Annotated in this window: 97 protein-coding genes and 1 pseudogene; 73 read left to right on the top strand and 25 right to left on the bottom strand. The window is 42.7% G+C overall.

Annotated elements, in window-relative coordinates:
* The first annotated feature begins 115 nt into the window (after nt 1-115).
* The 7 genes from MHH26_RS07215 to MHH26_RS07185 all read left to right on the top strand — a co-directional run bounded on the left by MHH26_RS07215 (nt 116) and on the right by MHH26_RS07185 (nt 6,131).
* Nucleotides 116-1,048, top strand: coding sequence for a helix-turn-helix transcriptional regulator (locus MHH26_RS07215; RefSeq protein ID WP_340972867.1), 933 nt, complete (start codon nt 116-118; stop codon nt 1,046-1,048).
* Nucleotides 1,049-1,102: 54 nt separating this feature from the next.
* Nucleotides 1,103-1,576: a GyrI-like domain-containing protein gene (locus MHH26_RS07210; protein WP_034660907.1), complete on the top strand. Its 474-nt coding sequence runs from the start codon at nt 1,103-1,105 to the stop codon at nt 1,574-1,576.
* 37 nt (nt 1,577-1,613) lie between these two features.
* Nucleotides 1,614-2,333 carry an MBL fold metallo-hydrolase gene (locus MHH26_RS07205; protein ID WP_340972866.1) on the top strand — a complete coding sequence of 240 codons (720 nt, stop codon included), beginning with the start codon at nt 1,614-1,616 and terminating at the stop codon, nt 2,331-2,333.
* A gap of 3 nt (nt 2,334-2,336) precedes the next feature.
* Nucleotides 2,337-2,909: a TetR/AcrR family transcriptional regulator gene (locus MHH26_RS07200; RefSeq protein WP_340972865.1), complete on the top strand. Its 573-nt coding sequence runs from the start codon at nt 2,337-2,339 to the stop codon at nt 2,907-2,909.
* A 148-nt stretch (nt 2,910-3,057) separates the two neighbouring features.
* A complete protein-coding gene (locus MHH26_RS07195) occupies nt 3,058-3,939 on the top strand; it encodes a hypothetical protein (RefSeq protein WP_340972864.1) in 882 nt (293 codons plus the stop codon).
* A complete protein-coding gene (locus MHH26_RS07190; RefSeq protein ID WP_334749387.1) occupies nt 3,902-4,507 on the top strand; it encodes a DUF4166 domain-containing protein in 606 nt (201 codons plus the stop codon). Before MHH26_RS07195 ends, MHH26_RS07190 begins: the two co-directional genes overlap by 38 nt.
* A complete protein-coding gene (locus MHH26_RS07185; RefSeq protein ID WP_340972863.1) occupies nt 4,500-6,131 on the top strand; it encodes a YndJ family protein in 1,632 nt (543 codons plus the stop codon). The genes MHH26_RS07190 and MHH26_RS07185 overlap by 8 nt, the downstream gene beginning before the upstream one ends.
* Here MHH26_RS07185 and MHH26_RS07180 read toward each other — a convergent pair.
* On the bottom strand, nt 6,121-6,600 hold the full coding sequence (locus MHH26_RS07180) for a site-2 protease family protein (RefSeq protein ID WP_034660901.1): 480 nt from the start codon (nt 6,598-6,600) through the stop codon (nt 6,121-6,123). The genes MHH26_RS07185 and MHH26_RS07180 overlap by 11 nt on opposite strands.
* 230 nt (nt 6,601-6,830) lie before the next feature.
* On the opposite strand from MHH26_RS07180, the gene csaA reads away from it, so the two are divergent.
* The 3 genes from csaA (at nt 6,831) to MHH26_RS07165 (ending at nt 10,698) form a co-directional block, all read left to right on the top strand.
* Nucleotides 6,831-7,163, top strand: coding sequence for a chaperone CsaA (gene csaA / locus MHH26_RS07175; RefSeq protein WP_060596531.1), 333 nt, complete (start codon nt 6,831-6,833; stop codon nt 7,161-7,163).
* Between the two features lie 513 nt (nt 7,164-7,676).
* Complete coding sequence (locus MHH26_RS07170) at nt 7,677-9,068, top strand: MFS transporter (protein ID WP_307499758.1); 1,392 nt, start codon at nt 7,677-7,679, stop codon at nt 9,066-9,068.
* Nucleotides 9,069-9,090: 22 nt separating this feature from the next.
* On the top strand, nt 9,091-10,698 hold the full coding sequence (locus tag MHH26_RS07165; protein WP_307499756.1) for a glycoside hydrolase family 43 protein: 1,608 nt from the start codon (nt 9,091-9,093) through the stop codon (nt 10,696-10,698).
* Nucleotides 10,699-10,742: 44 nt separating this feature from the next.
* Here the strand turns inward: MHH26_RS07165 and xylR are convergent, their stop codons facing one another.
* Nucleotides 10,743-11,903, bottom strand: coding sequence for a transcriptional repressor XylR (gene xylR, locus MHH26_RS07160; RefSeq protein WP_034660898.1), 1,161 nt, complete (start codon nt 11,901-11,903; stop codon nt 10,743-10,745).
* Between the two features lie 213 nt (nt 11,904-12,116).
* Between xylR and xylA the strand changes: the two genes are divergently transcribed.
* The 3 genes from xylA to MHH26_RS07145 all read left to right on the top strand — a co-directional run bounded on the left by xylA (nt 12,117) and on the right by MHH26_RS07145 (nt 15,761).
* On the top strand, nt 12,117-13,454 hold the full coding sequence (xylA, locus tag MHH26_RS07155) for a xylose isomerase (protein WP_060596530.1): 1,338 nt from the start codon (nt 12,117-12,119) through the stop codon (nt 13,452-13,454).
* 35 nt (nt 13,455-13,489) lie between these two features.
* Nucleotides 13,490-14,989, top strand: a complete 1,500-nt coding sequence (xylB, locus tag MHH26_RS07150) for a xylulokinase (RefSeq protein WP_334749385.1) — start codon at nt 13,490-13,492, stop codon at nt 14,987-14,989.
* An 88-nt stretch (nt 14,990-15,077) separates the two neighbouring features.
* Nucleotides 15,078-15,761: a glycoside hydrolase family 11 protein gene (locus MHH26_RS07145; protein WP_334749383.1), complete on the top strand. Its 684-nt coding sequence runs from the start codon at nt 15,078-15,080 to the stop codon at nt 15,759-15,761.
* A gap of 47 nt (nt 15,762-15,808) precedes the next feature.
* Here the strand turns inward: MHH26_RS07145 and MHH26_RS07140 are convergent, their stop codons facing one another.
* Entirely contained in the window at nt 15,809-17,851 is a 2,043-nt protein-coding gene (locus tag MHH26_RS07140) for a molybdopterin oxidoreductase family protein (RefSeq protein ID WP_307499754.1), read from the bottom strand.
* 128 nt (nt 17,852-17,979) lie between these two features.
* Entirely contained in the window at nt 17,980-19,176 is a 1,197-nt protein-coding gene (locus MHH26_RS07135) for a cytochrome P450 (protein ID WP_307499753.1), read from the bottom strand.
* Between the two features lie 468 nt (nt 19,177-19,644).
* Here MHH26_RS07135 and proC point away from each other — a divergent pair, with 468 nt between their 5' ends.
* The 3 genes from proC to MHH26_RS07120 are packed head-to-tail and all read left to right on the top strand — an operon-like array spanning nt 19,645 to nt 22,875.
* A complete protein-coding gene (gene proC, locus MHH26_RS07130; protein ID WP_427847064.1) occupies nt 19,645-20,442 on the top strand; it encodes a pyrroline-5-carboxylate reductase in 798 nt (265 codons plus the stop codon).
* A 27-nt stretch (nt 20,443-20,469) separates the two neighbouring features.
* On the top strand, nt 20,470-21,588 hold the full coding sequence (gene proB / locus MHH26_RS07125) for a glutamate 5-kinase (protein ID WP_307499752.1): 1,119 nt from the start codon (nt 20,470-20,472) through the stop codon (nt 21,586-21,588).
* Nucleotides 21,589-21,606: 18 nt separating this feature from the next.
* Nucleotides 21,607-22,875, top strand: coding sequence for a glutamate-5-semialdehyde dehydrogenase (locus tag MHH26_RS07120; protein ID WP_340972862.1), 1,269 nt, complete (start codon nt 21,607-21,609; stop codon nt 22,873-22,875).
* Nucleotides 22,876-22,938: 63 nt separating this feature from the next.
* Here the strand turns inward: MHH26_RS07120 and MHH26_RS07115 are convergent, their stop codons facing one another.
* The gene (locus MHH26_RS07115; protein WP_340972860.1) at nt 22,939-23,508 is read right to left on the bottom strand and encodes a GNAT family N-acetyltransferase; all 570 of its coding nucleotides are present in this window, start codon (nt 23,506-23,508) and stop codon (nt 22,939-22,941) included.
* A 90-nt stretch (nt 23,509-23,598) separates the two neighbouring features.
* On the opposite strand from MHH26_RS07115, the gene MHH26_RS07110 reads away from it, so the two are divergent.
* A complete protein-coding gene (locus MHH26_RS07110) occupies nt 23,599-24,420 on the top strand; it encodes a MerR family transcriptional regulator (protein WP_095285268.1) in 822 nt (273 codons plus the stop codon).
* 49 nt (nt 24,421-24,469) lie between these two features.
* On the opposite strand, the gene MHH26_RS07105 is transcribed toward MHH26_RS07110, so the two are convergent.
* From MHH26_RS07105 to MHH26_RS07095, 3 genes are all read right to left on the bottom strand, one after another.
* Complete coding sequence (locus tag MHH26_RS07105) at nt 24,470-26,299, bottom strand: ABC transporter ATP-binding protein (RefSeq protein WP_340972858.1); 1,830 nt, start codon at nt 26,297-26,299, stop codon at nt 24,470-24,472.
* Complete coding sequence (locus tag MHH26_RS07100; protein WP_034660887.1) at nt 26,296-28,029, bottom strand: ABC transporter ATP-binding protein; 1,734 nt, start codon at nt 28,027-28,029, stop codon at nt 26,296-26,298. Before MHH26_RS07100 ends, MHH26_RS07105 begins: the two co-directional genes overlap by 4 nt.
* A gap of 94 nt (nt 28,030-28,123) precedes the next feature.
* Nucleotides 28,124-29,026: a LysR family transcriptional regulator gene (locus tag MHH26_RS07095; RefSeq protein ID WP_044141269.1), complete on the bottom strand. Its 903-nt coding sequence runs from the start codon at nt 29,024-29,026 to the stop codon at nt 28,124-28,126.
* Between the two features lie 153 nt (nt 29,027-29,179).
* Here MHH26_RS07095 and gltB point away from each other — a divergent pair, with 153 nt between their 5' ends.
* Nucleotides 29,180-33,751 (top strand): glutamate synthase large subunit, encoded by a 4,572-nt coding sequence (gltB, locus tag MHH26_RS07090; RefSeq protein WP_340972855.1) that lies wholly within the window; start codon nt 29,180-29,182, stop codon nt 33,749-33,751.
* Nucleotides 33,752-33,767: 16 nt separating this feature from the next.
* Nucleotides 33,768-35,252, top strand: coding sequence for a glutamate synthase small subunit (gene gltD, locus MHH26_RS07085; protein WP_144459932.1), 1,485 nt, complete (start codon nt 33,768-33,770; stop codon nt 35,250-35,252).
* 62 nt (nt 35,253-35,314) lie between these two features.
* On the opposite strand, the gene MHH26_RS07080 is transcribed toward gltD, so the two are convergent.
* A complete protein-coding gene (locus MHH26_RS07080) occupies nt 35,315-36,517 on the bottom strand; it encodes a nitrate/nitrite transporter (protein WP_307499745.1) in 1,203 nt (400 codons plus the stop codon).
* 169 nt (nt 36,518-36,686) lie between these two features.
* Here MHH26_RS07080 and nirB (MHH26_RS07075) point away from each other — a divergent pair, with 169 nt between their 5' ends.
* From nirB (MHH26_RS07075) to MHH26_RS07030, 10 genes are all read left to right on the top strand, one after another.
* Entirely contained in the window at nt 36,687-38,945 is a 2,259-nt protein-coding gene (gene nirB, locus MHH26_RS07075; RefSeq protein WP_334749368.1) for a nitrite reductase large subunit NirB, read from the top strand.
* Entirely contained in the window at nt 38,942-41,080 is a 2,139-nt protein-coding gene (nasC, locus tag MHH26_RS07070; RefSeq protein ID WP_307499743.1) for an assimilatory nitrate reductase catalytic subunit NasC, read from the top strand. Before nirB (MHH26_RS07075) ends, nasC begins: the two co-directional genes overlap by 4 nt.
* An 87-nt stretch (nt 41,081-41,167) precedes the next feature.
* Entirely contained in the window at nt 41,168-43,582 is a 2,415-nt protein-coding gene (gene nirB / locus MHH26_RS07065) for a nitrite reductase large subunit NirB (protein ID WP_223260716.1), read from the top strand.
* A gap of 23 nt (nt 43,583-43,605) precedes the next feature.
* On the top strand, nt 43,606-43,929 hold the full coding sequence (gene nirD, locus MHH26_RS07060) for a nitrite reductase small subunit NirD (protein ID WP_034660879.1): 324 nt from the start codon (nt 43,606-43,608) through the stop codon (nt 43,927-43,929).
* A gap of 27 nt (nt 43,930-43,956) precedes the next feature.
* Nucleotides 43,957-44,700: a DUF421 domain-containing protein gene (locus MHH26_RS07055; RefSeq protein ID WP_307500669.1), complete on the top strand. Its 744-nt coding sequence runs from the start codon at nt 43,957-43,959 to the stop codon at nt 44,698-44,700.
* A gap of 83 nt (nt 44,701-44,783) precedes the next feature.
* The gene (locus tag MHH26_RS07050) at nt 44,784-45,764 is read left to right on the top strand and encodes a pectinesterase family protein (RefSeq protein ID WP_334749364.1); all 981 of its coding nucleotides are present in this window, start codon (nt 44,784-44,786) and stop codon (nt 45,762-45,764) included.
* A gap of 127 nt (nt 45,765-45,891) precedes the next feature.
* The gene (gene dacB, locus MHH26_RS07045) at nt 45,892-47,376 is read left to right on the top strand and encodes a D-alanyl-D-alanine carboxypeptidase/D-alanyl-D-alanine endopeptidase (protein WP_340972848.1); all 1,485 of its coding nucleotides are present in this window, start codon (nt 45,892-45,894) and stop codon (nt 47,374-47,376) included.
* A gap of 19 nt (nt 47,377-47,395) precedes the next feature.
* The gene (locus MHH26_RS07040) at nt 47,396-48,763 is read left to right on the top strand and encodes an MATE family efflux transporter (protein WP_340972846.1); all 1,368 of its coding nucleotides are present in this window, start codon (nt 47,396-47,398) and stop codon (nt 48,761-48,763) included.
* A 64-nt stretch (nt 48,764-48,827) separates the two neighbouring features.
* Nucleotides 48,828-49,388, top strand: coding sequence for a CatB-related O-acetyltransferase (locus tag MHH26_RS07035; RefSeq protein WP_307499740.1), 561 nt, complete (start codon nt 48,828-48,830; stop codon nt 49,386-49,388).
* Nucleotides 49,389-49,781: 393 nt separating this feature from the next.
* Complete coding sequence (locus tag MHH26_RS07030; RefSeq protein ID WP_334749360.1) at nt 49,782-50,801, top strand: LLM class flavin-dependent oxidoreductase; 1,020 nt, start codon at nt 49,782-49,784, stop codon at nt 50,799-50,801.
* Nucleotides 50,802-50,839: 38 nt separating this feature from the next.
* Here the strand turns inward: MHH26_RS07030 and MHH26_RS07025 are convergent, their stop codons facing one another.
* Complete coding sequence (locus MHH26_RS07025; RefSeq protein WP_060596503.1) at nt 50,840-51,460, bottom strand: acetate uptake transporter; 621 nt, start codon at nt 51,458-51,460, stop codon at nt 50,840-50,842.
* A 142-nt stretch (nt 51,461-51,602) separates the two neighbouring features.
* Here MHH26_RS07025 and MHH26_RS07020 point away from each other — a divergent pair, with 142 nt between their 5' ends.
* Nucleotides 51,603-52,424 (top strand): uroporphyrinogen-III synthase, encoded by an 822-nt coding sequence (locus MHH26_RS07020; protein WP_307499737.1) that lies wholly within the window; start codon nt 51,603-51,605, stop codon nt 52,422-52,424.
* Nucleotides 52,425-52,464: 40 nt separating this feature from the next.
* On the opposite strand, the gene MHH26_RS07015 is transcribed toward MHH26_RS07020, so the two are convergent.
* Nucleotides 52,465-53,067 carry a DedA family protein gene (locus tag MHH26_RS07015; protein ID WP_095285257.1) on the bottom strand — a complete coding sequence of 201 codons (603 nt, stop codon included), beginning with the start codon at nt 53,065-53,067 and terminating at the stop codon, nt 52,465-52,467.
* A gap of 357 nt (nt 53,068-53,424) precedes the next feature.
* Between MHH26_RS07015 and MHH26_RS07010 the strand changes: the two genes are divergently transcribed.
* Together MHH26_RS07010 and MHH26_RS07005 are read left to right on the top strand one after the other, a co-directional pair.
* Nucleotides 53,425-53,655 carry an excisionase family DNA-binding protein gene (locus tag MHH26_RS07010; protein ID WP_106049519.1) on the top strand — a complete coding sequence of 77 codons (231 nt, stop codon included), beginning with the start codon at nt 53,425-53,427 and terminating at the stop codon, nt 53,653-53,655.
* A gap of 4 nt (nt 53,656-53,659) precedes the next feature.
* A complete protein-coding gene (locus MHH26_RS07005) occupies nt 53,660-54,496 on the top strand; it encodes a hypothetical protein (protein WP_340972842.1) in 837 nt (278 codons plus the stop codon).
* Between the two features lie 12 nt (nt 54,497-54,508).
* On the opposite strand, the gene MHH26_RS07000 is transcribed toward MHH26_RS07005, so the two are convergent.
* From MHH26_RS07000 to MHH26_RS06975, 6 genes are all read right to left on the bottom strand, one after another.
* Nucleotides 54,509-55,609, bottom strand: a complete 1,101-nt coding sequence (locus MHH26_RS07000; protein ID WP_340972840.1) for a Ger(x)C family spore germination protein — start codon at nt 55,607-55,609, stop codon at nt 54,509-54,511.
* Nucleotides 55,606-56,706 carry a GerAB/ArcD/ProY family transporter gene (locus tag MHH26_RS06995; RefSeq protein ID WP_340972839.1) on the bottom strand — a complete coding sequence of 367 codons (1,101 nt, stop codon included), beginning with the start codon at nt 56,704-56,706 and terminating at the stop codon, nt 55,606-55,608. Before MHH26_RS06995 ends, MHH26_RS07000 begins: the two co-directional genes overlap by 4 nt.
* Before the next feature lie 12 nt (nt 56,707-56,718).
* Nucleotides 56,719-58,206: a spore germination protein gene (locus MHH26_RS06990; RefSeq protein WP_307499733.1), complete on the bottom strand. Its 1,488-nt coding sequence runs from the start codon at nt 58,204-58,206 to the stop codon at nt 56,719-56,721.
* 73 nt (nt 58,207-58,279) lie between these two features.
* Nucleotides 58,280-59,623, bottom strand: coding sequence for a (Fe-S)-binding protein (locus tag MHH26_RS06985; RefSeq protein ID WP_340972838.1), 1,344 nt, complete (start codon nt 59,621-59,623; stop codon nt 58,280-58,282).
* The gene (glcD, locus tag MHH26_RS06980) at nt 59,620-61,029 is read right to left on the bottom strand and encodes a glycolate oxidase subunit GlcD (protein WP_340972837.1); all 1,410 of its coding nucleotides are present in this window, start codon (nt 61,027-61,029) and stop codon (nt 59,620-59,622) included. The genes MHH26_RS06985 and glcD overlap by 4 nt, the downstream gene beginning before the upstream one ends.
* A gap of 77 nt (nt 61,030-61,106) precedes the next feature.
* The gene (locus MHH26_RS06975; protein WP_307499729.1) at nt 61,107-62,240 is read right to left on the bottom strand and encodes a CdaR family transcriptional regulator; all 1,134 of its coding nucleotides are present in this window, start codon (nt 62,238-62,240) and stop codon (nt 61,107-61,109) included.
* Nucleotides 62,241-62,365: 125 nt separating this feature from the next.
* Between MHH26_RS06975 and MHH26_RS06970 the strand changes: the two genes are divergently transcribed.
* Nucleotides 62,366-62,944, top strand: a complete 579-nt coding sequence (locus MHH26_RS06970) for a branched-chain amino acid aminotransferase (RefSeq protein WP_106042110.1) — start codon at nt 62,366-62,368, stop codon at nt 62,942-62,944.
* Nucleotides 62,945-62,968: 24 nt separating this feature from the next.
* Here MHH26_RS06970 and MHH26_RS06965 read toward each other — a convergent pair whose 3' ends face one another.
* Complete coding sequence (locus MHH26_RS06965; RefSeq protein ID WP_340972836.1) at nt 62,969-63,739, bottom strand: DeoR/GlpR family DNA-binding transcription regulator; 771 nt, start codon at nt 63,737-63,739, stop codon at nt 62,969-62,971.
* A 122-nt stretch (nt 63,740-63,861) separates the two neighbouring features.
* Here MHH26_RS06965 and MHH26_RS06960 point away from each other — a divergent pair, with 122 nt between their 5' ends.
* From MHH26_RS06960 to MHH26_RS06915, 10 genes are all read left to right on the top strand, one after another.
* Nucleotides 63,862-64,668 carry a tyrosine-protein phosphatase gene (locus MHH26_RS06960; RefSeq protein WP_307499726.1) on the top strand — a complete coding sequence of 269 codons (807 nt, stop codon included), beginning with the start codon at nt 63,862-63,864 and terminating at the stop codon, nt 64,666-64,668.
* 24 nt (nt 64,669-64,692) lie between these two features.
* Entirely contained in the window at nt 64,693-66,231 is a 1,539-nt protein-coding gene (locus MHH26_RS06955) for a glycoside hydrolase family 10 protein (protein WP_307499725.1), read from the top strand.
* 142 nt (nt 66,232-66,373) lie between these two features.
* Entirely contained in the window at nt 66,374-67,516 is a 1,143-nt protein-coding gene (locus MHH26_RS06950; RefSeq protein ID WP_340972833.1) for an acyl-CoA dehydrogenase family protein, read from the top strand.
* A gap of 42 nt (nt 67,517-67,558) precedes the next feature.
* Nucleotides 67,559-69,196 carry an AMP-binding protein gene (locus tag MHH26_RS06945; RefSeq protein ID WP_340972831.1) on the top strand — a complete coding sequence of 546 codons (1,638 nt, stop codon included), beginning with the start codon at nt 67,559-67,561 and terminating at the stop codon, nt 69,194-69,196.
* 8 nt (nt 69,197-69,204) lie between these two features.
* Nucleotides 69,205-70,554, top strand: coding sequence for an acetyl-CoA carboxylase biotin carboxylase subunit (locus MHH26_RS06940; RefSeq protein ID WP_340972830.1), 1,350 nt, complete (start codon nt 69,205-69,207; stop codon nt 70,552-70,554).
* Nucleotides 70,551-70,766 carry an acetyl-CoA carboxylase biotin carboxyl carrier protein subunit gene (locus MHH26_RS06935; protein WP_106031131.1) on the top strand — a complete coding sequence of 72 codons (216 nt, stop codon included), beginning with the start codon at nt 70,551-70,553 and terminating at the stop codon, nt 70,764-70,766. The genes MHH26_RS06940 and MHH26_RS06935 overlap by 4 nt, the downstream gene beginning before the upstream one ends.
* A gap of 11 nt (nt 70,767-70,777) precedes the next feature.
* Entirely contained in the window at nt 70,778-71,686 is a 909-nt protein-coding gene (locus MHH26_RS06930; RefSeq protein ID WP_307499722.1) for a hydroxymethylglutaryl-CoA lyase, read from the top strand.
* A gap of 14 nt (nt 71,687-71,700) precedes the next feature.
* Nucleotides 71,701-72,483, top strand: a complete 783-nt coding sequence (locus tag MHH26_RS06925; protein WP_334749340.1) for an enoyl-CoA hydratase — start codon at nt 71,701-71,703, stop codon at nt 72,481-72,483.
* Nucleotides 72,484-72,501: 18 nt separating this feature from the next.
* Nucleotides 72,502-74,025, top strand: a complete 1,524-nt coding sequence (locus tag MHH26_RS06920; RefSeq protein WP_340972828.1) for an acyl-CoA carboxylase subunit beta — start codon at nt 72,502-72,504, stop codon at nt 74,023-74,025.
* A 13-nt stretch (nt 74,026-74,038) separates the two neighbouring features.
* Nucleotides 74,039-75,973, top strand: a complete 1,935-nt coding sequence (locus MHH26_RS06915; protein WP_340972826.1) for an AMP-binding protein — start codon at nt 74,039-74,041, stop codon at nt 75,971-75,973.
* A 29-nt stretch (nt 75,974-76,002) separates the two neighbouring features.
* Here MHH26_RS06915 and cysI read toward each other — a convergent pair whose 3' ends face one another.
* Together cysI and MHH26_RS06905 are read right to left on the bottom strand one after the other, a co-directional pair.
* The gene (gene cysI, locus MHH26_RS06910; protein ID WP_307499719.1) at nt 76,003-77,721 is read right to left on the bottom strand and encodes an assimilatory sulfite reductase (NADPH) hemoprotein subunit; all 1,719 of its coding nucleotides are present in this window, start codon (nt 77,719-77,721) and stop codon (nt 76,003-76,005) included.
* Nucleotides 77,722-77,758: 37 nt separating this feature from the next.
* Nucleotides 77,759-79,579 carry an assimilatory sulfite reductase (NADPH) flavoprotein subunit gene (locus MHH26_RS06905; RefSeq protein WP_334749337.1) on the bottom strand — a complete coding sequence of 607 codons (1,821 nt, stop codon included), beginning with the start codon at nt 79,577-79,579 and terminating at the stop codon, nt 77,759-77,761.
* A gap of 274 nt (nt 79,580-79,853) precedes the next feature.
* Between MHH26_RS06905 and MHH26_RS06900 the strand changes: the two genes are divergently transcribed.
* Nucleotides 79,854-80,252 (top strand): DUF3221 domain-containing protein, encoded by a 399-nt coding sequence (locus tag MHH26_RS06900; RefSeq protein ID WP_223249559.1) that lies wholly within the window; start codon nt 79,854-79,856, stop codon nt 80,250-80,252.
* A gap of 62 nt (nt 80,253-80,314) precedes the next feature.
* On the opposite strand, the gene MHH26_RS06895 is transcribed toward MHH26_RS06900, so the two are convergent.
* Entirely contained in the window at nt 80,315-81,742 is a 1,428-nt protein-coding gene (locus MHH26_RS06895) for an aldehyde dehydrogenase family protein (RefSeq protein WP_334749336.1), read from the bottom strand.
* Nucleotides 81,743-81,953: 211 nt separating this feature from the next.
* Here MHH26_RS06895 and MHH26_RS06890 point away from each other — a divergent pair, with 211 nt between their 5' ends.
* From MHH26_RS06890 to MHH26_RS06880, 3 genes are read left to right on the top strand one after another with little or no spacing between them, the layout of a single operon-like run.
* The gene (locus MHH26_RS06890) at nt 81,954-82,379 is read left to right on the top strand and encodes a DMT family transporter (RefSeq protein WP_034661956.1); all 426 of its coding nucleotides are present in this window, start codon (nt 81,954-81,956) and stop codon (nt 82,377-82,379) included.
* Nucleotides 82,380-82,392: 13 nt separating this feature from the next.
* Nucleotides 82,393-83,073 (top strand): Crp/Fnr family transcriptional regulator, encoded by a 681-nt coding sequence (locus MHH26_RS06885; protein ID WP_034660842.1) that lies wholly within the window; start codon nt 82,393-82,395, stop codon nt 83,071-83,073.
* A gap of 21 nt (nt 83,074-83,094) precedes the next feature.
* Entirely contained in the window at nt 83,095-83,580 is a 486-nt protein-coding gene (locus tag MHH26_RS06880; RefSeq protein ID WP_034660841.1) for a DMT family transporter, read from the top strand.
* Between the two features lie 10 nt (nt 83,581-83,590).
* On the opposite strand, the gene MHH26_RS06875 is transcribed toward MHH26_RS06880, so the two are convergent.
* Nucleotides 83,591-84,997 (bottom strand): phospholipase D-like domain-containing protein, encoded by a 1,407-nt coding sequence (locus MHH26_RS06875; protein ID WP_340972823.1) that lies wholly within the window; start codon nt 84,995-84,997, stop codon nt 83,591-83,593.
* 160 nt (nt 84,998-85,157) lie between these two features.
* On the opposite strand from MHH26_RS06875, the gene MHH26_RS06870 reads away from it, so the two are divergent.
* The 5 genes from MHH26_RS06870 (at nt 85,158) to MHH26_RS06850 (ending at nt 89,754) form a co-directional block, all read left to right on the top strand.
* Entirely contained in the window at nt 85,158-85,934 is a 777-nt protein-coding gene (locus MHH26_RS06870) for a MurR/RpiR family transcriptional regulator (protein ID WP_340972821.1), read from the top strand.
* Between the two features lie 130 nt (nt 85,935-86,064).
* Nucleotides 86,065-86,979, top strand: a complete 915-nt coding sequence (pfkB, locus tag MHH26_RS06865) for a 1-phosphofructokinase (RefSeq protein ID WP_340972820.1) — start codon at nt 86,065-86,067, stop codon at nt 86,977-86,979.
* Nucleotides 86,980-86,992: 13 nt separating this feature from the next.
* Nucleotides 86,993-88,408, top strand: a complete 1,416-nt coding sequence (locus tag MHH26_RS06860) for a PTS fructose transporter subunit IIC (protein WP_106031140.1) — start codon at nt 86,993-86,995, stop codon at nt 88,406-88,408.
* Between the two features lie 15 nt (nt 88,409-88,423).
* Nucleotides 88,424-88,882 (top strand): PTS sugar transporter subunit IIA, encoded by a 459-nt coding sequence (locus tag MHH26_RS06855; protein ID WP_060596473.1) that lies wholly within the window; start codon nt 88,424-88,426, stop codon nt 88,880-88,882.
* 2 nt (nt 88,883-88,884) lie between these two features.
* Nucleotides 88,885-89,754, top strand: coding sequence for a class II fructose-bisphosphate aldolase (locus MHH26_RS06850; RefSeq protein ID WP_334749327.1), 870 nt, complete (start codon nt 88,885-88,887; stop codon nt 89,752-89,754).
* Between the two features lie 43 nt (nt 89,755-89,797).
* Here MHH26_RS06850 and MHH26_RS06845 read toward each other — a convergent pair.
* Nucleotides 89,798-91,316: pseudogene (locus tag MHH26_RS06845) on the bottom strand (MDR family MFS transporter); the annotation flags it as partial.
* A 170-nt stretch (nt 91,317-91,486) separates the two neighbouring features.
* Between MHH26_RS06845 and MHH26_RS06840 the strand changes: the two are divergent.
* From MHH26_RS06840 to MHH26_RS06755, 18 genes are all read left to right on the top strand, one after another.
* The gene (locus tag MHH26_RS06840; protein WP_334750273.1) at nt 91,487-91,906 is read left to right on the top strand and encodes a MarR family winged helix-turn-helix transcriptional regulator; all 420 of its coding nucleotides are present in this window, start codon (nt 91,487-91,489) and stop codon (nt 91,904-91,906) included.
* A gap of 205 nt (nt 91,907-92,111) precedes the next feature.
* On the top strand, nt 92,112-93,668 hold the full coding sequence (locus tag MHH26_RS06835) for a T7SS effector LXG polymorphic toxin (protein ID WP_417168593.1): 1,557 nt from the start codon (nt 92,112-92,114) through the stop codon (nt 93,666-93,668).
* A 15-nt stretch (nt 93,669-93,683) separates the two neighbouring features.
* Nucleotides 93,684-94,139: a hypothetical protein gene (locus tag MHH26_RS06830; RefSeq protein WP_106030970.1), complete on the top strand. Its 456-nt coding sequence runs from the start codon at nt 93,684-93,686 to the stop codon at nt 94,137-94,139.
* A 164-nt stretch (nt 94,140-94,303) separates the two neighbouring features.
* On the top strand, nt 94,304-94,603 hold the full coding sequence (locus MHH26_RS06825) for a contact-dependent growth inhibition system immunity protein (protein WP_334749324.1): 300 nt from the start codon (nt 94,304-94,306) through the stop codon (nt 94,601-94,603).
* A 393-nt stretch (nt 94,604-94,996) separates the two neighbouring features.
* A complete protein-coding gene (locus MHH26_RS06820) occupies nt 94,997-97,069 on the top strand; it encodes a BglG family transcription antiterminator (RefSeq protein WP_307500666.1) in 2,073 nt (690 codons plus the stop codon).
* Between the two features lie 15 nt (nt 97,070-97,084).
* Nucleotides 97,085-97,351: a PTS sugar transporter subunit IIB gene (locus MHH26_RS06815; protein ID WP_034660831.1), complete on the top strand. Its 267-nt coding sequence runs from the start codon at nt 97,085-97,087 to the stop codon at nt 97,349-97,351.
* 25 nt (nt 97,352-97,376) lie between these two features.
* Nucleotides 97,377-98,639, top strand: coding sequence for a PTS ascorbate transporter subunit IIC (locus MHH26_RS06810; RefSeq protein WP_340972817.1), 1,263 nt, complete (start codon nt 97,377-97,379; stop codon nt 98,637-98,639).
* 17 nt (nt 98,640-98,656) lie between these two features.
* Nucleotides 98,657-99,349: a D-allulose 6-phosphate 3-epimerase gene (alsE, locus tag MHH26_RS06805; protein WP_060596467.1), complete on the top strand. Its 693-nt coding sequence runs from the start codon at nt 98,657-98,659 to the stop codon at nt 99,347-99,349.
* A gap of 182 nt (nt 99,350-99,531) precedes the next feature.
* Nucleotides 99,532-100,572, top strand: coding sequence for a LacI family DNA-binding transcriptional regulator (locus MHH26_RS06800; protein ID WP_307499704.1), 1,041 nt, complete (start codon nt 99,532-99,534; stop codon nt 100,570-100,572).
* A gap of 217 nt (nt 100,573-100,789) precedes the next feature.
* A complete protein-coding gene (locus MHH26_RS06795) occupies nt 100,790-102,046 on the top strand; it encodes an ABC transporter substrate-binding protein (protein WP_340972815.1) in 1,257 nt (418 codons plus the stop codon).
* A gap of 30 nt (nt 102,047-102,076) precedes the next feature.
* Entirely contained in the window at nt 102,077-103,009 is a 933-nt protein-coding gene (locus MHH26_RS06790; RefSeq protein ID WP_307499702.1) for a carbohydrate ABC transporter permease, read from the top strand.
* Nucleotides 103,009-103,839: a carbohydrate ABC transporter permease gene (locus tag MHH26_RS06785; protein WP_340972813.1), complete on the top strand. Its 831-nt coding sequence runs from the start codon at nt 103,009-103,011 to the stop codon at nt 103,837-103,839. Before MHH26_RS06790 ends, MHH26_RS06785 begins: the two co-directional genes overlap by 1 nt.
* Nucleotides 103,840-103,870: 31 nt before the next feature.
* Nucleotides 103,871-105,202 carry an alpha-glucosidase/alpha-galactosidase gene (locus tag MHH26_RS06780; RefSeq protein WP_334749313.1) on the top strand — a complete coding sequence of 444 codons (1,332 nt, stop codon included), beginning with the start codon at nt 103,871-103,873 and terminating at the stop codon, nt 105,200-105,202.
* A 347-nt stretch (nt 105,203-105,549) separates the two neighbouring features.
* A complete protein-coding gene (locus tag MHH26_RS06775) occupies nt 105,550-107,010 on the top strand; it encodes a CoA-acylating methylmalonate-semialdehyde dehydrogenase (RefSeq protein ID WP_340972812.1) in 1,461 nt (486 codons plus the stop codon).
* 224 nt (nt 107,011-107,234) lie between these two features.
* Nucleotides 107,235-108,770, top strand: a complete 1,536-nt coding sequence (locus MHH26_RS06770; protein WP_427847061.1) for a glycoside hydrolase family 43 protein — start codon at nt 107,235-107,237, stop codon at nt 108,768-108,770.
* Nucleotides 108,771-108,823: 53 nt separating this feature from the next.
* On the top strand, nt 108,824-110,092 hold the full coding sequence (locus MHH26_RS06765) for a glucuronoxylanase (protein WP_340972811.1): 1,269 nt from the start codon (nt 108,824-108,826) through the stop codon (nt 110,090-110,092).
* A 131-nt stretch (nt 110,093-110,223) separates the two neighbouring features.
* The gene (locus MHH26_RS06760) at nt 110,224-110,931 is read left to right on the top strand and encodes a response regulator transcription factor (RefSeq protein ID WP_340972809.1); all 708 of its coding nucleotides are present in this window, start codon (nt 110,224-110,226) and stop codon (nt 110,929-110,931) included.
* Nucleotides 110,932-110,933: 2 nt separating this feature from the next.
* Nucleotides 110,934-112,337 (top strand): sensor histidine kinase, encoded by a 1,404-nt coding sequence (locus MHH26_RS06755; RefSeq protein WP_340972807.1) that lies wholly within the window; start codon nt 110,934-110,936, stop codon nt 112,335-112,337.
* Between the two features lie 54 nt (nt 112,338-112,391).
* Here the strand turns inward: MHH26_RS06755 and MHH26_RS06750 are convergent, their stop codons facing one another.
* On the bottom strand, nt 112,392-112,700 hold the full coding sequence (locus MHH26_RS06750; protein WP_307499696.1) for a DUF4870 domain-containing protein: 309 nt from the start codon (nt 112,698-112,700) through the stop codon (nt 112,392-112,394).
* 176 nt (nt 112,701-112,876) lie between these two features.
* On the opposite strand from MHH26_RS06750, the gene MHH26_RS06745 reads away from it, so the two are divergent.
* Entirely contained in the window at nt 112,877-113,071 is a 195-nt protein-coding gene (locus MHH26_RS06745; protein WP_334749308.1) for a hypothetical protein, read from the top strand.
* Between the two features lie 28 nt (nt 113,072-113,099).
* A complete protein-coding gene (locus MHH26_RS06740) occupies nt 113,100-114,026 on the top strand; it encodes an alpha/beta hydrolase (RefSeq protein ID WP_334749306.1) in 927 nt (308 codons plus the stop codon).
* A gap of 255 nt (nt 114,027-114,281) precedes the next feature.
* On the opposite strand, the gene MHH26_RS19230 is transcribed toward MHH26_RS06740, so the two are convergent.
* Nucleotides 114,282-114,437 (bottom strand): pentapeptide repeat-containing protein, encoded by a 156-nt coding sequence (locus MHH26_RS19230; RefSeq protein WP_409482278.1) that lies wholly within the window; start codon nt 114,435-114,437, stop codon nt 114,282-114,284.
* A 164-nt stretch (nt 114,438-114,601) separates the two neighbouring features.
* Between MHH26_RS19230 and MHH26_RS06730 the strand changes: the two genes are divergently transcribed.
* Nucleotides 114,602-115,261 carry a TetR/AcrR family transcriptional regulator gene (locus MHH26_RS06730; protein ID WP_340972798.1) on the top strand — a complete coding sequence of 220 codons (660 nt, stop codon included), beginning with the start codon at nt 114,602-114,604 and terminating at the stop codon, nt 115,259-115,261.
* The last annotated feature ends 82 nt before the right edge of the window (nt 115,262-115,343 follow it).

The following is a 115,343-nucleotide window of genomic DNA, read 5'->3' as shown; positions in this document are numbered from 1 at the left end:
GCAACCTCCTCCTGCACGTGCAGGGATGTAAACGAATGCTGGCTGTTACTTATCTTTACCATTCTTTCTTTTTTTATCAAAACAAAACCTACATTTATGAAAAAGAGGAAAAGTCATGAAAATCGACCGCATTTTATCTATTGTGATGCTGCTCATTAGCAAGAAGCAGGTACAGGCGAAAGATCTTGCTGAACTCCACGAAGTGAGCGTGAGGACCATTTATCGTGATATTGATACCATCAACCAAGCGGGAATCCCTATTGTGACAACCCAAGGAGCAGGTGGAGGCATTTCACTTGTTGAGGACTATCGTTTAGAGAAAAAATTATTTACTGATGATGACATCGAGGTCATTTTAACAGCCCTCGAAAGCATGACGAGTGCGTACTCCTTTAAAGAAAGTGAGCATGTACTGAAAAAAATCAAATCGCTCATTCCCACGCATACGGGTGAAAGTGAAAAACAGCATCATGTCTTCATTGATTTAAGCTCCTGGGGAAAAGACAGCCAGGCTGAGCAGAAGCTCCAGCTCATCCATACAGCTGCCTCAGCGCACCAATATATTCAGTTCACCTATCGCAATGCGAAAGGCGAAACACTTCCACGCAAAGTGGAGCCTTATACGCTTGTTTTAAAAGGAAGGCATTGGTATTTGTATGCGTTTTGTTGTGTGAAAAAAGCTTTTCGTCTGTTCAAGCTGACCAGAATGACGGGTCTTGTCACCATTTCAGGATATTTCCAACCGAAAAGAATCAAAAACGAAGAGAAGCCTTGGAATGACTCTTGGCAAGAACAACCATCGGTCAGCTCTGTCACGCTCAGGTTAACGGAAGCATCAGTGGGCAAAGTGAAGGAATGGGTGGATGAGAACGAATTGAACGTATGTTTAGACGGAAGCTATCTTGCCACCATCACTGTACCTCAAGATGATTGGTTAAATAGTTTCCTATTCCATTTAGGTCCAGATGTCGACATTCTTTCCCCGAAGCATGTCAAAGAAGCGTTTGATCTCCAGTTGAAACAATTTCTCAAACGAATGGAAACTTGACACAATGTTGTCAGGTTTCTTTTTATATGATAGAAAAAAAGGAGATGAGAATGTATGTACGATATCGTGACATTAGAGAAACAATGGATGAAAGGGTTGTCTGTTCGAACAACAAACGAAATGGAGCTGACAAAAGAGCGGAAGATTGCACCTCTTTGGCAGCAATTTTTTGCGCAGCAGCTGCACGGGGGACAAGCGCCCGTCATAGGGCTGTATTCAGATTATGAAAAAGATGAGCATGGCTCTTATTTATTCACAGCGGGACACTTTGTGGATCAGCACTTAGAACATGTAAAAGAGATTCCCTCGTCCACGTACGCAAGATTTCGAACGAGAAAGGGGCCGATTGAAGAAGTTGTGCTTGAAACATGGCAGCAGATTTGGAATTGGGATCAGCGTTATTTTCGCACATATACAGGGGATTTTGAATGGTACGATGAAAGGTCTATTGATCCAAAAGAAGCGCAAATCGATATTTATATTGCGGTCGATGAAAAAATAGTTGCTAAAACTAATAGTATTAGTTAATATAAAACTAACAACATTAGTTTTAGGGGGACACTTGATGAGATTGACAACTTTTGACCGTCTGCACCAGCTCACATTGATGCCGCGATTATTTCCGGTAAATTGTTATGTATTTGAGGAAGAGAATGGGCTCATCTTAATTGATGCTGCTTTAAAAATGGCATCAAAGCCGATCATCGAATTTGCCCGTCAAAAGAACAAACCCATACACAAAATTATTCTCACCCATAGTCATATGGATCATATAGGCGCATTAGATGAAGTGAAAAAAGTTTTTCCAGAGGCAGTCGTCTATTTATCAAAACGCGATGCCCGCCTATTTGAGGGTGACTTATCCTTGCTTCCTGGCGAACCCCAGCAAAAAATCAAAGGCAGTTTTTCGAGAAATATTCACACAAAACCGGATGTGCTTGTCGAAGAAGGAGATGAGATTGGGCCGCTGAAAGTCATTGCGACACCAGGGCACACACCTGGCAGCATTTCCTTATACGATGGAAGGTCAGGAGTTGTGATTGCGGGGGATGCCCTTGTAACAAAAGGCGGCTTATCAGTAACGGGTGAATTTCGCTGGACCTTCCCGTTCCCGGCCTTTGCTACATGGGATGCAGAAACCGCACTCAATAGCGCCGAAAAATTACTGGCACTTCGCTTATCCTGTCTTGCTACAGGACATGGCGATCTCATCATAAAACCTCATGAAAAGCTGCAAGCTGCCGTTCGTAAAAGGCAGCAACAGCTGAAGAAAGGGGAGCAGTAAATCGTGTCTCCAAGAATGGGTATCACGCAAGAAAAAATTATGGATACAGCAGCTGCATTTGTTGATGAAGAGGGGTTTTCTGCATTGACCATTGCTACATTGTCTAAAAGGCTGAACATCAGACCGCCTTCCCTTTATAATCACGTATCCGGTCTTCATGAGATTCAGGCGGCACTCGCAGTAAAAGGGCTGTCCATGCTTTGTGAAGAAGGCATACACGTAACAGAGGGGTTGGATAAAGAAGAAGCTGTTTTAGCCTTCGCCAGGCAGTATGTTGAATTTGTCCGGGAACATCCAGGTCTCTATGAAGCTGCCTTTTTACATATGGATGAGAAAAAAGTAAGAAGCGAGGCAGAGCGCCTTGCTGAATTTGTCCAATCCATCATGTCCCGCTTTGGTGTAAAAGAAGAAGAGATGACACATGTGGTAAGAGGACTAAGAAGCTTATTGCACGGCTTCGGTGATATTTCAAATAAAAAGGGATTTCAACGAAAAGAACAGCTTGAAGACAGTATGAGCTATGCGGTCAGGCTTTATATCTCAGGTGTGTTGCAAAAAGAAGATCTGTCTCATTGACAGGTCTTTTTTTTGCAGTGAATAGATATCTTAAAGAGGCGTCCGTCTTGAACCATTTTTTTGACAGAAAACGAATAAAGATTTGACAGTTTTGTGAAACATGGTATGCTTGTTATGTGAAATAATTCACATAGAGGAGTAGAGGCAGATGAAAAGAAAGCCTGTTTATGTGGAAACAACCATTCATGCACCTATAGAGAAAGTATGGGAATATACGCAAAATCCAAAGCTTCATGAACAGTGGGATTTGCGTTTTTCAACCATTTCATTAAATGAATCCCAAAATGAACAGCCCCAATCCTTTTTGTATGAAAAGCATCTTGGGTTTGGTTTAAGTGTCACAGGGGCAGGAGCGTATCGAACAAGAATAATGGATGAACAGAATGAGCGGGCATCTTCGCTCAAATTTAAATCGTCGCACCCATTGTCTTTTATCAAAGAAGGCAGCGGCTACTGGAAGTATATGAAAACAAGCGATCACATTGTGTTTCAAACTCAATTTGATTACGAAACGAAAGAAGGAAAAGGGTGGACATGGGCAGACCGGATTCTTTTTCGCCCGATGATAGGGGTTATGACGGCCTTTAGTTTTGGCGCATTAAAGACGTGGCTTGAAAAGGGTACGCATCCTCGGTTATTACTAGAGAGAACACTTGCTCATTACGGGATTTGTTTGCTGTTTGCCATCGTCTGGCTATGCCAAGCGGTCATCCCTTTTTCACATTCTGCTTTTGATCATAGCATGGGATTTCGATTGTTTTATGCGCTTTTAGGCGTATCATGGCTGATTCCTAAGCTGTCAAAGAAATATCTCTTCATTCTACAAAGCATTTTTCTGCTGATCATGCTTTGTATAGGGGTCCTATCCCCGCAAACGACCCTTCATGAGCCGCTTGTGATGAGTGCATTTTTCATCTTGTCGATTGCAGGTATGATAAATTTAAAAGATTGTGTAGATGTATTTTCCATCAAACGAAAAAGGGGAGGTAGACATGGTCGTTCATCGTCATCAAGTAAAGGATTACGATAAACTGCATCCAAAACTAAAAGAGAGATACAACCGCGGGTTTTCTGCTGAAGGCACCATGGAGGAAATAGGCGGCGGGTCAAGACTCATTCGATTGATCTTCAGAATTGGTCCATTGTTTCGTTGTTTTTTCCCTGAGAGAGGAAAAGATATTCCTTTCCTAATTGTCAATGAGCCCTTTGTGACAAATAAGGGGGAGGAAGGGATGCACTGGTATCGAACGTTTTATTTCCCAAAGAAGGAGCGGCACTTTGATGCAGATATGATCATTGATCAGAAGAGTCATACAGTCCTAGACTACTTTGGAAAGCCTAGACTTCTTGTGTCAGAGCTTCATTTTACAGTAACAAAGCATGGTTTCTTGCGTATTCAATCCGGCCGGCAGAAGTTTTTGATGTTCGGCAGGGAAAGGCCTCTGCCTTCATGGCTTTATGGTGTGTCAGATGTAACGGAAGGATACGATGAGCATGCAGGTGAATATACCATTGATGTCCACGTGAAAAATCGCCTGTTTGGTACTCTTTTTACATATAAAGGCCGTTTTACAGAAAGGGTGTCTCATAATGAATAAGTGGCATTTGACATCCAGTCTGATCTTTATGTCTTTTTTTATCGCCACCCATTTGATGACAGGTCCGATAGCAGAATTTTTTGTTCTCATGGCGATTCTATTTTTTCTTCCCGCTGCCTTACACTTTTTTGATAAAGAAGGGAAGAAACAAAAGCCAGGGATGCTGATCGGCTTTTTAATGAAAGCCTTTCCACTAGCCGCTCTTTGTGCAACCGCTGCTTTTATCTATCATTCCACCTGGTTTGCATCGGGATGGCTTTTATATACAATCTTATTGGCGTTATTTGGCTTTTCTCGTTTGCTGAAAAGAGGAATCTTTCCGCTTCATGAGCTGATGATCGACGGCGCATGGATGTATATCGCTTTAGGCGGGCTTTGGTTTTGGCTGTACACAACAGATATACAGGTGATGACATTTTCGCCGATCATTGTTCTTTTGACCGCTATTCATTTTCATTACTCGGCTTTTTTTATCCCGCTTTTTTATGGATTATTAGGGAGACAGCGAACAAAGGAGACAGCTTTATACAAAGCGGCGGGCTGGGTGATTTTGCTGTCGCCTGTGATGATTGCTGTTGGGATTAGCTTCTCCCGTCTATTTGATACGTTTAGCGTCATTCTTTATGTGGTTGCCCTCTACATATATGGAATCCTTTGTGTGAAAACAACATTTCGGTCAACTTTCGCAAAAGGTCTTGTTGTGTTTTCTAGCTTTGTTTTAATGGGGACGATCGTGTTATCTCTTCTTTATTCAGCGGGTATGCTTATGCGCGTGACCTACATCAGCATTGATCAGATGATTTGGTTTCATGGCAGTATCAATGCTTTTTTTGTGATTTTGCCAGGTTTAATTGGCTGGGTGATCGAAGGACCGAAGGATCAATTGAAGCAGAAGGATTTTCCGATTTCGAAAGTGCATGGTCGCTTTCATTTGATCTCTTTTCAAGAGGAAAGAGTGCACGATCGAGAGAAGCTCGGTTTAGTCGATTCACTTGATGAATTAAATGGAACGACATTTTCAGCTGATCGGGTTTCACCTGTGATTCGCAGATTTTATGAGAACCCTATGGCTTTTACGTTAAAAGCAGCCGTCAGCTTTCATTGGTGGGTGAGGCCTTTTGTTTTTTTACTTCAGCCAGTGTTTAAGAAAATAGGTCAGCTTTATTTGGGGTCATCTCGTATTCCTTATGAAATGCCGGGAAGTCTTTGTAGATTTCAACACCCTAAGGAAGAAAGAGAGAATGTGCGTGCGTGGATTCGTCACAACGAGAAAGGGGAGCAAGTCTTTTTTGCACTTTATGCTCTTCATCACGATGCAGCTGCGGGTTATATGAATATTGCGCTGCCGCTTCCGTATTCTCAGCTGACCGCCATTTTAAAGCCTTTTAATGAGAAAGAAGACTTTCTATTAAAAAGCACATGTCCAAAAGGCAGTACCGGTGACGAAGGATTGTATTTACATACGCCTTTTATCACCATGAAACTGCCAATGGAAGAAAGCTTTCATATGAAGCCGGAGACAGATCAAAGTCTCACAGCGTTACACCAAATGAAGCTGTTCGGTATTCCTTTTTTAACGATTCATTATCATATTGACAGCGAAAGTCATCATGTTAGTCAATGATGTCACATGGTTCACCGTGCCGAATGATGTTCACAATCGCTTGCCCATCACTCGGATGATGATCTGCATACTGGACTGGCAGCAGTGCAAAAAATACATAGTAGACTGAGAAGTAAGCAAATTGATAGAAAAATTGGTGCTCTGGCAGGAAATCATTGGCGATCATTGTATTCAGTATGAGAACACTGAGCAGGTTGCATAATGAACCGCCTAAGTAGACAAGAATGTGCGAAAATCGGTTATTTTTCCTCATTTCTTCATAGTGGCAAAATGCATCTAGAAAATAGATTCGTCTAATTTCAACGACGCCTACTTTCAACACTTTTTTGCCTCTGCCAAGAGCAAAGGAAACCTTTGCCCCAAACATCCACGCGACCACAATATGGCCAAGCTGATGAAGGATGGCAACGATAGGAAGAATGACGAAAAACGACCAGCAAAACGTCCACATATCCGATAATGTAAACAAGTGTTAACCCTCCCCAATATATTCGGGAGGAAGCAGTAGGATTATTTGCCATTTTACTGAATTCATTTTCAGGATGCAAACATTTAATACACGACTATAAATTTATTATGTAAACTAAAAGGGTGATTTAGCGCTGAATAGGCTTTTTGAACCTCCTTTTTGACGAAATGAATGTGCTACAATGGATAATCAATAGGTTACGTTACCTTTCGTGAAGGGGAGAGAGTCATATGGCAGATATTGAACAGTTCTTGGCGTTAGATATTCGTGTTGGGACGATCATAGAAGCAGAATTATTTGCAGAGGCAAGAGTGCCAGCGTTGAAACTCAAGATTGATTTTGGTGAAGAAATTGGTGTAAAGCAATCTAGTGCTCAGCTGACCAAGCGTTATACAGCGGAGAATCTTACCGGCAAACAAATTGTAGCAGTCGTTAATTTCCCGCCAAGAAGAATTGCAGGGTTCAAATCAGAAGTGCTTGTCTTAGGAGGCATGCCATCAAAAGAAGACGTGGTTTTGCTAGCCACAGATGAACCGGTTGAGAATGGAACAAAAATAGGGTAAGAAAAAAGACATCTTCCTCAGAAGATGTCTTTTGCGTATTGAGGCGGAATAACCACACGCCACATTCGTGTGTGTCTCAAAGAGACATGTTACCCGACTTACACAATTCAGCTCATCGCTTGATTAATATAGCATGGGATGAGCTTGAATGCAACCATTAAATGAATTCTTTCAGATTTTCATGTCATTTTACAAGATGAATGACAAGAAATCGATTATTTGGATTATTTTTTCAAAAAATATTGAAAAGTCAGATCAGATTTTATAAAATGAATTCATCTTAGTTTGTTTGGTCAATAAACTAAGATGGATTTCAAGCATTGATTCCTACATTGAAGGAGATGATTCCGTCATTCAACTGATTTGCTGCTTAAATGGGCTAAGCTGAAAGGATGAGATGTTCAGCTACATTTTTACAACGAATTGAAAGCGCTTTATATTTCCCGCATTGATTGCTGCTGCCCTCGGTCATCTGTTCGTTAGAAGAGGCTAAGTGAAGAAGGGAGAAAGCTCATGGTTAGTGAGAATTTAAAGAAGATTCGTATGTCTGAAAAAGTGGGATATGCTTCAGGGGATTTCGCATGTAATTTGATTTATGCAACTGTCTCTACGTATCTATTATTTTTTTATACAGATGTGTACGGTTTATCAGCGGCAGCAGCAGGGACGATGTTTTTGGTTGTTCGCGCCATCGATGCGCTTGCAGATCCATTTATTGGTGCATTGGTGGACCGGACGAACAGCCGTTTTGGCAGGTTCAGACCTTACTTGTTATTCGGTGCGTTTCCATTCGTCGTACTTGCCATCCTTTGCTTTACAACACCTGATTTTTCCGAAATGGGTAAACTCATTTATGCCTACATCACGTATGTTGGTTTATCGCTTACATACACATTCATCAACGTTCCTTATGGTGCTTTAACTTCCGCAATGACAAGAAATAACCAAGAGGTTGTCAGTATTACGTCCGTTCGTATGGTTTTTGCCAATCTAGGCGGTCTAGTTGTGGCTTTTTTTGTTCCTTTTCTTGCGACCTTTTTAAGTGATACGACAGGAAATACAGCACTCGGCTGGCAGATGACGATGGCTTTTCTCGGCGTTCTTGGCGGTGCATTACTGATTTTCTGTTTTAAAAGCACGAATGAACGTGTCACGCTTCAAAAGCCAGAGGAAAAGATTAAATTCAGTGATATCTTTGTCCAGTTGCGAGTGAATCGTCCGCTTGTTGTATTAAGCATTTTCTTTATTATTATTTTTGGTGTGAACTCGATCAGCAACTCTGTTGGGATCTATTATGTGACGTATAACCTTGGCAGAGAAGATTTAGTGAAATGGTACGGACTCATTGGCAGTCTGCCAGCTTTAATGGTGCTGCCGTTTATTCCTAAGCTGCACAAGCTGTTAGGAAAGAAAAAGCTGCTGAATTATTCTTTATTGCTGAATATCGTAGGTCTTCTTGCATTACTTGTAATACCGCCGAGTCAAATCACTTTAATACTTGTTTTTAGGCTCGTCGCTGCTGCGGGGAGTATTACAGCCGGTGCTTACATGTGGGCACTTATTCCAGAGACTGTTGAATATGGCGAATATAAAACAGGGAAAAGGATGGGCGGGCTCATCTACGCGGTCATTGGGTTCTTCTTTAAATTTGGGATGGCATTAGGCGGGATTGTTCCAGGGCTTGTACTCGATCGATTTGGCTATGTCGCGAACCAAATACAGACACCAGAAGCATTACTAGGCATTTTAATTACGGTAACGGTGATTCCTGTATGCTTACTGATTTTAGCGATGATTGATATTAATTTTTACAACCTAGATGAAGAAAAACACCAAAAAGTTGTAAGGGAGCTTGAGAATAGGGATCAAGTATACATCGATCATATGGATGATTTTAAAATGTAGGTCGTGAAGAGGAGGAAGTTGAATGAAAATTACCAATCCAGTGCTCAAAGGGTTTAACCCGGACCCAAGTATTTGCCGTGTAGGAGAAGATTATTACATGGCGGTCTCTACATTTGAATGGTTTCCAGGGGTGCAAATTTATCATTCGAGGGATTTAGTCCATTGGCGGCTTGCTGCGCGTCCTTTGCAAAAAACGTCGCAGCTGGACATGAAGGGGAATCCTGATTCTGGCGGAGTATGGGCACCGTGCCTAAGCTATGCAGATGGTCAGTTTTGGCTCATTTATTCAGATATCAAAGTAGTGGATGGTCCCTTTAAAGATGGTCATAATTATTTGGTCACGGCAAGTGAAGTGGATGGTGATTGGAGTGAGCCGGTCCGTCTCAATAGCTCTGGCTTTGATCCTTCTTTATTTCATGACCAAAGCGGCAAGAAATACGTCTTAAATATGCTGTGGGATCATAGGGAAAAACACCATTCCTTTGCGGGTATTGCCCTGCAAGAATATAGCGTGACGGAAAAGAAACTCATTGGTCAGCGGAAGGTCATTTTTAAAGGCACGCCGATTAAATTGACAGAAGCGCCGCATCTTTATCACATTGATGATTACTATTATTTATTAACAGCAGAAGGAGGTACCCGGTTCGAGCATGCGGCAACAATTGCCCGTTCCTCGCAGATTGAAGGGCCTTATGAGGTTCATCCTGATAACCCCATTTTAAGTGCTTTTCACGCACCTGAACATCCGCTTCAAAAATGCGGGCATGCTTCCATCGTTCAAACGCATACAAATGAATGGTATTTGGCGCATCTCACTGGCCGCCCTATTCAATCAAGCAAGGAATCGGTTTTTCAACAGAGAGGGTGGTGTCCTTTAGGAAGAGAAACAGCGATTCAAAAGCTCGAATGGAAGGATGGCTGGCCGTATGTTGTGGGCGGAAAAGAGGGGGCGCTGGAGGTTGAAGCGCCAGCGATAAACGAAAAGGTTTTTGCTCCTACACACCATACAGTCGATGAATTTAAAGAATCAACGTTAAATAGACACTTCCAAACATTAAGAATCCCTTTTACTGATCAAATCGGTTCATTAACGGAAAAACCTCAGCATTTAAGGTTATACGGACAGGAATCACTAACATCTAAGTTTACTCAAGCTTTCGTTGCAAGGCGCTGGCAAAGCTTTTATTTTGAAGCAGAGACAGCTGTTTCGTTCTTTCCAGAGAATTTTCAGCAAGCCGCTGGTCTTGTGAATTATTATAATACGGAAAATTGGACAGCGCTTCAGGTGACATATGACGAGGAACTTGGCCGCATTCTTGAACTATCTGTCTGTCAAAACCTTTCCTTTTCTCAGCCGTTGACACAAAAAATCGTCATTCCAGAGGGGGTCACGTATGTGTATTTAAAAGTGACCGTTCAGAAAGAGACATATACCTATTCTTATTCTTTTGATCAAAGAGAATGGAAGGAAATTGATGTGTCATTTGAATCAAGCCATTTATCCGATGACTTCATTCGAGGAGGGGGGTTTTTTACAGGGGCATTTGTCGGCATGCAGTGCCAGGATACAAGCGGCGAGCGTCTTCCTGCTGATTTCAACTATTTCCGTTATGAGGAAACAGATAAATAAAAAAGACAACACGCTAAGAGCTGTCTTTTTTATCTATGAACCTGTCATGGTGAGAGGGTGGCATCTTGCAGGAAAGCTTCAATGACTAAAGATGTCATCCCTAATACCGGTGCGTTGTGTCCTAATGACGAAGGAAGCAGCTCTACATGTGAACTGAATTGCGTATCCATCCTTGAGGATACCTCCTCTTGAATCACACGTAAAACCGTTGGCTGTGCTTCAATCACCTTGTTTCGTAAAATAATCGCTTGCGGGTTAAAGGTATGCAGGACGTTTGTGAGACCGACGCCAAGGTAAAAACCAAAGTTGCGCAGGGCATTGAGCGTTTTCATATCATTTAACGTCGCCAGCTGTTCCAAGTCTTGATGGGAGATGGGTTGATCATTTGTTTGAAGAGACTGAAACAAGGCTTTCTCAGATGCATACAGCTCCCAGCATCCACGGTTTCCGCAGCTGCATGTTGGTCCATTAAAGTCGATGGTCATATGTCCCATTTCACCAGAAAAGCCGTATGCGCCTCTGTATAAATGATGATTGATAATGATCCCGATCCCAATGCCAGTGCCGATGCTGGCATAGATCAAATGATCATAGTGTTTAGCAGCGCCAAAGATTTTTTCACCATATGCACCCGCGTTTGCTTCATTTTCAATGAAGACGGGTACTTGGAAAGCGTCTTGGAGCGTTGTTTTCAGGTCAACATTTTTCCATTTGGAATGAGGCGTAAACACGATTTGTTCATCGGTATCCACTAACCCAGGTATACATAGGCCAATACCTATGAGCCCGTATGGGGAAGAGGGGATTTGTGCCATCAACTGCTGTATTAATTCAATTAAAATGCGTATGGTCACATCAGGAGAGCTTGATGGGAGCTTGATCTGCTCTTCATGAAGAATGGACCCTTCGAGGTCGGTTAAAATGCCGTTGACATAATCAACGCCGACATCAATCCCGATGGAGCAGCCAGCACGTTTATTAAACATCAGTAAAACCGGTCTTCTCCCGCCGCTAGACTCACCTTGACCGATCTCATAGACGAGATGCTCTTTCATTAATGTACTTACTTGAGAGGAAACAGTCGATTTATTTAATCCAGTGCGTTCAGATAATTTTGCTCTGGAAATTGGCGCATGCTGGAGAATTTCTTTTAATAATAGCTTTTGATTTATTTTTTTCACAAAGTTCTGATCAGCAATATCCACGTTATCCACTCCATTTGTTTCGTCTTTAGATTAAGTTGAAAAAAAGCTGTTTTTGTTTGCCTGTATTCTGTAAGAAGGATGATTTTAACTTTATTATAACGAAAATATTTCTAAAAAACTAAAAAATATGGAAAATTCAAAGTGAATTGATCATCAATTGAACATTAGTTTGTTGAATCAACTTACTAAATATATTCATAGGAGGAATAAAAGATGGCCAACTCAAATATGAAAACGTTACACAACTTAGAAGGAATCGGAAAAATACAATATGAAGGAAAACAATCAAAAAATCCACTCGCTTTTAAACACTATGATCCAAACGAAATGATTGGCGGAAAAACAATGAAAGATCATCTGCGCTTCTCAGTCGCTTATTGGCATACATTGACTGCAGATGGAACAGACATGTTTGGAACTGGCACGATGCAGAGAGCCTGGGACTCCTATAGCGGAATGGATTTAGCGAAAGCTAGATTGGAAGTGGCCTTTCAACTTTTTGATCTATTGGATGTTCCGTATTTTTCCTTCCATGACCGTGACATTGCACCGGAGGGGGATACGCTTCAAGAGACCAATCAACAATTAGACATCATTTTAGATAGAATGAAAGAATACATGCGGGATAGCGGAGTAAAGCTGCTCTGGAACACGGCCAATATGTTCAAACATCCTAGATTTGTACACGGCGCAGCGACATCTTGTCATGCAGATGTCTTTGCCTATGCGGCCGCACAGGTGAAAAAAGGCATCGAAACAGCTAAAGAACTCGGCGCTGAAAACTACGTTTTCTGGGGAGGACGAGAAGGATACGATACTCTGCTGAATACAGATATGAAAAGAGAGCTTGACCACATGGCGTCGTTCTTGCATATGGCTGTTGATTATGCAAAGGAAATTGGGTACACTGGCCAATTTTTAATTGAGCCTAAGCCAAAGGAGCCAACCACTCATCAATACGATGCAGATGCAGCGACATCTATCGCCTTTTTAAAGCAATACGGATTAGATTCACATTTTAAATTGAATATCGAGGCCAATCACGCGACGCTTGCCGGTCATACGTTTGAGCATGAATTACGAGTAGCAAGGATACATGGATTGCTCGGTTCTGTGGATGCGAACCAAGGGAATACGCTGCTCGGCTGGGACACTGATGAATTTCCAACAGATTTATATGCCACAACTCTTGCCATGTATGAAATTCTGCAAAATGGCGGACTAGGAACTGGTGGTCTCAATTTTGATGCAAAAGTTAGAAGAGCTTCTTTTGAGCTTGAAGATATTTTGTATGCCCATATTGCGGGTATGGATGCATTCGCAAAAGGACTGCGGGTCGCTCATAGACTCATAGAAGATCGTGTGTTTGAAGATGTGATAAAGCACAGGTATCGCAGTTTTTCTGAAGGGATTGGCCGTGACATTTCAGAAGGAAAGGCAAACTTTCATACATTAGAAGAGTACGCGCTCAAACACCCTTTGATCAGAAACGAATCGGGAAGAGAGGAACAGTTGAAAGCCCGGTTAAATCAATATTTGTTAGAAGATTGATTGAAGGAGCGGACCTGTTTTGAAGGAGTGAAGACATGAAGTATGTGATGGGAATTGATCTTGGAACGAGCGGAGTCAAAGCAATATTAGTAGATGAGAATGGAAAGGTGTGCTGCGAGGCCTCTAAGCCTTACCGCCTCATTCAAGATAAACCTGGATATTGTGAGCAGAACCCAGAGGATTGGGTTGAGCAAACAGTGGCTGCGATGAAAGAACTGATGGCAAGACAGCCTGTTCATTCAAAGAAAGTAGAAGGCATCAGCTTTTCTGGACAGATGCATGGTCTGGTTCTTTTAAATGAATCCCGCAAGGTACTCCGCCCTGCGATTTTATGGAATGATACACGAACGACAGCGCAATGTACACGCATCACAAAAAAGCTGGGGGAACGGCTGCAAAAGATCACGAAAAATCAGGCGCTAGAAGGATTTACACTGCCAAAATTATTATGGGTAAAGGAACATGAACCAGAAATTGATCAACAAATCGACATGTTTTTACTCCCGAAAGATTATGTCAGATTTCGTTTAACAGGGTCTGTTCATATCGATTATTCTGATGCGGCTGGCACATTGCTGTTAGATATTGGAGAGCAAAAGTGGAGTGAAGAAATTTGTCAGGCATTTGATATTCCTCCTCATATTTGTCCGCCGCTTGTCTCATCAGAGGAAGAGGTCGGTACACTATTGCCGCACATTGCACGTGAGGCGGGGATCGAAGAGGGTGCAAAAGTCTTTGCTGGCGGGGCAGACAATGCTTGCGGAGCAATTGGAGCTGGCATTTTATCCTCTGGCCGCACGTTATGCAGCATTGGCACATCTGGCGTCATTCTCTCTTACGAAGAGGATCATGAAAGAGCGCTTCAAGGAAACTTGCATTTGTTTCATCATGCAAAAAAAGACGCTTTTTACACAATGGGTGTCACCCTTTCAGCAGGATATAGCCTTAACTGGGTAAAACACTTACTGGCTCCAGAGGAATCGTTCCAATCGCTTTTAGAGGGTGCGGTTGATGTCGCGCCAGGAGCGAATGGATTGCTCTTTACGCCATATTTAGTCGGGGAGAGAACACCTCATGCGGATTCTACCATTCGTGGAAGCTTGATTGGATTAGACAGCAGACATGAAAGGGCACATGTCGTCAGGGCTGTGCTAGAAGGGATTACCTTCTCGTTAAATGAATCCATCGCTTTATTCAGGCAAGCAGGGAAACACATAGATTCTATTGTCTCCATTGGGGGCGGCGCGAGAAGCCGGACATGGCTTCAAATGCAAGCAGACATTTTTCAGGCTGAGGTCATCCAGTTAGACAATGAACAAGGGCCTGCTTTAGGTGCAGCTATGCTGGCCGCCGTTGGCTGCGGATGGTATCCGTCGCTTGAGGCATGTGCAGATCAGTTTATTCATCAAGCTGCTGTCTATGAGCCAGAGCAGCAGCATGCAAGTATATATGCTGATCTATTTCATCTGTATCAAAAGATCTATACACAAACAAGAGACATCCATGCCGGGTTAGAACAATACCGTTCTGTCTAGCAAGAAAGGTTACATGAAAGGAGGTGATGGGCTCGTTTCATCTTAGAGAAGGCAGAATAATATGATGAAAAAAGGAGAGGGATGAAAAATGAATTTGAAAAGATTGAGGCTGTTGTTTGTGATGTGTATTGGATTTGTGCTGATACTGACTGCTGTACCAGCTCATGCGGAAACGATTTATGATAATAGAATAGGCACACACAGCGGATACGATTTTGAATTATGGAAGGATTACGGAAATACCTCAATGACACTCAATAATGGCGGAGCATTTAGCGCACAATGGAACAATATTGGAAATGCTTTGTTTCGAAAAGGGAAGAAGTTTGATTCCACTAAAACTCATCATCAACTTGGCAACATCTCCATCAATTACAACGCAGCCTTTAACCCAGGCGGGAATTCCTACTTATGTGTCTATGGCTGGACACAATCTCCATTAGCTGAATACTACATTGTTGAGTCATGGGGCACATATCGCCCAACAGGAACGTATAAAGGATCATTTTATGCCGATGGAGGCACATATGACATTTATGAAACGCTACGTGTCAACCAGCCTTCTATTATTGGGGACGCTACCTTTAAGCAATATTGGAGTGTACGTCAAACAAAACGTACGAGCGGAACTGTATCCGTCAGTGAGCATTTCAGAAAATGGGAAAGCCTAGGTATGCCAATGGGGAAAATGTATGAAACAGCATTAACTGTAGAAGGCTACCGAAGCAACGGAAGTGCAAATGTGATGACCAACCAGCTGATTATTCGATAAAATCAAATGAAAAAAAGCCAGCAGTTTTTTGCTGGCTTTTCTTCTGTCTATGATAATTTTTCAACTTCCACTCTGCCAGAAAAGAACGTCGCGCCGCCGCCCATATCTGCCAAGCGATCTGGTGTTAATCCATTGACTAGATGTTTTTTGCCTTTTTGATCTGCCCATAATCCTTGACTGACCACAACACCAGATAATACATTTTGACCGACTGATACGACCAGCTCACATTCTCCTCGATCATTCAGCACACGCACCATGTCACCATCTTCAATCTGTCTTGCCTTTGCATCTTGTTCATTCATATGAAGCTTAGGAAACTTCTCAAGCTTTTGATGCTTTTCATGAAGTGAGAAGGTCGAGTTAAGAAAATTATGATTCGGACCTGGTATAAAGGTAAGCGGATATTCACTTTCCTGATAAAGGGGCATATAGGTTGGTAGTGCTGGATAGCCGTCTTTTTTCATTTGTTCAGAATAAAGCTCAATTTTCCCGCTTGGAGTAGAGAGCTTTAAGTCTTGGAAAGGTCCTCGTTTTGCTTTGATCCATTTCTTTTCTTTTAATGCTTCGTACGAAATGTCCTCATAATGCGGATTTTCCGGATGATGAAGGGCTTGTTCCATGAGCTCCGCATCTGTCTCGCGGAAGGCTTCATCTTCAAAGCCCATCGCATGGGCTAACAGGCGGAACACTTCCGTATTGGATTTACTTTCTCCATAGCGTTCAATCACCGGCTCTTGAATTTGAATATAATGATGCCAGTATGATGTATAGAAATCCTCATTTTCAAAAGCGGATGTTGCCGGCAGGACAATGTCTGCATACGCAGCTGTCTCTGTCAGAAATAGGTCATGAACCACTGTAAATAAGTCCTCTCTCAGCAAACCTTCTCTTACTTTATTTGCTTCAGGTGTTACAACGGCTGGGTTGCACGAGTAGACAAAGAGTGAATCAATGGAAGGAGATGCATTCGTCAGCACACTGCCTAGCTGATTCATATTAAATGATCTTGGCGTGCGTTCCTTTAATAGATCCGGCCGCTGAAGAGCGGTTTCATTATAGCTGAGAAAAGAAGAGTTTGATTTCATCGCACCGCCGCCCTTGTAGAGCCATTGACCAGTCAGGGCAGGGAGGCAGGAAATGGTTCGAATACTCATCCCGCCATTATCATGGTGCTGCAAACCATTGCCAATGCGAATGAGAGATGGCGATGTCTCTGCGTACATTCTCGCAAGTGTAAGGATGTCCTCTTTAGAAACCCCAGTGATACCCTCAACGGTGTCTGGATCATACTGCTTCACATGCTCGCGCAGCTCTTTATGACCGGTTGTATATTCCTCTAAAAAGGCTTCATCTGTCAGTCCTTCTTTAAAAAGGACATGCATGATGCCAAGGGCAAGTGCGCTGTCAGTACCAGGTCGAAGCGGAATAAACCAATCTGCCATCCGTCCGGTTTGGTTCTTGTGAACATCAATCACGACAATCTTTGCTCCTTGCTTTCGCGCTTTTTGTGCGAGGGTGATTTGGTGCATATTGGTCGACACAGCATTGATGCCCCAAAAGATAAATAGTTTCGTATGAATGGTGTCTTCTGGGTCTGTCCCGATGCTTGCACCCATTGTATATTTATAGCCAGTCGTTCCTGCTGACTGACAGATGGTCCGGTCTAACTGACTTGAACCAAGACGATAGAAAAAGCGGCGGTCCATGCCTTCTGCATTCAGATTGCCCATGTTCCCATAAAAGCTGTAAGGCAGAATACTTTCTGGACCTTTTTCTTCAATCAGCTTTGTCCATTTTTGACGAATGGTTTCAATGGCTTCTTCCCACGTAATCGGTGCAAATTGACCATCGCCTTTGCGTCCAACACGTTTCAAAGGAGTGGTCAGTCGTTTTTCATCATATAAACGGGCTGTGACATTCCGCACCTTGTTGCATATGTTGCCTTGGGTAACTGGGTGGTCTGGATCTCCCTGCACTTTTACGATCTTTCCATTTTCTTTATGTATCAAAAGACCGCACTGATCCGGGCAATCTAACGAACAAACTGATTTGAATATTCCGTCTTTCATTGCTGTATAATCGGTCATGAATTTTTGGCTCCCTTTCTGCATTCCGTTATCACTTTGTATGGACTTTATTTTAGCATGTTCGGAGATGGAAGGTAAGAAAGAGATGATGAATTGAAGAAAATGAAAAAGTCCCTCAAAAGGGACTTTTAAAAACGGGTGACCTGTACAGGAAATTCTTTTACCCCAAAAACAAATGTACTTTGAATGGGTTTTAGCTGATCTGCCGCACAGGTGATGTCTTGAAACGTCTGGAGTAAAACCTCAAGGGCAATGTTGCTCTCAAGGCGGGCAAGCGGTGCACCGAGACAAAAATGAATGCCAAAGCCAAAGCTCATATGCGGATTTGATTTCCGGTCAAGGCGGAACGTATCTGGATCGTCAAATTTCTGTTCATCGCGATTTGCAGAAGCGACCCAGCTAATGAGATAGTCACCTTTTTCAATTTTTGAGCCTGCAATCTCCACATCCTCGGCCGCGATTCGCCCAATGGCTTGAACAGGTGGGTAATAGCGTAACGTTTCCTCGGTCAATTGAGAAATAAGAGAGGGGTCCTGCCGTACTGCTTCGGCGATATGCGGCTGCTCTGTAAGCAGTCGTACTGCATTTGTAATTAAATTGGTCGTTGTCTCATTACCAGCAACAAGTAATAGAATACAAAAGCCAAGCAGTTCATTCTCGGTTAAACGCTCACCATCGATTTCCGCTTGAATGAGAAGTGAGATCAGGTCATCAGCAGGGGAGTCTTTTCGTTTTTGGATTAAGTGAGCAAAATAAGCGGACAGCTCTTCCTCTGCGCGTTTCTGCATATCGACAACTGCCTGAATGGCTTCTTTTGATTCATCCTTAGCACCTGCCACTAGGGCATCAGAATGTTTCTTAATCAGTTCTCTATCTTTTACCTCTGCACCGAGAAGCTCAGCAATAATCATCACAGGCAGGGGAGCTGCTAGATCTTGCACGATATCAAACGTACGTTGATCCTTGACTTGTTGCAGCAGGTCATGTGTCAGGTCTTTAATCTTACCTTCTAATTGCTTGATCGCTTTTGGCGTGAATGCTTTATTCACGAGTGCTCTCATCTTTGTATGTTTTGGAGGGTCCATTGTTAAAATACTCGTTTTCGAGGTGCTTCTTCCTCGCTGTGATGAGAACACTTTCGGCTGCTTGAGAACAGACTGGATATCCGCATATCGAAAGAGATCCCAGCACTTTCTTGTCTCATCATATCTCATATCACTCTGCGCACGTAGCTCATTGTAAATAGGGAATGGGAAAAGAAGGTCATCGGTAGAACGGATTTCTTTCATTGGAATGACATTGACATAGTTTTCTTTCACTTTCATTATGAACGCTCCTTTTTCACTTGGTTTCTCTTTCACCGTATCACCAGTAAAATGTCATTTCAACGGACATGTTTTCTAAAATATGTCAATAGTCTAATCGGAAGATTCAAGCACATTCATCGTATAGGAAAATAGAAAGTCATTAAAAATGAGCGCTTTCTAAAAAATAGAATTGAAGTCACCGAATCAAAAATAAAATGAGGAATTCAGTCGAAAGAAAGGGTACTATGATGCGAATACGAATAGTTCTTTTGGTCTAAATTGTTGTTTCGTAAAAGCGCAGTCAGCATACATATAGCAAGCGGTTCGCTATACAATCGGGACTTTTGAAAAGCACTAGCTCTTTCTTGACACGATTTCTCATCATGTTACGATAACTAACGTGTGAAAAACACGAACAAAAAGCGAACAAGGGAGAGGATCCATATCATTGATCAAAAGAAAGTTGCTTTCATTGGAGCAGGTTCTATGGCGGAAGGAATGATTGCAGGGATTGTGCGATCAGGACAGATGCCGCTAGGCCAAATTTACGCAACAAACAGACAAAATCAACATCGATTGAATGAACTAACGAAACGATACGGAATACAAACAGCCACAATGGATTCTTTTCCTTTTGAAGAAATGGATATGTTGATCCTGGCCATGAAGCCAAAGGATGCTGAAACAGCACTTGAATCGTTAAAACCTCATATTCAGAGAGACCAGCTGATCATGTCTGTCCTTGCAGGCGTTAAGCAATCATATATTGAAGATATGCTGCATGAAGGGCAGCCTGTTATGAGGGTGATGCCCAATACGTCAAGTACGATCGGGGCTTCAGCGACCGCTTTATGTGCTGGACGTTATGTGAAAGACGACCATATCAGCATGAGTCAGGCTCTTTTATCTGAAATGGGCGAAGTCTATACCATTCAGGAAGAGCAAATGGATATTTTCACTGGAATTGCCGGAAGCGGCCCAGCCTATTTTTATTTCTTAATGGAGAGAATCGAAGAAGCGGGAGTAGAAGCAGGTTTATCTAAGGAATTGTCTCGTCAAATTGGTACGCAGACACTTCTCGGTGCTGCGAAAATGCTGCAAGAAACAGAGGAAGACCCTTCTACTCTAAGAGAGAAAATTACGTCACCAAATGGAACAACGGCTGCTGGATTGAATGCATTAGATGATTTTGGCGGTGGAGAAGCGATCAAGCAGGCCGTCAAACATGCTGCTAATCGATCAAAAGAGATCAGCAATCAGCAAAAACAAAAAGTATCTATATAAATAGAACTCAGGTACAGGAGTGATAAGGTGTACGCAGATAAAGAGAGAAAACGAATTGTTGTGAAAATCGGAAGCAGCTCTCTTACTAGCTTTCAAGGGGAGATTAGTTTAAAAAAACTAGAAAACCTCGTCAATCAAATTGTGAAACTCAAAGATGCAGGACACGAAGTCATTTTGGTTTCATCTGGTGCGGTTGCAGCTGGTTACCGAAAACTAGGATTTATCGATAGACCCAAAACACTGCCGGAAAAACAGGCATCTGCCTCAATTGGGCAAGGCCTTTTAATGGAATCATATTCTACTTTATTTTTATCACACGGTTATATTGCCTCACAGCTTTTAATCACAAGAAGTGATTTTTCAGATGAAACGCGCTATCAAAATGTGCGCAACACGATGAATGTGTTATTAGACCGAGGCATCATCCCAATTATTAATGAAAATGACACAGTGACGATCAATCGGCTGAAGTTCGGAGATAACGATACATTGTCTGCAAAAGTAGCTGGATTGATTGATGCGGATTTCCTTGCCATTTTATCTGATATTGATGGCTTGTATGAAGATAACCCGCATACAAACCCAAATGCGAAGAGAATTCTTGAAGTCACAGACATCACAGAAGACATCGAAGCAGCGGCTGGAGATGCAGGCAGCAGTGTGGGTACAGGCGGAATGAAATCAAAGCTCGATGCGTTTAAAATTTCCATGGCCGCTGGCATCAATGGCTTTTTAGGAAAAGCGGATACGCCTCACATTTTAGATAAAGCGATCAATGGGACAGAGGACGGCACTTATTTTACGGCTGATGAAAATTTAGCTCCGCTGAATTACAAGAAGCAGTGGATTGCCTTTCATTCTGGACCAAAAGGCGAGATCGTTGTTCAAAAAAAATCACAGGAGCACCTCATGCACCGCGAGAAAAGCCTTGATTCCGATGGCATTGTCAATGTAAAGGGTTCGTTTAAAAAAGGCGATGTCGTCCGTATTTTAGATCAAGATGGAAGAGAAATAGGGCTTGGTATTGTGAATTATCCATCTGATGAACTTGCACTGAGCAGTGACTCGTTACAGGATGAAGTGGTTCATGTCGTCGATCTTGAAGCGTTTGTTTGTCATTTAGATTTATCGATACCAGTTTGCTAACCAAAAGGGAGGAATTTCATGACACTGACAGCTGAAGTTGTCACATCGGTCAAAGAAAAAGCAAAAAAAGCAAAGCACGTTTCAAAAAAACTAGGTTTACTTCATACAGAGGATAAAAACGAGGCGCTGCTTAAACTAGCAGAAGCGTTAGAACAAAAAAGCACCTTCATTTTACAGGAGAACCAAAAGGATGTAGATGCCGGGAAGGAAAAGGGCTTCTCAGAGGCACTCTTGGATCGTTTAATGCTAAATGAAGAAAGAATTCATGAGTTTGCGGAAAGCTTGCGGCTTGTGACGAGATTAAAAGATCCTGTTGGAGAAATATTGGATGAATGGACTCTTGAAAACGGCTTGCACGTGAAAAGCCGAAGAGTACCGCTCGGCGTGATCGGGATGATCTATGAAGCGAGACCGAACGTCACTGTCGATGCAGCAGGGCTTGCCCTCAAGGCAGGTAACGCAGTGATTTTAAAAGGCGGTTCCTCCGCTATTTCTTCCAACAAAGCCATTGTCCGTGTCATTCATGAAGCATTGGATCAAACAAAGATTCCGCGTGATGCGGTGCAATTGATTGAACAAACAGACCGTTCATCGGTTCAAGCGATGTTCCATCTAAAAGAATGGATCGATGTCTTAATTCCGCGAGGGGGAGCTTCTTTAATCAAAACAGTGGTTGAACAATCCACCATTCCCGTCCTTGAAACAGGGACAGGAAACTGCCATGTCTTTATTGATCAAACAGCCAATGTAAAAAAAGCCATTGAGATTGTCATCAATGCAAAAACGAATCGTCCGGCTGTATGTAATGCACTTGAGACGCTGATCATCCATCGTGATTGGCTGAAAGAGAATGCGGCATCATTGAATGAAGCTCTGCTGGAGCACCATGTCACTGTACATGGTGACGAGGCAGCACTGTCTCATTTTTCAAACGCCATTCCTGCTGAGGAAGTGGACTGGACAGATGAGTATTTAAGTCTTGATCTTGCAGTAAAGGTAGTCGATTCAATCGAGGAAGCCATACACCATATTGATCAGTACGGTACAAAACATTCAGAAGCCATCGTGACAGAAGATGAAAAGCAGGCACTCACGTTTTTAAACGCAGTCGATGCGGCGGCGGTTTATCATAACGCATCTACCCGCTTTACAGACGGCGGCGCACTTGGATACGGGGCTGAAATTGGCATCTCCACTCAAAAACTGCATGCAAGAGGTCCAATGGGACTTCCTGCACTCACGACAACGAAGCTGCTTCTGTCTGGTGACGGTCAGATTAGAGGCTAGAAGAGATGCAAAAAACACTACCTTTTTTATAGGGTAGTGTTTTTTAGTTTATGATGAAGATTTTCATTTGTTAGAGCAAGTTTTCTTCATGACTTTCTCAAATTTAAAGAATTCAAATTCCTCAGGTGCTGATGGCTCATTTTCTTGATCATCTACATGAGGTGCGTTCGGATCTGGATGTTTCATGTGATAAAATTCAACAATTTGAAAGCCGCACTTATTGACATAAAAATGAATGTTGCGTTTTTCAAAATACGGGGTCACAACCTCCCATACCATCGTTTCTGGATATTGCGCCTCAATGGCTTTCCATGCTGCCTGACCAATGCCTTTTCCGTGTGAGGATGAAGAGATGTATAACAGGTCAACTGAGTTGCGCTGTGTCTCTTGATTGATTTTGATGACAACGCCGCCTGCCTTTTCACCATTTAGCATAATATGATAAACAATGTGTTCATTTGATTGAAAAGATTCATCAATCACTTCATCTGGAGGAATCGGACCATCATGCGCATCGCCAAATGCGTTGATCACGCCAGCTGTAAAAGCTTTCTGCAGCTCTTTTTTCATAAAAGGGAAATCCTCTTTATTTGCATGTGCTAATGTCACTTCATGTTGAGTTATGTTGTTCATGTTTTTATCCTTTCCCAGCATAGTGGTGGTTCTGCATGTTATCATGATAAAGGGTGGAGTAACTCCATAGTCAAGAGAGGAGCCTTAATCATGATCAATGATGTGCAAAAAACGTTTTTCACTGGAGAATTTGCCAAGCTATTTGATGTAAAAAAAGATACTCTGTTTTATTACGATAAAATTGATTTATTTAAGCCAGCTGGTGTCCATGAAAATGGGTACCGTTACTATACACTCGAGCAATTTGATCATTTTATAGCGATTCAATCCCTTCGAGCTGTTCAATTTCCGATAAAAGAGTTAAAACAATATTTTACAGAGCCTTCCCGCGAAAGGCTTCAAAGCCTAGCAGCCGAACAAATAGAAAAGGTCAAACAAGAGATTGAAAAACTTCAAGATATCCAGTCTTTTCTTATGCGGGTGATGGAGACGACGCAAGAACTATCATCTATAAAAATAGGAGAGGTTCTGTTTCAAGAGATGCCAGAAGAACCTGTTGTATTAAGTGCATCGAACCCAATTGACATGAATACATCCGTAGAAGAAATATCACGTATTGTTGGAAAATTTCTAAAGGGAATTGGTATAAAAGGTGCTGCGGCAAATGGTGCTGTCTTAAAAAAGGAGCAGTTTCTTCAGCGTCACTATCATCAGTCAGATCAGCTGTTTTGCCGAATGGAAGCGCCAGGAGCAGTTAAAAAACCTGCGGGCCTCTATGCGGTGATGTATGACCAAGGATCATATGAGGAGATTGAGTCTGCTTATTCGCGCTTGTTAGATGAAATCGAGAAAGAGGAAATGATGCTGGATGGAGATGTATTTGAGGAGTATTTGCTTCATTCACTCATGTCTAAAGATGAAGCAGAGTATATAACGAAACTCAGTGTAAAAGTGAAAAAGCGAGCTGATTAACAAAAAAGAGGATAGACCGCATGGGTGCGTGTCTATCCTCTCTTTATATTTAACCCACTTGATTCTCCGAAAATTGGCTCATATATAAGTCTGCATAAAACCCTTTTTGTTTCAAGAGTTCACTGTGCGTTCCTTTTTCAATGATGGTGCCATCTTTCATGACTAGAATAAGGTCTGCATCCTTGATCGTCGACAGCCTGTGTGCAATGACGAAGCTTGTTCTGCCATTCATCAATTCATTCATCGCTTTTTGAATGTGCATCTCTGTCCGTGTATCCACACTGCTCGTCGCTTCATCTAATATTAAGATTTTTGGATCAGATAAAATCGCACGGGCGATGGTTAACAGCTGGCGCTGACCTTGGGACAGATTGCCGGCATCTTCTGTTAAGAGTGTGTCATATCCGTCTGGTAGTGTGCGGATGAAGTCATCAGCATAAGCATGTTTGGCGGCTTTGATGACATCCTCTTTTGAGACGTTCTGCCTGCCATAGGCAATATTGTCGTGAATCGTTCCTTCAAAAAGCCACGTATCCTGAAGAACCATCGCAAATAAGTCGCGTACTTGCTGACGGCTGAGGTCAGTTGTTTTGACGCCGCCGATGCGGATAGAGCCTTGATCTAATTCATAGAAACGCATTAAAAGATTGATGATGGTTGTTTTTCCAGCGCCTGTTGGCCCGACAATAGCAACCGTTTGTCCTTCTTTTACATCTAAAGTCAAATCTTTAATAATCGGATGGTCTTTTTCATACCTAAATTGAACTTGTTCAAAGCTCACATCGCCTGAAAGTGATTCAAGATCAATTGCTGCATCTTCCTCGGCACTTTCTTCTTCCTCATCGAGGATTTCAAATACCCTTTCAGCAGAAGCAATCGCTGATTGAACCAAGTTGGCGACGCTTGATGCCTGCACGAGCGGTTGAGACATTTGCTGCGTGTATTGGATAAACGCCTGCACATCTCCGACACGAATATTCCCATTAATGACAAGAATACCGCCGGCTACACTGACTGCCACATAGCCAAGGTTCCCGATAAACGTCATCAATGGCATCATTAAACCAGAAATGAACTGCGCTTTCCTCGATGATTCATACAGCTGTTCGTTTAATTGATCAAATGTATCAATCGCTTTCTTTTCGTAGCCATACGCACGAACCGTCTGGTGTCCTGTGAACATTTCATTAATATGTCCGTTGATCATCCCGAGCTCTTTTTGCTGCGCTTTAAAATGCTTTTGAGAAAATGACGTAATACCGCGAATCGCAAACAGGCTGAGCGGGAGCGTTAAACAAACAAGCAAGGTAAGCAGCGGACTAATCAATAGCATCATGACGACAATCCCAATGACCGTAATGACAGATGTAATCACTTGGGTGAGTGCCTGCTGAAGCGATGTATTAATATTATCGATATCATTCATCACACGGCTCAGCGTGTCCCCATGGGTTGTTTTATCAAAATACCGAAGGGGGAGAAGTGTGAGCTTGTCATTTGCTTCTTGCCGTAATTCAGCAATGGTCTGTTGGGAGACACCCGCCATCACATATTGCTGAACGAATGAAAAGAGAGAGGCAATGACATATAGCGCGACAAGCAGTAATAAAATACGTGAAATGACATCAAATTGAACAGCTGTTCCTTGAGTAAAGCTGTCAAACAGGGAAGAGGTGGCATCCCCTAGCAGCTTTGGACTAATGACGTTAAAGACGGTTGAACCGACCGCTGCAATGAAGACAATGATCAATTGAATTTTCCTCGGTTTTAAATAACCAATCAAACGAAGCAGTGTTTTCTTAAATTCCTTCGGTTTTGTGACAGGTCCTCTAGGGTGGCCGCCTTTATGGCCCATGCCGGAAGACATTTTCTTACTCATCCTCGCTCCACCTCCTGACCTTCCTGGGATGCAACAATCTCTTGATAGACAAGATTGTCCTTCAGTAATTGTTCATGTGTTCCGATACCTGCGATTTTCCCATCATCTAGTACGATGATTTTATCACTATGCTTCACTGTGCTGATTCTTTGCGCCACAATGATGAGGGCTGCATGTGCTTTTTCGGCTTCTAATGATGCCCGAAGCTTCGCATCTGTTTTGTAATCAAGTGCTGAGAAACTATCGTCAAACAGATAGAATGACGGCTTTCTCACTAGCGCTCTTGCAATAGAAAGACGCTGCTTTTGACCGCCAGATAGATTCGATCCACCCTGGTCAATTTCCGCATTGATTCCGCCATCTTTTTGCAAAACAAATTCTTCTGCCTGCGCCGTTCGCAGCGCTTGCCAGACGTCTTCATCGCTTGCATCCTGCCTGCCAAAACGCACATTATCGGCAATGGTGCCGCTAAATAAAACCGCTTTTTGAGAGACATAGCCCATCTGGCTTCTTAGTTTCTCCTGAGGCAGCTCTCTAATGTCTACACCATCTAGTGTAATCCGGCCATCTGTTGCTTCATAAAAGCGTGTCATCAGCTGGAGAAGAGTGGTTTTCCCTGAACCTGTACTTCCGATAATAGCTGTCGTTTCGCCAGTTTTGGCTTCAAACGTAATGTCTTGAACTGCCGGTTTCTCAGCATTTGAGTAATAAAATGACACATCCTCAAAACGAATGGATTGGGCTGGCGCGCGCAGGTCAATAACAGTTCCTTCATTGTCTTTGATCTTCGGTTCCATGTTTAACACTTCGTTCATGCGTTTAGCTGATGCTTGTGCTCTTGGAACCATAATAAAGCTCATCGACAGCATAATAAGTGCCATTAAAATCATCATCGCATATTGAATGAAAGCAATGAGATTCCCAACTTCCATCTCTCCAGCATCAATTCGGTTTGCACCTAGCCAGACAATGCCGATATTCGTGAAGTTCATGATGATCAGCATAAATGGAAACAAGTAAGCCATTAATCGGTTGACTCTAAGGCCAGTATCCTTGTAGGATGTGTTGGCTTCTTGAAAACGCTCCTTTTCATCATCTACACGGTTAAAAGCACGAATGACCCGGATGCCTGAAAGAGATTCTCGCATAATTAAATTCAGCCGGTCTGTTTTCTTCTGAAGCTGGCCGAATAATGGAATGGCTTTTCTCGATACCAAATAGATAAATCCGCCAAGAAGGGGAAGAGCTGCTAAAAAGATGAGAGACAGGACAGCATCTCGGGATACAGCCAAAATAATTCCGCCCACAAGCATGAGCGGTGCTCTCGTCATCATTTGTAAAATCATGATCGTGACATCTTGGACTTGTTTCACATCATTTGTTGATCTTGTAATAAAGGAAGACGTCCCGATCCTTTGAAATTCTTCTAGTGAAAATTGTTCAACATGCACAAACAGCTGTCTTCTCATATCACGCCCGAAGCCAAGTGCAGTCTTTGATGACAAGTAAGACTTCCAGATCGTGAGCAAGATGGCAAGCAAAGAACAGGCCACCATCCAGCCGCCAACCTTCCATATGTAAGCAATATCTCCTTGGACGATTCCAACATCGACGATATCTGCCGTAAGCGTCGGTAAATACAGCTGGAGCATGCTGCTTAAAAAGGTGAGGATCACAATGGACACAACGGATAGCCGATACGGCTTTAAAAACGATAAAATTGATTTCATACGAATACCTTTCTTCCATATAGTGTGTTGTTCTGTAACCCATCATATACAAAGAGGGATTATTTCCACAAATGAAATGTCCTGTTTTAATAAATTATTTATATTGTTCAATTTTAGAAAAGAAATCCTTCACAAACACATAAAAATCATGGGCAGAAGGAGACATTTCTCGTGACTTAGACGCAATAATTCCAACCGTTCTTCTCACTTGCGGAAAATCGATCGGAATTTTCGCTGTAAATCGCGGTGTGGTTTCATAAAAGGCGCTTTCGGGTAATAAGGTAACGCCCATACCCGCTGATACAAGACCTTTAATGGCGTCTAAATCCTCTCCTTCAGATGAAATGGTTGGCTCATAGCCTGCCTGCTTGCAAGCATCAACTGCAATTTGTCTCAGCACATATCCTTCAGGAAATAACACGAAATGATCCTTTCTTAAATCACTTAAATGAATACTCCTTTGTCCGCTAAAGGGGTGGCTAACCGGCAAAAGGGCATAAATGCTTTCTGAAAACAAAATATTTCCTTCTATTTGAGGATCGTTTGTCGGTACGGGTCCTAAAAAGGCGAGATCAATATCCCGATTTTTTACAGCTTCAATGAGAAATTTATAGGATCCTTGACGAAGTAAAAAATCGACCTCTGGATATTCCTGCTTAAAGGCGGAAATGACAGAAGGAAGCACTTGGCTTGCTAGACTTGTAGGAAAGCCGATATTCACCGTTCCTTTGTGCGGATCTAAGTATTCATCAATTTGCTCTTTCGCATAATCAATGGCTTTTAGTGCCGTTCTAACATGATCTAAAAATTGTCTGCCGATTTTCGTTAATTTGATATTTCGGCCTTCTCGTTCGAATAAGGCCACTCCAAGTTCTTCTTCTAAATTCGCAATCTGCCGGCTGATAGCAGATTGGGCGACATGTAAGTTTTCAGCCGCTTCTGACACGTGCTCACGGTCTGCGACTTCTACAAAATAACGTAACTGACGAAGCTCCATTTTTACACTTCACACCCATCTATCTCAAAAAGAGATTGTTTTCATCTAAATTATATATTGTTTATATTAATTTGAAAACTTAAAATAAGTTACAGAGTTTGTGAGATTTTATGACTGTGAAAAAACGGATCTTTTAAACGGGGGAGAGAAACGATGACTTATAATCAACTACCACAACCACAAGGTCTCTACCGTCCTGAATTTGAACATGATGCATGTGGAATCGGACTGTACGCTCATTTAAAAGGGGAAGCGACACACAGCATCGTCAAAAAGGGATTACAAATGCTTTGCCAGCTTGATCACCGCGGCGGGCAAGGCAGTGATCCGTATACAGGTGATGGTGCCGGCTTAATGGTACAGCTGCCAGACGCTTTCTTTAGAAAAAGCTGCAAAGACTTTGCACTTCCTGAAAAGGGCCGTTACGGGGTAGGAATGGTCTTCTTTTCAAAAGAGGATGACGAGAAAACGCGTCAAGCCATCGAGCAAAAAATCAACGGATTCATTAAACAAGAAGGTCAAACATTAATTGGCTGGAGAACAGTCCCTGTCGATGCCGGTAAAATTGGTACTGTCGCAGCGAAGAGCTGTCCGGTTGTGAGGCAAGTCTTTATCGGGGCAAACGACAACATCACAGATCGTTTGTCATTTGAAAGAAAATTATATGTCATTCGTAAGCAGGCTGAGAACTGGGGAACAGCAGAGGAACAGCAATTTTACTTTGTCAGCCTGTCGAGTCAAACCATTGTATACAAGGGGCTTTTAACATCAGATCAAGTCGATGCTTTTTATCTTGATCTTCAGGATGAAACATTTGTTTCTGCATTTTCACTTGTTCATTCAAGATTTAGTACAAATACATTTCCTACATGGGAAAGAGCCCATCCAAACCGTTACTTGATTCACAACGGTGAAATCAACACATTAAGAGGAAACATTAATTGGATGAGAGCAAGAGAACAACAATTCGTATCTGAAGCTTTCGGAGACGATTTAGACAAGATTTTACCAGTGCTGAATGCAGACGGAAGTGATTCATCCATTCTAGACAATGCCTTTGAATTCTTTGTGCTTGCAGGCCGTACACCTGCTCATACAGCGATGATGCTGATTCCAGAGCCTTGGACTGAAAACACGCACATGTCAAAAGAGAAACGGGCATTTTATGAATACCATAGTTCTCTCATGGAGCCGTGGGATGGACCAACAGCCATTTCCTTTACAGATGGTAAACAAATCGGTGCCATCTTAGACCGAAACGGATTAAGACCGGCAAGATATTACGTCACAAATGATGATCATATCATTTTCTCTTCTGAGGTCGGCGTGATCGACACAAATGAAGAGGATGTCAAATACAAAGACCGTCTTGAGCCGGGCAAAATGCTGTTAATCGATTTAGAAGAAGGACGAATTATTTCTGACGAAGAAGTGAAATCCACGATTGCGAATGAACTTCCTTATCAAAAATGGCTTGATGAAGAAATGGTTCATGTCAATCGCTCGGAAGAAAATTCAGAAAATTCTAGTATAATGGATGATTTATTGACTCGTCAGCGTGCGTTCCATTATACGTACGAAGACATTCAAAAATATTTAATTCCTTTACTAGAAGAAGGTAAGGACCCAATCGGTTCAATGGGAAGCGACACACCGCTTGCTGTGTTATCAGATCGTGCGCAGTCTCTGTTTCATTATTTCAAGCAGTTGTTTGCACAGGTGACGAACCCGCCGATTGATGCCATTCGTGAGCAGCTTGTGACATCAACCATGACTTGGTTAGGTGCTGAAGGAGATATTTTACATCCGAATGAATATTCATGCCGAAGAATTAAACTTTATACACCGGTCTTAACGAGTGGACAATTTAACGGCTTGAAAACGATTGTTCATAATGCCTTTAAAAGCAAAACGATTCATACTCTATTCACCGATGATTTAAAGCGCGGATTGGATGCGATGTTTGAAGAGGCGGAAAAAGCGATCCGCGAAGGCGTATCTTTATTAATCCTTTCAGATCGTGAAATGACAGAACAAAAAGTGCCGATTCCACCGCTTCTAGCGCTCAGTGCACTGCATCAGCATCTTGTACGCCAAGGCTTACGGACAAAGGTTAGTCTGATCGTTGAATCTGGAGAAGTCAGAGAGGTCCATCATTTTGCAGCACTGATTGGCTACGGAGCAGATGCGATCCATCCTTATCTTGTGTATGAAACGTACAAACAGTTGATTGCAGAAGAAGCGATCTCTTTCAGCTTTGATGAAGCGGTCACAAAGTTTGGTAAAAGCGTGACCGAAGGTGTCGTCAAAGTCATGTCTAAAGTGGGAATTTCCACTGTGCAAAGCTATAGAGGAGCGCAAATCTTTGAAGCCGTCGGCATTAGTGAAGACGTCATTCAGGCGTATTTCACGGGAACAGCTTCTCAGCTTGGCGGGATTGATCTTGAGACCATTGCACATGAGGCAAAACTCCGTCATGAAGCAGGGTATCAGGCAGCGACTGACCAAACACTCGAATCAGGCAGTGATTTCCAGTGGAGAAAAAATGGAGAGCACCATGCCTTTAATCCAAAAACGATCCATACGCTTCAGTGGGCATGCCGCAATGAAGATTACGATCTATTTAAGCAATATACAAAGGCAGCGGACGAAGAAAGAATCGGCTTCCTCAGAAATTTATTTTCTTTCCAGCCAAAACAAAAGCCAGTTCGTCTGGAAGACGTTGAATCTGCTGAATCCATCGTGCGCCGATTCAAGACAGGTGCCATGTCATTTGGATCTTTAAGTAAAGAAGCGCACGAAGCGCTTGCGATTGCCATGAACCGAATTGGCGGTAAAAGTAACAGCGGAGAAGGCGGAGAAGATCCTGCACGCTTTACAGTTGATGAACGCGGCGATGATCGCAGAAGTGCGATTAAACAAATTGCTTCCGGACGCTTTGGCGTAAAGAGTCATTATTTGGTCAATGCAGATGAACTCCAAATTAAAATGGCGCAGGGAGCAAAACCTGGAGAAGGCGGACAGCTGCCAGGAAATAAAGTATACCCTTGGGTTGCCGATGTACGTGGCTCTACACCAGGCGTCGGATTGATTTCACCACCGCCGCATCATGATATTTATTCCATCGAGGATTTGGCGCAGCTGATCCATGATTTGAAAAACGCGAACCGTGATGCCCGCATCAGCGTCAAGCTTGTGTCTAAAGCCGGCGTTGGGACGATTGCAGCAGGTGTAGCAAAAGGGACGGCGGATGTCATTGTGATCAGTGGATACGATGGCGGCACAGGAGCTTCGCCGAAAACGAGTATTAAACACACAGGACTTCCTTGGGAGCTCGGTTTGGCAGAAGCACATCAAACCCTTGTGTTAAATGGTCTTCGCGAGAGAGTCGTTCTTGAAACGGACGGCAAGTTAATGACTGGACGCGATGTTGTCATGGCTGCGATTTTAGGAGCAGAAGAATACGGCTTTGCGACAGCTCCACTTGTCGTATTGGGCTGTGTGATGATGAGAGCATGTCATTTAGATACTTGCCCAGTCGGCGTCGCTACACAAAATCCAGAGCTTCGCAAAAAATTCATGGGGAACCCTGATCACATTGTGAATTTCATGATGTTTATTGCAGAGGAAGTAAGAGAAATCTTAGCGGAACTTGGCTTTACATCAATGGATGAATTAATTGGACGCACGGATGTTCTAGGAGTCAGTGAACGAGCAAAAGCACACTGGAAAGCAGGGCAGCTAGACCTTGAAACACTGCTTTATCAGCCAGAAGGAGCTCGTACATTCAGAACACCGCAAAATCATAAAATTGATGAATCACTGGATATGAATGAAATCCTCCCTTATGTACAGGAAGCGCTGAATCATCAAACACCGGTTGATCTATCATTGAATATTCGCAATATCAATCGTGTGGCCGGAACCATTACTGGAAGTGAAGTGTCTAAGCGCTACGGGGAAGAAGGCTTGCCAGAGGATACGATCACACTAAGGTTCACTGGTTCCGCAGGACAAAGCTTCGGCGCATTTGTGCCAAAGGGCATGTCTCTCTATTTAACAGGTGATTCAAATGACTATATCGGCAAAGGACTCTCTGGAGGCAAAATTGCGGTCAAAACCTCTGATCACTTTGTACAAAATGGACATGAAAACGTCATTGTCGGAAACGTCGCATTCTACGGAGCGACAAGCGGAAAAGCCTTTATTAACGGGCGTGCAGGTGAGCGCTTTGCCGTTCGTAATTCAGGTGTGCATGTGGTTGTTGAAGGAATCGGAGATCACGGCTGTGAATACATGACTGGCGGACGTGTCGTCATTTTAGGAGACGTCGGAAGAAACTTTGGTGCAGGCATGTCTGGCGGCGTAGCTTACGTCCATACATCCGATGCGAAACAGTTCAAAAGAATGTGCAACATGGAAATGATCATGTTTGAAAAGCTCACAGATCATGAAGAAGAACAAGAAGTGAAACAGTTGATTAAAGAGCACCTTCATTATACAAACAGCTCAAAAGCATCGGCACTTCTAGAAAACTGGGCGCAAGAAAAGGATCATTTCATCAAAGTTATTCCGAGAAATTACAAAATGATGCTTCAAAGCATTGAAGAACAAAAACAAGCGGGCCTCAGTCATGAAGAAGCGGTCATGTTTGCCTTTGAAGCAAACACAAAACCGAAAAATCAAGAAACGGCAAACGGGCAAAAAGCAGCCCTCGCTCATTAAGAAAGGGGAGAGGACAATGGGCAAAGCAACAGGTTTTATGGATTATAAAAGAGAAAAGCCAAATGAACGTGACCCTCTCACTCGTCAAAATGACTGGAAAGAATATTCCGCTCCTTATACAGATGACGTATTGAAGAAGCAGGGCGCTAGATGTATGGATTGCGGCACACCGTTTTGTCAAATTGGGATGGAGATCAGGGGCGGCGTCTCAGGCTGCCCGATCTACAATTTAATTCCAGAATGGAATGACCTTGTGTACCGCGGGAGATGGAAAGAAGCTCTCGAAAGACTGCAAAAAACAAATAATTTCCCAGAATTTACCGGGAGAGTTTGTCCAGCACCTTGCGAAGGGTCATGTACAGTTGCCATCAATGATCCAGCCGTTTCGATTAAAAATATCGAACGGACGATCATTGATAAAGGCTTTGAAAATGGATGGATCACACCAAGAATTCCTTCAAGCCGTACAGGCAAGAAGATTGCCATTGTCGGCTCAGGGCCAGCAGGACTTGCAAGTGCGGATCAATTAAACCAAGCAGGCCACGCCGTGACAGTGTTCGAACGGTCTGACCGCCTTGGCGGGCTGCTGACATACGGCATTCCAAACATGAAGCTGGACAAAGAAGTGGTGGAGCGAAGAGTCAAACTGTTGAGACAAGAAGGCATTGATTTTGTAACGAACACAGAAATCGGCGTGGATGTCACTGCCGACGAACTGAAAGAACAGTTTGATGCGGTCATCCTTTGTACAGGTGCACAGAAGCAGCGTGACCTGTTGATTGAAGGCCGGGAAGCTAAAGGGATTCACCTTGCGATGGATTATTTAACCCTCGCAACAAAAAGCATGCTTGATTCAGGATTTAAAGACAAAAACTTCATTGATGCAAAAGGAAAAGACGTCATTGTCATTGGCGGGGGAGATACAGGTGCGGATTGCGTCGCAACTGCACTTCGCCAAAAAGCAAAAAGTGTTGTTCAGTTCGGGAAGCACCCAAAACTTCCGGATACACGTGTAGGGGATAACATGTGGCCTGAACAGCCTTACGTCTTCTCACTGGATTATGCTTATGAAGAAGCACAAGCAAAATTCGGAGAAGATCCGCGTCAATATTCCATTCAAACCACAAAAATTGTGGCAGACAAAAATGGGAAATTAAAAGAGCTTCATACCATTCAAATGGAAAAGGTGAAAAACGAACATGGGAAGTTTGAATTTCATGAGATTCCAGGGACAGAAAAGGTATGGCCTGCTCAGCTAGTCTTTATTGCAATTGGTTTTGAGGGAACTGAACAGCCACTCGTGAAACACTTTGGCGTGGACAGCAAAAACAATCGCATTGACGCAAAGTATGGGGAATATACAACAAATGTAGAAGGCGTATTTGCAGCGGGAGATGCAAGACGCGGGCAAAGCTTGATTGTCTGGGCGATTAATGAAGGCAGACAAGTGGCGCACGAGGTAGACCGGTATTTAATGGGGAGTTCGGTTCTGCCAAAATAGGTCATACAAAGGGTGTTTACACATATAAAGAAAAGCCATGACCAAAGAGTGGTCATGGCTTTTTATGATTCAGAAATGGTGTGGTTGATGATGACTTTTTTGCGTTTAAGCTGCGATATGACTAAACAAATAAAGACAACTAGAACAATAAGAGAAATGGTCAAAAAGCCAAACATATATGAGCCCGTCACTTCTTTTAAACTGCCCAGAATATTAGGTAAAAAGAAGCCGCCAATGCCCCCAGCAGCACCAACAATTCCGGTCACGATCCCAATTTCTTTATGAAATACTTGAGGCACCAGCTGAAAAACTGCGCCATTCCCCATCCCAAGACACATCATCCCGGTAAATAAAAGGGTAATGACCAAAGGTAAAGCCGGAAGACTGCTCACCCCTCCTAAGCAGATGCCGATGACTGCGAATAATCCAAGCAGTACTTTCATTCCACCTATTTTATCCGCCATGAGACCACCGATGGGGCGAAAGAAGCTGCCCGCCGCCACACAAAGAGTCACAAAATCACCTGCATGAATTTTCGAGATACCATATTGATCCACAAAGAAAATACTGAGAAAACTGGAAAGCCCGACAAATCCTCCGAATGTAATCGCATAAAGCAGGCAGAAAAACCATGTCGATTTCACCTGAAATACTGAAAAATACGACCGTAGCGGCTTTGGAGCGGGCTGATTTGGTGCATCTTTTGCTGTGAAAATAAAAAACAAAAAGACAAGACTTAACGGAATCAGGGCGAGCCCCATGACTGCATGCCATCCATAAATCTCGGCAAGACGTGGACCAAATAGTGTGGAGATCAGTGTTCCGCTGTTACCGGCACCTGCAATCCCCATGGCCACGCCTTGTAAATGAGGAGGATACCAGCGGCTTGCCATTGGCAAAGCAACAGCAAAGCTTGCTCCTGCTACTCCTAACAAAATACCAATCAGCACGAGCTCGGAAAGGGTTGTACCAGCGATGAACCCCCAGATGAGCGGGATGGTGGTGAAAAGCATGCCAATTACCGCTGTCTTCTTAGGTCCTATACGATCAGTGAATAAGCCAAGTACAATCCGAAAAAAAGAACCAGATAAAATCGGAATGGCAACAATCATGCCTTTCTCTGCGGTCGATAAAGCAAAGTCTTGCGTAATAAAAGCACCCAGTGCCCCTAATAAGACCCAGATCATAAAGCTCACATCGAAATATAAAAAGGAACTTAGCAATGTCTTAGGGTGACCACTTGATTTTAACTCTGAGAGTTTCATAAAACGCCTCCTATATTTTGAATTTTCTGACTTAAAGATAGCGAGTTATCCCAAGTAATGAAAGTATCATGTTAGAAAAAATGACATAAATACACACTTTTTTACAGGCATGTGCCATAATCTATCCATACAATGTGTTGGGCAAGAAGCTTAGAGAGGTTGATTTCATATGGCAAAACGCAAACTCGTGTTTATCGGAAACGGCATGGCGAGTATGAAATGTATCGAGCAGATGATTCAAAAACAGCCAGAACACTATGCCATAACAGTTATTGGAAAAGAGAAGCGCCCTGCCTACAATCGAATAAAACTTTCATCGATTTTACAAAAAAGCGACTCATTATCTCAAATTGAACTCAAGGAAAAAGAATGGTACACCGCGCATGACATCATCATGTACAAAGGGGAAACAGTCGTCCATATCGATACAAACAAGAAGTGTATCATGACAGATGCGCGCCGGGAAATTTCCTATGACAAGCTCGTCATCGCAACAGGATCATTGCCGTATTTTCTTCCTATTCAGGGCGTATCCAAAAAAGGGATTTATGCGTTTCGTACAATTGATGATTATGAGGCCATTTGTACGGATGCGATGCGTTATCAACGAGCAGCAGTGGTCGGAGGCGGTGTGCTTGGTGTAGAGGTGGCGGCTGGCCTGCAGATTGCGGGACTTGAGACAACCATCATTCATCATGCCGAGTGGCTCATGCAGCGCCAATTAGATGAAACGGCTGCTAGTCTATTACAGCAGCAATTAACGCGCAAGGGCATTCAGGTGAAAACAAATGCCCATACCATTGCATGCTTAGGGGACGAGAGGGTAGAAGGCGTTCTATTGAAAAATGGCGACATCGTGGATGCTGATCTTGTTGTCTTCACAACAGGTATCCGTCCAAACATACAGCTTGCAAAGAATCACGGCATTCATACGCGAAAAGCCATTGTCGTCAATGATATGATGCAAACAAATGTCCAAGATATTTATGCCATTGGGGAATGTGCAGAGCATAAAGGAATGGTGCATGGCCTTGTTCAGCCCATTTATGAACAAGCAAATGCACTTGCCAATCATCTATTAGGCGAGCAAATTACATCTGTACCTCATCCCATTTACTCAACAAAATTAAAAGTACCTGACATGCCTATCTATTCTGCGGGATGTATTGAACACCATTCTCCGTATACGTCAGTGGTGACATATTTAGATGAAGAGCAAGAAGTGTATAAAAAATTCGTCTTTGAACGCGAGGCACTAACAGGTTTTTTATTAGTTGGAGAACTGGAGAAAGCCGATCAGCTTTTGCAAGATGTGAAAGTGGGGCGTGATAAAAGTGTCGTCATGAAAGCTCTTCATGAGGAGCAGCCATCTCCTCTAGATTCATTAAAAATGGACGATCTCGTCTGCCAATGTCAAAGCGTTACAAAAGGGACGATTTTGAACACCATATCCGTCCATCAGCTGACAAGCTTAGAAGAGGTTCAAAAACAAACAGGAGCAGCAACCGGCTGCGGCGGCTGTCAAGAGCTCGTCCGTGCCTGCTGTCAGTTATCATCACATGAACAAATAGATGAGCCGGCCTCTTTTTGTTCATGTACAGAAGCTGATGAGCAGACCATTTTTTCGTTTATCAAAAAGCAACTGCTGCTGAATGTGGAGGAAATCAGAAGACATTTTCATTGGAAAACAGAGAACGGCTGCAGCAACTGCAGGTCTGCCATTCCATACTATCTCGAGCAATTTCAATCACCGATTGAAAAAATCAGCGATGCTGATCAAGAAGACATGTTGCCTCAGCTATACGGAGGGCGTCTTGAACTGGATTTCCTGAAAATCATTACGTCTTTGTTAGAACAAAAACTGATTGATCAGGCAGAGCTGACAGAGCATAAGCGAATACGGCTCATCGGCGTGTCAAAACAGGCGGCACAGATCGTCAAAAAACATTGGCCCATCATGGCGAAAGAGAAAAGAAGACTATCTTATGTCCTTACATGTGATTGTAGTCACGATCCAGCTGTCACAGCACTAGTAATGGAGTTTGAAAGACAAGTAGAAGACACACTTTTACCAGCCGTCACCTCTATTCATGTCGCCGGCTCTTCCTGCACGTGTAAACTAGCTCCAATATATGACATTTGCATGAAGAGACAGCTGGGGGAATGGAACATTTATATAGGAGGTGACGTATGTCAGCCGAAGGCCGGCCAGCTTTTTTACACTTTGCCTCAATCAAGTGAGCTGATCCCTTTTTTAAAAGCGCTGCTTGAAGATTATAGAAAAAGTGCATACTTTCAAGAATCCATCGGCGATTGGCTTCTCCGATATGGACTTATTTCTATTCGAGAAAAATTGCTTGATGAGGAAAGAAGAAAAGAGCTCTGTGAACAATTTGACCAAAGCAGACAAAAGGATGTGAAGGTATGAGTCAGTCTTTTTTACGATATGCCCAGCAAATATCAGAGCAGGAAGAACGAAAGCGAGTGTATCCATCCCAATGTCCATTTTGCAGTATGCAGTGCAAAATGCAGCTAGTAGAGCAGCATGTGGAAGGACGAACCAGATATCAAACGATTGGCGTACACAATCCAACTACGCACGGGAGACTTTGTATGAAAGGGCAGCATGCACACCAGCACGCACTGCACAAAGAACGTTTGAATCACCCGCTCATCAAAAGAAACGGGCAATTTGTAAAAGCGTCATGGCAGGAGGCACTTAATGAAATCAAAACAAACATGGAATCCCTTCAGATGGCACACGGGCATGATGCCATCAGTGTGTACGGAAGCGCATCTATTACAAATGAGGAGGCGTACTTACTCGGAAAGTTTGCGAGAGTGGCGCTGAAAACGAAATACATCGATTACAACGGGAGACTTTGTATGTCGTCAGCAGCAACTGCGGCGAATCAAACATTCGGACTTGACCGGGGTCTTACGTTTCCTCTCAGTGACATCAAGCATACACGGGTATTGATATTGGTTGGAACGAATATAGCAGAATGTCAGCCAACCTTCATGCCGTACGTCGAAGAGGCGAAAAAAAACGGTGCATTTCTCATCGTCATCGATCCGCGCAAAACACAGACAGCCCAATTAGCCGATGTACATGTCAGCCTGAAACCAGGATCAGATGCTGCACTGGCAAACGGCATCTTGCACATTATGCTTCATGAACATTTAATAGATGAATCATTTATTCGTCATCGAACGTCAGGGTTCCAAGAATTAAAGGAGCACGTCTCGCGCATGTCCCTCTCAAACATTGCTGAGCAAACCGGTGTGACGATTGAAGTTCTGCAGAAAATAGCAAGGAAATTCGCACAAGAAAAGACAGGCATGATTTTCACAGCAAGAGGCATTGAGCAGCAAATAGACGGGACAGCATCTGTGCGAAATTTCCTGAATATTCTGCTTGTTACTGGGAAGATCGGCCGCGTTGGGTGCGGCTATGGCGCAATAACCGGGCAAGGAAATGGCCAGGGGGCAAGAGAGCATGGACAAAAAGCAGATCAGCTTCCAGGGTATCGAGATATCACAAATTCTGCTCACAGAAAAGAAATAGCTGACATATGGAACATTGATGAAAAAGAACTCCCTGGAAAAGGCGTGTCTGCTTTTGAGATGTTTGAAAAAATGCAGGAAGGAGAAATAAAAGCGCTCTTTTTAATGTGCTCTAACCCCGTTCAGTCAGGCCCGCACGCGCGCTTTATTCAACAAGCCATCAAGAAATTGTCCTTTTTTGTAGCTGTTGATTTATTTATGTCTGAGACAGCTGCGCTGGCAGATGTAATTTTACCTACTTCGTCATATTTAGAGGATGAAGGTACGGTGACAAATGTAGAGGGGCGCGTTACGCTTAGAGAAGCAACCTATCCACTTAAGCATCAAAGAAAACACGATTGGCAAATCATTTGTGATATAGCAGCTGTATTAGGCAAAAGCGGCTATTTCTCCTTTTCATCCGCAGAAGAGATTTTTGAAGAATTAAGAGCCGCAACGAAAGGCGCAAAAGCGGATTACTCAGGCATGACCTATGAAAGACTAAGGAAGGAGCAAGGCATATTATGGCCTTGTACGCATCTAGAAGACCCAGGAACCGAAAGATTATTTGAACATGCATTCTCACATTCTGACAGTTTAGCAAAGTTTGCCGTCGTCACACACGGAAAAAATGTGGCAAAGGAACCAGTCAGTCAAGAATATCCTCTTTATTTAACGACGGGCAGAGTGATGGCTCACTACCAAACGGGCGTTCAAACAAGAAAAAGTACCTCTCTTGTTGCCCGGCAGTTTGAATCTTATGCAGAGCTTCATCCTGACACAGCAAAAACGTATGGACTTCAGCACGGGGAGCTTGTGACCATCCAGTCAAAAAGAGGAAGTGTCATCATGAGATGCCGCATATCAGACACCATTCGAAAAGATACCGTGTTTGTTCCATTTCACTGGAGTAAACATCAATCCATTAATCAATTAATTAGTGAACAACTAGATCCGCACAGTAAAATGCCAGGCTTTAAATATTGTCCTGTACAGCTGTCAGCCTATGTGAATTAAAAAATATGTGAGAAATCATAACATGTATTTTCCATCTATGTTTAGATGATGGTACTTTCTAAAAAATGATCACATGAGGGGTGTTTTATCGTGAAAGAAAAACTCGTATTAGTGGGGAACGGTATGGCTGGCATTCGAAGCCTCGAAAACATTTTAAAAACAGACAGCGAACGATTCGACATGACGGTATTTGGAAGTGAACCGCATCCTAACTATAACCGGATTCTTTTATCGAAGGTGCTTCAAGGAGATACGAAGGTTGAAGATATTACACTAAACGATTGGAATTGGTATCAGGAGCATGATATTCAGTTGTTTACAAATGAGACCATTGTGAAGATCGATACAGATAACCAAACAGTCACCAGTGATCAAGGACGGACCGTGCATTATGACCGATTGATTTTAGCAACAGGGTCACTTCCGTTTATCCTGCCGATTCCAGGGAGTGATAAAAAAGGCGTGACGGCCTTTCGTACATTGCAAGACACAGAGGAAATGGTCAATGCCTCTAGCAGGTACAAAAAAGCAGCAGTCATTGGAGGCGGCCTTCTTGGACTGGAAGCAGCACGCGGCCTACTCAACTTAGGCATGGAAGTGAATGTCATTCACCTCAGCTCTCATTTAATGGAACGCCAGCTAGACCCTATTGCAGGTCAGCTTCTACAAAAAGCATTAGAAGAACAGGGCATGAACTTCCTGTTAGGAAAACAGACAACTGAGATTTTAGGAGATACAAGAGTTGAAGGATTATCATTTTCAGATGGCACGACACTTGAGACAGACCTAGTCGTCATGGCTGTAGGAATTAAACCAAGTAAAATGCTTGCAGAGATAAGCGGCCTTGAAGTGAACCGAGGTATTATTGTCAATGATTTCATGGAAACGAGTGTCCCAGGCATTTATGCCGTCGGAGAATGTGTAGAACACAGAGGACAAACGTACGGGCTTGTCGCTCCTTTATACGATCAAGCGAATGTGCTTGCTGGGCATGTATGTGACATGAATCCTGTGCCATATGAAGGCTCTGTTCTGTCAACGCAACTGAAAGTATCGGGGGTTGACGTGTTTTCAGCTGGTGACTTTATAGAAAACGATGAGAAAAAAGCGATCAAAATCTTTGACGAACAAAAAGGCATCTATCAAAAACTAGTCTTCCAGCAAAACCGATTAGTAGGTGCCGTCATGTTTGGAGAAACAAGCGATGGACCTCGTCTATTCTCGTATATTAGAGAAGGGGTAGATATGTCGGATATGGAGAAGGTATCTGTCTTAACCTCGAATGATCCGGCGCAAGAAAGCACGATTGAAAGCATGGCAAATGACCATATCGTTTGCGGCTGTAATGGTGTCTCAAAGGGTCAGATTGTGGAAGCCATTCAAAAAGAAGGCTTAACAACGATTCAGGAAGTGAAGCAATGTACAAGTGCCTCACGATCATGTGGAGGCTGCAAGCCCGTTGTCGAAGAGATTCTTTGGCACACGTTGGGCGATGATGCGAACCGAACAGCCCAAAAAGAAACCATCTGCGCCTGCACCACTCGTTCACGAGATGAAGTCATTCATGAAATCAAAGAGAAGGGCCTGCAGCATGTCAAAGAAGTGATGAACGTACTTGACTGGGAGACAGAGGAAGGCTGTTCAAAATGCCGACCTGCCCTGAATTATTATTTAGGCATGCTTCAACCTCTTGAGTACAAAGATGAAAAGAGCTCACGATTTGTGAATGAACGCATGCATGCCAATATTCAAAAAGATGGCACCTATTCGGTTGTTCCGCGGATGTACGGTGGCGTGACAAATGCAAATGACCTGAGAAAAATAGCTGATGTCGTCGACAAATATGAAATACCGCTTGTGAAAATGACTGGCGGCCAGCGTATTGACCTTCTAGGTGTCAAAAAAGAAGATTTACCTAAAGTATGGGCAGACCTGGATATGCCATCTGGTTATGCATACGGAAAATCTTTAAGAACGGTCAAAACTTGTGTTGGAGAACAATTTTGCCGGTTCGGCACACAGGACTCGATGGCTCTTGGCATTGCACTTGAAAAGAAATTCGAAGGTCTTGCGACACCGCATAAAGTCAAAATGGCTGTCTCTGCTTGCCCTAGAAACTGTGCAGAATCTGGCATTAAAGACCTTGGCATTGTGGGAATTGATGGAGGGTTTGAATTGTACGCCGGCGGAAATGGCGGCACACACTTGCGGGCTGGAGATTTATTGATGAAGGTCAGTACAGCAGAAGAAGTAGAGCAAGTGGCAGCTGCGTACCTTCAATATTACAGAGAAACGGCAAATTATCTAGAAAGAACCTCTGCTTGGGTTGAACGACTTGGATTAGATCATATTCAATCAGTACTCCTAGATGATGAGAAACGAGAAGCCTTAATCCAAAGAATGGACATCGCACTGTCAACGTATGAGGAGCCTTGGCAGGAGCTGCGCGAGAGTCAAAAAGACACGAAACAATTATTTCAAAAAGCGACGGCTTCTGTATAAATCAATTGAAGGGATGAGATCATATGACAGTTTCAGTTGTAAAAGTTCACATTGGCACCCTATCAGATTTTCCGCTGCAGCTAGGGAAAACAGTCGCAGCCGGTACTCTTGAATTAGCTGTTTTTCAAACCTCTAATAAGCAGTTCAAAGCCATTGAAAACCGCTGCCCTCATAAAGGCGGTGTTCTGGCTGAAGGAATGGTAAGTGGAGACCATGTCTTCTGTCCAATGCATGATTGGAAGATTGATCTTTCGTCAGGGAACGTTCAAGCACCAGATCACGGATGCGTTAAAACGTATGAAACGTTGGTCGAGGGGGACGATGTCTTTATTTTATTGCCCTCATAAATAGTTTAGATCCTTCCTTTCATGTATATGCTGTATGTAAATGCAGCAAGAAAGGAAGGAATTTCTGTGCCGTTTTTTAGTATTTTGATTGAACTATTTATCGGGTTTTTCGCCTTATTTTTTATTACAAAATTATTAGGGAAAACACAGTTTGCACAAATCACGCCGTTTGATTTTATTTCTGCACTGATTTTAGGCGAAATGGTCGGAAACGCCATTTTTGACCCAGAAGTCAAGATTCAGCACATTTTGTTTGCTGTTGCAGTGTGGGGCGTTCTCATCTATACAGTTGAATGGTTTTCACAACGCTTTAAAGGTATTCGAGCCTTTTTAGAAGGAAGACCTACGCTTGTCATTGATAAAGGGAACATTCACTACAATCGTTTGAAGAAAAATATGCTTGATCTCAATCAGCTACAGACACTGATTCGCGCGAAAGGTCATTTTGCCTTGCATGAAATAGAATATGCCATTTTGGAAACAGACGGCTCTGTCAGTGTTCTTCCGAAAATGAAATACGCAACTGCCACCGCAGAAGATGTGAACGTGAAGGGAAAAGAAGTCAAATTGCCTAGAACATTTATTATTGATGGCGAAATTTTAAAAGATGACCTACAAGAAGCTGGCTTTGACGAAACATGGCTGAGTGAGCAATTAAAAAAGCAGCACATTTCTTCTCATCGAGACGTTCTATTTTGTGAATGGATTGAAAATGAAGGGATTTATGCGATGAAATATGAAAAGTCTAAAAAACATCCACAACATCAATAAGTGGGTGTTTTTTTGTTCGTGTGTTGAATAGGATCAAAAAGAATGTTTAATTGAAAACGTTCACAAAGAGGAGGAGATGTGCGATGAAGTATGGAAAGGTATGGCTTGTGGTCGTCTTGTCTTTATTACTATTTAACTCAGCTTCACTTCAAGCAGCCGAACATCAGAATCAAACAAACCGCGTCCTTGTGGTCGATCAAAAGGGAAATGGCTCGTTTCGAACCGTTCAGTCTGCCATTGATGCGATTCCAGCGAACAATCAACAGCGCGTAACGATCTATATTAAAAATGGTGTGTATAAAGAAAAGATCCTGCTTCCGCAAAATAAACCGCACGTGTCCTTTATCGGCGAAAACCAATACAAGACGATTCTGACGTATGATGATACAAATGCAAGTACTGGCAGCACAACAAATAGCTCCAGCACTATGATTCGTTCGAACGACTTTTACGCAGAAAATATCACCTTTCAAAATACGGCCGGCAGACATGCTGGTCAGGCGGTTGCGCTGTATGTGTCTGGCGACCGGGCTGCGTTCAAACAAATAAGAGTCTTAGGGTATCAAGATACACTTTATGCAACAGGCTCAGGCCGGCAATATTATGAAAACTGCTATATCGAGGGCACGGTCGATTTTATTTTTGGATCAGCCACAGCTGTGTTTAAAAGAGCTGAAATAAAAAGTCTTGGAAATGGGTATATTACTGCAGCATCCACAACAGAAGCACAAAGGTATGGCTATGTATTCATCGATTCTGCATTGAAAAAGGGGACGGCAGCTGCTCAATCGGTTTATTTAGGACGTCCGTGGAGGCCTCATTCCGCTGTGACATTCCTCTATACAAAAATGGATGAACATATTAAGGCAGAGGGATGGCATAACTGGGATAACCGTGATAACGAAAGAACAGCAAGATATAAAGAATATGGATCGACTGGGACCGGAAGCAATGTAGCAAATCGCGTAAAATGGTCCAACATTTTAACGAAAAACGAAGCAAGTCAAATCACGGTGCAAGCTGTTCTTGGCGGAGCCGATGGCTGGAATCCAGAAAAAAGGTAAAGGGCTTGTCAGTTTTCGTCAAAGAAAGCTGACTTTTCTGTTTAAAAAACCTTTGAGAACAAACGTTCTTTTGTGTATAATGAACATATTCTTCTAAAATTGGCTGCGACAAAAAAGGAGGGATTGCGTGAAGCGTTTTTCACAGCTCTTGTTTTTACAAATATGTATCCTGTCGATTTTATTTCTCCCTTTTTCAGCAAAAGATGATCAACTTACAGCTCGTGACGACTCACTGCCGTGGATGACAGCTTTAGATGAATTCATACGAACAGCACCTGATTTAGAGGGCGCGATCTCCGGCATCAGCGTCCGCAATACTTCTGACTCCTCTCTTCTTTATGAACATCAAGCCGATATTCGTCTTACTCCTGCTTCTAATATGAAACTGCTCACATCTGCCATCGCCCTTGATATACTAGGAGAAACACACACATTCCTGACAGATATCTGGATGGATGGTTCTATTCAAAAGAAAACGTTACATGGCAACCTGTATCTACGCGGTACCGGGGATCCGACTTTATTAGAGGAGGATTTTGCAGCACTTGCCAAACAAGTGAAAAAGGCCGGAATACATACGATTCGCGGACAGCTTGCGGCAGATGACACTTGGTATGATGATACGCGATATTCTATTGATTTGCCTTGGAGTGATGAAGATCAATATTACGGTGCACAAATCTCTGCTCTCACAGCTTCACCGAATCAAGATTATGATGCAGGAACCGTGATTCTCGAAGTAAAACCAGGAAAGAAAGCAGGACAAAAAGCGACCTATGACATGATCCCGAAGACTTCTGTCCCTCAAGTCATGAATCAAGTAAAAACCGTGCCAGAAGGCGGGAAAAAGAAGATTTCTTTTAAGCGCTCTCACGGCACCAACAAGATCACTTTGACTGGCACCATTCCGGTGAAAGCGAGTGTATCTAGACAATGGGTAGCGTTATGGGAGCCAACCACTTATGCGTTAGATTTAATGAAACGAGCGTTAAAGGCGGAAGGGATTCAAGTAAAAGGACCGCTTAAAACAAAACAAGTTCCTAAAAAAGCCAAGAAAATTGCCACCCATTCATCGATGCCTTTATCAGATCTGCTTGTTCCCATGATGAAACTCAGCAACAATACCCATGCAGAAATGTTGCTAAAGGAACTTGGAAAACAAGTGAAAAGCAAAGGGAGCTTTGAGGATGGACTGGATGTCATGTATGAACAGCTTCCCGCGTTTGGCATCAATCCTTCGCATGCAGTGCTGCGAGATGGGTCGGGCATATCACCTATTAACCTTGTTTCTGCCAACCAGTTCACGTTATTTTTGACAAACATTCAAAAGGAAAAATGGTTTAAGACCTATGAACATGCGCTTCCGTTAGCAGGGGCAAGTGAACGAATGGTCGGAGGGACGTTAAGGAACAGATTGAAAGAACCAGCTACACTAGAAAAAGTACGTGCAAAAACAGGTTCATTAACAACGGTTAGCACACTTTCTGGATATATTGACACGAAGAGCGGAAAGACGGTCGCCTTTTCCATTTTATTAAATCATCTTGTTGATGACGAAAAAGGGAAAGAGATAGAAGACCATATTGTCAGCATTTTAGCTGAGAATCTTTAGATAGAGAAGGAGTACCATCATGACGTTAGATAACAATCAATCTTTAGTAAAAACCATGTCCATTTTTCTCGTCCCGCTTTTGCTTAGCAATATTTTGCAATCAATCGGACAGCTTGTATCCATCGTTCTTGTCGGTAGATGGATTGGAGAGGATGCAGTAGCTGCTATTTCTGCATTCTTTCCGCTTTTCTTTTTACTCGTTTCTTTTTCCATTGGAATTGGATCGGGAAGTTCCATCCTTATTGGACAAGCGTATGGAGCGAAAAATGACCAGAGATTAAAAGAAATTATTGGCACAACGCTTTCATTCACCTTTTTAATCGGACTTTCTTTAGCGATCATTGGAGGTTTATTTGCAACAGACATCCTAAATCTCATGGGAACACCTGCAAATATTGTGGAGGAAAGTGCGGCATATGCCAGAATTCTATTCATCTCAATGCCGATCTTATTTCTTTATTTTGTTTACACGACCTTCCTGCGAGGAACTGGGGATTCAAAAACGCCTTTTTATTTCTTAATGATTAGTACGGCAACGAATATTTTAATGCTGCCCATTTTATTATTTGGCTGGCTGGGACTGCCGGCATTTGGTTTATACGGCGCTGCATATGCTTCTGTGATTTCAACCATTGTAACGTTTATTATTCTACATATCTACTTATATAAGACAAAGCACCCGCTTCGCATTGATGCATCAGTGAGAAAGCATTTATTGATGAAAGGGGATCTACTAAAAACATTATTAAAGCTCAGCATTCCATCGAGCATTAATATGATCCTTATTTCTTTATCAGAAATTGCTGTTATTTCTTTTGTCAACGATTATGGATCACAGGCCACAGCTGCTTATGGTGTTGTCAATCAAGTCGTGAGCTATGTGCAGATGCCGGCAGTGAGTCTTGGCATTGCAGTCTCTATCTTTGCAGCACAATTCATCGGTGCAGGGAATATCAACCGCTTGAAAGATGTGATAAAAATCGGGTTAGGGCTCAATTTTGCCATAGGCGGATTCATTATTATCATCGTTTATCTCTTTGCACCACAGATTTTATCTATCTTTTTAACAGATTCTAAGACGATTGACATTGCCTATAGCTTGGTCGTCATTACATTATGGAGCTATCTTATTTTTGGAACGGCCCAAATTGTTGCAGCCACGATGAGAGCAAGTGGAACAGTTTTATGGCCAACAATCTTTAGTATTTGCTCCATTTGGCTTGTAGAAGTACCAGTCGCTTATGTGCTATCGCACTACACATCCCTTGGCATCAAGGGCATATGGATTGGCTATCCTGCGGCTTTCTTTGTGAACTTACTCCTTCAATACGGCTACTATAAGCTCGTATGGAAGAAAAAACAAATTGTAGCGCTTGTTCAGTCATAATGTGAAAGTATGAAACAGCATATACATACGAAGATCTATCACTTTTCAGGAGGTCTGATCTTCTATGTTTTTGAATCAAAGAAGTGAACTGAGCTCGCACAATATCGGTGTTTTTTCTTATGCCGGACCAGATTTCCAAGTGCTGACTTGGGGGGAAGGAGCGACATTAAACATTGGGAAGTTTTGTTCCATTGCAAACGAAGTGAAAATTTTCCTTGGCGGTGAACACCGGACAGATTGGGTCACAACGTATCCGTTTAATCAAATTTTCAAAGAAGCTGCCCACATCAAAGGACATCCCAAATCGAAGGGAGATGTTCATATAGGACACGACGTATGGATTGGATATGGCGCGACGATTATGTCAGGAGTATGTATAGGGAACGGAGCAGTGATCGGAGCAAATAGTGTCATCACAAAAGATGTGCCGCCATATGCAATTGCCGCAGGAAATCCCCAGCAGCTCATGAAATATCGGTTTTCATCCGAAATGATCGAAAAACTGCAGTTATTAGAATGGTGGAATTTAGAGTTTGCAATCATCCAATCTATTTTTCACCTTTTGCAGTCTCATGATATTGAACATTGTATAAATGTAATAGAAGACATAAAAAAGAAAGGCTGAAAAAGCCTTTCTTTTTTAGTTTAGCTAAGCCGTATATTGATCAAGGCAGCACCTGCAGCACCATTCCCTCGAGACCTGTTTTGTTTTGAATGTTCTTGATTGATAAATGGACAGTCTCTTCTTTGAGGACGGTCATGACGATCTTTTGTAATGAGGCTGCTCATGATATTTACCGCAAAAGGGACATTTGTGATCGAATTGATTGTACAAATTGCCCATCTCCTAAAATTGATATTTCATTCTATGTGCAAATTTTCAAATTGGAAGTAAAACCTAGAAACTCATCATTTCGAAAATCATCGAATCAAATCATTTAAATGTTTCATGATTTTATGTTATGGTGTTGAAAGTATGTAACTAGTATGATTTTTGACAGAAATGGGGACATCATTTATGAGTCAATCAGTTTTACAGCGCACAGCTTATTCCGTTTTAAATTTATCCTCTGTGACAGAAGGAGGCACCATTAAGGAGTCTTTTGAACATAGTATGGATTTAGCAAAAAAGTCGGAGAAGTGGGGTTATCATAGATACTGGCTGGCAGAACACCATAATATGGAAGGTGTTGCGAGCTCTGCAACGTCCGTTTTAATTGGATATATTGCTGGGGGAACCGAAAAAATTCGAGTAGGATCTGGCGGGATTATGCTGCCAAATCACTCTTCACTTGTCATTGCTGAACAATTTGGGACACTTGAGACATTATATCCGGGGAGAATTGATTTAGGTCTTGGCAGAGCACCGGGAACGGATCAGTTAACGGCAAGAGCTCTCAGACGTAACCTTCATAACGGAGAAGATTTCCCGGAGCAGCTTGAAGAACTTCGGCAATATTTCAAACCAACAGGTCAGGTTAAAAAACATGTAAGAGCAGTACCAGGCGAAGGACTGGACATTCCCATTTGGCTTCTTGGTTCAAGTGGTTTTAGCGCAAGACTTGCAGGAGAGCTTGGATTGCCATTTGCCTTTGCGGCACATTTCTCACCTAAAAATACAATTCCTGCTTTAGAGTTGTATAGACAGTCATTTAGACCTTCTGATGTGTTAAAAGAGCCTTATGCCATGGTAGGTGTGACAGTTTTTGCTGCAGATCAAACAGAGCGAGCTGAATATTTGGCGACCTCTCATTATCAGCGGTTTTTGAGTCTCATTCGAAATACTCCAGGAAAACTCAAAGCGCCTGTCGACAGTATGGACGGCCTTTGGAGTCCGTATGAAAAAGCGATGGTGGATGAACAATTAAGTTCGACAATGATCGGGGATAAAGAAAAGGTGAAAAAAGAATTGGAAGCCTTTATTGAAGCCACTCAAGCAGACGAAGTGATGATTAATTCGGATATGTTTGACCATCAAGAAAGAATGCGCTCGTATGAAATCATCGGAGAGATCTTCCAAGAGGCACAAGAAAAATAAACATGAAAAAAGAACTGCACAAAGCAGTTCTTTTTTATTTATGCTTTTGTAAAAATACGAAATGGTTGTCCAATTGGCAGCACAGTTCGGCCAAAATGAGTATTGAGCACAACAGCTGCTGAACCATAAAACGAAAGCAGGGAAATGATCAATTCTGCGATACCGGCAATGGTATGAGTCACATCGTACATCACACCAAACGAGCTAAGGGAAAGACCAAGGAATAAGAAATCAATAAAGACAAAAATCAAAAATAGTACTTTATGTGTTTCCATAGCACCAATCGTCATAAACAAGCTGAAAATCAAATAACCGATAAACGCAAAACCTAGTTGTTTTGGATCTGCTGCTCCCGCAAGCGTTTTCCCAAAAACGCCGGCTTGAATGAGCCAAGTCGTTCCAACGCCCATCCAAAAAAGACCGAATGCGCCAAAGGCAGTGGCTCCAAAAATATTATGATGCTTTGAATCTTGTATGGACGCGATTAGCTGCGCGATGCCTCCAAGGAAGATAGCCCAAGGTAAAATAAGGGAAGTGCCATCTGTAATTCCTAGTTTTTGTGAGGACGCAACGAGCGTCACCATTGCTAAACCAAACAAACCAAGTGGTGTTGGGTCTGCAATTGATAATCGAATAGCTTGAACATTCTGTTTTTCCATAATGACCTCCTACAATTTGCACTTACAAAAGATACTCGAATTAGACCGAAACGTCAAGCTCTTTTTTAGTAGACACTTGCAACGTCTTCCAAATAAATCTATATTTAATACATATCAAATGTGATAGAAAAAGAGGGATAAAATGAGTAAAGGCTTAGCTGGAAAAACGATTGCCATTTGTGGAACGAGAAAAACAGAAGAAATGCGTACACTTGTCGAAAAGCAAGGGGGACAAGCCGTTATTCGTTCTCTTCAAGGAACCGTATTTTTAGCCAAAGAGGAGTTAAAGCCAGGCATTGAAACCTTTGTGAAGCAGGGTGCGGATTGGGTGATTTTCACAACAGGCATCGGGACAGACACATTGATTGAGAGTGCAGAAGAGCTTCATCTGGGGGAAGCATTTATCCACATTCTATCAAATGCGCATATTGCTTCAAGAGGGTATAAAACCTTTGCAGCACTCAAAAAACGCGGAATTCAGCCAGACGTATCTGATGAAGATGGAACGGTTCGTGACATGATCTCAAAGCTTGAAGACAAGGAGTTTCATGGCAAACGCGTCATGGTGCAGCTTCACGGGGAAAACGCTCCGGCTCTCATCCAGTTTTTACATGACAAAGGGGCTGATATTTTGCCGCTTTTACCTTATCAGCACACACCTCCTGAACCAGAGGCCGCAGAAACATTGCTTCAAGAAATGAAAGATGAAAAAGTCCATGCCGTCTGTTTTACAACCGCTGTTCAGGTTCACGCCTTTTTCACATTAGCGGCAAAATGGGGCAGAAAACAAGAACTCCAAGAGCTATTCGAGCAGCACGTACTGGCAGTGGCCGTCGGAAAAGTCACAGCTGAAGCTTTAAAAGAAGAGGGAATAGACAGAATTCTAGCTCCGTCACTTGAGAGAATGGGTGCAATGATTATGGAATTATCCCAATATATGAAAAAACAATCATCACATTCATAGAAAAAACGCCTTTCACCCGATCAGTGGAAGGCGTTTTTCATTAGATTGTCCGTTTTCGGTTCGTACGAATTTTTTTGAGGACGAAATAGAGAACGATCAGGACGATCGCAATGGCCATAATAGGGGTTGTATAAGCGTGAGCAACACTTTGAATGTGATCCCACTTTGTCCCAAGCTGCATACCGAGATAGATAAATAAGATCGACCAAGGGATGGCAGCTAATCCTGTCAAGAGGACAAATTTCAAAAAAGGCATTTTGGCAATACCTGCTGGAATGGAGATGGCGTGGCGGACAACAGGAATAAAGCGCGCTGTAAACACCACACCGGTTCCATATCGGTCAAACCAGCGCTCTGCAGTTGCGATATGGTGTTCATGGATGAATAAGTATTTTCCGTACTTTGTTAAAAAAGGTCTTCCGCCATAAAGGCCGATCCAGTATATAAAACACTGTGCGAGCGTACCTCCGATGACGCCAGCGATAACAGCTCCAACAAAACCGATTGTTCCTGTTGACACCATATATCCGCCATAAGCAAGAACAATTTCGCTCGGAATGATTTCAATCATCAGACCTAGTGCTACACCTACATAACCAAGGCTTGTCAGCCAGGTTAAAATTTCATTGAACAAGGTTCCCATTCATTTCACTCTGCCTTTAAATACGAATTTTCTTCAAGCATCCTTATAAAAGCCTATGCTTGTTTTGCTTTTCTCATGAGTATGCTTTCCGCTTAACTCTCACGGCTAAACCGAAAGACGCCTCATGAATGCCTGGCTTTTCCACCAAGTCTGTGACGATAAACTCTCGTCTAGCAAACTTTATCATACCATATTTGCTTGTACCTAGACGATCTACTTGCTGAACACTTGTTATGTGAAGAACTATCATGATGTCAGTGGTCAAATCAGTAAAGAAAATATGAACAGGCTGCATCCGTTTTTTTCAACAGATCATGATATAATTTGTTAGATGAAACGAACGGGTGGTGCACAAACATGTATTTAACAATCGAAGAAACAGCTGAATACTTAGAAGTATCTGAAGCGTATATTGAGAAATTAATCCAGCAAAAAAAGATCCGCTATGTATTTGACGGCGAATCCTATCTGATTTATCAAGGACAGTTTCAAACGCATATGAAGCAGCTTGAACAATACAAAGAGCTCGTCCAAGAGATTTTAAATGAACCGATTCCTGAAGATCCAGATGTAAAGGACGAAGATTAGAGCATTGTCATCTTTTCAAATGAAACAATTTTTACTACGTGATGACTTTTATGGAGAGGACGGACAGGCTTTCCAATCAGAGGATGATGTCATCGTCACCAAAGAAGATAAAGCACCCACATTACAAGACGTTCGGCAAGATTTGGCGTCTTTATTAGACTTTTCAATCACTAGGTGGTTTCTTGAGGGTGATGTCATCGATGCGCTGAAACAGCACGATGAGAAAAAGATCTTAGACTCTGTTCAAAGTCGGTTTGATGAAACTCAGCATGTCGAAGTGAAATCACGAATGATAGAAATCGCGGCTGATGTTTTAGGTACATCTGCCGCTGGGTGGGTAAGGGAACTTTTGGATCAGGCTGACGAAGAATTTCTTTATCCACTTTCATGGGCAGCAGCCAGCAGCTTACCAGAAGATGAGGGTTTACAACATGTGATGGAGAAATTGAAATCGATCGGAGAAAAAGAATTGCCGACAGCTGCATTTATCAGCCTGTACCGTTTCCGTTCTAACAAAATATTGGATTGGATGGAGTCAGCCTGCACTCATTTTCACGATCATTGGGGAAGGCTGGCAGCCGTAAGCTGTCCAACCTGGGATAGAATGAAAACAAGGCTAGACAAAGGAAGACCTTTCAGCTTAATTGCCCTTGAAACAATGGCAAACTGCGCTAAAGGGAATAGACCGGTCCTTGTGGAACAATGTTCTCCTAAAATCCTTAGAACAGATAAAAATGAAGTAGAGAACACTTTAAATGACTATCTTCAAAAAGATTGCGTTCCACGAGTTAAAATGAACGTGTCTAAAATAATAAATAACAAAGAAGATATTTTCGAATAATTTTCCACTCATTTATTGACTGACACCGGTTTGAACAATTTTCATATGGCATTTAATTTGTACATCCGCATCAGGATAGATTTCCTGCCATTTTTCTGGTGTCATTGCTTTGTCTTTTGATCTATACCTCAAACCCAGCCCAAGCGGATCTATGTTTTGTTTTTTAAAAGACTGAACAAGGTCTTGTCCTTGCTGAGAGACACGTTTTTCAACTTTTTTTTCGACATGGTCCAATATATTCGGTTTATCAATTTTTTTGGACTTCATGAATTCTTTTAATTCACCTTTCAGCTTGATATCAATCGTGATATGAGGCTTTTTTGTTAGGTTTTTCGTTGGTTTGATCTGGTAAGACACATGTGATTTGATATTTTCAATGACGACATGGGTCTTTGCTTGATCATCCAATTGAAACTCGTAGATGCCGTTTTTATGATTTTCAATCATGGCTTTAAATGCGAACGTTTCTTCTCCTGGGATATGACCCACCATTTTTTCTTGATCAAACAGAGCGACGCCCGAGACCTTGATGGCATTGCTTGTTTTTTTGATGTAAGGGAGGTAAGCATCTACCCCTTTTGCCAGCATCTGATTCATAAAAATATGCTGATTGGTCACAGGTTCATTGCCATTTCGCATATTTTGGGCTAACAGATCAGAGAGATACACGCCAATATTCAAGTTCGTTTGATTCATTTTTGTGTATAATAACTCTTCAACCTCTCCGCCTACAATCGCAAACACTTGGCGTGAACCAATGATAGGATCACGATAAATGTAATTCATTAAATCGATCATGCCGACTTCTTTTGCTAACTTTTCACTGACTAAAATAACGAGTACCTGGCCCATGACCACTGGAAAAGGTGATTTTTCTGACACGAGAAACTGAATATTACTAATAGTGTTTGACCTTGCGCTTAATATTTGATAACTTCCTTGCTCTTCACTTTTAAAGACAGGAAAGACAAAGAAACCCTTCATTTCTCCATCTTCCACTAAATCAAATCCTGCCGCCTGAGAGATATTTAATTCATCTAAAAGGCGAGGCTGTGCACAGCTAGTTAACAAAAGGCTAAACAACATGAGACCCATGAGTATATAACGTTTCATGCTCGTTTTTTCACCCACCTTTTTTTCAGCATCAGTCCAATGACCATACAGACAATCAATCCATACATAAGAAAGTATCCGCTATACTCCACCCATTGATTAAAGGCTTCAAAAGAGGTTGCCCCGGCAAAAAACGAAAACATGACCAAAATGAGGATGCTGAGACAGATTAAAGTGACGCGCTGACTCGTATGAAATACTTGTTTCGCCATTCGGCTCGCAGCCCATAATGGAATCGCGATATTTGGAATAATCAAAAACAGCCAAAGGGACACTTCAATAAAGTCAAAGCGCTGGATAAACGGAAGCTTCACAATGCTTGTTAACGTTAACGTCGGCCATTTTGTTAATTTGAGCTGAGCACTTGAGTAATACGCAATGGAGACAAGAAAGACGAGTAAATTTAAGCATGTCGTAAATAATGCCCCCATATGAGCAAATTTTTGAGACGTCTGTGCTTGTTTAATAAAGGGATAATAGACAAGCATCGTGCCAAAACCAAACATGGATAAAGAGGCATCTTTCACTCCCATCAACAGCTGCGAAAATGTATGATCAAACATCGGGAACATGAAGCGAATATGACTATATTTCATGGCATAAAAGCAAATAAACGTCATCCAATACGTCAGTACAATGCTAAAAAATGACCATCCAGCAATGGTTCTAAAGCCGCCGGTATGAATGTAATACACAAGCAGCAGCAGTACAGACGCAAACAATAGACCAGGAATCTCTTTAAACAGCCATACATGGATCACATCCATATAATGGATGAGAACCGTCAATGACAAAGAAGCAAAATATAAGATATAGAGAATGTTGAATAATTGCCCTATCCACTTGCCAAATACATATTGCGTGATATCACCAAATTCATCCGAAGGTGCCTTTTTAAACATCAAGTACATCAGAAAGATCATTACATTGACGCTGATGCCAGAAATAAGAATGGCGATCCATCCATCATTATTCATAGAACGAACAAGGTTTGTTTGAAAGTTTAAAATACCGACACCAACTTGATTGGCATTAATGAGAAAAAACACAAAAAAAGGGGAAACTTGAAATTTCTCTTTCACAGAAGAAGAACTCATGCTTTCACTTCCTTATTCATAAAAATCATTTTTCCCCTTACGGCCTTGCTTCGGCTTTTGCCGGTGAATGGTTTCATTTTGCGGACGTAAATTTTCCGGTCTTTTATTCAAAAAACGGAGCTGAGGACGAATCAAACTGCCCTTTAAATCAGTCAGACGCAGCGGAAAAATAGGCTCTAGATAAGGACGCCCAATAGACGTTAATTTCATTAAATGGGTGAGAAGGAAAGATCCCATCACAGCAATACCTAATGCGCCCCAAATCTGTGCTGCAAGTAGAAATGGAAATCTCAGCAGGCGAATGGCATTGCCCATTTTGTAAATAGGGGTGACAAATGAGGCAAGAGCAGAAAGGGCAACAATAATGAGCAAAATATTACTTGTTAAGCCTGCTGCCACAGCAGCCTGTCCAATGACAATCCCTCCAACAATCCCGAGTGTCTGTCCGACTTTAGCTGGAAGCCTCGATCCTGCTTCTCTTAGTAATTCAATCGAAATCTCTAAAAATAGGGCCTCAATGATCGGAGGAAATGGAACAAGATAGCGCGAGGACACAATGGTTTCTAATAAATCCTTCGGGATCAGCTCATAATGAAAGGTTAAAACGGCTACATATAAAGGTGTCGCAAAAATGGAGAATATCACAGCAAATATGCGTAACAGTCTAAAGCAAGAAGCCGCAATCCACGACATATTGTAGTCTTCCATAGTGGAAAAATACTCAAGTAAAATAGTCGGAGCAAGCAAGACATGAGGCGATCCATCCACTAATATGGCAATTTTCCCTTCCGATAAACCTGAAGACACACGGTCAGGTCTTTCTGTATTCAAAAACAACGGAAAGATCGTATTGGATACATCATTAAGCATTTGAGAGAGGTAATTCGCATCTAAAATCTGATCATAATCAATGTCCTCAATTCGCTGCAGAACAGTTTCGATGTTTTGCGGGTTGGCGATTTCTTCGATATATAACACCGCTACTTTTGTTTGAGATAGCGTGCCAACCGTCTTTTCCGCCACTTTCAGGTTCGGTGTTGGCAGCCGCCGTCTGACCAAATTTAAATTGGTATCCAAAACCTCGACAAATGCTTCCTGTGCACTGATAATGCCAAATTCAATATCAGGCGGTCCTACTTGTCTGCCTTTCTTTTCTTCAATCGGTATCAGAAGCGCTTTGCCCCAGTCCGTTTCGAGCCGAATGGCCAAGTTACCTAAGTGAAGGGCTTTTTCCACTTTTTGAAGATCGGTTGTGATGACAGATTGTTCAATGGGGATTCGTTCTTTCAGCTCCTCAAGAGTGGGGGTGAGGTGCAACTCTTTCATGCAGGGCAAAATTTGTTCATGGAGTAGATGACCATTAATTAAAGAACGAAAAAAAGAGATTCGATAAAGAAAACCTTCACTTCGTGACAATTCGTTTGTAAAATCAGAGGAACGTGACAATGCCTCAAATACTGAATTTGGGTCCTTTTGATGTTGTTTGTTTTTCTTCAGCACTTGAATCATCTCCTTCCGCGATTTGCCTCTATTATCCAACTAATTGTCTGAAGATATGCATGAAAAAAAGCGTTCAGCTTGATGAGCTGGACGCTTTTTTTCCATATTGAACGGCTTCTAATAAAAAATCTGCGAGATGGACGGCACGCATGCTGGCCGATTGTCCTGAACGTTTGATACCCGCTGCCATTTGCAGCTGACAGCCTGGATTGGACGTGACAATAGCAGATGCAGCTGTTTGACTAGCTTCTGTCATTTTATGATCTAAAATTTGCATCGACATCTTTGGCTGCAAAATATTATAAATTCCGGCGGATCCGCAGCAGCGGTCGGCATCCTTCATTTCTTTAAATGATACCCCGTGAATCGACTTCATCAGCACCCTTGGCGCTTGCTCTACACCCATTCCATTTCGTAAGTGACAAGAGTCTTGATAGGTGATGATCTGCTCTGGCAAGGCAAGCGATGTAAGCTGGTGAAACTTAAGCTCCACGAGAATGTCTGATATATCCGTGATTTTCTTTGAGAAGGCTTCACCTCGTTTTTGAAAAGCCGGATCGTCCTGAAGCAAATGATCGTAATCACTTAAAAAGGCACCACATCCGCCCGCATTCATAACAATGGCATCTGCCTCTATCTCCTCAAATGCTTCAATATTCCGCCTTGCTAACTGTTTCGCTTGCTCCTTTTCTCCGCTATGGCCATGAAGTGCACCGCAGCACGTCTGAACAGGAGGGACGACAACGTCACAGCCGGCCAGCTGCAAAAGCTGGATGGTCGCTTCGTTTGTGCTGGAAAAAACGGTGTCCATTAAACAGCCAGTAAAAAAGGCCACACGCTTTCTTGCCGTGCCAATGGCTTTGTATTCTAACGCACGGCTTTTTTGTTGACGCGGCACCTTTGGAAGGGCCTGCTCCATCAGCTGTAAATGCGGCGGAAGCACCTTCAGCATGCCAGACTTGCGGGCGGCCGTTTGCAGACCAGAGGTTTGATAAAATCGCAGAAGTCCAGCCGCTTGACGCATTCGGCTTTGTGAAGGAAAGAGTCCTTTAAACACAACACGTCTCACAAATTTGACAGGAAGAGATTGTTTTTTGTGCTGCTGAAGGATGTCTCTCGCATCCTCAAGTAAACGTCCATATTTGACGCCGGAAGGGCAGACCGGTTCACATGCACGGCAGCCAAGACAAAGGTTCAGTGAATGTTCGACATCTTCATCCGGCTCAATCACGCCGTCTCTCACCGCCTTCATTAAAGCAATCCGGCCGCGGGGAGAGTGAGTTTCTTGTTGACCGGATTCAATATAAGTAGGGCAGGAAGGGAGGCAGAAGCCGCAGCGCATGCAGTTGAGCAGCTCCTTTTCATCCATTTGCTGCTGAAAGTTTTGCTGAATCTCTGATTGTTTAGAGGAATTCATGAGACCACCACCCGCTTTCTTGCTGCTTTTCCAAAGACCTTATCAGGATTCATAATATTTGCTGGATCTAGCGCTTGTTTGATCGCTTTCATTGCAGCGATTCCTTCTTTTTTGACCTTTAGCTCTAAATAGGGGGCTTTCATCAGACCCACGCCATGTTCACCCGTAATGGTGCCGCCAAGGGAGACTGCTTTCTCAAAAATGGCCTGAAAGGCTTCTTCGACCCGCTTCATTTCTTCTTCATCTCTTGCATCAGTTGCACAAGTAGGGTGTAAATTCCCGTCACCTGCATGACCAAATGTACAGATTTTCACTTCGTACTCTCTCGCAATGTCTTCGATCGCCCGCACCATGTTAGCAATTTCAGACCGGGGGACTGTAGCATCTTCTAAAATCGTTGTGGGGCTTAAACGGGCGAGGGCAGATAAAGCGGCTCGTCTCGCTGTTAAAAGGGCACTTGCCTCTTCTTCAGAATGTGCGATATTTACTCCTTTTGCACCGTGCTGCTGACAGACCTTTGCGATGTTCTCTATATCACGGGAAACAGCCTCAGGGTTGCCGTCCTGTTCGATTAATAGCACCGCTTGAACGTCAGTCGGCAGGCCGATTTTGGCAAAGTCTTCGACGACTTTCAGTGTCGGCTGATCCATAAATTCTAATGTGGCGGGGATAATACGCTCTGCAATAATCGCCGAAACTGATGCGGCTGCTTCCTCTAGGCTTTCATATAAGCAAAGCATCGTTTGTTTGGTTTCTGGAAGCGGCAAAAGCTTCAGCGTGGCTTCTGTGACAATTCCGAGCGTTCCTTCTGATCCAACAAATAAACGGGTCATATCATACCCGGCCACGTCCTTAGCGAGCTTGCCGCCCGTTTTGATGATGTCACCGTTTGGCAGCACCACTTCAAGTCCAAGTACATAATCTCTCGTCACGCCATATTTTAACCCCCGGAGACCACCTGAATTTTCATTAATATTGCCGCCTAACGTGGAGATTTTCATCGAGCTTGGATCTGGTGGGTAGAAGAGACCTCTTGCCTCTACTTGGCGAATAAGTTCCTGTGTGATCAAACCAGGCTGGACCGTTGCGGTGAGGTTTTCTTCGTCTATTTCGATTAATTGGTTCATTCTTGTAAACAACATCACAAGTCCGCCTCGTGTAGGACAGGTTCCTGCACAAAGGTTCGTTCCTGATCCTCTTGGCACGATCGGCACCTTATATGAAGCGCAGAGCCGGACAATTTGCTGGATGTCCTCAGCCGCGCGCGGGCTTACGATGACATCTGGCATATGCTGAAAATTAGGTGTTGCATCATAAGAGTAGGCAAGCCGATCGGCTTTACTGTCTTGTACATAGGGCGCACCGACAATCTTTTTTAATTGACTTAAAAATTCAGAATTTAACATGCGCATTCACTCCTACTGATTAGACATACCGTTTCTTTCAGTATAAAAAAAGAATCGCCTCATGCCTATGGACGATTCTACAAAATATTGGGCTGTTCGCCTCGTTTATTTGGATGATGATCTAATAGCATCAAGGCTAAATAAAAGAGCATCGCATCTTGCATGCGTTTTGGATCAAGTGTCGTTAAATCTTGGATACGTTTTAGTCTGTAATGCAGTGTATTGATATGTACGTGCATCGCTTCCGCGGTATACTTCAATGAGTAATCTGATGTCATGAGTACACGCAATGTTTTCACTAGTTCAGGGTAGGGGAGAAGTGGGGCGATCGTTCGATCAAGGAACACTTCTTTTGTTTCCTGACTCACTTCTTCTATAAAAAGTTCAAGTGTTAAATCCTCATCAAACACAATCGGTGTATCCACATTCGCCAATTTTAAGGCACGAAAGGCTTGATGAAAGGATTGCTTCATCATATGTCCAGCTGCTGGTTTTCCCGCACCTATCAAAACCTTTGATGTGGAACGTGAGGTGAGGGAAGCATGGATGTGAAAAAGACGCTGCTGCAAGGTATCACGATCATCTGCTGTGGTTTGCAGCATGAGCAAAAAGCGGGCATGTCCCCAGCGAACGATCATTTCCTGACTTGTGAGATGCAGCATTTCCTTTACTTTTTTGTATTGATCCTGCTTCATAAACGATTCATCGTGACAATCAATGAGGACGACGACACGCTGTTTTTTGACATCAAGCTGAAGCCGCGCTGCTTTTTCAGTGAGATTGATTGCTGTCTCTGGCAGATGAAGCCAGTCGAACACAAACGCTTCAAGCTGCCGTTCATCGGTTTCCGTTTCTAGAAAAAATTCATGCTCTTGAATAAGCAGTTCGGTCATTTTTCGTAATATTTCGCCAAATGGAGAGACATGGACGGGATTTCCTGTCATCCCAATCACACCAATGACCTCTTGCTTAAAATAAATAGGCAGATTGATGCCGGCTTTGACCCCTTTCATTTGCTGCTCATCATCCTTTGTGAGGATTCGTTTTTGTCCTTCAAAGGATGTCAGATACGCCCCTTCATGAAATTGACCAATGCGCGCTGGATCTGTTGCCGCAATGATGGTGCCGTTTGTTTGTGCGATGATGATTTCCTCAGTCAGCACTTTTTTGACCTCGTCTACGATTTTTTCTGCCAGTGTCATTGTGAGCAAAACGTACCCCTCCGAGATGTTTCTTTTGACACTATCATACCATCATATGCTGAGTCATATCTTTCTTTTCATGAGTTATGCTAAAATAATAAACGCACATGAAAGAGAAGAAAGGAGACATAGCCATGTCATTGCAAAATCGCTTACAAGATCTATTGAAAGAAGGACAAGCGCTGACAGACTTTGAATATGACGAAGCGGCGCGCCACAATTGGCCTTTAGAAGGTGCAAGAATAAAGGAAGAGGCACGCTTTAGCGATGTATATATAGAGCGTGTAGACAAAGAATCCGAGGACATGATTCAAACAGAAGGCGCCTCATTTCTAAACACACCGCTTACATATGTAAAACAACATCAAAAAGAATTCATTTATATCGAATCAAAGTGGTTTGATGTGGTGAGAGTCGATGGATTAGCCATTGAATGGGACGAAGTGTTTCAAACGTATACCGTGTTATTCGGTTTAAAACGTCCTAAAAAAGACACAGGTATTTTAAAAGACATGCTGGCTTCATTAAATGGTGCGCAGCTTCAATTTAATGGGCAAGACGGCTTATTCGATGTGAATTTACAGCTTCTTGAACTTGAGGACATCCATGAAGATATGCCTTTTATTGAAGTCATCTCAGCCGTGTACCGTTTTTTATTCCGCATGATCATCCAGCTTGAAATGAATGAATCAAAAAACGGCTCAAATTCCTGAGCCGTTTTTTTGTGATCCATTTATTTACGTCTTCTCATTTGATGAAGGCGTGGCAAACCGTACATCATGATCTTTTCCATATTGAAGATAATCTTCATTTGGCTGTTTATTCGTCACGACGACATCAAGATCGTGTAAATCACAAAACGTGGTCAAAGCGTAGTGATCGAACTTACTATCATCAACTAATAAAAACGTTTTGGTACTTTTTTCAACAACTGTCTTTTTAATATCCGTTTCAAGCGGGGACGAATTCGTGACTCCGTGATCAATGGATAAACCAGTTGATGCGATAAAGGCTTTATTGACATTGTAAGCTTTCAAACGCTCTACACTTTGATAGCCAACGAAAGAATTCGTTTTTCTCTCAAGCATCCCGCCGGTGGAAAAGATAGTGAGATTATCATAAGGCATCGCCTGTGTAATAAAATCTACATTATTGGTCACAACGGTCACCTGTTTCTCAGTCAAATAGGGAAGCATTTCAAGTGTTGTCGTACCAGAATCAACAAAAATCATATCCCCATTTTCCACAAAAGCAGCAGCCGTTTGTCCGATCAATTGCTTTTTACTGAGCTGGCGGGTCTTTCGCTCTTGATATACTACTAATGTTGAATGGTTCACAGCGACTCCGCCGTACACTTTCTTTAGTACGCCGGACTCGACCAATGCTTGTATATCTCGGCGTATCGTGTTTTTTGAGACGCCAAAATGCGCCACAAGCTCATCAAGTGAGGCAGATTCCCGGTCAAACACATACTCTTTGATTTGCTGAATCCGTTTTGTTTTTATCATGCTTCATATCTCCAATCCATCCGAATCTCCTTTTTCCATTATACCAAATGGCTTCTCTTTTCCCCATCTCAATAAAAGCGTATGATAGAGAAAAGAACGTAACGGAAAGGATTTTCACTTCTATGAATCAATCAAACAACCCATTTTCAAAGCTTGCGAATTTTAGAGAAGTAGGGGGACTTCAAACAACAGGTGAGATGGTGTTCAGGCAGGGAATGATTTATCGATCCGCAGATCTATCGCGTCTCACAAAACAAGATATGTTGACGTTCTCAAAGCTTAGGATTCAAACCATTTGTGATCTCCGAACAAGCTCAGAACGCAAATCACATCCGCCAAAAATCAAGGAACACAACAAAATCGTTCATATCCCGATGCAGCCTGACAGTAAGATGCCAAGTAAGTGGACCATGTTTCGTATGCTGACAACTGAAGGGAAATCTCTCTCATTTACACCGATTATGAAAGATTTATATCAAAGTATGCTCACAGAGCGTAAAGAAGAGATTCAGCAGCTGTTCTCACTGCTTTCAGATAAGAGCAATTACCCGCTGATGCTTCACTGCACGAGCGGTAAGGACCGGACAGGCTTTTTATCTGCCCTTATTCAATTAGCAGCAGGTGTACCGATGCCGGCCGTTTTAAGTGAATATATGCGTTCCAATGAAGGTGTGAAAATGCTTGTCAGAAGGCAGCAGCGATTTGTCCGCATGATGAGTTTATACCGGGTGTCAAAAGAGCAAATTCAACCGCTTCTCGGTGTGCAGCAAGATTATCTGGAAGATGTGCTAAACGAGATGATGGCGACATACGGAAGTACAGAGCGATATTTAATCGAGGCTTGCGAAATACCTGAAGCTCAGCTCAAGGAAATGAAAAACATCCTGCTGACACCATCTGCTGGCATTCGATCTCAAAAAGCAGAATAAACTGAATATGAGGTGATGCAAAAAATGCTGAAAAAAATCAGTATGACGTGTCTAACACTAATTTTGATGTTTGTATTCTTATTGATTCCTTCTAGCAGTCTAGCTCGTCCAATGCCAAAAGGGAAGCTTGAAAGCACAAGAGAGATGCGCGCGGTTTGGATCGCATCGGTTTATAACTTAGATTGGCCTTCAAAGAAAGGACTGCCTGTCAAAGAGCAGAAACAAGAGTTTATTCATTTGTTAGATGAGATCAAAGCGATGAATATGAATGCCGTGATCATGCAAATTAAACCGACAGCAGATGCCTTTTATCCTTCGGCATACGGCCCGTGGTCCGAATATTTGACCGGCACGCAAGGGAAAGATCCCGGGTATGACCCGCTTGAATTCATGATCGAAGAAGCTCATAAACGCGGGCTCGAATTTCACGCGTGGTTTAACCCGTATCGAATCACAATGAATCATACCGACCTCAGCCGTTTATCAGCCGATCACCCTGCAAAAAAACATCCAGATTGGACTATTGCTTATGGTAATCAGCTTTATTACAATCCAGGCATTCCTAAAGCTCAGGAGTTCATTGTCGGCAGCATAGAAGAAGTCGTGAAAAACTACGATATTGATGCAGTGCATATGGATGATTATTTTTACCCGAATAAAATAGCCGGTGTGCCGTTTCCAGATCAAGAAACGTATGAAACATATGGAAAAAAGGCATTCACGCATATAGAAGATTGGCGAAGAGATAATGTGAACCAATTGGTCAAGCAAATCAACGACACCGTGAAGAAAGTAAAGCCGTATGTGAAGTTTGGTATTAGCCCATTTGGAGTCTGGCGCAACATAAAGGATGATCCGACTGGTTCAAACACCACAGCAGGGATGACCAACTATGATGATTTGTATGCTGATACAAGAGAGTGGATTCAGCAGCACGATATCGATTATGTCACCCCGCAAATTTACTGGAGCATCGGCTTTCAGGCAGCCGCATACGATGTGCTAACAAAATGGTGGTCAAATGAAGTGAAGGGAGAGCCTGTTCACCTGTACATTGGTCAGGCGACGTATAAAATTAATCAAAACAGTGATCCCGCTTGGTCTGATCCAGAAGAATACTTTCGGCAGATTGAGCTGAACAGACAGTCGCCTCTCGTGCAGGGAAGCATGCACTTTAGCCTAAAGGATATCAATCGCAACCCTTTGAATGTCAAAAATCGATTGATAGAAGATGCTTACCGTAAACCGGCTCTCATTCCAGAAATGCCTTGGCTTCATCAGAAAGCGCCAAAAAAACCAATCATTCAATCTATTAAAAAGACAGCAGAGGGTGCGGCTTTACAGATCAAAAATGATCCACAATCTACCGCATCCTATTACGCGGTCTATCGCTTGACGACGAAAGGAACATATGAATTGCTGCAAACCGTTAGAAAAGAAGCCGGCACGCTGACATCTGTCAAAAATCTTTCAGTTCATCAGAATAAGAGTGATACTTACAAAGTAACGGCTCTCAATCGACTTCATCACGAAAGCAAGCCTTCTACAATAAAAGTGAGATAACGAAAAAGCATGAATGAGGATTTTCTTCGTTCATGCTTTTTTCTATTATTTTTGTTTTAATTTTCTGAATTCAACCAAGCTTGGCATGAAGCAGCCACTTGATTAATAAATATGATAGAAAAGAGCCAAAGGGGGAAACAAGATGGATTTTGAATTAACGAAAGAACAACAAATGATCCGGCAGATGGTCAAAGAATTCGCCAAGGAAGAAATTGCTCCACTCGCTCAAACCATTGATGAACAGGCTGTATTCCCGGTCCAAACTTTTCAAAAAATGGGAGAGCTCGGCTTGATGGGCATTCCTTTTCCAGAGAAATACGGAGGCTCAGGAGGAGATACGATCTCATATGCGCTCGCTGTAGAAGAAATCGGAAAACAGTGTGCCAGTACAGGTCTTAGCTATGCCGCAGCCGTTTCCTTAGGCGCAAGCCCGCTTTATTACTTCGGTACAGAGGAGCAAAAGATGGATCACCTTGTCCCGCTGGCATCTGGAACAGCACTCGGTTCCTTCGGATTAACAGAGCCAAATGCAGGGTCAGATGCAAAAGGGACGAAAACAAAAGCGGTCAAAGACGGACAAGAGTATGTGATTAGCGGGGAGAAGTGCTGGATCACAAATGCCAATTTTGCCAGAACCATTATCGTCACCGCTGTCACGGATCATGATGAGCACGGCCGCCCGATCATCTCCGCCTTCATTGTAGAAAAAGGTCAAAAAGGGCTGTCCATTACAAATCCATACGACAAAATGGGGGTGCGCGGTTCAGATACGGCTGAAATCATTTTAGACAACGTACGTGTACCAGCACATCGTATATTAGGAGACCCAGCCAAAGGCTTCAAGCAATTTTTATATACATTAGACGGGGGACGCATATCAATTGCTGCCTTATCTGTTGGTATCGCGCAAGCTGCACTAGATGCTTCTCTCTCCTATGCAAAGGAAAGAAAGCAATTTGGGCAGACCCTCTCGTCCTTTCAAGCCATTCAATTTAAACTGGCAGATATGGCGATGCAAATAGAACTTGCTCGTCAAATGGTGTGGAAAGCCGCCTGGCTGAAAGATCATGGAAAGCCATTTACAAAAGAAGCGGCCTATGCCAAGCTTTTCGCTTCGGAAATGGCCACAAAAGCAAGTCTTGATGCTGTCCAAATTCACGGAGGAACAGGATACATGAAAGAGTGCGGGGTAGAACGGCTTGTGAGAGATGCCAAGCTCATGGAAATCGGAGAAGGCACCTCTGAAATTCAGCGTCTAGTCATCGCGAGACAACTGCTATCATAACCCTTTTGTGAAAACGCTTACCACTGATGGAGGAGGAAAATCATGATGTCGATTCATCCACAAACGATCGGCTCCCTATTAAAAGAGAAAAAGGAGCAGCACCCAGCACATGAAGCCATTGTGTATCCAGAACGTTCATTACGTTATTCATACGAAGCGTTTTTTAGAGAGGTTAAGGAAACGGGGAAAGGTCTTATGGCATTAGGGGTTCAAAAAGGGGATCATATCGCCATCATGGCGCCCAATGTACCTGAATGGCTCATGCTGCAATTCGCCTGCGCCTCCATTGGAGCCGTTCTTGTCACCGTGAATACGAACTTTCAATCACAAGAACTCGCTTATTTACTAAAGCATTCTGATAGCAGCATGCTGTTTATCGTTGACGGGTTTAAAGAGACATCATATGTCAGGATGCTTGAAGACCTCATTCCAGAGCTTCAAACAGCTCATCAAGACGAGATCAGTTCATCATCATTTCCATATTTAAAAAGTGTGGTATATATTGGCGAGCACACGCCAAAGGGCATGCGCAGCTGGGACAGTATTCAAACTGCTGCCAAAAGAACGGAGGATGATGAATGGGAGAAACGAATGGGTGAGCTGAAGCCTGATGATGTCATTAATATGCAATATACTTCAGGCACAACCGGCTACCCAAAAGGCGTCATGCTCAGCCATACAAACATCGTCTGCAATGCCAGTCAAATCGCAGATTGCATGAAGCTCACCCATGAAGACCGCATGTGTATCCCCGTGCCATTCTTTCATTGCTTTGGGTCTGTTCTTGGCGTACTTGCTTGTCTCGCAAAAGGAGGCACGATCATTCCAATTGAATCTTTCCACCCAGAGCGAGTCCTTCAAACAGTGGAACAAGAGAAGTGTACTGTTCTTCACGGCGTCCCGACAATGTTCATTGCAGAGCTCGATCATCCGAATTTCCACCAATACGATCTGTCCACATTACGAACCGGCATTATGGCAGGATCTCTCTGCCCATCCCATGTGATGAAAGCAGTCATTGAACAAATGGGCCTGAAGGAGCTCACGATTGCCTACGGTCAGACCGAAAGCTCACCTGTCATTACCCAAACAAGAACGGATGATTCATTTGAAAGGCGGGTTCAAACGGTAGGTCGGGCACTTCCTCACATCGAGGTAAAAATCACCGCCCCAGGTACTCAGGATGAAATGCCAAGAGGAGAACAAGGTGAGCTGTGTACAAGAGGCTATCATGTGATGAAAGGCTACTATAAAAATGAAGAAGCCACAAATGAAGTCATTGATGAGGACGGGTGGCTTCATACAGGGGATTTAGCGGAGATGGATGAGGACGGCTATGTGAAAATCACAGGACGGCTGAAAGATATGATCATTAGAGGCGGGGAAAATGTTTATCCAAAAGAGATTGAAGACGTTCTTTACACGCATCCAGCCATTCTTGATGCACAGGTTGTTGGTATTCCTGACGAGACCTATGGAGAGGAAGCCGCCGCATTCATTCGGCTCAAACAAGGTCACACGGTGACGATTGAGTCATTAACCAGCTATTGTCAGTCACAAATGGCTCGCTACAAAATTCCAAAATATTTTTTCATCACAGACGAGTATCCGATGACCGCATCAGGGAAGATTCAAAAATTTCGTCTGAAAAAACAGGCGCTTGATCTAATAAAGGAGTGAGGGCAGCGATGTTCAAAAAAGTACTGATCGCAAATCGAGGCGAAATTGCTCGTAGAATTATTCGGACTTGTAAAAGGCTTGGGATCAACACCGTGGCTGTTTATTCAGAGGCAGATGAGCATGCGCTTCATGTGCAAGAAGCAGACAGCGCCTATCTGATTGGAGGAGCGAAAGTATCTGAAAGCTATTTAAACATGGAAGTGATCATCGAGGTTGCCAAGCAGACAAATACAGATGCCATCCATCCTGGATATGGCCTCTTATCAGAAAATGCGGCCTTTGCTGAACGCTGCCGCAGCGAAGGAATTATTTTTATTGGACCATCCGCACAGGTCATTCAGCGAATGGGGAATAAAATTGAAGCGAGAAAAACGATGGACCATGCGGGGATTCCCATTGTACCAGGCGTTTCAGCCCCGCTCCATGACGCAGAAGAAGGAGTCAGTAAAGCCCAGTCACTCGGTTATCCGATCATGCTCAAAGCATCAAGCGGAGGCGGGGGAATTGGCATGCAGCTTGTGCGAAATGACGAGGAGCTGCATAAAGCTTTTGAAGGAAATCAAAAAAGAGCGCAAAGTTTTTTCAACGACGGGACGCTTTATATGGAAAAGGTCATTGAAGACGCGCGGCACATTGAAATTCAGGTCCTCTTTGATTCCTTCGGCCATGGGGTTCACTTATTTGAGCGCGACTGTTCACTCCAAAGAAGACACCAGAAAATCATCGAAGAAGCACCTGCCGCCTGTCTCGATGAATCAGTGAGACAACAGATGGGACAGATGGCCGTCAAAGCAGCCAAAGCCATTGGCTATGAAAATGCAGGGACGATTGAATGTTTAGTCGATCAAAACCAACAATTTTATTTTCTAGAGATGAACACGAGATTACAAGTAGAGCACCCTGTCACAGAAGAAATTACAGGTATTGATCTTGTCGAGGAGCAGCTGAAAATCGCTGCATCAGAGCCGCTTTCCTTCATTCAGGAGGATATTCATCAAATTGGGCATGCCATCGAGGTCAGAATCTATGCGGAGGACCCCGTTACCTTTTATCCGTCACCAGGAACAATCACTCGGCTATTTATGCCAGAAGCTCCCTATATACGCCATGAATCAAGTGTGACAAGCGGGAGCGTCATTACCCCATATTACGATCCAATGATTGCGAAGATGATCGTTTACGGTGATACACGAAAACTTGCAATAGAACGATTAAAAAAGGCGTTACAAGCATATGAAATAGAAGGGATCAAAACCAACTTACCGCTTTTAAGGGAAATGGCTGGATCTTCTGCTTTCTTACATGGCAGCATCACAACCGATTTTCTCATGAAAAAAAGGGAGGGGAACCGTTCATGAAAATGGTCACGATACAAATGGCCGGAAACTTATGGAAGCTTCTTGTGAAAAAAGGCGATGAAGTGCAAAAAGGGCAGGAGGTCGCTATCTTGGAATCAATGAAAATGGAGATTCCAATTGTTGCAGAAGAGGCTGGTGTCATCAGCAAAGTGTATAAGGCAGAGGGGGAATTTGTCGATGAAGGAGAGGTCCTTCTTGAGCTGACAGAATAGGAGGGAGCGAGATGGCATTACCAAAGCGTGTACTTATCAGAGAGGTCGGCCCGCGGGACGGACTGCAAAATGAATCCACTTGGCTGGACACAAGCGAGAAGCAAAGGTGGATTGAACTGCTCACAGCAGCCCGGCTTCCTTATATTGAAGTCACCTCATTTGTTCATCCTAAATGGGTCCCAGCCTTAAAAGACGCCAAAGAGTTAGCTCAATCCTTACACAAAAATGACAACATCACCTATGCAGCACTCATTCCTAATGAAAAAGGCTTGGCTCACTTTTTTGAAGCAAATCTTGACGCAGGCGCTATGTTTATCTCTTCGAGTGAAACACATAACAAAAAAAATATGAATCAATCCATCCACGAAACACTTCCTGTCATCAAACAAATGACAGCTGAATTAAAAGCAGCAGGAAAGATCACGCGCGCATATATTTCTACCGTGTTTGGCTGCCCTTATGAACATCAAGTGCCAATGGATCAAGTTCTGCGGTTAACGGATATTCTGCTCTCTTATGGCATTGATGAAATATCACTCGGCGACACCATTGGAGAAGCCCATCCGCTTCAAGTAGAAAGGCGATTAGACATTTTACTAGAACGTTTTCCTGCTGATAAAATCGCTCTACATTTTCACGATACGAAGGGGATGGGTCTTGCCAATATTTATACGGCATTAAAAGCGGGAATCACAACATTTGACTCCTCAAGCGGCGGGCTTGGCGGCTGCCCATATGCACCTGGCTCTAGCGGAAATGTCGCAACAGAAGATGTAGTGCATATGCTTCAAAAACTAGGAATTGAAACCAAAATCGATTTTCCAGCATTGATAAATGCGGCAGAATGGATCGAAACAAAAGTAAATCGAACCCTGCCTAGTCATTGTTTACGTGCTTTTCACTCTCATACTACTTCATAAAGGATGAATGTGACATGACATCATTGGTCAATTTTACGATACAAGATGAACGGATTGGGATCATGACCTTAAACAGGCCGGAACAAGCGAATTCCCTATCCGCTGCGATGCTTGAGGAGATCAATCAAATCATTCAAGAAATCAAACACGATGAAAGCATCCGCTGTCTGCTCATTACAGGAGCTGGTTCTAACGTCTTTTGCGCAGGAGCTGATTTAAAGGAGCGACGATTGATGACAGAAGAAGAAGCAAAAGCGGCGGTTCTGTCGATTCAGCAAACCTTTACAGAAATTGACTCCCTTCCTGTGCCTGTCATTGCCGTGATGAATGGACACGCACTCGGCGGAGGCCTTGAGCTCGCACTGGCTTGTGATCTCCGCATCGCACGAGCCGGAGCAAGACTCGGCCTGCCAGAAACTGGACTAGCCATCATACCAGGAGCCGGAGGAACCCAGCGGCTTCCGCGCCTGATTGGACTCGGTAAAGCAAAAGAACTGATTTTCACAGGTGGTTCATTACAAGCTGAAGAAGCCATTCAAATCGGGTTGATTGAGCACCTCTCTTTAGCAGATTCTCTTATGGATGACGCCATTTCTCTCGCAAAACAAATCGCCAAAAACGGTCCAATTGCTTTAAAAGAAGCGAAACAAGCGATTCAAATGAGCCTTGATCATGATTTACGTACAGGTCTGATGAAGGAATACGAAGCCTATGTACGGCTCATTGATACAGAAGATCGAATGGAGGGACTTCAAGCTTTCCAAGAAAAACGAACGCCTCATTACAGAGGCAACTAGCAAGAAAGGGGAATGGGCATGATCGAAGAATATGAAGTGAAAAAACAGCGGATTGTAAAAGGAGGAGCCGAACGATACCATCAAAAAAACAAAGAAAAAGGAAAATTGTTTGTCCGTGACCGGCTCCAGTTGTTATTAGATGAGGATTCTTTCATTGAGGATGCCATGTTTGCCGAGTGTAAAGATCAACATTTACCAGCAGATGGGGTTGTCACAGGGACGGGGCGGATGAATGGGCAAACGGTTTGCGTCATGGCGAATGATTCTACCGTCAAAGCTGGATCATGGGGCGTCAAAACGGTAGAAAAAATCATTAGAATCCAAGAAACAGCGGAAAAGCTCAACTGCCCGATGCTGTATTTAGTCGATTCTGCGGGTGCAAGAATCACCGATCAAATTGCCATGTTTCCAGGCAGAAGGGGCGCGGGGCGCATTTTTTATAACCAGGTGAAGCTGTCTGGACGTATCCCGCAAATTTGTTTACTATTTGGTCCTTCTGCGGCAGGAGGTGCTTACATTCCTGCTTTTTGTGACATCGTCGTTATGGTCGAAGGGAATGCCTCGATGTATTTAGGCTCTCCGAGAATGGCCGAAATGGTGATTGGAGAAAAAGTATCACTAGAAGAAATGGGCGGGGCAAACATGCACTGCAGCATATCAGGATGTGGTGATATTTTAGCCAAAACCGAGGAAGAAGCCATTCAAATCGCTCGCGACTATTTAACCTACATGCCTGCCAACTATACAGAGAAACCAAAACGGGCAGCCGCCAAAGCACCTCAGCCATCTGAGATGACCATCCAAGACCTTATCCCTAAGTGGCAGAATACCCCTTTTGATATGTATCAGCTCATTGATTTACTCATTGATGAAGGGTCATTTTTTGAAATCAAAAAACTGTTTGCCGCTGAGCTGATTACAGGCTTTGGCCGCATGAATGGTCAGCCTGTTGGTCTTATTGCCAACCAGCCTAGGGTGAAAGGCGGGGTGTTATTCCATGACTCAGCTGACAAAGCCGCCAAGTTTATTCAGCTATGTGACGCCTTTCATATCCCGCTCCTTTTTCTTGCGGATATACCGGGATTTATGATTGGAACAAAAGTGGAACAAGCTGGCATTATTAGACACGGGGCGAAAATGATCTCCGCTATGTCAGAGGCCACTGTTCCGAAAATATCGGTCATTGTGCGTAAAGCATACGGTGCAGGGTTATATGCAATGGCAGGGCCAGCGTTTGAACCAGACTGCTGTCTTGCTCTTCCATCAGCGCAAATTGCTGTCATGGGGCCAGAAGCGGCTGTGAATGCTGTCTATGCGAATAAAATTGCCGAGCTGCCTGCCGAAGAGAGAGCTGCATTTATACAAGAGAAACGTAAGGAATATCAGGAAGATATGAATATATATGAGCTTGCCTCTGAAATGATTGTCGATGGCGTCATCCCGTTTGACCACCTGCGAGCTGAGCTTTGTCATCGATTACAAGCCTATTCCTCAAAAGAGATGACATTTACAAGACGAAAACATCCGGTCTATCCGGTCTAAAGGGGGCATCCTTATGATGAACCTGAAACCAGCATGGGTACCGGAAGAGCAGAAGGTCAAACATACACGTCTTTACAAATGGATGCACTCACTTGGTTTCTCTACTTATGATGCATTCTACAAAGCTAGTATCGAGCGTACCGATTGGTTTTGGAGAGAAGCTGAAAAGGCGGTCGGCATCAAGTGGAAGATGCCGTATGAAGCCGCATTAGGTCAAGATTCATTCATGTGGCCGAAGTGGTATAAAGGCGGTCAACTAAACATAACCGAAACCGCCGTGGACAAATGGGCAGAGAACGAAGAGACCCAGCATCAGCCAGCCGTGATTTGGAGAAATGAAGTTGGGGCAGAGAGGAAATGGACGTATCTCGACCTTCAGGAAAAGGTGAATCGCCTCGCTGCTGGTTTTTTGAAGAATGGGCTTCAAAAAGGAGATGTGGCGGTCATTTATATGCCAATGCTTCCTGAAACGGTTGCCGTCATGCTAGCCTTTGCAAAAATTGGTGTCATCTTTAGCCCCGTCTTCTCCGGCTATGGAAGCGAGCCTCTTGCCGTGCGTATTCGTGCATCAGGTGCATCCATTGTCGTCACAGGCTCCGACATGACGCGACGCGGGAAGACGATCAATATGCGGGAATGTGCGGCAAATGCGATTCACAAAACAGACACTGTCAAAACCGTCATTGTACACAATTCCTCTGATACTGAATATGAAGGGGATATCAGGCTAAACGATTTGTTAAAAGAAGATCTGATAAGTGAAACGACCTATCTCACAAATGAAGAGCCTCTCATGATCTTATACACTTCTGGAACAACTGGTACGCCAAAAGGAGCTGTCCATACACACGCAGGCTTCCCTGTAAAAGCTGCTTTTGACGCCGGTCTTTGTATGGACGTTGCAAAAGGAGACCGTTTGTTTTGGCTCACAGACATGGGCTGGATGATGGGGCCATTTCTCGTCTTTGGCGGCTTGATCAATGGAGCTGCAATCGTTTTATATGACGGTGCACCCGATTATCCAGATGAACAGCACCTCTGGTCATTCATCCACGAGCAAAAAGTCACCCATTTTGGACTTTCACCTACTTTTGTTCGGTCTGCGATGCAGCAAAACCTTTCAGGTATTCAGCTGCCGCATGTCAAAGCCATCATTTCTACAGGTGAACCGTGGAATGAAGCACCATGGCAATGGCTTTTTGACAAAATCGGTCAAAAGCATATTCCGATCCTAAATTATTCAGGGGGAACAGAGGTCTCTGGCGGAATTGTAGGAAGTACACTGCTTCGCCCAATCAAACCAGTTCTTTTTAATGCGGCGATCTTAGGAATGGCGGCAGATGTGTATAATGAAGCAGGTCAGAGCGTCATAAATGAAGTAGGAGAACTTGTTTTGAAAAAGCCATGGGTCGGCATGACATGTGGTTTTTGGAAAGATCCGGGGCGATATGAAGACACGTATTTCAGACGATTTGATGGGGTGTGGACACATGGTGATTGGGTGATGCAATCAGCGGATGGCACATTCCATATCACGGGCAGATCGGATGATGTCATTAATTCAGCAGGAAAACGTGTCGGCCCAGCAGAAATTGAATCCATTCTTGTCGGACATCCAGCCGTACACGAGGCAGCTGTAATTGGGGTAAAGGATGAGGTGAAAGGGGAGGCACTCGTGTGCTTCATCGTGACTAGCTCACAATCTTGTGACGAAGCAAAACTGATTCGAGAGCTCAAAACTCATGTTGGTTCACACGCGGGAAAAGCTCTCATGCCAAAGGAAATTCATCTCATTTCAACTTTACCGAAAACAAGAAACGGAAAAATCGTCCGGCGTTTATTAAAAGGAGCCTATGAACAGCAGCCCTCACTAGATCTTTCTTCTTTAGAAAACCCTCATGTGTACAAAAGCATTTGCAAATACTTGAAACGGAAACAGAATCCATAGAAAAAGACAGGAGAGTGTCCTGTCTTTTTCTATTGCACATGAAAATTCGTGCCATCTGTTGTTTCTTTGACAATCCCTGCCCGAACGACAAAATCACCGAAATGTTCTTGGTCTTCTCGTTCTTTTGCATAGCGAGGGAGCAGAGAGCCAAGCTCGTTTAAAATGTCTTCCTCACCAACATTTTCACGGTACAGCTTACTTAATCTGCTGCCATCAAACGCAGCGCCAAGATACATGTTGTATTTGCCAGGTGATTTGCCGATAAAGCCAATTTCACCTAACGCATGGCGGGCACAACCATTTGGACATCCAGTCATTCGAATCGTGATTTCTTTATCACTTAAGCCATTTTCTTCGACAATCTCTTCAATTTTGTCAATCAAGCGTGGAAGGTAGCGTTCTGCTTCTGCCATCGCTAAGCCGCATGTTGGAAGAGAAACACAGGCCATTGAACTGCGGCGCAGTGCAGAGTGCTGCTGGCCAGCTGATAAACCGAACTCCTGAATGAGCTGCTCGATTTGTTTCTTTTTATGAGATGTGACATTTCCAATGATTAAATTTTGATTCGCTGTTAAGCGGAAGTCTCCTGTATGAATCTTTGCAATTTCCCGAATACCTGTCATCAGCGGGTAGTCATCGTAATCCGTGATGCGGCCGCCTTCTACAAACATCGTATAGTGCCATCTGCCATTGATGCCTTTTACCCAGCCATAGCGGTCTCCGTTATGATCAAAGTGATAATCTTTTGCGTCTAAAAGGGCAAACCCAAGGCGTCGTTCAAGCTCTTCTTTTACATTCTCAAGACCGAGGCGGTCCACTGTATATTTAAAGCGGGCGTTTTTTCGCACCGAACGGTTTCCATAGTCACGCTGAATGGTAATCACTTGTTTCGCAATCTCTACAACTTGTTCCGGTGTACAAAAGCCAATCACTTTTGCAAGCTGAGGATAGGTCGCTGTATCACCATGAGTCATGCCCATTCCACCGCCAATTGCGACATTAAAGCCGATCAATTGCTCATTTTCGATGATCGCAATGAAGCCTAAATCCTGCGAAAAGACATCAATATCGTTAGCAGGAGGGACCGCCACACCAATTTTGAATTTTCTTGGCAAATAAAGCGGACCATACATCGGTTCAACTTCCGTATCAGGCGTTGCCGCTACCTTTTCCTCATCAAGCCAAATTTCATGATACGCTCTAGTTTGCGGAAGCAGGTCATCACTTAATTTTTTGGCCAGCTCATATACATCATGGTGCACTTCTGATTGATAGGGGTTTGATGTACACATGACATTTCGGTTCACGTCGCCGCAAGCAGCGATTGTATCTAGCATAGTAGAATGGATGTCTTGAATGGTCTTTTTCATGTTCCATTTTAAAATACCGTGAAGCTGAAAGGTTTCACGAGTAGTCAGCTTTAACGTACCGTTTCCGTATTTGTGAGCAAGCTCATCCATCACTAGCCACTGCTTAGATGTGGCGATTCCGCCAGGCAGGCGTACGCGCAGCATAAATTGATAGGCTGGCTCAAGTTTTTGTTTCTGTCGTTCATTTCTAAGGTCCCGATCATCCTGTAAATAGCTGCCGTGATGCTTCATCAGGCGGTTGTCATCATCAGGAATGCCCGCTGAAATCGGATCAAGCATCACTTCTTTTAACGTACCCCGTAAATAATCACTTTTTTCTTTGATTTCCTCTACGTCGCTCGGAGGTCCATCCGGCGCTGTTAATGCTGTCTTCACCATGTAAGTAAAAGCTCCTTTCTTTCAAGCATCAAATCAATCAATATACGTCACGCTGATAGCGTTTTTGCTGCTGCAAGTTGGCTAAATAGCTTTCTGCTTTCTCTTTGCTCATCGCACCTTCTTCTTGGATGATCGATAGAAGGGTACCATGAACATCATGCGCCATATGCTTTTCATCTCCGCAGACATATACATAGGCACCTTGCTCCAGCCATTCGAATAATTCTTTACTTTGTTTCTTCATTTGGTGCTGGACATATACCTTTTCCTCTGAATCTCTTGAAAAAGCCACGTCCATTTTCGTTAAGACACCATCTTTTAACCACTTTTGCCATTCAGTTTGATATAAGAAATCCGTCACAAAGTGCTGATCACCGAAGAATAGCCATGACTTTCCGTTTGCACCGATTTCTTCTCGTTCCTGCATAAACGAACGGAAAGGAGCGATACCTGTGCCTGGTCCCACCATAATGATCGGTGCATCAGGGTTTTCAGGAAGCTTAAAGTTTTGGTTGTGCTGGATATAAACAGGCAGTGTATCACCTGGCTCTAAGCGCTCCGCACATAAGATGGAGCAGACACCTTGGCGTTCTCTCCCGTGTGCATCATATCTCACAGCACCTATTGTCAAATGAACTTCTTCTTCATTGGCTTTCAGGCTGCTTGCAATCGAATAAAGGCGTGCAGGGATTTTTCTTAAAATAGCGGTGAAATCTGCGGCTGTTCCTTCAAAAGGACCAAAATCGCGAGCAGCATCTACTAGATCTCTTCCTGCTATATACGCTTTTAACTTTTCTTCATTCCCTTCTTCTAAAAGGGCATGGAGGGCTTCACTTTTTGTAAAGTCCGCCATCTTTTGAAGAAGGGGTTTTGTTAATACTGTAATCTCAAAGTGCGAGGTGAGTGCTTCTTTCAAAAGAAGAGTGTCGCCGTTTTTATGCACGGTTACGGCTTCCTCTGCATTCCATCCGCATATCGTGAGCAGTTCATCAACAAGCGCAGGATCATTTGTTGGATAAATACCAAGACTGTCACCCGGCTCATAAACAAGTCCTGATCCTTCAAGAGAGAGCTCCAAATGGCGGGTTTCTTTGTTAGAGCCGCGGCCATTTAGGTTGATATTTTCAAGAACTTCCGCATAAAAAGGATTCATTCTTGAGTATTCAGAAGCTGCTGTTTGGTTGGTTGCTCCTGCTGATTCTTGCGGGAATGCTGCGGCTTCACCTTCGCTAAGTGCCGATGTCACCCCTTGAAGCCATTCAGAAAACGGCTCATCATAATCAAGGTCACAATCCACTCGGCCTATAAGACGCGTTCCGCCAAGTTCTTTGAAGCGCTCATCAAATTCTTTTCCAGTCTGACAGAAGAATTCGTAAGAGCTGTCGCCAAGCGAAAGAACAGAAAAGCTTAAATGATCGAGCTTTGGCGCACGTCTACCATGGACATATTCATGGAAAGAAAGGGCATTATCAGGCGGATCTCCCTCGCCATGTGTGCTGACGATCATCAGTAAATTGTGTATTTTTTTCAGATTATTTGGTTTAAAATCTGACATAGAAGAGAGCGTCACTTGAAAACCTTTCTCCTCGAGATGCTGCGCTGTCTTTTTTGCTAACCCTTCGGAATTGCCTGTTTGCGAGCCATAAAGTACGGTCACATCTTTACTGACAGGCTGCGCAGGGGCTGCGGCAGAAGGAGTAGGGGCCAGAGTGGCCGTTTCTGATCCGGCTAGAGCTGCCTGTGCTGATAAATAACCGGTAAGCCAAATTTTTTGTTGATCTGTTAAAGTCGGAAGCAGCTGATTGAGTAGCTCTGCCTGCTGCTGACTAAACGGACTGTTCAATACATGAAGTTGCAACGATATCCACCTCACAAGGAATATAAACATAGATTAATTCGATAGGAATTATATATATAGGTTCAATTTGAACTTTACCGAAAGTTTGCCATTAAGTAAAATATATAATATTGATTGTCATGATTAAGATTTCTAATACCTTTACAAGGTAAATGAACTTGAAGGTAAATCAGCTTAACTTATAAAGCACCTTAAGAAAAATAGGCGTTTTGTTCTGAGAATGCTAGCATGAAGAAGCTATCGTGAAGAATTGAAAAGGGGTGTAGGAAAGTTGATGCAGCTAAAGTTTAAAAACATAAAATGTTTTCGGCTTGTCATCTTGATTTTTCTCATTTTATTAGTAGCGTGCAATTCTCCAAAGGGAAATATAAAAGATTCATACAATAAGAATAAAACAACAGCACCTTTTTCAAAAAAAGGCATACTGCTGAGTAAAGAGGAGACTGGTTTACTTCTTATAAACAATAAAACTCCTCTAAAAAGCGATTATTCATTGAATACTCACCTTCTTATTGATAAGTATAAACATGATCTCATCATTATGGATTTATCGAAAGTTGATACTAAAGAGCTGTCACAGGGTCAAACGATTGAGGTTTGGTTTGATGAGTTACAAGAATCGTTTCCTCCTAAAGTAACGGTTGAAAAATATAACATCATTATGGATAAGTAGGGGAGCAGTTCTTAAAATCCACAAAAAGGAGAAAAACCTTAAGGCTTTTCTCCTTTCGTAAATTATGCCGTTGGAAGTCCCATCACAGCTTTCACTTCTAAATATTCCTCGATGCCGAAGTCTCCCCATTCTCTTCCGATACCAGATTGCTTAAAGCCGCCAAATGGGGCAAAGTAATCTGTTTCGGCATTGTTAATGGTGATTTGGCCAGCACGGATATGTTCAGCTACATATTTTAAAGTTTTTTCATCTTTTCCAACAACATACCCGGCAAGGCCATAAACCGTATCATTGGCGATGTCAAGGGCATGATCTAGGTCCTGATACGTAATCACACTCATGACCGGTCCGAATATTTCTTCTTGCGCAATGGTCATATCATTTTTTACATTGGTGAAAATGGTATGCTTGGCGAAATATCCTTTATCGATTCCGTCCGGCTTTCCAGTTCCCCCTGCAAGCAGAGTAGCACCTTCATCAATTCCTTTTTCAATATAAGATTGCACGGTATCCCACTGCTTTTTAGAAACAAGCGGGCCTGTAGCGTGATCTTCTCTCGGATCACCAACTGTAAACTTCGGCAGGGCATTCAGCAGCGCTTTTTCAAACTTGTCTTTCATTGATTCTGGAATAAGCACACGCGTAGCTGCAGAACACACTTGACCTGTATTCATCGCAATATGATCAATGGCGGTTTCTGCTGCCTCATCCACATCTGCATCATCTAAGACGATAAGAGGGGATTTCCCGCCAAGCTCAAGAGCCACTTTCTTCACATTGTCCGCCGCGTTTTCCATAATTTTAGAGCCGACGGCACCTGATCCAGTAAATGAAACAAAGTCAATATCAGGATGTGAGCTAATACCGTCACCAATCACGTCACCAGTTCCGTTTACTAAGTTGAAGACTCCTTTCGGTACGCCTGCTTCATCAATGATTTCTGCAAGAATCATCGCAGCAAAAGGTGTAATTTCCGCTGGCTTTAAGACAACTGGTGAGCCTGCCGCAATGGCACCCGCAATTTTAAGAGATGTTTGATTCGTTGGGAAGTTCCACGGTGTAATCAATCCGCTGACGCCAATCGCTTCTTTTATAATGGTATGTCCGCCGCGGTCCTCGGTAAATGTATAAGATTTAAGTGCTTCCGCTGCTTTAGAAAAATGTTCATAGCCCATTGTGTAATGAACTTCTTCTGATACTTTCAGCGGTGCACCGAGCTCTTGTGTCATCACTTCTACAAGTTCATCCTTGCGTTTTTCGTAGCCGCGCACAATGTTTTCCAGCATCTTCACGCGTTCATTTCGAGATGTTTTCGAGAAAGAAGGGAAGGCGGCACGAGCTGCTTTCACTGCCTTATCTAAATCTTCTTTTGTTCCTAAGCTAATGGTGCCAATGACTTCTTCTGTCGCAGGGTTGATGACCTCTGTCTTTTCGTTTCCTGTTGAAGCAATCCATTCTCCGTTAATAAAATGTTTCTCTTGATTTCTCATTCTGACATGTCTCCTTTTTATATGTGATTCAATCAATATTCTGTTTTCAGCTGATATAAAACTGTACCCACTGTGAAAAATCTAAAACGAAGAAACTGCAAAAGAAAAAGTTTCTGATATAATACGCAAAGTGGGACATATGTCCTTTTCAATAGATGGGCATGTATCATTTAATGGAACTAGACTGAAAAAAGAAGGAGCATGTGAACGAATGAAAGGTGTTATTTTCGCTTTATTAGGAGGCGCTTGCATTACACTGCAAGGCGTAGCCAACGCAAGAATCAGCCAGGATATCGGCACATGGCAGGCGGCAACGATCACGCAGCTGACCGGCTTTATCATCTCGCTCGTCATTTTACTGATTGTACGAGACGGACACTTCAGGGAATATCGAAAGGTGCAGCCACTTTATTTAATAGGCGGCGCATTTGCAGCCATTATTATTTTTAATGAAGTCACCGCGATTCAAATGATCGGTGTCACACTCACCATCGCAGCGTTACTTATTGCACAGCTTGCTTTTACCTTTGCAATCGATGCAAAAGGATGGTTTGGTGTACAGAAGAAAAAAATGAAATGGCCTCATTATGCAGGAATTTTACTGATGGTCGCAGGCGTGATCATTTTAAAGCTATAAAGGAGGGCGTCAGATGGAGGAGCTTTATGATGAATCTCTTTTTTCCTCTTATCTTAAGGCACATCAATTAGAAAACGTCTTTCATCAAAAGCTCATATCACACGTGAGCTTGTGGCGCTATGAGCAGGGTGAGCTCGTTTGTTCAAAAGGGGATAAGAGGGAGTACCTGTACTTGTTAGTGAAAGGAAAATTAAAGATTTTCACGACCACAAAGGAAGGGAAAACCTTTATTCTTAGCTTTAAACATCCCCTTGAAGCGATTGGAGATATTGAATACGTTCAGCAGACGGATATGGTCAATACAGTTGAAGCTGTCACAGAAGTACATATGCTAAGGGTTTCTCATCAAGCGCTCATGCGCCATGCGAAGGATGACCCACGCGTGTTAACCTTTCTGCTAAAAGGCATCACAAACAAATTTTATACAAAATCAAACGATCTGAGTTTCCACCTTTTATATCCTGTGGAGGTCAGGCTTGCAAGCTACTTATTGTCTGTTGTAACAAATGATGACAGCGCGAGCGCCCTTCGTCTCACTGATGCGGCAAGCTTAATCGGTACAAGCTATCGTCATATTAACCGGGTCATTCAGCAATTCTGTGAAAAAGGGCTGATAGAGAGGCGTAGAGGAGAGATTACGATTTGTGACCGGAAAGGGCTCCTAGAAATAGCAGAGCACAACATTTATGAATAGAAAAAATGAAGGGATTTACACATGATTATAGGAATACTATTAGCTATCACTGCTGGCGCACTCGTCAGCTTACAAACCATTTTTAACAGTAAGGTCAATGAGCATACAGGCTCTTGGTCAACTACAACCCTCGTTCTTGGAATGGGCTTTATTGCTTCACTCCTGATGGGTCTCTTACTAGAGGGAACTGGCATGTTTCAATTAAGACATATGGAAGCTTGGTACTGGATCAGCGGAGCCATTGGGGTAGGAGTGGTCATTTGTCTAGTTCAGAGTATCAAACGTCTTGGACCGACTTATGGCATCTCGATTGTCCTCACGTCACAGCTGGGCTGCGCTCTTTTGTTTGATTCGCTTGGCTGGCTTGGGTTAGAAAAAGTGGCATTTTCTTTTACAAAACTATTAGGTGTCATTGTGATTGTTGCTGGGATCTTAGTGTTTAAATTGACCAAATTGGAGTCAGCAGAAAAAGATCAATCGCAAGAAAAAGGGCTGCCACAAGAGTAGCCGCCCTTTTTTAAATCAATCGCCGCCATAATACCGTTATCGCGGATAATCCATTTAAAAGGAGCCTTTTCATCAAAGGCTTTTTTTTCTGCCCATATGCGCTCGCATGATAGGCTGTTCGGTCTTTAGCAACGAGATTACTGTAGGCGATTTTTTGTTCGATTGCCTGTGTAAGTGATAACGCAAACGGGGCACTGTCAATCACCAAAATCGACTCTGTGTTTAAAAAACTAGACCTCGCATCTAAGTTATATGTCCCAATAATACTCAAGTAATCATCAATCACCATTGATTTCCCATGAATGGAATAGGGGCCTTCATATTCATACAAATGAACGCCTGTTTTCATCAGTTCCTTTTTCGTGCTTAAATATCCAGCAAAGGCTAACGGATTTGGTGTCGCTGTAAGAGAATTCGTGACCATTGTCGTTTGAATCTCACTACCTAAGGGGGTGAGTCCGGCTTTCATTGGGCGTGTTGGGATGACATAAGGCGTTTGTATGAGCACAGAACGCTTTGCCCGGTGCGCAAGATCGTTCAGTTTTTTCAGCACAAGCGGCCGCTTATTGAAGCGTTCCACAGGATTTGTGAAAAAGGCAATCTGTTTCACTGAAGTGGCATCTGCTGCCCAATCAAAGGAGGACATCACAAAAGGTTCTTTTGTGCGCACTGCTTCTTGATAGGATCTGAGCAGCTGTTTTCTTAGCTTTAACCCTTTTTTCGCTTTTTGCTTGGAGAACACATCTTTTGTTCTTTTCGTAAAATCATGATTCCATAGATAAACGAAATATTGCTCCATTTCATCTAATACTTTTCCCTTTTTGGCGTTATAGAGCAGCACATCGCGGTCAAAAGCAAAGTCTTTCGGCGGCTGATCTGCAAAGTATTTATCACCGATATTTCTTCCGCCCATCACAGCCACTCGGCCATCTGCTAGTAGCAGCTTATCGTGAAGCCGATTATGCCACGTCCATGGCTTGAACAAACGAAAGGGCTCATAAAAACGAATCGACATGTTCGGATGATTTGCCACCGCATAGCGCAAATGCTTCAGCGGCCCGCGCAAACTGTGGCAGATGCCATCTAACAACACCTGGACTTTCACACCTCGATCAGCTGCTTCAATTAAAGCACCTAGTACCCATTCGGCTGTTTTTCCCTTTTGAATGGAATAGTAACTGAGACGGATCACCTTCTTTGCCTCACGAATCATTTGGATTCTAACCTGACCAGATTCAAACCCATCGTCAAGAAGCATCACTTGATTTGTCCCCTGATCGTCTCCTGAGATAGAAGAGGCTTTATAAATACAATGTTCTTTGCATGTTTTTTGTATCGGTAAATAAAACAACACAAATGCGGTCAAAAATACATAGACGACATAGAGAAGGATGAGAAAAAACAAGAGATGAAGCATAGGTATCAGCTCCTTTCACACAGACACAACTTTTCCTTAGTGTATGTCAAAAATCAAATTTCACTCATTTTGGCTTCCACATCAAAATATATGATAAAAGAATCATCTTGTTTTTATTGGGCATTTAATTATAGTATGAAATGAGTAAGGGGGAATCGAATTGAATGAACCACTATTTAACATTCCAAGCGATGTGTATCAAACGTTAAGTGAAACAGAACGTTATTTACTCCATTATATTCACCAGCATCTAGAGGATATCTCCACCTTATCCATCGTCACATTAAGTGAAAGAGCGAATGTGTCGACAGCCACAATTGTCAGATTGATGAAAAAAATTGGTTACAACGGCTATACTTCCTTTAAATATCGATTGAAACAAGAAAAGAAAATGACCGATGCAAGTGATCAGCTAAAAAACATCGATGAAGACATCAAACTAGCGATTCGGAAAAATGAAGAAGAGGTTTTAAAGACGATTCAGCTGCAAAGTATTGGGCAAATTGAAGATGCCGTTCAAAAAATACATAATGCGGACAAAATTTATATTTTCGGCAGAGGCTTCTCAGAGATGATTGCCAAAGAAATGACCATCAAATTACAGCTCATCGGAAAAACATGCGAAGTACATGACGATCCGAATATCATTCGGCTGAAATCGAGAGACATCAGTAAAAACGAACTTGCGATCTTTGTTTCATTAAATGGCGAAACAGCAGAGCTCGTTGAAGCGTGTCAAAATCTCAGCATGAAGCAAGTCACGACCATTACCGTCACGACAAGAATAGATTCTACAATAAGCAAAATATCAGATATGACTCTAGTCGGATATAAAGGCGAACAATCTTTCTTCCCAGATTATGAAGTCAGATCGCGCCTGTCTCTTCATGTCATTGCCCGCATTTTACTAGATGCCTATGTGATCCGAATGAAATAACCGCTAAAGAAGCCTTCGAGACTTTGATCTGGAAGGCTTTTTATCATGAAAACCTTTACACAATCTGAAAACATTTTCACTCCATCGTATGAGATACTTTCTTTAGAGAAAAGAAAGAAGGTGAAACCAATTGATTTATACCTGCACCTTAAATCCTGCTATTGACCTATATATTGCATTAAAAGAAATGAAGGCAAATGCAGTCAACCGCACAGAAGATGAAGATTATCAGCCGAATGGCAAAGGAGTCAATGTCTCCATTATGCTAAAGAAATATGGATTCACCAGCACTGCATTAGGATTTATTGCTGGGTTTTCAGGCTCTTATATTGAACAATCCTTAAAGGACCTTTCCATTCAAACCGATTTTATCTCGGTTGAAGGAATTACACGCATTAATGTTTTTATTAATACGACAGAAGAATACAAGCTCGTGAACCAAGGACCTGCGATTGAAGCAAAAGCGCTTCACGCCTTTCGTGAAAAAATAGCGGCCATCCCGCAGGGGGACATCCTTATCATGTCAGGCAGCCTGCCAAAGGGCGTACCCGCCAGCATTTTTTCAGAAGTAGCAGCTATTTGTCATCAGCACAACGTCAAGTTTATTTTAGACACAAGCTCCGCAGCAGTTCTTGAGACGCTTCAATACAAGCCGTATTTATTAAAACCGAATGAAGAAGAAATCGCTGCTTTTTTTGGCAAAACACATCCTATGTCAGAAAAAGAACTCATTCAATCAGGAGATAAGCTTATTGAGATGGGTGTAGAGCAAGTGCTTATTTCCCGCGGGGGAGAAGGGGCTTTGTTCATTACGAAAGACATCATCTTAAAAGGAAACGCACCGACAGGCACTGTGGTAAACACAGCTTGTTCTGGAGATGCAATGCTCGCAGCCTTTCTTAGTAAACAGCTTGAAGGTCATTCACCTGAAGAATGCTTACGTTACGGCATTGCAACGGGCGCATCTACTGCATTTTCTAAAGGCTTAAGTGATTTACATGACATTCATTCATTAATTGAGCAAGTACACATTCACAAGATATAAGGGGGAATCAGATATGAGCCGTAAAAAAATTGTCGCTGCAACTGGCTGTCCAACAGGCATTGCACACACGTTTATGGCAGCTGAGGCATTAAAAATAGCTGCTGAGCAATTAGGGGTCGACATCAAAGTCGAAACACATGGTCAAGTAGGAATTGAAAACGCTTTAACCGATCAAGACATTCTGGAGGCCGATGGGGTCATTGTCGCAGCTGACAAAGATGTGAATACAGATCGTTTTCACGGCAAACCACTGATTGAAGTGCCTGTAGCGAAAGGCATCCGCACGCCAGAAGAACTGATCCAAGGCATTATCAATGGAGATGCACCCGTTCATCAAGTGAAAGGAAGGGCTTCTGGAACGGAGAAAACATCTGCTCCTTCATCCTCTCAACAAAAGACGACGAATAAATGGATACACACGATCTACAAACATTTAATGAACGGTGTATCACACATGCTTCCATTTGTTGTTGGAGGCGGGGTCTTAATTGCCATTTCATTTCTATTCGGTATCTACTCTGCTGATCCTCAGCATGAAACGTATCATCCGTTTGCTGCCTATTTGAAAAGCATTGGCGGACTCGGCTTTAGCTTAATGGTGCCTATTTTAGCAGCATTTATCGCTGATTCAATCGCCAGACGCCCAGGGATGGTTGTCGGGTTTATCGGCGGCCTGCTTGCAAACGACGGAGGCGCTGGATTCTTAGGTGGTATTATCGCAGGTTTTGCAGCAGGATATATCATCGTATTCCTTCAATTCCTGCTTCAAAAATTACCTGCATCACTTGACGGTTTAAAATCAATCTTCATCTATCCTGTTATCGGTATTTTCTTGATTGGAGCTGTGATGACACCACTATTAGTTCCGATCACAGGCCTAAATAATTCATTAATGGATTTTCTCTCAGCTGTTCAATCCACGAACCCGCTGCTCTTAGGTTTAATTGTTGGAGCGATGTGTGGATTTGATATGGGAGGTCCTTTTAACAAAGCAGCCTATGTCACAGGAACGGCTTTACTTGCACAAGGCAACCTTTACTTCATGGCAGGTGTGTCCGCAGCATGTATCACACCGCCGCTTATCATTGCGATTGCCACAACGATTTTCAGAAAACATTTCACACCGCAGGAACGAAATGCAGGGGCAATCAACTATATTCTAGGGGCGACACATATTACAGAAGGGGCCATCCCATTTGCGGCAAAAAACCCGATCGTTGTCCTGCCAATTATCATGTTTGGCTCAGCCATCTCTGCTATATTGACGTATCTATTTGGCGTACAGGTTCCAGCTCCGCATGGTGGATTCCTTGTCCTTCCAGTCGTCACAGGTGCATTTCAGTGGGTACTATCCATACTGATCGGATCACTTGTAGGTGCCATTCTATACGGACTTTACCGTAAAAAAATAGACAAACCCGCAGTTTAATAGGGAGGAAGAGAAATAATGGAACATATCTATATGAATCTTCATGAAACAGCTTCTTCACAGGCTGGCGTTTTCGCAGCCATTGCTGACATTGCCTACAAAGCAGGTATTTGTACATCACAAGAGGATGTCAAAAAAGGCTTAGCTGAAAGGGAAGCACTGAGCACGACTGGATTTCAAGATGGATTTGCCATTCCACATACACAAACAGAAGCCATCACAAAACCAGCACTCGTGATCGTCCGCACTGAAACAGGCATTGAATGGGACGCTTTTGATGGGAAGCCATGCTTTTTCTTCTTATCCTTACTGATCCCCAAAAATGAAGCGGGCACCACTCATTTAAAGGCTCTTTCTGCCCTTTCACGAGGATTAATGGATGAAGCCAAACGACAAAAGCTGCTGGAAACAAGAACAAATGAAGACATGCTTACTGTTTTAGAAACAGATATTTTAACGAGAGAGGATGTTTGATTATGCCTTTACTTTCAACAACACCGATGCTTGAGGCTGCGAAAAAAGAAAAATACGGAATAGTTGCATTCAATGTACATTCCTTTGACAGTATTTATTGGGTGCTCGAAACGGCCGCAGAATTAAAATCACCTGTCATTTTGCAAACAACGGTTGGAACGGTTCAATCTCTTGGAGCAAAAGCGATTGCAGATACAGTCAAAGCGGCGGCTGATCAATATCAAATCCCAATCGGTCTGCACCTCGATCACTGTACGGACTTTGATGTAATTCTCACCTGTATCAGGGCCGGATATACATCCGTCATGATCGATGCATCCATGCATTCATATGAAGAAAATGTACGCCGCACAAAAGAAGTCGTAGACCTCGCATTAAAAGTAGGGGTGAATGTCGAAGCAGAATTAGGCAAGGTAGGCGGCGTAGAGGATGATATCGTCGTCGATGAAAAGGATGCTGAAAAAGCCGTTCCTTCAGAGTGCCGCCAATTTGTAGAAGAAACTGGGGTTCCTACTTTAGCGCCTGCGATCGGCACCGCTCACGGCATTTATAAAGGAGTACCGGATATTGACTTTGACCGTATTGAACAAATTGCAGCGCTGGTCGATGTTCCACTTGTACTGCACGGCGGTTCCGCTGTACCGGATGAGGACGTCAGACGATGTGTAGCACTTGGTATGGCAAAGGTCAATGTCTCTACTGAATTGAAAAATGCGTACTCTGAAGCCATCCGTGATCATTTCTCAAACGAACCTGAAAGCTTAGATCCACGTATGTATTTACAAAAAGCAAAGCAAGCAGCAAAAGACATGGTCACATCGAAAATACGTATCGTTGGCAGTGAGGGCAAAGCCCATCCTCTATATCAGTGAAACGAAAAAAAGCAGAGCCGCTAACGCTCTGCTTTTTCACATTATTCGCTTTCTTTCATTTCATTTGATGTGCGTACTCGTGCATTTCCCATAAATAGGACCGTAATCGCTGCAAGGGCAATAGGGAATAACGCAATCAAAAATACGTACGTAATGCTTTGTGACATCGCATCGATGACTTTATTTAAAATATCAGGCGGAATTTGTGAACGAGCACCTTCTTGGAATATGGCTTGTGGATCGCCTATTTGAGAAGGGGCTCCTTTCATTCCGCTAAAGGCATCTGCTAAGCGATTCGTTAGGACATTGGTTTGAATCGTCCCAAAAATCGTGACACCAAGTGTCATTCCAAGTGATCTCATAAATGAATTGGTTGAGTTTGCACTGCCTCGGTAACGAGGGGCAAGATCATTCATTGAAGCTGAAGGCAGAAGGGAGAAGCTAAAGCCGACGCCAAAGCCTGATATCATCATAAAGAGTGTAAGCCACAGTCTAGCTGTATCTGGTGACATATTGGCAAGAAGCAGCATCCCAGCAAAAAATGAAATAACAGAGATCGTCATAAGACGTCTGAAAGGCACTTTCGTCTGCATCGTTCCGCCAATCATACTGCCAATCACAGACCCTATCATCATCGGTGTTAAAATAAACCCTGCACTTGTCGCAGATTCACCATACACCGCTTGCACGAAAATAGGAATAAAGACGGCAAGAATAATAAATGTCCCCCCATATAAAAACGCCAATATTTGAGATGTCGCAAATAAACGATTTTTAAACATCCAAAAAGAAATAATCGGTTCCTCCGCTTTACGCTCAACAATAAAGAAGATGGTACCAAACACAAGAAACACGGCAAAAAGTGTGAGGATTTGCACCGAATCCCAAGCATAAGATTTACCGCCAAGCTCAAGTGCGAACATTAAGCTCACAACTGCCACGACAAGTGTAATAGCACCTGACCAGTCAATTTTTTGTTTGCGATGTTCTAGCGATTCATGATAGTATCTAGCGATCAAGAACACGCTAACAATACCGATTGGCACGTTAATATAGAAAACCCAATGCCAGCCGATCGAATCTGTGATAATAGCTCCTAACAGTGGCCCTAGTACACTCGATAAACCAAATACTGCACCAAACATACCGGACATTTTTCCGCGCTTTTCAGGCGGGAAGATATCAAAGATGATCGTAAACGCGATCGGAAGAAGGGCACCGCCTCCAAGCCCTTGAATGGCCCGGTAAATAATGAGCTGATCCATCGTTTGTGCGATACCGCACAGCGCTGATCCAATTAAAAAGAAAATAAGTCCAAACAGAAAAAAACGCTTTCGACCATACATATCAGAAAGCTTTCCGTAAATCGGCATTCCGGCCATTACTGCCACCATATAAGAAGCCGTCACCCAAGCAAATTTATCAAAACTGCCCAAATCTGCTACGATGCTTCCCATCGCTGTTGCAACAATGGTATTGTCCATCGCTGCCATAAAAATTCCTAACAGCAAACCGATGACAACAAAGCGAGTGGATGCCTTGCCTTTATCCACATGATTCATTTCATTTACCTCCTGCTTACGTTCTCTTCTTATTTTTGCTATGATCAACTTAAATATAAAGGAAGAGAACTTTTATCTTGATGATCAAGATAAATTGATTTTAAAGGGAGGAGAACATGTTGTCAATAAAGAACGACGCTGAAGATAGTGCAGACCTGATCATACATACAATGAGGCGCCTCGCCACTCGAACGGTTTTATTCCATCAAGCGGCCGCGCAATCGCTCGGCCTTTTCCCAACAGATCTCAAATCAGCCGATTTATTAAACGAACTCGGCCCCCTCACAGCAGGGGAATTAAGTGAAAAAACAGGTCTTAGCTCAGGTGCGGTCACAGCACTGATTGATCGCCTTGAAAAAGCGGGCTACGTCAAAAGAGAAAAGGACCCAAAAGACAAGCGAAGAGTCATCATCGTTCCATTAACGGCTGGGAAATCACAGGTAAAAGAACTCTTTCGATCCTTATCGGCATCAACAAAACAACTCACAAACGAATACAAACGAGAAGAATTAGACTTAATCATTCAATTTATTACCGAAGCAGCAGATATTATGGAGCAAGAGCTGCGATTGCTTAAGTCTAAGTCTTAAGAGAGCACAATGTTAAGGGTGTGCTTTTCTTTGAAATAAAATAGCGAGGATATGATTCTGATCATTTACATATTAAGTACTGTTTTTGTATCTATATTCCTATTTAATGACAAACTTTGTGTTGGTAAAATTGACCTTGTCAATGAATAGGAAGGAGTGAATTCTTCTGGGGAAGATACTTGATGCAAAAGCACTAACAAGTGCCATGGACGCAAGGGCAAAACACTACCAGGAACTCCGCGAACAAATGGTAGATTTAAAAAAAGCATTACAAGGTGTTTCTAATCTCGGTGACGACTTCACTGGGAAAGGTGCCGATAACATTAAAAGCTTCTACAAAGAGCTCGCTGGAAATGTAGACATGTTTATCAGCTTCATTGATAAGCAAAAAGCGTTCCATGAAGGTGTTTCTGGGACACTCGATGATACAAACTTTGGCGGCGATACCTTCGTAGAAGAACACTTTTTAGACAACGCTGTACATATGGGCATCAAAAATGCCAAAAGCATTGTGAAGGATCAAAAAAAGGCGCTTAAAACGATTTTTCAAGACATCGACGACCTCATCTCTCTAGAAGTATTTGATAGTCAAAGCTTTGATGAAAAGATTGCAGATGCGGAAGACGAGCGAAAAAAGACAGTAAAAGACCTAAGAGAGCTTGATCAAAATTTAAAAGATGAATATGCTTTGTCAGAGACGGAGCAGCAAGCTACAATGGCATTGTACGCAGAAATGATGAATGCGACAAATGATGGAAAAGCCATTTCGCCGATGAATTTTGACAAGAAAGCGTATCAAAATAGCGAAATCTACAAGGCAAAAAGCGATATTGAGAAGCAAACTGCTGAATATCTCAAAATTAAAAAAGAACAAGAAGAAGCTAGAGAAATCGCAAAGGAACAAGAAGCACTCGCCAACCGCCCTTGGTATGAAAAAGCACTTGATTATGGTGGAAATATCGTGAATGAATTGACAGGTGTGAACGATGCAAAACGCGCCGCAACAGGCGTTGATCCAATCACAGGGGAAGAACTCACCGCAGGACAGCGGGTCGCCGCAGGCGGCATGGCAGCAGCGGGCTATATCCCGATCGTCGGATGGGCGGGCCGTATTTTCAAAGGCGGAAAAGCCGTCTATAAAACGACTCAAGCCACTTCAGCTGCAGTCAGAGCAGTCGACATTTACAAGACATCGCAAAAGTCTTTTGACGCCCTAAAAACATCTCAAAAAGGCTTATATGGCCTCACCGCCACCAACGGATTCAGTGAAGCGATCACGGGGCGAGATATGTTTGGAAATAAGGTCTCGAAAGAACAGCAGGAAGCGAGTATGAATGCGGCGCTTGGAGTGCTTTTGCCGTTTGGGGCGAAAGGGTTTCATGGGAAGATGGGGTTAAACGCTCAAAGTCCAGAAGGATTTAATCGAAAAAGGGCTTTGCGGCACGCTAAGGATTTAGGGGGAATACCTAGATCGCAACAGCCTACTCGTCAATGGCAAGTAGGAGATAATGTTTTTAAGAAGGGGCAAGAACATCGTAATTATGAGTACAGTTCTAACCAAACTCATCATGGGCGGTACTATGAATTTGATACCCCAAAAGGAAAAAGAGTTATAGTACAACATACTAATGACGGAAAATTACACACTCACGCAGGGAAACCGAAAGAGGGTGCCGACCCATTTAATTATGATTTTAAAAAAGAAAGGTATTCAAATATTTATGGGCCAAATGGTGATCACCATATCTATTACAATGAATAATGAGGAATGAAAAATATGGTATATCAAAATGAAAAAATACAAAAGAAAATAGCTTTTATGAATGCTAAAAAGAAAATACAACAATTAGCTTATATTGAGGTAATTGATTTTGAAAATGATGCTTCTCAATGGCTAAAATTATGTGAAGTAGTATTAAAACAATTTCGTCAAATAGACTCTACACCTTCTGATATTTTAACAATTACAGACAAAGAATCTGTTATGGCTTGGTTAAAAAATTCACTAGATTTTCTGAAAGAGAAAAAAGAATGGTTTATTTTAGTTGTAAATGACCCTTTTCCTGTTTGGGCAAATGTAAAAGCTCTAGATTTCAATAAGGCAATTGAAGAGATTTGGCTATCTTCAGAGAATCACAACGTCATTGTAGCAGATAAAGCAACTGGTAAAATCGCTCAGATATTTTCAGAAGAAAAACACTTTGAACTGCATATTGGAAACTGCGCGATTTAATTATAATCCAGGTTAATTGATTAAGTAGCAGCCACAATCTGAAAACCCGTATTTAACAATGATTTGAATAACCAACACCAATACCTTGATTTTAATAGAATCAAGGTTTCACTTGTCTAATATAATTGGTGATTTTAATTATAATACATTGTAGAGGTGATTCAATGAATGAGAGCTACAGTTATTTAGAGGAGTTAGAAGATTTTTTAGGTGGGACATTTCATCAGGATATCGATTCACCAGAAGAAGCGTTAGAGGAGTTTATTCATGAAGCTACTAAAGAATGTCTGCTCTCTACTATAAAGGATTGTCAGGATTTTTTGAATGGTACTTTAACAATAGAAGAAAAAGAAAGCTTTATCGAAAGTAATGCAGAAATCTATTTTCCGGCGATCTCATTAAACCCTATACAGTGGTTTAATAAAATAATAGAGAAAATGGAAGAAGCAGTGAAAATGAAATAACAAAACGAAATTAGAATTTTTTTACATAAGAAAGAATCTGCGGACACTGATCATTGGGCACTTAAGGCCTTGATTGGTGTCCGCTTTTTTTGGCGGCGATGATGCAGTACATATGTGTGAATCAAGAATGCCAAAAGCATTGTGAAGGATCAAAAAAATTCAAAAAGATTTTTCAGGACATTCATGATCTCATTACAAAGGTTTTCTATCACATTAAAGAAAACAAAGGATTCTTTTTGTAAAAGTCTCAAAGCACACTCAAGCGGGTGTGCTTTTTCTTATAGCAAAAGAGCACCCAAAAGCTGCACAGCATTTACTGAAGACATTTGGGCTTCTTTGATGCATGTGAGTTGATTAGACTTATAACCAAAGGGAAGAAGGGAGGAATTCCAACTGTATTTAACCAAAAGGGGCACGACTTTACTATCAATGCTGATTCACACGACATCTTATTTATCAATTGAAGATTTACAGAATCGACTGAATGTCTCTACTCGAACCGTCTACTCTGAAATCAAACGCATGAATAGCTGGCTGGAAACTCAGCAGCTGAGTGGTATTCAGCGAAAAGATCAACTTGGCTACTACTTACACCCACATGAAAAAGAAGTCATTATTCAAAAAGCGAACACCATTCTCGTTGGCCATGATTATGAACCATGTGTAAAGGAAAGAAGAGCCATCCTGCTCTTATCCATTGCATGCAGTGAGAAACGCCTAAGAATTGATGATTTTATGAAGATGACCAAAGTGAGCCGGAATACATTGCTTGAAGATATGAAACAGCTAAAAGAAGCACTTTCAAAGCAGCAGCTTATCCTCCACTATCAGGCAGCCTGCGGCTATTTGATTTCAGGAGAAGAAAGAGCGATTCGATTGGCGCTGAAACCTTATATTCATTCCATTCGCACAATGATAAAAAACGAAAAAGCGTTTCCACCTTTTTGGTTAAAGGGGCCAATTTCATATAAACGGTTAAAGCATCTCCTCGAGCAGTCAGAACAAGAGCTTAAGCTCGAGTTTGCAGATGACATGCTGGATCAGCTGTCTTTGGATCTCTTTTTCTACTTAAAGCGGATGAAGCTAGGACGTGCTGTACACCTTTCAAACGAAGAAAAGCGTACATTGCAGGAAACAGATGAATGCTTGGCGGCTATTCGTTTCATGGCACGAATTCAAAGAGAAACCGGCCTTCATGTTCATGATGATGAAATCTATTTTCTTACTACTCTATGGCTCAGCGCCAAGAAACAAAAGCTTCCATCAAGTAAAAAACCAGAAGAGCATCTCATTCGCACCATTGCCAGACAAATGATTTTTGACTTTCAGCGGTATGCATGTATTTCCTTTCAAGAATACGAAGCCTTGGAGCAAAACTTGACCATGCATCTCATCCCGGCCTATTACAGACTCATCTATCACATTAATATCAACAATGAATTAACAGAATCTATTAAAAAAGCACAGCCAGAGGTGTTTGAAATCACTCAAAAGGTCGTATGCCATTTAGAAAAGGCGACTTGCTCAAAGATCAGCGACCATGAAATTGCATATGTGGCGATGCATTTTGGTGGTTGGATGAGAAGAGAAGGGATTTCACCAATTGTGCGGCGTTCTGTATACATTGTCTGCGGCGAAGGAATTGGCACAAGTCACATGCTGAAAACACAGCTTATCGAATTAATCGGTTATATCGAAGTACGTGAACTATTATCAAAGCGTTCATATGAAGAAATGTCATCCATTGATGTCGACTTTGTTGTGTCAACAACACCTATTTCGTTTAAAGGAAAACCTGTTCACCTCGTTCATCCCATTCTCACTGCCTATGAGAAAAAAACCTTACTTCAATATGGGGAAGGTGCAGAAATCAGGCTTGATGAGAACAATGTGGACGCTTTATTCAACATCATTCAGCAGCATACCATCGTACAAAATGAAAAAGCACTGCTTCGTGATCTTAAAGAGCTACTTCATCCCGCATATGTATCCCATCAGAAAGGGTGGAAACCAGTGTTAAACGATTTATTAACAGAAAAAACCATTCATCTCCAGCAAACAGCAGATACTTGGCAAGAGGCCATCACAAAAGCAGCGCAGCCATTACTCGATCAAAATGCCATTCAGAGAGGTTATGTGGAGGCCATGATTCAGTCTGTGCATCAAAATGGACCTTATATTGTGATTGCACCACAAGTAGCCATTCCGCACGCCAGACCAGAGGACGGCGTGAACAAATTAAGCATGTCACTCATGTCATTTGAACCGCCCGTTTTTTTCTCTAAAGATGGAAAAAAACAGGTTCGTCTCATCATTGTGCTAGCAGCCATTGACAGTATGACCCACTTGAAAGCACTCAAACAGCTGACCATGCTGTTAAGTGATGAAAAACGGAGGAAACAACTGGTTGAAGCAAAGGAATTAGCATCGGTGCAAAAACTAGTTGATCAATTTTCACAACTATAAAGGAGGAAAAAGAGAATGAAAAAAATTCTTGTTGTGTGCGGAAACGGATTAGGAAGCAGCTTTATCGTAGAAATGAATGTCAAAAAAGCATTAGAAGAGTTAGGACTTGTAGCTGAAGTAGATCATACCGATCTCAGCACAAGTAAAAATGAACAGGCCGATCTATATATCGGAGCAACAGACATTATCGATCAGCTGGATGACGGCACAAGAAAGGTCGCTGGATTAAATAACTTGTTAGACCAGGAAGCCATTAAAGACGTCCTTCGTAAACACATATAAGCCACAAAAAAGGGGGATTCACATCATGATAGAACTGATCATGAACGATATATTGGGCACACCGGCAATTCTCATCGGTTTGTTTGCACTGGCCGGTTTACTTTTGCAGAAAAAATCAGCCGCAGATACCGTGTCAGGCACCTTGAAAACAACCATGGGTTTTTTAATATTAGGAGCGGGCGCCACGGTCGTGTCTGATTCACTTGGAGTTTTTCGAAAAATGTTTGAAGCAGCCTTTCACATTCAAGGGGTAGTCCCAAATACAGATGCCATGGCGGCCATTGCCCAAAAGGAATTCGGTACACAGACGGCTCTCATTATGATTTTTGGCATGCTGGTCAATTTGTTATTGGCAAAATTCACGCCCTTTAAATACGTCTTTTTAACAGGGCACCATACCTTGTATATGGCTGCAATGCTCGCAGTCGTTCTCTCGACAGCCGGAATGCAAGGAGGATTTCTTGTGACCACCGGTTCGATTATATTAGGAACAGCTATGGTCATTGCACCCGCTATCCTTCAGCCATTCACAAGGAAAGTCACCGGAAGCGATGATCTCGCGCTCGGACACTTCAGTACCTTCGGTTATTTTACAGCGGGAATGATCGGCAAATGGATCGGTCGTCCAGAGAAATCAACGGAAACCATTCAAGTGCCTAAATCACTCGGCTTTCTAAGAGATACATCTGTTGCCATTTCGATCACGATGGCTTTGCTGTTCTTTGCGATTGCACCGTTTGCAGGGATTCCCTTTATAGAACAAATTAGCGGGGGCACGAACTTCGCTGTCTTCATTCTCATTCAGGCTATTACCTTTGCCGCTGGTGTGTACATTATTTTAGCCGGGGTGAGGATGGCAATCGGTGAAATCGTGCCTGCTTTTAAAGGGATTGCCGATCGTTTTGTGAAAGGGGCAAAACCGGCACTTGACGCGCCAACCGTTTTTCCATTTGCTCCAAATGCAGTCATTATCGGTTTTTTATGCAGCTTTGCAGGAGGCATCGTATCCATTTTTCTTTTACCTTTGTTTGGTTTAACTGTCATTGTCCCTGGTCTTGTCCCGCACTTTTTTTGCGGCGCTACAGCAGGAGTGTATGGCAATGCAACAGGAGGCGTGAGAGGGGCTGTCGCTGGGGCCTTTGTGAATGGATTGCTTCTTTCCTTTTTACCTGCTTGTTTATTACCTGTGTTAGGGTCCCTTGGCTTTGAAGGGACAACTTTTGGAGATACAGACTTTGGTATCATCGGAATCTTAATTGGATTGATCAAGCTTTTATTTCAACTTTAAAAAAGAGGAGCCTGAGAATGACAGCCATTTTTTCACCTTCACTAATGTGCATGGATTTAACGCACTTCCGCGAACAAATTCATATTCTCAACACGAGAGCAGATCGATATCATGTCGACGTCATGGATGGTCATTATGTGAAAAATATCACCCTATCACCCTTTTTCATTGAACAGCTTCGAAAACTAACAGATAGACCAATTGATGTTCACCTTATGGCGGAATACCCCCAAGAATTTTTAATCGATGCCTGCATTGATGCAGGCGCAAGCATGATCTGCTTACACCCAGAGGTCGTGCAAAGAGACGTTTTTAGAATCATTCGGCATATCCATCAAAGAGACTGCAAGGTTGGCTTTGTCTTAAATCCCGCCACACCAATTGCGGTGTTAAATTCCTTTATTCATTTAATAGACCGAGTGACGATCATGACGATCGATCCAGGCTTTGCTGGACAGCCTTTTATTAAAGAAATGCTTCGTAAAATCAAAGAGGTGAGAAAGATAAAAGAGCAAGGAGGATACTCATTTTCAATTGAAGTAGACGGCTCTTGTAATGAGAGCACGTTCCGGCTGCTTGCTGAGGCTGGAAATGAGATCTATATCATCGGCAACTCAGGTTTATTTGGACTTCACAATCAACTCGATAAAGCTTGGGAGACAATGAAGCAATTGTTTGCAAAAGAAACAGCCTCAATTGAATCACGTTAGTAAAAGAGGATGTAATCCATCCTCTTTTTTACGCAATTTTACTAAAACACTGCAATCTCACCAAAACATACCCAAATACAAAATAATAAATTACAAATCCACAATTGAAAGCGCTTTACTTATATGTTATCCTTCAAATATCTTTAGTAAATATTTAGTCAAAATCTAAGAGGAGTTTGCCTATGACCACACTCAAAGATATTGCCCATGATGCAAAAGTGTCCGTATCCACTGTATCCCGTGTGTTAAATGGCGATCAAACACTTGCCGTTTCACACGCAACAAGACAAAACATCCTCGACATTGCAAAGAAGCTAAACTATACCCCAGTGAGAGCAAGAAAAGCCGATCAAGCAGAAGAAAAACCTCCATCTGAATCCCCAGTCATCGGTATCGTTGTCGCTCAATCCATTGACGAAGAATTAAATGATCCCTTTTTTTCATCGATTCGAAAAGGAATTGAAAAAGAATATGCCAAACAAGGGCTGTCCACCCTCCATACCTTTCGCCTGAGAAGCATGGACAAAGGAGCGATGCTAAAGGATATTGACGGTTTGATTGTCATTGGACGAATCAGCCCCGATACAGTTGAAAAAATGACAAACCGAATGGAACACATTGTTTTTATTAATCATTATGCGGATGAAGATTTGTATGATTGTGTACATGTTGATTTTGTAAGAGCGGCAGATCGAGCAATTCGCCATCTGCAATCGCTTGGCTATACACATCTAGGCTATATTGGCGGAAAGGAGCGGGAGCATTATTTCGAAGGAAACGCTGTGATTGAGGACGAAAGGCAAACGACGTTTATGAGAAGATTGCAGGAGGCAGGATGTCTTCATCTGGATGACATCCACATTGGGGAATACTCCATGCAAGAAGGCTATACGCTTATGCAGCAAGCCATTAAAAAAGGAAACCTTCCACAAGCCTTTTTTATCGGAAGTGATTCAATGGCGATCGGTGCAATGCGTGCGCTCAACGAAGCCGGTCTGCGTGTTCCTTTCGATGTATCCATTGTTGGGTTTAATGACATTGAAGCTGCTTCATTTTCAAGTCCGCCGCTTACAAGCGTAAAAGTATATACAGAAGAAATGGGGGAAGTCGGCTTGAAGCTTTTGCTTGAGCGAATAAACGGAAGAAAGCTCCCTCTAAAAGTCGTCGTGCCAACAAAACTCATCGAACGGGGCAGCACATGTCTCATCCATGAAAGGGGGTGAACCAAGATCTCAGCAAACAAAAAAGAGACAAAAAAGCAGAAAGCAAGCTGCTCAGCATGATGGCCAGATCATGCTGAGAACAAGGCAGCCTGCCGTTATGCTCTCTTATCTCTTTGAAAAGAATAGAATTCCAGTATAATGGACTTCTTTTGTTTCCGCAACTGCATGAATTCTACCGATTATCGTCTGAATTTTCAGTGATCAAAAGGAGGAAACCATGAATAAAAAAATCATGCTGCTGACTGCGGCCTTTGTCTTGACCATTCTTTTGTCTGCTTGCGGCAATAACGGTACGTCCGAAGCAAACGGAAAGGCCACCCTGACTCTCTATTCGACGATGAGCAACAGCGGGGAAAGAAAAGCATTTGAAGAAGTGATTCGTGAGTTTGAAAAAGAGCATCCACATATTCGAATCGATGTCAACTTCCCAGGCAACAGCTATGAAGATATGATCCGCGTCAAAATGGGGGCAAACGATATGCCGGATCTGTTTGACACACATGGCTGGGCCAAACTGCGCTACAGAGAGTATGTGGCTGATTTAAAAGAGATGGATTGGGTCAAACAGCTTGATCCTTCACTCGATCAGATTTTAAAGGACCAAGCTGGCAAAGTATACGCGTATCCGCTGAATCAAGCAAAAGACGGGCTTAGCTTTAATGCCAATCTATTAAAGGACTATGACATTGAAGTCCCTAGAACACTTGATGAACTAAAATCCGCTTTGCTGACAGTTAAAGAAAAGAGCAAAGGAGAGGTTGTGCCGCTCTGGATACCAGGAGGAGATAACTCAAATATCGCCCAAGTCTTTGATGAACTAGCCACACCTTTATTAATCACCGATCCAAAACATCAATACGGAAAAGAACTTGAAAACGGATCATTTGATTGGTCTCACTATACACCGCTTGCACAGTTCATGAAGGAGCTGAAGGATCAAGACCTTTTAAACAAAGATGTCCTGACAGCGAAACTATCTCAAGCACCTGAACTGATGGCACAAAACAAAATAGCCTTCACCTTTGTCGGAGGATCATTAGGACCTGAAGCGTCTGAACTCAATCAATCGATCAAAGTAGGAACGATGCCTGTTCCTGCCATTCATGAAGGAGATGAGCAAAGCTGGATTGGGGGAGAACGGTTTACTGTCGCTGCCTGGAAGGACTCCAAGCATCTAAAAGAAGCAAAACAATTCATCGATTTTCTCGCAAAGCCTGAAAATGCGGAAAAAATCGCAGAAGGCACATCCTCTGAAGCAGCCTTAACGCATGTAAAAGCGAAAAACTATTACTCTACGTTTTACGATCAATACGAACAGGTGAAGATTGAACCTTACTTCGATCGAAAATACTTACCAAGCGGAATGTGGGCTGTCATGGCAACGACGGGTCAAGAATTATTAGCAGGCTCCATCACACCAGAACAATTATCGAAGAAGATGGAAGAGGAATATAAGCGTCTGAAAAAACAATAGCAGGCCCATGCTGAAACAGGAGTGAAGCCAATGAATGACATCACAAAAGCAAAGCAGCCAGCCGCATTTACCTCTTTACCAAAACAAAAGATGCAAAAAAGCCGGAATTCATCACTTTGGTGGATGTACATGCCAGCTGTACTCGTCGTCAGTACCTTTATCATTTATCCTTTTTTGAACGGCATTCAGCTATCTTTTACGAATTGGAACGGGTTCTCACAAACTTATGAATGGATTGGGCTTGATCAATATAAACGTCTGCTTCAAGACCCAACGACATGGCTTGTTGTCAAAAACACGCTTCTCTACGGAATTGGGAGTACAATCTTACAAAATATCATTGGACTTGGATATGCTCTCTTATTAAACCAAAGTTTAAAGATGAGAGGCATCACAAGGACGGTGATCTATCTACCTGTCATGATCAGTCCGATTGCCATGGGCTATATTTGGTATTTTGTGTTTGCTTACCAAGGCGGTGCCTTAAACGATGTGGTGACGTTTTTTGGATTTGACCAAATGAATGCGCTTGGCAATCCGCAATTAAACACATGGATCATTGTGCTTGTCAACACCTATCAATTCGTCGGAATTGCGATGATCATTTATTTAGCAGGCCTTCAAAGTATTCCTAAGGATTATTATGAGGCGGCACAATTAGACGGCGCAGCAAGCCTCCAGCAATTCAGACGGATCACATTGCCGCTGCTTATGCCGTCTATCACCATTAATGTTGTGCTGAATGTCATTGGCGGGCTCAAGCTCTTTGATGTCATTGTGGCACTAACAGGCGGCGGACCTGGAGATTCCTCGCAATCGATGTCGACCTTTATGTATGATCTGTATTTCAAACGTCAGGATGCAGGCTATGCAGCAACGCAAGGAGTCTTCATGGCGGTCATCATCATTGTCATTAGTGTCGCAGCACTGATTTATTTCAAACGAAAGGAGACCGAGGTGTGATGGATAACGCCTTTAAACGCAAAAAGAGATGGTACACCTTCCTCGCACTTTTGGTGACATTGCTTCACCTCATTCCATTTTATATCTTGGTGACGACATCATTAAAGGGGATAGGAGATTTCAGTTCAAAATGGCTGTTTCCGAAAGCGCTCCATCTTGAAAACTTTCGCACGGCATGGACAGAGGCTCAGCTTGGCCAGTCCTTTTTGAATACAGTGATGATTACGTTCAGCTCCGCTGTATTACTCATCATACTTGGATCTCTTGCAGCCTATCCGCTCGCAAGAAGAAACACAAAGCTAAATAAAGCAGTTTATGTTTTATTCATCACCATTATGGTCATTCCACCGCTCACAGCCCTTGTCCCGCTCTATCAAATGGTCGTTCAAATCGGGATGATGAACACCTATCAAATCGCTATTTTAAATAATGTCGCTGCTTTTTTGCCGCTAACCATTTTCTTATACGCAGGCTTTATCCGGTCGACCATTCCAAAGGAGCTTGAAGAAGCAGCCCGTATTGATGGAGCGGGGACACTCAGAGTTTTTTTCACTGTCGTTTTTCCTCTTCTGAAGCCCATTACCGCTTCTGTTTTAATCATTGCCTGTGTGTATATTTGGAACGACTATCAATTTGCCATCTTCTTTTTGCAAGATAAAGAGATGCATACACTCACAGTCGCCTTATCCCATTTTTTTGGTCAAAATCAGCATCAGCTCCAGCTCGTTGGTGCCGCTGCGCTCATTGCGATGCTGCCAATGGTTACGATGTTTTTACTGTTGCAAAAATATTTTATCGCAGGGCTTTCACAAGGCTCTGTCAAAGGGTAGTTCAATATGGATGTAAAAAGGAGAGTCGTCAATGTCTAAAATTACATTTATCGGTGCAGGGAGTACCGTGTTTGCTAAAAATATATTAGGAGATTGTTTGTTCGTCCCTGCACTTAGCGGCTTTGAATTCGCATTATATGATATCGACCACAACCGGCTGAATGAATCAGACACGATGCTTCGGCATTTAAAAGAGAACTACGGTGCAAATGTGACCATTAAGCCCTATCACAACCGAAAAGAAGCCTTAAAGGATGCGAAATATGTCATCAATGCCATCCAGGTTGGAGGCTATCGGCCAAGCACTGTAATTGATTTTGAGATTCCGAAAAAATACGGATTAAGACAAACGATTGCGGATACGGTTGGCATCGGCGGCATCTTCCGCTTCCTTCGAACAATTCCTGTGATGCTTGATTTTGCAAAGGAGATGGAAGAGGTTTGCCCAAATGCTTTATTATTAAATTACACAAATCCAATGGCCACACTGACAGGTGCGATGCTGCGCTATACACCGATTCAAACGGTGGGTCTTTGTCATAGTGTGCAGGTGTGTACAAAGGATCTATTTGAATCACTTGAAATGGATCATGAAGGCATTGAAGAAAAAATTGCCGGCATCAACCATATGGCATGGTTATTAGAGGTGAAACGGGACGGAAAAGATTTGTACCCAGACATCAAAAAAAGAGCAAAAGAAAAGCAGCAAGCGCGGCACCATGATATGGTACGTTTTGAGCTGATGGATAAATTCGGCTACTATGTCACAGAATCCTCAGAGCACAATGCCGAATACCATCCTTATTTTATCAAATCACGCTATCCAGAACTGATCGGTCAATTTAACATTCCTCTCGATGAATACCCGAGACGCTGCGAGGAACAAATCAACAACTGGAATACAATGAAGCATGACCTTGTGGGCAATACACAGATCACACATACTCGCTCAAAAGAATATGGTTCTCGTATCATTGAAGCGATTGAAACGAACGTTCCCTTTAAATTTGGCGGGAATGTGCTGAACACAGGAGGACTCATTCACAATCTGCCTGAAAAAGCGTGTGTCGAAGTACCATGTGTTGCAGATCGCAGCGGCATCATACCTTGCTATGTCGGAGAGATCCCTGAACAATTGGCTGGACTCAACCGGACCAATATCAGCTCACAGCTCATGACAATCGAAGCAGCAATTAGCGGCAAAAAAGAGCACATTTATCAAGCGGCATTACTTGATCCACACACAAGCGCTGAACTATCCATTGATGACATCATCAAATTATGCGATGAACTCATTGAAGCACATGGTGAGATGCTCCCGCATTTTGCAGAACCGAATCAATATGCTGCATCAACTAAATAAAAGAAAAGAACCAGCCTCTACCTGATGCAACGCGCATCAGGTTTTTCTTATGTTGCAAAAAGAGGATTGACTGAAAGCGTTTTTAATATTATGATTTTTCTACAGTTACCCAATAGTTGATCAAAAATACACCATGAATAAATCACATTCCGGAATCATTTCTCACAAACAAATCGATGGGCGGCAACCTTTCACACTTTAGAGCAAGCTCTTTATCACAACGTAAACCAAAACGACAATTACATTTGACAAAGAGTGTATACAGATGGGCGCCCGTTAGATGAGACAATGACAACCATACACATCCTATAAGCATGACATTCTTTCATAAAAAGGAGAGAGGGAACATGACCAAAACAGATGTACAAATGTTGAAAAATTATATTGGCGGACAATGGATTGAGGCAGAAACAAGTCAAACAGAGGCAGTATATAACCCAGCTACTGGCGAGATCATCGCAGAAGTGCCGCTTTCAACAAAAAAGGATGTCGAACGTGCGGTACAGGCAGCACAAGAAGCATTTACCACTTGGTCGAAAACTCCAGTTCCCCGCCGTGCACGCATTTTATTTAAATACCAGCAGTTACTCGTTGAGAATTGGGATGAGCTGGCTGAACTCGTAACGATTGAAAACGGAAAAAGCATAACAGAGGCAAAAGGAGAAGTGCAGCGCGGGATTGAATGTGTGGAATTTGCCGCTGGTGCACCCACCTTAATGATGGGAAAACAATTACCAGATATCGCATCTGGACTCGAATCTGGCATGTACCGCTATCCGATTGGTGTCATTGGCGGCATTACGCCATTTAACTTTCCGATGATGGTCCCGTGCTGGATGTTCCCGCTTGCCATTGCCTGCGGAAATACATTTGTTTTAAAACCTTCAGAACGAACGCCCATTCTTGCCGCGCGGTTAGCCGAGCTATTTGAAGAAGCAGGTCTTCCAAAAGGTGTTCTCAACATCGTCAATGGGGCTCACGATGTCGTCAACGGTCTGCTTGAACATCAAAAGGTCAAAGCCATTTCATTTGTCGGCTCTCAGCCAGTCGCAGAATACGTCTATAAAAAAGGCACAGAGCATGGCAAACGTGTCCAAGCACTTGCAGGTGCAAAGAATCACTCCATTGTCCTCAAAGATGCAGATTTAGATGCGGCAACGAAACAAATCATTGGTGCTGCCTTTGGATCAGCGGGAGAGCGCTGCATGGCCGCGGCCGTTGTCGCGGTGGAAGAAGAAGTGGCAGATGAGTTCATTCAAAAATTAGTTGATGAATCGAACGAGCTCGTCATTGGAAATGGAATAAATGAAGATGTCTTTCTTGGTCCAGTCATTCGAAAGGAACATAAAGAACGAACGCTTCAATATATCCAGTCAGGGATTGAAGAAGGAGCAAGCCTCATTCGTGATGGTAGGAATGACCTTGAAACAAATGGAAAAGGGTATTTCGTTGGACCGACGATTTTTGACCATGTCACAAATCAAATGAAAATTTGGCAGGACGAGATTTTCGCCCCAGTCTTATCAATTGTCCGTGTCTCTTCACTAACAGAAGCGATCGACCTGTCCAATCAATCAAAATTTGCGAACGGTGCCTGCCTTTACACGGACAGCGCATCAAGCATCAGAGAATTTCGCGAAAACATCGAAGCAGGTATGCTCGGCGTAAATATCGGTGTGCCCGCACCAATGGCATTTTTCCCGTTTTCCGGCTGGAAGGATTCTTTCTACGGGGACTTACATGCGAACGGAACAGACGGAGTAGAGTTTTACACAAGAAAGAAAATGGTGACCGCTCGTTATATGTAATCTACATTCATTGAATAAGAAGAAAAAATGCAGTTCCAAAGTGGAGGACTGTATTTTTTTATTGTCTCCTAGTCAAAAAGTAAGGGTTTTCATGATGGTTTTAGCAGTGATTTTCCCTAGAAATCATCCTTTGTATTCATTCTTCATCAGCTCATATCAACATAATTTGAAATTGGGCGTAAACCCCAATATTAGGAAGATGAAAACAGGAGGAAAATGACACGATGAGGAAGAGGATGAAGTGCGGTGTAGGTTTTTTGATTCTTGCTTTGGTGCTGAGCTGTATACCGGTATATGATGCGAGTGCAGCAAGTACCCCCATTGCAAAACGAGTAGGAAATGCAAATCCACTCATAGACCATCACTTGGGGGCGGATCCGTTTGCGCTCACCTATAACGGCAGAGTGTACATTTATATGTCGAGTGATGACTATGAATATCACAGCAATGGAACGATTAAGGATAATTCTTTTGCGAATTTGAATAGGGTCTTTGTCATCTCTTCGGCGGATATGGTGAACTGGACAGATCACGGAGCGATTCCAGTAGCTGGCGCAAATGGGGCCAATGGCGGGAGAGGGATTGCCAAATGGGCAGGCGCTTCCTGGGCTCCATCCGCTGCGGTGAAAAAGATCAATGGGAAGGATAAATTTTTCCTTTATTTTGCTAACAGCGGCGGAGGGATTGGCGTCTTGACAGCAGACAGCCCGATTGGACCTTGGAAAGATCCTATCGGGAAAGCGCTCGTCACACCAAATACTCCAGGGATGTCCGGTGTTGTATGGCTTTTTGATCCAGCTGTATTTGTAGATGATGACGGGACCGGTTATCTATATGCCGGAGGAGGCGTTCCAGGCGGTTCAAATCCAACACAGGGACAATGGGCCAATCCTAAAACAGCAAGAGTTCTGAAACTAGGGCCTGACATGACAAGTGTGGTCGGTAGTGCATCAACCATTGATGCTCCTTTTATGTTTGAAGATTCGGGTATGCATAAGTATAACGGTACCTATTACTATTCTTATTGCATCAATTTTGGCGGCTCCCACCCAGGCGATAAACCACCTGGTGAGATCGGTTATATGACGAGCTCAAATCCTATGGGCCCCTTTACGTATAAAGGGCATTTCTTGAAAAATCCAGGTGCATTTTTCGGCGGCGGCGGTAACAACCATCATGCTGTGTTCCATTTTAAAAACGAGTGGTATGTCGTGTATCACACGCAAACGGTGAGCTCTGCCTTATATGGAGCAGGGAAAGGCTACAGATCTCCACACATTAATAAGCTTGTGCATAATGCTGACGGCTCCCTTCGAGAGGTCGCAGCCAATTTTGAAGGCGTTAAACAGCTTTCCAACCTGAATCCTTATCAACGGGTAGAAGCTGAAACATTCGCTTGGAATGGACGCATTTTAACAGAGGCCTCCTCAGCACCAGGTGGACCAGTCAATAACCAGCATGTCACAAACATTCAAAACGGTGATTGGGTGGCTGTCAGTAATGTCGATTTCGGATCGAGCGGTGCCAGAACCTTTAAAGCCAATGTAGCATCCGCTTCAGGCGGACAAATAGAAGTACGTCTTGGCAGTCCAGACGGCAGAATTGCCGGAACACTCAATGTCCCTTCCACAGGCGGAAACTGGCGAGAAATAGAAACGGCAGTGAACGGAGCAGCAGGAGTGCACAACGTATTTTTTGTCTTCAAAGGAAATGGTGCCAACCTATTCCAATTTGATTCCTGGCAGTTTACTCAAAGGTAAACAAAATCAGATGCTGCGGCATCGATCACTGGTTGATGGGAGAGTGGGAAAATTTGATGTCCATAATCAAAAAACCAATTTGTACTTTATTCATCTGCTGCACTATGCTGTCTGTCATGTTCATAGGGCCTGGGGTAACTGAGGTTTCAGCAGCAAGTGATGCGAATATTAATGTCAATGCGGAAAGACAAGTGATTCGCGGCTTTGGCGGAATGAACCACCCGGCTTGGATTGGTGATTTAACCGCCCCTCAAAGGGAAACCGCCTTTGGCAATGGGCAGAATCAATTAGGATTCTCCATTCTACGAATTAATGTAGACGAGAACAGAAATAATTGGCACAGAGAAGTTGCTACCGCCAAAAGAGCAATAGATCATGGCGCTTTAGTGATCGCTTCGCCTTGGAATCCTCCAAGCCATATGGTGGAGACTTTCAACCGTAATGGTGCGTCTGCAAAGCGGTTGAGATACAATCAATACGCCGCCTATGCTCAGCATCTGAATGATTTTGTGACATACATGAAAAATAATGGTGTCAACCTCTATGCCATTTCTGTACAAAACGAGCCTGATTATGCACACGAATGGACATGGTGGACGCCTCAGGAAATCCTGCGATTCATGAGAGAAAATGCCGGCTCCATTAATGCACGCGTGATTGCACCAGAATCTTTTCAATACCTTAAAAATATATCAGATCCTATCTTAAACGATCCGCAGGCGCTTAGAAATATGGACATTCTCGGTGCCCATCTGTATGGAACCCAGATCAGCCAGCTTCCGTATCCTCTTTTTAAACAAAAAGGAGCGGGGAAAGAGCTGTGGATGACAGAGGTATATTACCCGAATAGTGATAACAATTCAGCGGACCGCTGGCCTGAGGCATTAGGGGTGTCAGAGCATATTCACCATTCGATGGTGGAAGGTGATTTTCAGGCGTATGTTTGGTGGTACATCCGCAGATCATACGGTCCTATGAAGGAAGATGGAATGATTAGCAAACGTGGCTACAACATGGCGCATTTCTCCAAGTTTGTGCGTCCAGGGTACGTCAGAATTGATGCAACGAAAAGCCCTGAACCGAATGTTTTCGTCTCAGCCTATAAAGGGGACAATAAGGTCGTCATTGTAGCGATTAATAAAAACAATACAGGCGTCAATCAACACTTTGTCATGCAAAATGGAACCGCTTCACAAGCGTCAAGATGGATTACGAGTAGTAACAGCAACCTTCAGCCTGGAACTGACTTAAATATATCAGGTAATCAATTTTGGGCTCATCTCCCGGCTCAAAGTGTGACAACATTTGTGGTCAAACGATAAAAAAACACCAAAAGCCAATTTTCTCATTAAAAAAGAAAATTGGCTTTTTTCTGTGCAAATAGAAAGTTGATTTTTCACGATGTCTACACTTTGGGTATAATAATAACAATGACTTCAGGAGAGTGATCATAATGCCAAAGCTTCAAAGCAAAGTATTGATTATAGATGACGAAAAAGAAATTTTGGAATTACTCCATACAGTATTAACAAGAGAAGGCATTGACCGGGTGATAACAGCTTCAACTGCCCGTGATGGGCTCACGCAATTCCATCAAGAACATCCCGATCTCGTCATACTGGATATTATGCTGCCAGACGGTGAAGGCTATGATATTTGCAGACAAATTAGAGAGACCTCCCATGTTCCGATTATCTTTTTATCAGCAAAGGGAGAGGAATCAGACAAAATTGTAGGACTTGCCATTGGCGGCGATGATTACATTACAAAACCTTTCAGCCCAAAGGAAGTCGCCTACCGGGTAAAAGCCCAGCTGAGACGGTCATCATACTTACAGCCTTCTCAAGCAGATCCCGTGATCAAAAAAGGGCCATTTGAGTTAAACGAGCAGCAAGCCGAATTGACGAAAAACGGAGCGGCAATTGAGCTCACACCGAAAGAACTTATGCTGATGACCTATTTCTTGCAGCACCCAAATCGAGTGATCAGTAAAGAAACGCTTTATCAAACTGTTTGGGGAGAAGATTTCTTCGGTTCTGACAATACGGTGATGGTTCATATACGAAGACTTCGGGAGAAAATAGAGAATTCCCCATCTACACCAGAATTTCTCGTGACGGTCAAAGGGCTTGGCTATAAATTTGTTGTAAAGGATGCGTAAGGATGAAATGGCGATTAACAGGCAGATATATGGTCTCTGTCATTATCGTGACCATTATCACGGTTTTTATTAACTTATTTGGATTCATCATTTTGCTTGTACTACAAGCAAGCAGCCAGCAAAACGAAGGAAATACGCCCGAAACCTTCACAAGAACATTTGAACAATACATCACCTTGTCCGGTCAAGATGTCACTGTGAGCAAAGAAGGACAGCAAGCCTTAAAACAACAAAATGCGTGGATTCAAATATTAGATGAAAATGGACAAGACGTCTATCATGTACAAGCACCTAAAGGCTTAAAGAGCAAATATACACCTATAGAAATCGTGAATTTACATAAATATAAAGATAAACAATTGCTATCAACCATTTATGTCGGCGAAAAAAAAGGAAAGGGCAGGGAATACAGCTACTTTATCGGATTTAAGGACCCTTCCATCGGAAAATATTTATTCTCGTTCGACACGAAGGACTTAGTGGCGAGATTCAATATCGGGACGATGATTTTATTATCGATTGACGCCATCATTGCCTTACTTATGGGGTACTTATTCAGCCGGCAGCTCATCAAACCGCTCGACCGTGCCATTCATGGAATCCAGCGGCTCACAAACGGAGATTATACGACAAAGCTGCCAACTAAGGGAATATATAAAGATGTCTTCTATAATGTCAATCACTTATCAGAGCAGCTCGCTTCAAGCCAAAAAGAAAAAGACAAATTAGAGCAAATGCGGGAAGAGTGGATCAGTCATATTTCTCATGATATTAAAACACCATTATCCTCTATTCAAGGCTATGCAGAAATCATCAAAGATCCAAATTATCCTCTTTCAGATCAAGACATCAGACATTATGCCAGCATCATAGAGAATAAATCACTGTACATCAAAGATGTCATGGAGGATCTAAATTTAACAACAAGGCTGAAAAATAACGACGTGATGCTGCATAAAGAGCTAGTGAACATTGTGCCGTTGCTGCGGGAAACGTTAATTGATATCCTAAACGATTCGAGATATGCAGAACAGACGATTGAGCTGCAAACGAATGTAGACAAGCTCATGCTAAATATTGATACGATCCTCATACGAAGAGCGGTCACCAATCTCATTTTAAATGCCCTTGTTCACAATGATTCTGATGTGAAAATCATTGTACAGCTGGAACAAAAAGAAAATACCCACATCACGATTAAAGATAATGGCAAAGGAATCGAAGAGGCAGAGCTAGAAAAAGTGTTTGACCGCTACTATAGAGGGACGAATACAGGAGGGACACATGCAGGCTCTGGTCTCGGGATGGCCATTGCAAAGGATATTATCCAAAAGCACGGCGGGGATATCACGATACGCAGTATGATAGGGGAAGGAACAACGATTGATATCCAATTACCCGCATGAATGGACATACAAAAAAACGGTTCTGATCAATCACAGAACCGTTTTTCCCATCTATTATTCTGAAAACACTTTAATGCCTTTGACAATGTTCCAAATGAAGAAGTAGATCGCCACAAGGAATGTCACAGCATACGTTGCAATTAAGAACGGACCAGCATGTCTGATATCGTTCATGCCAAGTAAACCTGAACCAAGGATGCCAATGCCAAAAATCAAATAAGGAATAAAATGTGTCCATAGCGATTTTTTCGCATGATATTTCACTTCGTCCTTCCCTAACAAATAGACGATAATCGGAAACAAAAATGGCGCAAAAAAGATACTGAAGTAACATAATGAAGACAAAATTTTATTTTCTCTCAAACCTTTTCACCTCTATGATTGATTTAGAAGGGAGGAGAATCATTCGACTCATCCCTCACTTCCTTACAAACCCATTGTACAACCTCAACCTTAACTTGTATTAATCCGAACCTTACAGCAACCTTAAAAATGTTAAAAGATCGAACGCTACATGAAAGATAAAGGAAATACAAGTTATGGAACTGCTGAGTCAAGACATAGAACCTGATACTTTAAGAAGGATTGTACATCACAAACACGAAGAAATTAAAAAGAAAATTAAACGCTTCCGTCAAATTCAAGACCTTTTATCTAACTTGTTAAAGACCTCTGATAAAGAAATACAAGTCTACCTCGAATCATTTCGTGTGATACATCAGGATGAACAATAAAACAATTGACTTAAAGGAGAGAAAACAAATGAGTGTGGAAATAGTTAATGGAGAACGTTCTGAAGAAAGTATTCAATTTGAAAAATTATTCGCTTCCCAAAGTAATAAAGAGAGTTTTTCTAGTATTGAAAACACAAAAAAATTTCTTGATCAAAAAGGAATAGAAAATACGAAGCCTTATGCCATTGGGGATGATGTGAAGTTAATTAGTGAGATAAAAGAGCAGACATTCGAAGGCATACAAGTTTTCACTTTGAATGACCAAACGTCACAAAAACAAAAAGTCATTCTATATATACATGGCGGCGCTTGGACAAATCAGCCTTTGAATTTCCATTGGTGGTTCATGGATAAGATGGCGCAATCACTCAATGCGAAAGTGGTGGCTCCTATTTATCCAAAAGTGCCTCATTATAGCTGCCAGGATACCTATCTGAAAATCCTAAACCTATATAAAGACCTTCTGAAAACTGTTGAAAGTGCCAATCAATTGACGATCATGGGAGATTCAGCTGGCGGGAATATCTCACTTGGTCTGGCGCACCTTTTAAAGAAGGAAGGTCTGCCGCAGCCGAAGGATATTATTTTATTATCTGCATGTGTTGACATGAGCTTAAGCAATCCTCTAATGTTTGAATATGCAAAAAAGGACCCGATTCTAGGTCCTGAAGGAATGGAAGTCATTGCAAAGATTTGGACAGCTGATAAAAATGTAACTGACCCATTGATCAGTCCCATTTACGGTGACTTTAAAGGACTTGGGAAGATTACTCATTTTATTGGAACACATGATATGTTATATCCAGATGCCATAAAGCTTGATGAAAAACTAACAGAACAAGGAATTGACATAAAAACCTTTGTTTATCCTGAAATGCTTCATGTATTTGTTGTCATGCCAATCCCTGAGGCACAAGATGCTCAGGAGAAAATCATTCAGGTAATCAATCGTTAGGGGTTGAGTTCACACAAAAAGATGCAGAATGATTTGATTGAAATAGTCGAAAGTTTAGTGAATGGGCTGCTTACTTGAAAGCAGCCTTTTTCAATTCAACATGAAATACATTCAGATTGTCAATTCACTTCGGGTTAAGTAATCCTTAAATTCCAATTTTTGTTTAAAAAATACATATTTCCTATTAATATAATGAATGTTCACTTCTTCACTGGAGTTGACGAAGTGTCACCACTCCCTCAAACGTTATATCAACTAGCTGATATTCGCTGCCTGTAAAACGCGGTCATTGAATCTACATTTATAAAAAGTGCAATCGATAAACATAGCATTCTCCAATGTCATTCCTCTCATATCGCAGGAGGAGAATTCGCAATTGGTGAAAACGGCTTTGATTTTGGCAATGCCCACAGAGCGCAAGTCGGAACGAATAAAGGTACAATGATCAATCGTACTACCGTTGGGGTGAAATCCGTCCGAGCAAAGAGCGGGTATCTATTTCAATACAGCTTGACATGTGAATCAATTATCGATATGGTGTGAATGAGTTCACACTTTACATAAAGGAGTCATTTATGCCAAAAAATACTTTCTTTCGATTGGATAAAGCAAGACGTGAGGACATATGTAATCGTGCTATGCATCTTTTTGTTGATCATCTTTACGAGGATATAACGATGAAGATGGTTTTGGATCGTTTGTCCATGCATCCCGGAACTTTTTATCGGTATTTTGAAGACAAAGATGACCTTTATTGTCTCTTAATACGACATGTGACCAAGAAAAGAGCTGCGTATTTTCATAACAACAATGAAGATTCTCTTTTTCAATTTTTCCTTACTGGCCTATTTGACAACACTAATGGCATTGCGACTGAGCCATTGAATGAACTGGAAATCAAACTCGTTGAAACATTTTTACACATTCCAGAGAACACCTTACTAAAAGTATATTTGAATGTGCTAAAGGGCGAGTCATTCCCCTTAATCAAGGACATGTTACGCCGCATGAGGGTTGATGGATATCTACGACCTGATATTGATGACGACCTCATTTCTTTTATGTTTGAATCTATGCAGTTTAATTTAGTCATGTTTTTTAGAGAATTCGATATTAAGGATTCTAACCTGCAGCATAAGATGAGCAAGTACTTTGCTGACTTTATGGGTCATGGGCTTCTTAGAGATGATAAATATGCTGAAGTTGTTAGCGATCTCAAGGAAGCCAAGGAATAAGGATGATGAACTGAAGATTGGATGTAACCATTTTACAGTTTTGAAAGCACTTATATCGCCATGTGTATTTCACATTCGCACT

The sequence above is a fragment of the Bacillus sp. FSL K6-2839 genome, from assembly GCF_038003365.1.
GTDB lineage: Bacteria > Bacillota > Bacilli > Bacillales > Bacillaceae > Bacillus.
This window is presented reverse-complemented; position numbering and strand designations above follow the sequence as displayed.

Coding starts and splice junctions, on each gene's coding strand:
- MHH26_RS06985 (WP_340972838.1), bottom strand. CDS start 59,623: ATGAATTCCTCTAAACAATCAGAGATTCAGCAAAACTTTCAGCAGCAA.
- csaA (WP_060596531.1), top strand. CDS start 6,831: ATGGCAGATATTGAACAGTTCTTGGCGTTAGATATTCGTGTTGGGACG.
- MHH26_RS07035 (WP_307499740.1), top strand. CDS start 48,828: ATGTTTTTGAATCAAAGAAGTGAACTGAGCTCGCACAATATCGGTGTT.
- MHH26_RS07190 (WP_334749387.1), top strand. CDS start 3,902: ATGGTCGTTCATCGTCATCAAGTAAAGGATTACGATAAACTGCATCCA.
- MHH26_RS06890 (WP_034661956.1), top strand. CDS start 81,954: ATGAAAGGTGTTATTTTCGCTTTATTAGGAGGCGCTTGCATTACACTG.
- MHH26_RS07135 (WP_307499753.1), bottom strand. CDS start 19,176: ATGAAAGTGAAAGAAAACTATGTCAATGTCATTCCAATGAAAGAAATC.
- MHH26_RS06775 (WP_340972812.1), top strand. CDS start 105,550: ATGACCAAAACAGATGTACAAATGTTGAAAAATTATATTGGCGGACAA.
- MHH26_RS06875 (WP_340972823.1), bottom strand. CDS start 84,997: ATGCTTCATCTCTTGTTTTTTCTCATCCTTCTCTATGTCGTCTATGTA.
- MHH26_RS07015 (WP_095285257.1), bottom strand. CDS start 53,067: ATGGGAACCTTGTTCAATGAAATTTTAACCTGGCTGACAAGCCTTGGT.
- nasC (WP_307499743.1), top strand. CDS start 38,942: ATGAGTCAGTCTTTTTTACGATATGCCCAGCAAATATCAGAGCAGGAA.
- MHH26_RS06895 (WP_334749336.1), bottom strand. CDS start 81,742: ATGAGAAATCAAGAGAAACATTTTATTAACGGAGAATGGATTGCTTCA.
- MHH26_RS06745 (WP_334749308.1), top strand. CDS start 112,877: ATGGAACTGCTGAGTCAAGACATAGAACCTGATACTTTAAGAAGGATT.
- MHH26_RS06730 (WP_340972798.1), top strand. CDS start 114,602: ATGCCAAAAAATACTTTCTTTCGATTGGATAAAGCAAGACGTGAGGAC.
- MHH26_RS07110 (WP_095285268.1), top strand. CDS start 23,599: ATGATCAATGATGTGCAAAAAACGTTTTTCACTGGAGAATTTGCCAAG.
- MHH26_RS06925 (WP_334749340.1), top strand. CDS start 71,701: ATGACATCATTGGTCAATTTTACGATACAAGATGAACGGATTGGGATC.
- MHH26_RS06795 (WP_340972815.1), top strand. CDS start 100,790: ATGAATAAAAAAATCATGCTGCTGACTGCGGCCTTTGTCTTGACCATT.
- glcD (WP_340972837.1), bottom strand. CDS start 61,029: ATGTTAAATTCTGAATTTTTAAGTCAATTAAAAAAGATTGTCGGTGCG.
- proC (WP_427847064.1), top strand. CDS start 19,645: ATGGCGGAAGGAATGATTGCAGGGATTGTGCGATCAGGACAGATGCCG.
- MHH26_RS06770 (WP_427847061.1), top strand. CDS start 107,235: ATGAGGAAGAGGATGAAGTGCGGTGTAGGTTTTTTGATTCTTGCTTTG.
- nirD (WP_034660879.1), top strand. CDS start 43,606: ATGACAGTTTCAGTTGTAAAAGTTCACATTGGCACCCTATCAGATTTT.
- MHH26_RS07050 (WP_334749364.1), top strand. CDS start 44,784: ATGAAGTATGGAAAGGTATGGCTTGTGGTCGTCTTGTCTTTATTACTA.
- MHH26_RS07080 (WP_307499745.1), bottom strand. CDS start 36,517: ATGAAACTCTCAGAGTTAAAATCAAGTGGTCACCCTAAGACATTGCTA.
- xylA (WP_060596530.1), top strand. CDS start 12,117: ATGGCCAACTCAAATATGAAAACGTTACACAACTTAGAAGGAATCGGA.
- MHH26_RS07140 (WP_307499754.1), bottom strand. CDS start 17,851: ATGACCGATTATACAGCAATGAAAGACGGAATATTCAAATCAGTTTGT.
- MHH26_RS07030 (WP_334749360.1), top strand. CDS start 49,782: ATGAGTCAATCAGTTTTACAGCGCACAGCTTATTCCGTTTTAAATTTA.
- MHH26_RS07215 (WP_340972867.1), top strand. CDS start 116: ATGAAAATCGACCGCATTTTATCTATTGTGATGCTGCTCATTAGCAAG.
- MHH26_RS07195 (WP_340972864.1), top strand. CDS start 3,058: ATGAAAAGAAAGCCTGTTTATGTGGAAACAACCATTCATGCACCTATA.
- MHH26_RS06960 (WP_307499726.1), top strand. CDS start 63,862: ATGAATCAATCAAACAACCCATTTTCAAAGCTTGCGAATTTTAGAGAA.
- MHH26_RS07145 (WP_334749383.1), top strand. CDS start 15,078: ATGAATTTGAAAAGATTGAGGCTGTTGTTTGTGATGTGTATTGGATTT.
- MHH26_RS06830 (WP_106030970.1), top strand. CDS start 93,684: ATGGTATATCAAAATGAAAAAATACAAAAGAAAATAGCTTTTATGAAT.
- MHH26_RS06840 (WP_334750273.1), top strand. CDS start 91,487: ATGAGGCGCCTCGCCACTCGAACGGTTTTATTCCATCAAGCGGCCGCG.
- MHH26_RS06825 (WP_334749324.1), top strand. CDS start 94,304: ATGAATGAGAGCTACAGTTATTTAGAGGAGTTAGAAGATTTTTTAGGT.
- MHH26_RS07105 (WP_340972858.1), bottom strand. CDS start 26,299: ATGAGTAAGAAAATGTCTTCCGGCATGGGCCATAAAGGCGGCCACCCT.
- MHH26_RS06785 (WP_340972813.1), top strand. CDS start 103,009: ATGGATAACGCCTTTAAACGCAAAAAGAGATGGTACACCTTCCTCGCA.
- MHH26_RS06900 (WP_223249559.1), top strand. CDS start 79,854: ATGCAGCTAAAGTTTAAAAACATAAAATGTTTTCGGCTTGTCATCTTG.
- MHH26_RS06810 (WP_340972817.1), top strand. CDS start 97,377: ATGATAGAACTGATCATGAACGATATATTGGGCACACCGGCAATTCTC.
- MHH26_RS07100 (WP_034660887.1), bottom strand. CDS start 28,029: ATGAAATCAATTTTATCGTTTTTAAAGCCGTATCGGCTATCCGTTGTG.
- MHH26_RS06945 (WP_340972831.1), top strand. CDS start 67,559: ATGATGTCGATTCATCCACAAACGATCGGCTCCCTATTAAAAGAGAAA.
- MHH26_RS07120 (WP_340972862.1), top strand. CDS start 21,607: ATGACACTGACAGCTGAAGTTGTCACATCGGTCAAAGAAAAAGCAAAA.
- MHH26_RS06880 (WP_034660841.1), top strand. CDS start 83,095: ATGATTATAGGAATACTATTAGCTATCACTGCTGGCGCACTCGTCAGC.
- MHH26_RS06850 (WP_334749327.1), top strand. CDS start 88,885: ATGCCTTTACTTTCAACAACACCGATGCTTGAGGCTGCGAAAAAAGAA.
- cysI (WP_307499719.1), bottom strand. CDS start 77,721: ATGGTGAAGACAGCATTAACAGCGCCGGATGGACCTCCGAGCGACGTA.
- MHH26_RS06970 (WP_106042110.1), top strand. CDS start 62,366: ATGTCATTGCAAAATCGCTTACAAGATCTATTGAAAGAAGGACAAGCG.
- MHH26_RS07170 (WP_307499758.1), top strand. CDS start 7,677: ATGGTTAGTGAGAATTTAAAGAAGATTCGTATGTCTGAAAAAGTGGGA.
- MHH26_RS07025 (WP_060596503.1), bottom strand. CDS start 51,460: ATGGAAAAACAGAATGTTCAAGCTATTCGATTATCAATTGCAGACCCA.
- MHH26_RS07095 (WP_044141269.1), bottom strand. CDS start 29,026: ATGGAGCTTCGTCAGTTACGTTATTTTGTAGAAGTCGCAGACCGTGAG.
- MHH26_RS06930 (WP_307499722.1), top strand. CDS start 70,778: ATGGCATTACCAAAGCGTGTACTTATCAGAGAGGTCGGCCCGCGGGAC.
- MHH26_RS07055 (WP_307500669.1), top strand. CDS start 43,957: ATGCTGTATGTAAATGCAGCAAGAAAGGAAGGAATTTCTGTGCCGTTT.
- MHH26_RS06950 (WP_340972833.1), top strand. CDS start 66,374: ATGGATTTTGAATTAACGAAAGAACAACAAATGATCCGGCAGATGGTC.
- MHH26_RS06835 (WP_417168593.1), top strand. CDS start 92,112: ATGGACGCAAGGGCAAAACACTACCAGGAACTCCGCGAACAAATGGTA.
- gltB (WP_340972855.1), top strand. CDS start 29,180: ATGACTTATAATCAACTACCACAACCACAAGGTCTCTACCGTCCTGAA.
- MHH26_RS07165 (WP_307499756.1), top strand. CDS start 9,091: ATGAAAATTACCAATCCAGTGCTCAAAGGGTTTAACCCGGACCCAAGT.
- MHH26_RS06755 (WP_340972807.1), top strand. CDS start 110,934: ATGAAATGGCGATTAACAGGCAGATATATGGTCTCTGTCATTATCGTG.
- MHH26_RS07205 (WP_340972866.1), top strand. CDS start 1,614: ATGAGATTGACAACTTTTGACCGTCTGCACCAGCTCACATTGATGCCG.
- MHH26_RS06740 (WP_334749306.1), top strand. CDS start 113,100: ATGAGTGTGGAAATAGTTAATGGAGAACGTTCTGAAGAAAGTATTCAA.
- alsE (WP_060596467.1), top strand. CDS start 98,657: ATGACAGCCATTTTTTCACCTTCACTAATGTGCATGGATTTAACGCAC.
- MHH26_RS06940 (WP_340972830.1), top strand. CDS start 69,205: ATGTTCAAAAAAGTACTGATCGCAAATCGAGGCGAAATTGCTCGTAGA.
- MHH26_RS06800 (WP_307499704.1), top strand. CDS start 99,532: ATGACCACACTCAAAGATATTGCCCATGATGCAAAAGTGTCCGTATCC.
- xylB (WP_334749385.1), top strand. CDS start 13,490: ATGAAGTATGTGATGGGAATTGATCTTGGAACGAGCGGAGTCAAAGCA.
- MHH26_RS06790 (WP_307499702.1), top strand. CDS start 102,077: ATGAATGACATCACAAAAGCAAAGCAGCCAGCCGCATTTACCTCTTTA.
- MHH26_RS06780 (WP_334749313.1), top strand. CDS start 103,871: ATGTCTAAAATTACATTTATCGGTGCAGGGAGTACCGTGTTTGCTAAA.
- MHH26_RS07000 (WP_340972840.1), bottom strand. CDS start 55,609: ATGAAACGTTATATACTCATGGGTCTCATGTTGTTTAGCCTTTTGTTA.
- MHH26_RS07040 (WP_340972846.1), top strand. CDS start 47,396: ATGACGTTAGATAACAATCAATCTTTAGTAAAAACCATGTCCATTTTT.
- MHH26_RS06760 (WP_340972809.1), top strand. CDS start 110,224: ATGCCAAAGCTTCAAAGCAAAGTATTGATTATAGATGACGAAAAAGAA.
- MHH26_RS07115 (WP_340972860.1), bottom strand. CDS start 23,508: ATGAACAACATAACTCAACATGAAGTGACATTAGCACATGCAAATAAA.
- gltD (WP_144459932.1), top strand. CDS start 33,768: ATGGGCAAAGCAACAGGTTTTATGGATTATAAAAGAGAAAAGCCAAAT.
- MHH26_RS06885 (WP_034660842.1), top strand. CDS start 82,393: ATGGAGGAGCTTTATGATGAATCTCTTTTTTCCTCTTATCTTAAGGCA.
- MHH26_RS06860 (WP_106031140.1), top strand. CDS start 86,993: ATGAGCCGTAAAAAAATTGTCGCTGCAACTGGCTGTCCAACAGGCATT.
- MHH26_RS06915 (WP_340972826.1), top strand. CDS start 74,039: ATGATGAACCTGAAACCAGCATGGGTACCGGAAGAGCAGAAGGTCAAA.
- MHH26_RS07210 (WP_034660907.1), top strand. CDS start 1,103: ATGTACGATATCGTGACATTAGAGAAACAATGGATGAAAGGGTTGTCT.
- MHH26_RS06935 (WP_106031131.1), top strand. CDS start 70,551: ATGAAAATGGTCACGATACAAATGGCCGGAAACTTATGGAAGCTTCTT.
- nirB (WP_334749368.1), top strand. CDS start 36,687: ATGGCAAAACGCAAACTCGTGTTTATCGGAAACGGCATGGCGAGTATG.
- MHH26_RS07185 (WP_340972863.1), top strand. CDS start 4,500: ATGAATAAGTGGCATTTGACATCCAGTCTGATCTTTATGTCTTTTTTT.
- MHH26_RS06920 (WP_340972828.1), top strand. CDS start 72,502: ATGATCGAAGAATATGAAGTGAAAAAACAGCGGATTGTAAAAGGAGGA.
- MHH26_RS06995 (WP_340972839.1), bottom strand. CDS start 56,706: ATGAGTTCTTCTTCTGTGAAAGAGAAATTTCAAGTTTCCCCTTTTTTT.
- MHH26_RS07020 (WP_307499737.1), top strand. CDS start 51,603: ATGAGTAAAGGCTTAGCTGGAAAAACGATTGCCATTTGTGGAACGAGA.
- MHH26_RS06815 (WP_034660831.1), top strand. CDS start 97,085: ATGAAAAAAATTCTTGTTGTGTGCGGAAACGGATTAGGAAGCAGCTTT.
- MHH26_RS07010 (WP_106049519.1), top strand. CDS start 53,425: ATGTATTTAACAATCGAAGAAACAGCTGAATACTTAGAAGTATCTGAA.
- MHH26_RS06965 (WP_340972836.1), bottom strand. CDS start 63,739: ATGATAAAAACAAAACGGATTCAGCAAATCAAAGAGTATGTGTTTGAC.
- MHH26_RS06955 (WP_307499725.1), top strand. CDS start 64,693: ATGCTGAAAAAAATCAGTATGACGTGTCTAACACTAATTTTGATGTTT.